The 114,528-nt window shown below is 67.3% G+C and carries 110 protein-coding genes (2 of these 110 running past the window's edge); 73 read left to right on the top strand and 37 right to left on the bottom strand.

The window, feature by feature from the left end:
- Together IRG63_RS14075 and IRG63_RS07515 are read left to right on the top strand one after the other, a co-directional pair.
- Positions 1-322: the 3' portion of a response regulator gene (locus tag IRG63_RS14075; RefSeq protein WP_370566200.1), read on the top strand. The gene continues 305 nt to the left of window position 1, outside the view; only the last 322 of its 627 coding nucleotides appear in the window; its start codon lies beyond the left edge, outside the window; the stop codon is at positions 320-322.
- Between the two features lie 115 nt (positions 323-437).
- Complete coding sequence (locus IRG63_RS07515) at positions 438-815, top strand: VOC family protein (protein ID WP_193509717.1); 378 nt, start codon at positions 438-440, stop codon at positions 813-815.
- 20 nt (positions 816-835) lie between these two features.
- On the opposite strand, the gene IRG63_RS07510 is transcribed toward IRG63_RS07515, so the two are convergent.
- The gene (locus tag IRG63_RS07510) at positions 836-1,558 is read right to left on the bottom strand and encodes an NAD(P)-binding domain-containing protein (RefSeq protein ID WP_193509716.1); all 723 of its coding nucleotides are present in this window, start codon (positions 1,556-1,558) and stop codon (positions 836-838) included.
- Positions 1,559-1,652: 94 nt separating this feature from the next.
- Between IRG63_RS07510 and IRG63_RS07505 the strand changes: the two genes are divergently transcribed.
- The 6 genes from IRG63_RS07505 to IRG63_RS07480 all read left to right on the top strand — a co-directional run bounded on the left by IRG63_RS07505 (position 1,653) and on the right by IRG63_RS07480 (position 10,864).
- Positions 1,653-2,219, top strand: coding sequence for a dihydrofolate reductase family protein (locus tag IRG63_RS07505; RefSeq protein WP_193509715.1), 567 nt, complete (start codon positions 1,653-1,655; stop codon positions 2,217-2,219).
- Between the two features lie 177 nt (positions 2,220-2,396).
- Positions 2,397-4,271 (top strand): Hsp70 family protein, encoded by a 1,875-nt coding sequence (locus IRG63_RS07500; protein ID WP_193509714.1) that lies wholly within the window; start codon positions 2,397-2,399, stop codon positions 4,269-4,271.
- Positions 4,272-4,280: 9 nt separating this feature from the next.
- Complete coding sequence (locus IRG63_RS07495) at positions 4,281-6,257, top strand: helix-turn-helix transcriptional regulator (protein WP_227411918.1); 1,977 nt, start codon at positions 4,281-4,283, stop codon at positions 6,255-6,257.
- 178 nt (positions 6,258-6,435) lie between these two features.
- Positions 6,436-7,446, top strand: coding sequence for an IniB N-terminal domain-containing protein (locus IRG63_RS07490; RefSeq protein ID WP_227411917.1), 1,011 nt, complete (start codon positions 6,436-6,438; stop codon positions 7,444-7,446).
- Between the two features lie 128 nt (positions 7,447-7,574).
- Positions 7,575-9,401 carry a dynamin family protein gene (locus tag IRG63_RS07485; protein ID WP_370566199.1) on the top strand — a complete coding sequence of 609 codons (1,827 nt, stop codon included), beginning with the start codon at positions 7,575-7,577 and terminating at the stop codon, positions 9,399-9,401.
- Positions 9,398-10,864, top strand: coding sequence for a dynamin family protein (locus IRG63_RS07480; protein ID WP_193509713.1), 1,467 nt, complete (start codon positions 9,398-9,400; stop codon positions 10,862-10,864). Before IRG63_RS07485 ends, IRG63_RS07480 begins: the two co-directional genes overlap by 4 nt.
- 1 nt (position 10,865) lies before the next feature.
- Here the strand turns inward: IRG63_RS07480 and IRG63_RS07475 are convergent, their stop codons facing one another.
- Positions 10,866-11,387 (bottom strand): hypothetical protein, encoded by a 522-nt coding sequence (locus tag IRG63_RS07475; RefSeq protein WP_227411916.1) that lies wholly within the window; start codon positions 11,385-11,387, stop codon positions 10,866-10,868.
- Between the two features lie 176 nt (positions 11,388-11,563).
- On the opposite strand from IRG63_RS07475, the gene IRG63_RS07470 reads away from it, so the two are divergent.
- Positions 11,564-12,067 (top strand): flavodoxin domain-containing protein, encoded by a 504-nt coding sequence (locus tag IRG63_RS07470; RefSeq protein WP_193509711.1) that lies wholly within the window; start codon positions 11,564-11,566, stop codon positions 12,065-12,067.
- A gap of 64 nt (positions 12,068-12,131) precedes the next feature.
- Here IRG63_RS07470 and IRG63_RS07465 read toward each other — a convergent pair whose 3' ends face one another.
- Together IRG63_RS07465 and IRG63_RS07460 are read right to left on the bottom strand one after the other, a co-directional pair.
- Positions 12,132-12,584 (bottom strand): DUF6220 domain-containing protein, encoded by a 453-nt coding sequence (locus IRG63_RS07465; RefSeq protein WP_168627067.1) that lies wholly within the window; start codon positions 12,582-12,584, stop codon positions 12,132-12,134.
- A 253-nt stretch (positions 12,585-12,837) separates the two neighbouring features.
- Positions 12,838-14,208 (bottom strand): NAD-dependent succinate-semialdehyde dehydrogenase, encoded by a 1,371-nt coding sequence (locus IRG63_RS07460; RefSeq protein WP_168627068.1) that lies wholly within the window; start codon positions 14,206-14,208, stop codon positions 12,838-12,840.
- 119 nt (positions 14,209-14,327) lie between these two features.
- Between IRG63_RS07460 and IRG63_RS07455 the strand changes: the two genes are divergently transcribed.
- Complete coding sequence (locus IRG63_RS07455; protein ID WP_349236173.1) at positions 14,328-14,999, top strand: CoA pyrophosphatase; 672 nt, start codon at positions 14,328-14,330, stop codon at positions 14,997-14,999.
- Position 15,000: 1 nt separating this feature from the next.
- Here the strand turns inward: IRG63_RS07455 and IRG63_RS07450 are convergent, their stop codons facing one another.
- Positions 15,001-15,828 (bottom strand): fumarylacetoacetate hydrolase family protein, encoded by an 828-nt coding sequence (locus IRG63_RS07450; RefSeq protein ID WP_168627069.1) that lies wholly within the window; start codon positions 15,826-15,828, stop codon positions 15,001-15,003.
- Between the two features lie 55 nt (positions 15,829-15,883).
- Here IRG63_RS07450 and IRG63_RS07445 point away from each other — a divergent pair, with 55 nt between their 5' ends.
- Together IRG63_RS07445 and IRG63_RS07440 are read left to right on the top strand one after the other, a co-directional pair.
- Positions 15,884-16,606, top strand: a complete 723-nt coding sequence (locus IRG63_RS07445) for an enoyl-CoA hydratase/isomerase family protein (protein WP_193509710.1) — start codon at positions 15,884-15,886, stop codon at positions 16,604-16,606.
- A gap of 319 nt (positions 16,607-16,925) precedes the next feature.
- Positions 16,926-17,471 (top strand): CarD family transcriptional regulator, encoded by a 546-nt coding sequence (locus IRG63_RS07440; RefSeq protein WP_193509709.1) that lies wholly within the window; start codon positions 16,926-16,928, stop codon positions 17,469-17,471.
- A 19-nt stretch (positions 17,472-17,490) separates the two neighbouring features.
- On the opposite strand, the gene IRG63_RS07435 is transcribed toward IRG63_RS07440, so the two are convergent.
- On the bottom strand, positions 17,491-17,868 hold the full coding sequence (locus tag IRG63_RS07435) for a DUF4180 domain-containing protein (protein WP_168627072.1): 378 nt from the start codon (positions 17,866-17,868) through the stop codon (positions 17,491-17,493).
- Between the two features lie 98 nt (positions 17,869-17,966).
- On the opposite strand from IRG63_RS07435, the gene IRG63_RS07430 reads away from it, so the two are divergent.
- The 3 genes from IRG63_RS07430 to IRG63_RS07420 are packed head-to-tail and all read left to right on the top strand — an operon-like array spanning position 17,967 to position 19,510.
- Positions 17,967-18,263 (top strand): DUF4287 domain-containing protein, encoded by a 297-nt coding sequence (locus IRG63_RS07430; RefSeq protein ID WP_193509708.1) that lies wholly within the window; start codon positions 17,967-17,969, stop codon positions 18,261-18,263.
- 3 nt (positions 18,264-18,266) lie between these two features.
- Positions 18,267-18,881 carry a hypothetical protein gene (locus IRG63_RS07425; protein WP_168627074.1) on the top strand — a complete coding sequence of 205 codons (615 nt, stop codon included), beginning with the start codon at positions 18,267-18,269 and terminating at the stop codon, positions 18,879-18,881.
- 32 nt (positions 18,882-18,913) lie between these two features.
- The gene (locus tag IRG63_RS07420; protein ID WP_193509707.1) at positions 18,914-19,510 is read left to right on the top strand and encodes a GNAT family N-acetyltransferase; all 597 of its coding nucleotides are present in this window, start codon (positions 18,914-18,916) and stop codon (positions 19,508-19,510) included.
- Here IRG63_RS07420 and IRG63_RS07415 read toward each other — a convergent pair.
- Positions 19,507-19,992, bottom strand: coding sequence for a hypothetical protein (locus IRG63_RS07415; protein ID WP_168627076.1), 486 nt, complete (start codon positions 19,990-19,992; stop codon positions 19,507-19,509). The genes IRG63_RS07420 and IRG63_RS07415 overlap by 4 nt on opposite strands.
- 187 nt (positions 19,993-20,179) lie before the next feature.
- Positions 20,180-21,355, bottom strand: a complete 1,176-nt coding sequence (locus IRG63_RS07410) for a helix-turn-helix domain-containing protein (RefSeq protein WP_193509706.1) — start codon at positions 21,353-21,355, stop codon at positions 20,180-20,182.
- 161 nt (positions 21,356-21,516) lie between these two features.
- Here IRG63_RS07410 and IRG63_RS07405 point away from each other — a divergent pair, with 161 nt between their 5' ends.
- Both IRG63_RS07405 and IRG63_RS07400 read left to right on the top strand, forming a co-directional pair.
- Positions 21,517-22,620 (top strand): alcohol dehydrogenase catalytic domain-containing protein, encoded by a 1,104-nt coding sequence (locus IRG63_RS07405; protein ID WP_193509705.1) that lies wholly within the window; start codon positions 21,517-21,519, stop codon positions 22,618-22,620.
- Between the two features lie 93 nt (positions 22,621-22,713).
- A complete protein-coding gene (locus IRG63_RS07400) occupies positions 22,714-24,090 on the top strand; it encodes an APC family permease (RefSeq protein WP_168627721.1) in 1,377 nt (458 codons plus the stop codon).
- Between the two features lie 124 nt (positions 24,091-24,214).
- On the opposite strand, the gene IRG63_RS07395 is transcribed toward IRG63_RS07400, so the two are convergent.
- Positions 24,215-25,060 carry a class I SAM-dependent methyltransferase gene (locus tag IRG63_RS07395; RefSeq protein WP_193509704.1) on the bottom strand — a complete coding sequence of 282 codons (846 nt, stop codon included), beginning with the start codon at positions 25,058-25,060 and terminating at the stop codon, positions 24,215-24,217.
- A gap of 104 nt (positions 25,061-25,164) precedes the next feature.
- A complete protein-coding gene (locus tag IRG63_RS07390) occupies positions 25,165-25,962 on the bottom strand; it encodes an oxygenase MpaB family protein (protein ID WP_210422800.1) in 798 nt (265 codons plus the stop codon).
- Between the two features lie 100 nt (positions 25,963-26,062).
- Here IRG63_RS07390 and IRG63_RS07385 point away from each other — a divergent pair, with 100 nt between their 5' ends.
- Positions 26,063-27,559: a DUF4389 domain-containing protein gene (locus tag IRG63_RS07385; protein WP_193509703.1), complete on the top strand. Its 1,497-nt coding sequence runs from the start codon at positions 26,063-26,065 to the stop codon at positions 27,557-27,559.
- Here the strand turns inward: IRG63_RS07385 and IRG63_RS14070 are convergent.
- The 12 genes from IRG63_RS14070 to IRG63_RS07325 form a co-directional block, all read right to left on the bottom strand.
- Positions 27,556-29,316 (bottom strand): glycosyltransferase, encoded by a 1,761-nt coding sequence (locus tag IRG63_RS14070; RefSeq protein WP_193509702.1) that lies wholly within the window; start codon positions 29,314-29,316, stop codon positions 27,556-27,558. The genes IRG63_RS07385 and IRG63_RS14070 overlap by 4 nt on opposite strands.
- Positions 29,309-29,548: a hypothetical protein gene (locus tag IRG63_RS07375; RefSeq protein ID WP_168627083.1), complete on the bottom strand. Its 240-nt coding sequence runs from the start codon at positions 29,546-29,548 to the stop codon at positions 29,309-29,311. Before IRG63_RS07375 ends, IRG63_RS14070 begins: the two co-directional genes overlap by 8 nt.
- 97 nt (positions 29,549-29,645) lie before the next feature.
- Entirely contained in the window at positions 29,646-31,292 is a 1,647-nt protein-coding gene (locus IRG63_RS07370) for a DUF5671 domain-containing protein (RefSeq protein ID WP_193509701.1), read from the bottom strand.
- 9 nt (positions 31,293-31,301) lie between these two features.
- A complete protein-coding gene (locus IRG63_RS07365) occupies positions 31,302-31,751 on the bottom strand; it encodes a hypothetical protein (RefSeq protein ID WP_168627085.1) in 450 nt (149 codons plus the stop codon).
- Between the two features lie 60 nt (positions 31,752-31,811).
- On the bottom strand, positions 31,812-32,201 hold the full coding sequence (locus tag IRG63_RS07360; protein WP_168627086.1) for a hypothetical protein: 390 nt from the start codon (positions 32,199-32,201) through the stop codon (positions 31,812-31,814).
- Between the two features lie 43 nt (positions 32,202-32,244).
- Positions 32,245-32,670 (bottom strand): pyridoxamine 5'-phosphate oxidase family protein, encoded by a 426-nt coding sequence (locus IRG63_RS07355; protein WP_193509700.1) that lies wholly within the window; start codon positions 32,668-32,670, stop codon positions 32,245-32,247.
- On the bottom strand, positions 32,667-34,841 hold the full coding sequence (locus IRG63_RS07350; RefSeq protein ID WP_168627088.1) for a glycogen debranching N-terminal domain-containing protein: 2,175 nt from the start codon (positions 34,839-34,841) through the stop codon (positions 32,667-32,669). The genes IRG63_RS07355 and IRG63_RS07350 overlap by 4 nt, the downstream gene beginning before the upstream one ends.
- A 2-nt stretch (positions 34,842-34,843) precedes the next feature.
- On the bottom strand, positions 34,844-35,965 hold the full coding sequence (locus IRG63_RS07345; RefSeq protein ID WP_193509699.1) for a glycosyltransferase family 4 protein: 1,122 nt from the start codon (positions 35,963-35,965) through the stop codon (positions 34,844-34,846).
- Positions 35,966-36,074: 109 nt separating this feature from the next.
- On the bottom strand, positions 36,075-36,947 hold the full coding sequence (locus tag IRG63_RS07340; protein ID WP_193509698.1) for an NAD(P)H-hydrate dehydratase: 873 nt from the start codon (positions 36,945-36,947) through the stop codon (positions 36,075-36,077).
- A complete protein-coding gene (locus IRG63_RS07335; protein WP_168627091.1) occupies positions 36,931-37,665 on the bottom strand; it encodes a histidine phosphatase family protein in 735 nt (244 codons plus the stop codon). Before IRG63_RS07335 ends, IRG63_RS07340 begins: the two co-directional genes overlap by 17 nt.
- Before the next feature lie 80 nt (positions 37,666-37,745).
- Positions 37,746-38,021, bottom strand: a complete 276-nt coding sequence (locus IRG63_RS07330) for a DUF4242 domain-containing protein (protein ID WP_168627092.1) — start codon at positions 38,019-38,021, stop codon at positions 37,746-37,748.
- An 83-nt stretch (positions 38,022-38,104) separates the two neighbouring features.
- Complete coding sequence (locus IRG63_RS07325) at positions 38,105-40,672, bottom strand: LuxR family transcriptional regulator (RefSeq protein WP_193509697.1); 2,568 nt, start codon at positions 40,670-40,672, stop codon at positions 38,105-38,107.
- A gap of 60 nt (positions 40,673-40,732) precedes the next feature.
- Between IRG63_RS07325 and IRG63_RS07320 the strand changes: the two genes are divergently transcribed.
- Genes IRG63_RS07320 through IRG63_RS07295 form a run of 6 tightly spaced genes read left to right on the top strand, consistent with a single transcriptional unit; the run spans position 40,733 to position 46,292 of the window.
- Positions 40,733-41,389, top strand: a complete 657-nt coding sequence (locus IRG63_RS07320) for a MerR family transcriptional regulator (protein ID WP_193509696.1) — start codon at positions 40,733-40,735, stop codon at positions 41,387-41,389.
- Positions 41,386-42,300 carry an NAD-dependent epimerase/dehydratase family protein gene (locus IRG63_RS07315; protein WP_193509695.1) on the top strand — a complete coding sequence of 305 codons (915 nt, stop codon included), beginning with the start codon at positions 41,386-41,388 and terminating at the stop codon, positions 42,298-42,300. Before IRG63_RS07320 ends, IRG63_RS07315 begins: the two co-directional genes overlap by 4 nt.
- 9 nt (positions 42,301-42,309) lie before the next feature.
- Positions 42,310-43,332 (top strand): non-homologous end-joining DNA ligase, encoded by a 1,023-nt coding sequence (ligD, locus tag IRG63_RS07310; protein WP_193509694.1) that lies wholly within the window; start codon positions 42,310-42,312, stop codon positions 43,330-43,332.
- A gap of 34 nt (positions 43,333-43,366) precedes the next feature.
- Positions 43,367-44,467: a DUF2092 domain-containing protein gene (locus IRG63_RS07305; protein WP_193509693.1), complete on the top strand. Its 1,101-nt coding sequence runs from the start codon at positions 43,367-43,369 to the stop codon at positions 44,465-44,467.
- Between the two features lie 6 nt (positions 44,468-44,473).
- Complete coding sequence (locus IRG63_RS07300) at positions 44,474-45,424, top strand: ATP-binding cassette domain-containing protein (protein WP_193509692.1); 951 nt, start codon at positions 44,474-44,476, stop codon at positions 45,422-45,424.
- Positions 45,425-45,431: 7 nt separating this feature from the next.
- Entirely contained in the window at positions 45,432-46,292 is an 861-nt protein-coding gene (locus tag IRG63_RS07295) for an ABC transporter permease (RefSeq protein ID WP_370566212.1), read from the top strand.
- A 13-nt stretch (positions 46,293-46,305) separates the two neighbouring features.
- On the opposite strand, the gene IRG63_RS07290 is transcribed toward IRG63_RS07295, so the two are convergent.
- Positions 46,306-47,358 (bottom strand): ATP-dependent DNA ligase, encoded by a 1,053-nt coding sequence (locus tag IRG63_RS07290; protein WP_227411911.1) that lies wholly within the window; start codon positions 47,356-47,358, stop codon positions 46,306-46,308.
- 57 nt (positions 47,359-47,415) lie between these two features.
- Positions 47,416-47,712 carry a DUF503 domain-containing protein gene (locus tag IRG63_RS07285; RefSeq protein ID WP_168627100.1) on the bottom strand — a complete coding sequence of 99 codons (297 nt, stop codon included), beginning with the start codon at positions 47,710-47,712 and terminating at the stop codon, positions 47,416-47,418.
- 86 nt (positions 47,713-47,798) lie between these two features.
- Here IRG63_RS07285 and IRG63_RS07280 point away from each other — a divergent pair, with 86 nt between their 5' ends.
- Positions 47,799-49,310 (top strand): glyceraldehyde-3-phosphate dehydrogenase, encoded by a 1,512-nt coding sequence (locus tag IRG63_RS07280; protein WP_193509690.1) that lies wholly within the window; start codon positions 47,799-47,801, stop codon positions 49,308-49,310.
- Here IRG63_RS07280 and sigJ read toward each other — a convergent pair.
- The gene (sigJ, locus tag IRG63_RS07275) at positions 49,292-50,164 is read right to left on the bottom strand and encodes an RNA polymerase sigma factor SigJ (RefSeq protein WP_193509689.1); all 873 of its coding nucleotides are present in this window, start codon (positions 50,162-50,164) and stop codon (positions 49,292-49,294) included. The genes IRG63_RS07280 and sigJ overlap by 19 nt on opposite strands.
- A complete protein-coding gene (locus IRG63_RS07270) occupies positions 50,157-51,332 on the bottom strand; it encodes an NAD(P)/FAD-dependent oxidoreductase (RefSeq protein ID WP_193509688.1) in 1,176 nt (391 codons plus the stop codon). The genes sigJ and IRG63_RS07270 overlap by 8 nt, the downstream gene beginning before the upstream one ends.
- A 104-nt stretch (positions 51,333-51,436) precedes the next feature.
- Between IRG63_RS07270 and IRG63_RS07265 the strand changes: the two genes are divergently transcribed.
- The 7 genes from IRG63_RS07265 to IRG63_RS07235 all read left to right on the top strand — a co-directional run bounded on the left by IRG63_RS07265 (position 51,437) and on the right by IRG63_RS07235 (position 56,960).
- Positions 51,437-51,820 carry a VOC family protein gene (locus tag IRG63_RS07265; protein WP_168627104.1) on the top strand — a complete coding sequence of 128 codons (384 nt, stop codon included), beginning with the start codon at positions 51,437-51,439 and terminating at the stop codon, positions 51,818-51,820.
- Positions 51,821-51,885: 65 nt separating this feature from the next.
- Entirely contained in the window at positions 51,886-52,776 is an 891-nt protein-coding gene (locus IRG63_RS07260) for a DnaJ domain-containing protein (RefSeq protein ID WP_193509687.1), read from the top strand.
- A gap of 16 nt (positions 52,777-52,792) precedes the next feature.
- Complete coding sequence (locus IRG63_RS07255; RefSeq protein ID WP_193509686.1) at positions 52,793-53,779, top strand: malate dehydrogenase; 987 nt, start codon at positions 52,793-52,795, stop codon at positions 53,777-53,779.
- An 89-nt stretch (positions 53,780-53,868) separates the two neighbouring features.
- Positions 53,869-54,351: an RNA polymerase sigma factor gene (locus IRG63_RS07250; RefSeq protein ID WP_193509800.1), complete on the top strand. Its 483-nt coding sequence runs from the start codon at positions 53,869-53,871 to the stop codon at positions 54,349-54,351.
- Positions 54,348-54,932, top strand: a complete 585-nt coding sequence (locus tag IRG63_RS07245) for a methylated-DNA--[protein]-cysteine S-methyltransferase (RefSeq protein WP_193509685.1) — start codon at positions 54,348-54,350, stop codon at positions 54,930-54,932. The genes IRG63_RS07250 and IRG63_RS07245 overlap by 4 nt, the downstream gene beginning before the upstream one ends.
- Positions 54,929-55,516 (top strand): DNA-3-methyladenine glycosylase I, encoded by a 588-nt coding sequence (locus tag IRG63_RS07240; RefSeq protein ID WP_349236175.1) that lies wholly within the window; start codon positions 54,929-54,931, stop codon positions 55,514-55,516. The genes IRG63_RS07245 and IRG63_RS07240 overlap by 4 nt, the downstream gene beginning before the upstream one ends.
- Before the next feature lie 40 nt (positions 55,517-55,556).
- The gene (locus IRG63_RS07235; protein WP_193509683.1) at positions 55,557-56,960 is read left to right on the top strand and encodes an NAD(P)/FAD-dependent oxidoreductase; all 1,404 of its coding nucleotides are present in this window, start codon (positions 55,557-55,559) and stop codon (positions 56,958-56,960) included.
- Here IRG63_RS07235 and IRG63_RS07230 read toward each other — a convergent pair.
- Entirely contained in the window at positions 56,957-57,610 is a 654-nt protein-coding gene (locus IRG63_RS07230; RefSeq protein ID WP_193509682.1) for a Pr6Pr family membrane protein, read from the bottom strand. The genes IRG63_RS07235 and IRG63_RS07230 overlap by 4 nt on opposite strands.
- Before the next feature lie 83 nt (positions 57,611-57,693).
- Between IRG63_RS07230 and IRG63_RS07225 the strand changes: the two genes are divergently transcribed.
- From IRG63_RS07225 to IRG63_RS07210, 4 genes are all read left to right on the top strand, one after another.
- Positions 57,694-58,311 (top strand): CDP-alcohol phosphatidyltransferase family protein, encoded by a 618-nt coding sequence (locus IRG63_RS07225; RefSeq protein ID WP_168627112.1) that lies wholly within the window; start codon positions 57,694-57,696, stop codon positions 58,309-58,311.
- A 10-nt stretch (positions 58,312-58,321) separates the two neighbouring features.
- Complete coding sequence (locus tag IRG63_RS07220; RefSeq protein ID WP_168627113.1) at positions 58,322-58,792, top strand: FHA domain-containing protein; 471 nt, start codon at positions 58,322-58,324, stop codon at positions 58,790-58,792.
- On the top strand, positions 58,792-59,493 hold the full coding sequence (locus IRG63_RS07215) for a MerR family transcriptional regulator (protein WP_168627114.1): 702 nt from the start codon (positions 58,792-58,794) through the stop codon (positions 59,491-59,493). The genes IRG63_RS07220 and IRG63_RS07215 overlap by 1 nt, the downstream gene beginning before the upstream one ends.
- A 121-nt stretch (positions 59,494-59,614) precedes the next feature.
- The gene (locus IRG63_RS07210; protein ID WP_168627115.1) at positions 59,615-60,166 is read left to right on the top strand and encodes a MerR family transcriptional regulator; all 552 of its coding nucleotides are present in this window, start codon (positions 59,615-59,617) and stop codon (positions 60,164-60,166) included.
- Between the two features lie 171 nt (positions 60,167-60,337).
- On the opposite strand, the gene IRG63_RS07205 is transcribed toward IRG63_RS07210, so the two are convergent.
- Positions 60,338-61,159, bottom strand: a complete 822-nt coding sequence (locus IRG63_RS07205) for a ParA family protein (protein ID WP_168627116.1) — start codon at positions 61,157-61,159, stop codon at positions 60,338-60,340.
- Positions 61,160-61,283: 124 nt separating this feature from the next.
- Here IRG63_RS07205 and IRG63_RS07200 point away from each other — a divergent pair, with 124 nt between their 5' ends.
- Positions 61,284-64,682 (top strand): pyruvate carboxylase, encoded by a 3,399-nt coding sequence (locus IRG63_RS07200; protein WP_193509681.1) that lies wholly within the window; start codon positions 61,284-61,286, stop codon positions 64,680-64,682.
- 24 nt (positions 64,683-64,706) lie between these two features.
- Here the strand turns inward: IRG63_RS07200 and IRG63_RS07195 are convergent, their stop codons facing one another.
- Positions 64,707-65,612 carry a LysR family transcriptional regulator gene (locus IRG63_RS07195; protein WP_193509680.1) on the bottom strand — a complete coding sequence of 302 codons (906 nt, stop codon included), beginning with the start codon at positions 65,610-65,612 and terminating at the stop codon, positions 64,707-64,709.
- A 106-nt stretch (positions 65,613-65,718) separates the two neighbouring features.
- Between IRG63_RS07195 and IRG63_RS07190 the strand changes: the two genes are divergently transcribed.
- From IRG63_RS07190 to IRG63_RS07170, 5 genes are all read left to right on the top strand, one after another.
- Complete coding sequence (locus tag IRG63_RS07190; protein WP_193509679.1) at positions 65,719-67,026, top strand: MFS transporter; 1,308 nt, start codon at positions 65,719-65,721, stop codon at positions 67,024-67,026.
- Positions 67,027-67,111: 85 nt separating this feature from the next.
- A complete protein-coding gene (locus tag IRG63_RS07185) occupies positions 67,112-68,671 on the top strand; it encodes an amidohydrolase (RefSeq protein ID WP_349236176.1) in 1,560 nt (519 codons plus the stop codon).
- On the top strand, positions 68,668-69,948 hold the full coding sequence (locus IRG63_RS07180) for an ArgE/DapE family deacylase (RefSeq protein WP_168627121.1): 1,281 nt from the start codon (positions 68,668-68,670) through the stop codon (positions 69,946-69,948). The genes IRG63_RS07185 and IRG63_RS07180 overlap by 4 nt, the downstream gene beginning before the upstream one ends.
- A 155-nt stretch (positions 69,949-70,103) precedes the next feature.
- Positions 70,104-71,378: an AAA family ATPase gene (locus IRG63_RS07175; protein WP_370566198.1), complete on the top strand. Its 1,275-nt coding sequence runs from the start codon at positions 70,104-70,106 to the stop codon at positions 71,376-71,378.
- A gap of 4 nt (positions 71,379-71,382) precedes the next feature.
- Positions 71,383-71,874: a peptide deformylase gene (locus tag IRG63_RS07170; protein WP_168627123.1), complete on the top strand. Its 492-nt coding sequence runs from the start codon at positions 71,383-71,385 to the stop codon at positions 71,872-71,874.
- 100 nt (positions 71,875-71,974) lie between these two features.
- Here IRG63_RS07170 and IRG63_RS07165 read toward each other — a convergent pair whose 3' ends face one another.
- Positions 71,975-73,801: an AMP-dependent synthetase/ligase gene (locus IRG63_RS07165; protein ID WP_168627124.1), complete on the bottom strand. Its 1,827-nt coding sequence runs from the start codon at positions 73,799-73,801 to the stop codon at positions 71,975-71,977.
- A gap of 150 nt (positions 73,802-73,951) precedes the next feature.
- On the opposite strand from IRG63_RS07165, the gene IRG63_RS07160 reads away from it, so the two are divergent.
- Both IRG63_RS07160 and IRG63_RS07155 read left to right on the top strand, forming a co-directional pair.
- Positions 73,952-74,641 carry a 1-acyl-sn-glycerol-3-phosphate acyltransferase gene (locus tag IRG63_RS07160; RefSeq protein WP_168627125.1) on the top strand — a complete coding sequence of 230 codons (690 nt, stop codon included), beginning with the start codon at positions 73,952-73,954 and terminating at the stop codon, positions 74,639-74,641.
- An 82-nt stretch (positions 74,642-74,723) separates the two neighbouring features.
- Positions 74,724-76,094, top strand: a complete 1,371-nt coding sequence (locus IRG63_RS07155; protein ID WP_370566197.1) for a class II 3-deoxy-7-phosphoheptulonate synthase — start codon at positions 74,724-74,726, stop codon at positions 76,092-76,094.
- A 162-nt stretch (positions 76,095-76,256) separates the two neighbouring features.
- Here the strand turns inward: IRG63_RS07155 and pknB are convergent, their stop codons facing one another.
- Both pknB and IRG63_RS07145 read right to left on the bottom strand, forming a co-directional pair.
- Positions 76,257-78,203, bottom strand: a complete 1,947-nt coding sequence (pknB, locus tag IRG63_RS07150; protein ID WP_193509677.1) for a Stk1 family PASTA domain-containing Ser/Thr kinase — start codon at positions 78,201-78,203, stop codon at positions 76,257-76,259.
- A gap of 73 nt (positions 78,204-78,276) precedes the next feature.
- A complete protein-coding gene (locus tag IRG63_RS07145) occupies positions 78,277-79,515 on the bottom strand; it encodes a LysM peptidoglycan-binding domain-containing protein (RefSeq protein WP_193509676.1) in 1,239 nt (412 codons plus the stop codon).
- Positions 79,516-79,821: 306 nt separating this feature from the next.
- Between IRG63_RS07145 and IRG63_RS07140 the strand changes: the two genes are divergently transcribed.
- The gene (locus IRG63_RS07140; protein ID WP_349236177.1) at positions 79,822-80,160 is read left to right on the top strand and encodes an Rv2175c family DNA-binding protein; all 339 of its coding nucleotides are present in this window, start codon (positions 79,822-79,824) and stop codon (positions 80,158-80,160) included.
- A 53-nt stretch (positions 80,161-80,213) separates the two neighbouring features.
- Here IRG63_RS07140 and IRG63_RS07135 read toward each other — a convergent pair whose 3' ends face one another.
- The 3 genes from IRG63_RS07135 to IRG63_RS07125 form a co-directional block, all read right to left on the bottom strand.
- On the bottom strand, positions 80,214-81,524 hold the full coding sequence (locus tag IRG63_RS07135; RefSeq protein ID WP_193509675.1) for an HNH endonuclease signature motif containing protein: 1,311 nt from the start codon (positions 81,522-81,524) through the stop codon (positions 80,214-80,216).
- A gap of 226 nt (positions 81,525-81,750) precedes the next feature.
- Positions 81,751-82,725, bottom strand: a complete 975-nt coding sequence (locus tag IRG63_RS14065) for a VOC family protein (protein ID WP_370566196.1) — start codon at positions 82,723-82,725, stop codon at positions 81,751-81,753.
- 38 nt (positions 82,726-82,763) lie between these two features.
- Complete coding sequence (locus IRG63_RS07125; RefSeq protein ID WP_193509674.1) at positions 82,764-84,437, bottom strand: BCCT family transporter; 1,674 nt, start codon at positions 84,435-84,437, stop codon at positions 82,764-82,766.
- Between the two features lie 93 nt (positions 84,438-84,530).
- On the opposite strand from IRG63_RS07125, the gene IRG63_RS07120 reads away from it, so the two are divergent.
- Entirely contained in the window at positions 84,531-85,166 is a 636-nt protein-coding gene (locus tag IRG63_RS07120) for a cob(I)yrinic acid a,c-diamide adenosyltransferase (RefSeq protein WP_193509673.1), read from the top strand.
- Between the two features lies 1 nt (position 85,167).
- On the opposite strand, the gene IRG63_RS07115 is transcribed toward IRG63_RS07120, so the two are convergent.
- The gene (locus IRG63_RS07115) at positions 85,168-86,289 is read right to left on the bottom strand and encodes a polyprenyl synthetase family protein (RefSeq protein ID WP_193509672.1); all 1,122 of its coding nucleotides are present in this window, start codon (positions 86,287-86,289) and stop codon (positions 85,168-85,170) included.
- Positions 86,290-86,363: 74 nt separating this feature from the next.
- On the opposite strand from IRG63_RS07115, the gene IRG63_RS07110 reads away from it, so the two are divergent.
- The 22 genes from IRG63_RS07110 (at position 86,364) to dnaE (ending at position 110,230) form a co-directional block, all read left to right on the top strand.
- On the top strand, positions 86,364-86,738 hold the full coding sequence (locus IRG63_RS07110) for a DUF3040 domain-containing protein (RefSeq protein ID WP_168627130.1): 375 nt from the start codon (positions 86,364-86,366) through the stop codon (positions 86,736-86,738).
- A gap of 244 nt (positions 86,739-86,982) precedes the next feature.
- The gene (gene mraZ / locus IRG63_RS07105; protein ID WP_168627131.1) at positions 86,983-87,414 is read left to right on the top strand and encodes a division/cell wall cluster transcriptional repressor MraZ; all 432 of its coding nucleotides are present in this window, start codon (positions 86,983-86,985) and stop codon (positions 87,412-87,414) included.
- Positions 87,415-87,516: 102 nt separating this feature from the next.
- Complete coding sequence (rsmH, locus tag IRG63_RS07100; protein WP_168627132.1) at positions 87,517-88,467, top strand: 16S rRNA (cytosine(1402)-N(4))-methyltransferase RsmH; 951 nt, start codon at positions 87,517-87,519, stop codon at positions 88,465-88,467.
- On the top strand, positions 88,464-89,033 hold the full coding sequence (locus IRG63_RS07095; RefSeq protein ID WP_193509671.1) for a hypothetical protein: 570 nt from the start codon (positions 88,464-88,466) through the stop codon (positions 89,031-89,033). Before rsmH ends, IRG63_RS07095 begins: the two co-directional genes overlap by 4 nt.
- A gap of 26 nt (positions 89,034-89,059) precedes the next feature.
- Entirely contained in the window at positions 89,060-90,811 is a 1,752-nt protein-coding gene (locus IRG63_RS07090; RefSeq protein WP_193509670.1) for a penicillin-binding protein 2, read from the top strand.
- A gap of 13 nt (positions 90,812-90,824) precedes the next feature.
- Entirely contained in the window at positions 90,825-92,360 is a 1,536-nt protein-coding gene (locus IRG63_RS07085) for a UDP-N-acetylmuramoyl-L-alanyl-D-glutamate--2,6-diaminopimelate ligase (RefSeq protein ID WP_193509669.1), read from the top strand.
- A complete protein-coding gene (gene murF / locus IRG63_RS07080) occupies positions 92,357-93,766 on the top strand; it encodes a UDP-N-acetylmuramoyl-tripeptide--D-alanyl-D-alanine ligase (protein ID WP_193509668.1) in 1,410 nt (469 codons plus the stop codon). The genes IRG63_RS07085 and murF overlap by 4 nt, the downstream gene beginning before the upstream one ends.
- Positions 93,766-94,866: a phospho-N-acetylmuramoyl-pentapeptide-transferase gene (gene mraY / locus IRG63_RS07075; protein ID WP_168627137.1), complete on the top strand. Its 1,101-nt coding sequence runs from the start codon at positions 93,766-93,768 to the stop codon at positions 94,864-94,866. The genes murF and mraY overlap by 1 nt, the downstream gene beginning before the upstream one ends.
- 65 nt (positions 94,867-94,931) lie before the next feature.
- Positions 94,932-96,365 carry a UDP-N-acetylmuramoyl-L-alanine--D-glutamate ligase gene (gene murD, locus IRG63_RS07070; protein ID WP_370566211.1) on the top strand — a complete coding sequence of 478 codons (1,434 nt, stop codon included), beginning with the start codon at positions 94,932-94,934 and terminating at the stop codon, positions 96,363-96,365.
- Positions 96,337-97,557 (top strand): putative lipid II flippase FtsW, encoded by a 1,221-nt coding sequence (gene ftsW / locus IRG63_RS07065; RefSeq protein WP_193509666.1) that lies wholly within the window; start codon positions 96,337-96,339, stop codon positions 97,555-97,557. Before murD ends, ftsW begins: the two co-directional genes overlap by 29 nt.
- The gene (locus tag IRG63_RS07060) at positions 97,554-98,636 is read left to right on the top strand and encodes a UDP-N-acetylglucosamine--N-acetylmuramyl-(pentapeptide) pyrophosphoryl-undecaprenol N-acetylglucosamine transferase (protein ID WP_193509665.1); all 1,083 of its coding nucleotides are present in this window, start codon (positions 97,554-97,556) and stop codon (positions 98,634-98,636) included. The genes ftsW and IRG63_RS07060 overlap by 4 nt, the downstream gene beginning before the upstream one ends.
- Positions 98,636-100,039, top strand: a complete 1,404-nt coding sequence (gene murC / locus IRG63_RS07055) for a UDP-N-acetylmuramate--L-alanine ligase (protein WP_193509664.1) — start codon at positions 98,636-98,638, stop codon at positions 100,037-100,039. Before IRG63_RS07060 ends, murC begins: the two co-directional genes overlap by 1 nt.
- On the top strand, positions 100,036-100,968 hold the full coding sequence (locus IRG63_RS07050) for an FtsQ-type POTRA domain-containing protein (RefSeq protein WP_193509662.1): 933 nt from the start codon (positions 100,036-100,038) through the stop codon (positions 100,966-100,968). Before murC ends, IRG63_RS07050 begins: the two co-directional genes overlap by 4 nt.
- A gap of 239 nt (positions 100,969-101,207) precedes the next feature.
- Complete coding sequence (ftsZ, locus tag IRG63_RS07045) at positions 101,208-102,365, top strand: cell division protein FtsZ (protein ID WP_168627142.1); 1,158 nt, start codon at positions 101,208-101,210, stop codon at positions 102,363-102,365.
- A complete protein-coding gene (locus tag IRG63_RS07040; protein ID WP_168627143.1) occupies positions 102,362-103,045 on the top strand; it encodes a YggS family pyridoxal phosphate-dependent enzyme in 684 nt (227 codons plus the stop codon). Before ftsZ ends, IRG63_RS07040 begins: the two co-directional genes overlap by 4 nt.
- A 32-nt stretch (positions 103,046-103,077) precedes the next feature.
- Positions 103,078-103,581, top strand: a complete 504-nt coding sequence (locus IRG63_RS07035) for a cell division protein SepF (protein WP_193509661.1) — start codon at positions 103,078-103,080, stop codon at positions 103,579-103,581.
- Between the two features lie 19 nt (positions 103,582-103,600).
- On the top strand, positions 103,601-103,897 hold the full coding sequence (locus IRG63_RS07030) for a YggT family protein (RefSeq protein ID WP_168627145.1): 297 nt from the start codon (positions 103,601-103,603) through the stop codon (positions 103,895-103,897).
- 237 nt (positions 103,898-104,134) lie between these two features.
- On the top strand, positions 104,135-104,821 hold the full coding sequence (locus IRG63_RS07025) for a DivIVA domain-containing protein (RefSeq protein WP_168627146.1): 687 nt from the start codon (positions 104,135-104,137) through the stop codon (positions 104,819-104,821).
- Positions 104,822-104,861: 40 nt separating this feature from the next.
- The gene (lspA, locus tag IRG63_RS07020) at positions 104,862-105,368 is read left to right on the top strand and encodes a signal peptidase II (protein ID WP_193509660.1); all 507 of its coding nucleotides are present in this window, start codon (positions 104,862-104,864) and stop codon (positions 105,366-105,368) included.
- Positions 105,369-105,373: 5 nt separating this feature from the next.
- Positions 105,374-106,297: an RluA family pseudouridine synthase gene (locus IRG63_RS07015; RefSeq protein WP_168627148.1), complete on the top strand. Its 924-nt coding sequence runs from the start codon at positions 105,374-105,376 to the stop codon at positions 106,295-106,297.
- Between the two features lie 39 nt (positions 106,298-106,336).
- Positions 106,337-106,681, top strand: a complete 345-nt coding sequence (locus tag IRG63_RS07010) for a hypothetical protein (RefSeq protein ID WP_168627149.1) — start codon at positions 106,337-106,339, stop codon at positions 106,679-106,681.
- Between the two features lie 87 nt (positions 106,682-106,768).
- Complete coding sequence (gene dnaE / locus IRG63_RS07005; RefSeq protein WP_370566210.1) at positions 106,769-110,230, top strand: DNA polymerase III subunit alpha; 3,462 nt, start codon at positions 106,769-106,771, stop codon at positions 110,228-110,230.
- Positions 110,231-110,237: 7 nt separating this feature from the next.
- Here the strand turns inward: dnaE and IRG63_RS07000 are convergent, their stop codons facing one another.
- A complete protein-coding gene (locus IRG63_RS07000) occupies positions 110,238-110,750 on the bottom strand; it encodes a flavin reductase family protein (protein ID WP_168627151.1) in 513 nt (170 codons plus the stop codon).
- 62 nt (positions 110,751-110,812) lie between these two features.
- On the opposite strand from IRG63_RS07000, the gene hisD reads away from it, so the two are divergent.
- From hisD to IRG63_RS06975, 5 genes are all read left to right on the top strand, one after another.
- Complete coding sequence (hisD, locus tag IRG63_RS06995) at positions 110,813-112,120, top strand: histidinol dehydrogenase (RefSeq protein WP_193509658.1); 1,308 nt, start codon at positions 110,813-110,815, stop codon at positions 112,118-112,120.
- 62 nt (positions 112,121-112,182) lie between these two features.
- Complete coding sequence (gene nrdR, locus IRG63_RS06990) at positions 112,183-112,665, top strand: transcriptional regulator NrdR (protein ID WP_168627153.1); 483 nt, start codon at positions 112,183-112,185, stop codon at positions 112,663-112,665.
- A gap of 67 nt (positions 112,666-112,732) precedes the next feature.
- Positions 112,733-113,758: a quinone-dependent dihydroorotate dehydrogenase gene (locus IRG63_RS06985; RefSeq protein ID WP_193509657.1), complete on the top strand. Its 1,026-nt coding sequence runs from the start codon at positions 112,733-112,735 to the stop codon at positions 113,756-113,758.
- Positions 113,759-113,778: 20 nt separating this feature from the next.
- The gene (locus IRG63_RS06980) at positions 113,779-114,063 is read left to right on the top strand and encodes a hypothetical protein (protein ID WP_168627155.1); all 285 of its coding nucleotides are present in this window, start codon (positions 113,779-113,781) and stop codon (positions 114,061-114,063) included.
- A 37-nt stretch (positions 114,064-114,100) separates the two neighbouring features.
- A protein-coding gene (locus tag IRG63_RS06975; RefSeq protein ID WP_168627156.1) for an LLM class flavin-dependent oxidoreductase crosses the window boundary here: on the top strand, positions 114,101-114,528 show its 5' end (the start). The gene runs 592 nt beyond the window's last position; only the first 428 of its 1,020 coding nucleotides appear in the window; the start codon lies at positions 114,101-114,103; its stop codon lies off the right edge, out of view.

Here is a 114,528-nt window from a genome sequence, read left to right as displayed (position 1 = left end):
CCGCTCCGAGATCGAACGCTCCATCACTGCTGCTGCACGCGGTGAGGTCGTGTTCTCGCCGGCGATTGCCGAACGGGTGCTGTCGTTCTTCGCCGGCGGGAGCCAGCCCGATGCCAGGCCGTTTTCGGCGCTCACCGCACGTGAACATGAAGTCCTGGATCTGGTCGCCAGGGGGTTGACCAATGCGGAGGTGGCTCGCCGTCTGTTCGTGAGCGACAAGACCGTGCGCAACCACGTTTCGAATGTGTTCGCCAAGCTTCAGGTGACGGGACGCGCTGAGGCCGTCGCGCGGGCCCGCGACGCAGGTCTAGGCGGGGTCTAGCGCCTTAAGCCTTCCATGACCGTTTTCAGGGCGGGCGCGTACGGTCACCTTGCCGGTGCGAGGGGATCTGCATCGTGGCGGATTCCGGTCTCCGCGGCAGAAGGGTGACACCGCCATGACTGGGCGAGTTGTGCATTTCGAGATCCCGGCGGATGACTTCGGTCGGGCAACGGAGTTCTACCGCTCCGCGTTCGGCTGGGACATCAGCCCAGTGCCTGACATCGACTACGCGATGCTGGGGACGACACCGTCCGACGAGAATGGTGCGCCGACGGATTCCGGAGCGATCAACGGCGGTTTGATGTTGCGCGACGCGGACCGGAAGAGCCCCATTGTCACCATCGACGTCGACGACATCGAGCAGGCACTGGAGAAGATCACGACGCTTGGTGGCCGGATGGTCATGCCTAAGCAGGATGTCCTGGGGATGGGTTACAGCGCCTACTTCACCGACAGTGAGGGCAACTTGATGGGGTTGTGGCAGAACGCCTGACCCGGCACATTTCGCACATTTCACATTCCGGCGCGCCCAGGGTCCCCGGGCGTCTCCGCTCTGGCCCGGGCGACCACCATTCCGCGCGCCGACCTGGGGAAACGTTCGAGCATCGCCCGCACTTCGTCAGCATTGACGTCCGCACCGAACAGTTCAGCATGCGGTTCGAGCCGGATGCCTTCGGCCAGCGGGCCCGCGATCACCGGATCGAACCCGAAGGCGTCGACCAACTTCGCGACGGCTGACAGGTCAGCAGGATCGTCGCCGGCGATGGCGATGGCCTTGCGCCCCGGTTGGCCTGCTGGACGTGCCTCGTCCTCCAGGTCGTGATAGCCCATGTGATTGAAGGCCTTCACGACGCGGGACTCTGGAAGGTACGCCTGAACGATTTCGCTCGAGGATGTGCGCGGGTCCGTGAACTCAGTGCGGATGCCGTCGGCCTCCCACCAGTAGTTCATGGCGTCGATGACAAGCTTGCCGCGCAGTTCATCAGCGGGAACCGTCCGATACTTTCCGAGGGGCAGCGCGAGGATCACGATATCGGCTCGCGCGGCGGCCTCCGATGCGGTTGTGGCCTCAGCGCCGTTGCTCAACACATCGACGCTCAGAGCGAGTCTCGCCGGATCGCCCGTACTGGCAATGAGCACGTGGTAGCCGGCGGCGACCGCGAGCCGGGCGAGCACGGGACCGACCTTGCCGGCGCCGAGGATGCCGATGGTGCTGCGCTTGACCGTGTCGTTCACGTTGTGGATCCCCGATCACTGGTTGCGTCGTCTGACTAGCTCCATTCTCGAGTCTTGGCGCCGGTGTCGGGGGCTTCTTCTAGAGTCTTACCGCATGGGGCGCATCATCTTCGATACCGCGGCGACGTTGAACGGGTTCATCGCCGACGACAGCAACTCATTGGATTGGCTGTTCGCAGTCGAGGGCGGGGAGCAGCCAGAGCCGGGCTTGTTCCCGGCGGATGCGGTGGTGATGGTTGAGGGCTCGACGACGTACGAGTGGGTGCTCGCGCATGAGCGTCTGCTCGAGAACCCGGAGCGGTGGAGCGAGTTCTTCGGGAGCAAGCCGACGTTCGTGTTCACCACTCGCGTCCTGCCGGTGCCGGCAGGTGCGGACGTGCGGTTTCTGTCCGGCAGTGTTGCGGAGGCCCTGCCGACAATTCGTGAGGCAGCGCGCGGCGGCGACATCTGGGTGGTCGGTGGGGGAGACCTGGCCGGCCAGTTCCTGGACGCCGGGGCGCTCGATGAAATCGCGGTGTCGATCGCTCCCGTGACGCTCACCGGGGGCGCGCCGTTGCTGCCACGCCGGGTGGAAGCCGATCGGTTGCGTCTCGTCTCCGCTTCGGCGGTGGGACAGTTCGCCCGCCTCCTCTTCGAGGTGCGGCGGCCCGTCGGAAGCTGAATTCAGCCGAGCGCCTCAAATCCTTCTGGCAATCGCCCCTAAAGGGATTGAAAACGATTGACACCCGAATGGCGCAAGCAGATTGTTAGGTGACAACCCCCGATCAGGAAACAGTGCGGCCCGAGTCACACAACCCGCTTGCGTGTGGCTCATGAGTGGTCGCCTGCATGAGGAACGATGCCCTACGTTCTCGCTGTCGATATCGGCACCCGATTTACCACCGCCGCCGTCGTTCGACTCAGCCCCGATGACCGAAGCGCAACACCAATTCCGCTGAGGTTGGGTTCGCAGAGCGTCGCGACCGAATCCACCGTCTACTTCGGAGACGACGGGCGTGTGCTTGTCGGTGATGCAGCCGAGGAGTGTGGGATCGAACACCCCGACCGTGTCGTGCGCGAGTTCACCCGGCGGGTTGGCGACACCGTGCCCATCATGGTCGCCGAGGAACGAGTCACAGCCGAACACGTCTTCGCAGTCGCGGCTCGCTGGGTAGTCGAGCGAGCCGAGGAGTCCGAGGGAGAGCCGCCGGCAGCGCTTGTTATCTCGCACCCGCTGAACTGGGGCGACTACAGGCTTGCGTTGATCGCGAACGCCCTTGCTGAATTCGGGCTGGGCGCCGCGACGCTGGTGAGCGAGACGCAAGCCGCTGCGACACATTACGCCAGCGGGGCAGCGGCCGATACTGGCACGTTCGCGCTGTGCGATCTGGGGGCCGCTACCGCCGATGTGGCATTGGTCACCGTCGACGACACACGGTCCTGGCACCTCAGTGGAGAGCCTTCCTCGATCGAGCTCGGGGGGACGGACTTCGACGATGCAGTATTTGCCCACGTCCGGACCAATCTCGACGGAGCTGCTGAACAAATCGATCCGACGGATTCGGAAACCCACCTGGCGCTCACCCGCCTCCGCGCCGACTGCACGCAAGCGAAGGAAGCGCTCTCCTTCGCTTCAGAAGCCTCCGTCCCCGTGCAGCTGCCCGGCCTCCAAACGCAGGTGCGAATCGTCCGCTCCGAGTTCGAGGGCATGATCGCAGCCGACGTCCGCAGAATCGTCGAGTTGCTCGCGGACCGACTGGAGACGGCCGGTGTCGACGCGGACGACCTGACCGCCGTGGTGCTCGTCGGCGGATCATCGCGCATCCCGTTGGTCGCCCAGTTGCTCTCAGAGAAATTCGACCTGCCAATCGTCATCGACACGAACCCCCAGACGTCGATCTCACTGGGTGCGGCCACGTTCGGGGCACTGCCGTTGCTCGCATCCGTGAATACGGCGGAGATCGACACCGAAGACGAAGACACGGACGCCGAGAACGACGACGTTGTGCAACCCATCTCACGCAGAGACCGGATGCTGGCAAAGGCAGTTCCCGTCGCAGCCGCGGCCGCTGCCGCCGTGCTGGTTCTGGGCGTGACGATCATGCAGACGTCAGGCTTCAGTCTGTTCCCTGAGGAGGGGACCAGCGGCACGGGCACAGAGACCAGCGGTGATGCGCCAGCGGTCGGATCAGCGGACGGTGCGGCAGGCGGGGGCGGGCAGCCCGACTCTGCCAACCAGGGCGCCGCGCCAATTTCGGATGCGCCCCGGCAGGGACGGGACGACAGCCAGGGACGCGGGGACGGCGAGGAGCCCTTGCGTCGTCGAACGGGCCAGCCGGTGTCGCCGCGCGACGGCGCCGGGACTTCATCACCGGTGAGGACATCGACAGAAACGCCCGGAACCGCCCCCCGGGGGACAGACCCGGCCCCATCGCCGAGTCCGACGCCCACGCCCACGCCTGATCCAACCCCCGACCCGACGCCTGACCCGACTCCGGATCCGACACCCGAGCCCACGCCGGATCCGACACCCGAGCCCACCCCGGATCCGACACCCGAGCCGACGCCCGATCCAACACCCGAGCCTGCTCCCGATCCCACGCCGGATCCGGCTCCAGAACCAGCCCCGGAACCCACGCCCGAACCGACCCCCGAACCGACTCCGGAGCCCACGCCCGAACCCACGACACCGCCAGCGGAGGCGCAGGCAGCGCCGCCCGAGCTCGCCGTGTAAGGCACCGGCATGGGGCAGGCCAACCCGCCAGAGGCGATCGAAGCGCTCGGCCACGAGCTTGAAACGACGTCCGTTGCTCTGCGGGAGTTGTTGCTTGCCCTCGCGGTCGGATTCGACCTCGCCGACCATGTGCCGCCGAGTCTGGACGCTGCACAGATCGACGACCTCGTCGAGCAGGCCCGCGCGGCCGGGTGGTTGTCGCCCAACGGACGCCTTCTGCCGGTCGTGAGACAAACCATTCTCGACACCACACCGCCCTACCGCGTGCGAGCGCTCCAGCGGATGCTCGTCGATACCTTCGTAGACGAGGGCCTCCCGCTTGACACCGTCGCGGAAGCTCTCGCACAGGATGGCCTGAGGGACGTCCGGATTTCCCGAACGCTTGAGCACGCCGCTGATGCCGCCCTGGACACGGAACCAGCGCGCGCCAGCGTGCTCTACGAGGAAGCTACCGCGGCCGGATCCGACGAAACCCACACGGCTGCCCGACGCGCGCAGGCCGCGGCGGCAGTGGGCGATGTGGACGGTGCATCCCGAATCGTGGATGCCCTTCTCGCACAGGAGGATCCGCCAGATCACTCCAGGGCGATTGACATCGCAGCCGCCGCATGGGCGCAAAGAGGAATGCTCGCACGCAGCGCAGAACTGTACCGATCGCGTGGACCCGAGAACATCGGAGGCTCCGCCGGTCTGGCCGTCGTGGCCATGATGGGAGCAGGCGACCGCGCAGGCGCAGAGTCGATGGCGAACGCCGCTTCATCGCCAGGTGCAGTGCATTCCTTGGCGGTGGCCGTCAACCTCATGGGCCAGGGCATCATGCATTCGGTCAGCGACCAAGCCGCCCACGCGCTTCCTTCGCTGATCCAGGCATCCGACATGATGACCGCTTCCGGCGCTACCGTGCCGTTGCCCGAATCGCCGGCCGCTCTCGCCACGCTCGCGGCGCTGCACGCGGGTGACCTCGACGTGGCTGATTCGATTTTGGATGCCGCGCTCCTTGGTGGACAGGGCGGGCAGGCGGCACGACCGCGCCTCCTGCTGCTGCGAGCGTGGGTAGCCATGCAGCGCGACCGGCCGGAGCGGGCGTACGAGGCCATCACCCAGGCCACCACAGTGGACTGCGAACTCGTGCCGCGCGACGTGCTGTGGCTGCGCGCGCTCGAGGTCGGCTTGGCCCGACGAGCGGATGACGGATCGTCACTCGTGCGCGCGTGGCATCGGGCACGGGAGAGCGTCCTGCACGTCGACATCGACCTTTACAACCTCATGCCGCTGGCCGAACTGCTGATTGCCGCGACGCGCTTGCGTGATGCCGAGCGCCTGGAACCCCAATTGCTCGATGCGTGGGCACTGCTGCAGCAACTCGGCGATCCGCCGCTCTGGTCTGTTCCGCTGCACTGGGCGGCGATCCAGGCAGCCATCCTTGCCGAGCGTCCGCAGGAATTGGGGCCGCACGCTGCTGCGCTCGTACGAGCATCCGATCACGATCACCTCGCTTCGACGCTTGCCTCAGCAGGGCGTGCCTGGGTACTGGTCCTGGCCGGCAACTTCGACGTCACGGTGGTCGAAGCAGCTGCTCGCGGACTCGCTGCCGTGGGCATGACCTGGGAGGGCGCGCGGCTGGCCGGACACGCTTCGGCACGCGCGCCAGAACGTAAAGACATGGCGCGACTCCTCGCGTGTGCACGCGACCTGCGCCCCAGCACCAAACGGCCACCCGATTCACCTACGGGCGCACACCCGGCCACTCCCAACGACCCCGCCGACTCGGTCGAGAACGGAATGAGCGCTCGTGAACGCGAAGTCGCGGTACTCGTCCTCGAGGGAAAGACCTATCAAGAGATCGGCGAGGCCATTTTCATTTCGCCGCGCACGGTTGAGCACCACATTGCGAGCATCAGGCGGCGGCTCGGCGTCACAACGCGTGGGGAGTTGCTGGCTCAGCTTCGCATCATGCTGGATGAGCGCGACGCCTTTTCCGGCTGAGCAGCCAACCGGCCGGTCCGAAACCCCTATCGAGGGCTGACCCCGGACCGGCAAACCCCGCACCAGACGAAGCCGAGTAGGGGAGTGCACCCGGATGCCCGGGCAACCGGCCGAAGCCTACGTTCGTCAGACCAGGCAAAACCGCCGGTAAATGAACTCAAGGATGAGGTAACCCGACATGACCACTCTCACCACCATGCTGCTGGATTTCCTGCTCAGCCTGCTGGGCGACCCGGAAAAGGCCGAAGAATTCCGCAATGACCCGGAGGGAACTCTCGCGGCAGCCGGACTGGGCGATGTGACCAGCGATGACATGGACGCCGTCATGCCGGTCGTGCTCGACTGCACGACCCCAACCGGCGACCACCACGGCGGCGGCGGACATCACGATGATGACCACGACCACGACCACGACCACGACCACCACGACAAGGACCGTGACCACGACCACGACAAGGGTCATGGACACGGGCGCGACGACGATGACCACGGCCACGCCGTGCAGCAGATCACGCACGTCGTGAACAACTACTCCCTGACGGAGACCAACACCGACCAGTCTGTCCACCAGAACATCTGGGCTGACGGCGACGTCACGCAGTACTTCGACAACGACGCGATCATCGCATCCGGTGTGGGCGCAGTTGCCGCAGGCGGCGACGCCGACGTCGACAACTCGCAGGACAACTCGGTGGACAACTCGACGAACACCGACATCGACGTCGACCTGGACGTGGAGGACTCGTTCAACGACAACTCCGACAACTCTGTGGACGAATCTGTCGAGATCGAGGACTCGTTCAACGACAACTCGGTAGACAACTCGGTAGACAACTCCATCACGGAGACCGATGTGGATGTTGACATTGACGACTCCTTCAACGAGGACAACTCGGTCACAGAGACCGACGTTGACATCGAGGACTCCTTCAACACGACTGAGACCGATGTCGAAATCGATGACTCCTTCAACACCACCGAGACCGATGTTGATGTTGACATCGACGACTCGTTCAACGAGGAGACCAACGTCGAGATCGAGGACTCCTTCAACGAGGAGGAGACGAACATCGATGCCGATGTGGATGTCGAATTCGACGAGTCCTTCAACACGGACAACTCGGTCGACAACTCGACCGAGGTCGAGGACAGCCACCACGTCATCGTGGTCGAAGAACCCGCCCCCTAGGAGGTGGACCCAGCCGGGTGACCCGACACCTGGCAAAAACCCGACGAAGGCGGCCCAGCAGGAGCGTTTGCTTTTGCTGGGCCGCTTGGTGTGTTCTGATGGGAATGGTCCGTCAAGAGGAAGACATCGTGGTCGAACTTGTCAAGCTGGTGGAACGTGGCATCGAACTCGTCAGCGCGGCCGAGAGACCGGACCTCCTGCGGCGGCTCGAGCACACCCGTGAACGGCTGGGCGACTCGAGCACACGAGTGATCGTCGTCGGTGAGTTCAAGCAGGGCAAGAGCCAACTGATCAACGCACTCGTCAACGCACCGGTGTGCCCGGTGGACGTCGACATCGCCACAGCGGTGCCCACCGTGGTCCGGCACGGAGATACACCATCTGCACGGATCCTGATCACAGCGGGCGAAAACGGCTCAGGCATGGGCGAGCGCACCATCGAGACCCGGCCGATCAGCATCGACGAACTCGCGGCACACGTTTCTGAAGGCGGCAACCCCGGCAACAAGGGGCAGCTGATCGCGGCGGAGGTCTTCCTTCCGCGCGAGATTCTCGCAGGGGGACTGTCGCTCGTCGATTCGCCCGGCCTCGGCCGGCTCGATCCCGCCCACTCGCTCACCACGCTGACGGCACTGCCCACGGCGGATGCGATGCTGCTGGTCTCGGATGCATCTCAGGAGTTCACCGAGCCGGAGATCCAGTTCCTCCGCCAGGCGTTGCGCGTGTGCCCCAACGTCGCGTGTGTTGTCTCCAAGACCGACCTGTACCCGAACTGGCGGATGGTGGCCGAGACCAACCGCGAACACCTCGACAAGGTGGATCCGGAGATTCCGCTCTTCCCCGTCTCATCGGAACTTCGGCTGCACGCGGCCCGCCTGGCGGACGAGGAGCTCAACACGGAATCGGGCTTTCCGAGTCTGGTTGCCTATCTGCACACGGAGATCCTGGGCAAGGTCGAACGGATCCAGCGTCGCTCCGTCGCGTTGGACCTGATCTCGATCACGGAGCACCTGCGGCTGTCGCTTCAGGCGGAGCTCAGCGCACTCGAGGACCCCGAAGGCATGCCACAGATGATTGCCGGGCTCGAGGCGGCCAAGAGCCGCGCCAACGACTTGCGTCGACAGTCATCCCGCTGGCAGACAACGCTGAACGATGGGGTCAGCGACCTGATCTCCGACATGGAGCACGACCTCCGTGACCGGATGCGAAGCGTGCAGCGGGACGCGGAACAGGCCATAGACGAAGCCGACCCCGGACCGGTGTGGGACGAGACGGTCGAGTGGCTAGATCAGAGGGTGGCCGCCGCGGTGTCAGACACCTTCGTGTGGACCAACGAGCGCGCGCAGTGGCTCTCTGAGCAGGTGGCCCAGCACTTCGTGCACGACGAGGTGCCGCTCCCGGTGCTGAAGGTCGATAACACCGACGAGGTCCTCGACCCGGTGCAGGAGGTGAACGAGCTCGACCGCGGGCGACTGACCCTCTTGCAGAAAGTGTTCATCGGAATGCGCGGTTCCTACGGTGGGGTGCTGATGTTCGGGCTCCTCACCGGGGTCATCGGCATGTCCCTGATCAACCCGATCTCCGTCGGCGCCGGGATCCTCATCGGAAGCAAGGTGTACAAGGACGAGCAGGAGGCGCGGCTCAAGCGACGACAGTCTGAGGCCAAAGCCCTCGTCCGCAGCCATATCGACGATGTCGTATTCCAGGTGGGCAAGCAGCTCAAAGACCGACTGCGACTCGTGCAACGACAGACCAGAGATCACTTCATCGACATCGCAGCCGAGCACCACAGGTCGCTGGAGGAGTCGGTGTTCGCCGCGCAGAAGTCGGCAGCAACCTACAAGGTCGAGCGCGAGCAGCGGATCACGCAGATCAAGGCGGAGTTGGCTCGGGTCGACGACCTCCGCAAGCGGGCAGCCGCGCTCGAGCCGAAGGTGGCTGGGGCAGCCCAATGATGGACGAACCAAGCACGATGGTGGCCGAGCTCCTGCAGGACACGATCGCGGTCTATCACGACGATCCCCAGGCGCAGGAGACGCTTCAGCATCATGCGCGCCGGCTCGAGGAGCCGCTGCGCGTGGCGGTCACGGGCATGGTCAAGGCGGGCAAGTCAACGCTGATCAACGCGATCATCGGCGAGGAGCTCGCGCCAACCGGCACGGCGGAGTGCACCCGCATCGTGACCTGGTATCGCTACGGTGACACGCCCAGGGTCACCATGATTCCCCGCGAGGGCGAACCGCGTCTGCTTGCGGTCAAGCGCGTCAACGGATTGCTGGACTTCGATCTGCGCGGCGCACGAGCCGAGGAGGTGGATCGACTGGTCGTGGACTGGCCCAACAGCAGTCTGCGCGACATGACCCTGATCGACACCCCTGGCATCGCCTCGCTGTCGGGAGATGTCTCCGCACGCTCTACCGACATCCTCATCCCGGACAGCGGATCGTCGGCGGTGGATGCACTCGTCTACGTGATGCGTCACCTGCGAGAGGCGGACCTGACGTTCCTGGAGTCGTTCCGCCGCATCAGCGCGAGTCAGCCGGGTGCCATCAATGCCCTCGCGGTGATCTCTAGGGCCGACGAGATCGGGGCGGGCCGCATTGACTCGTTGCTCGCCGCCCGCGACATTGCGAAGCGCTATCGGAATGACAGCACCCTCGGTTCGGTGGCTATGGGCATCGTGCCGGTTGCCGGACTGCTCGCCCAGACGGCCAGAACCATGCGGCAGGCTGAATTCGCCATACTGCTCGAGCTGTCCAAACTTGATCGCGCAGAACGGGAACGGATGCTGCTGTCGGCGGACAGATTCATCCGGTCGCCCGACCACATCTCCGCGGATGCTGCGGCGCGGGCGGCGCTGCTGGACCGCTTCGGGATCTTCGGCATCCGCTTGGCCACGGTGCTCATCAACAGCGGCACGACCGAACCCACGGAACTGGCTCACGAGCTGGCCCGGCGCAGCGGCTTGAACGAACTGGTGAGCTTGGTTGCTGGTCAGTTTCAGGTTCGGGCGGACCATCTCAAGGCGTACAGCGCGATGGTGGGGGTGGAGACCCTGCTGCGCGAGCGACCGCATGCCGGAACCGAAGCAGTGGCGGCATCACTTGAGCGCATTCGCGTTGGTACTCACGAGTTCCGCGAACTCCGGTTGCTCGCCGCGTCGCGGACCACGGGATTGAACCTGCCCACCGGCCTGGCCGCGGAGGCGGAACGACTCATCGGTGGCATGGGAGTCGCGCCATCCGATCGACTGGGACTGGCTCGCGAGGCCTCGGCCGACGACATCCGCTCGGCAGCGCTGGTGTCGCTGGCGCGGTGGCACGCGCATGCCGAGAACCCGTTGAACGACCGAGCCACCACTGAGGTCTGTCAGGCGGTGGTGCGCAGTTGCGAGGCCATCCTTGCGCGGTTGCCTTAGTTCAGCGCATCCGCCCGCTGTGCCCGTGCTGGGCCCGGAACCATCCTGACGACCCGGGGAGCAGGCTGCAGACGAACCCCGCACCGGCCAGCACGAATTGGGCGATCAACAGCAGCCAGAGGTACGGACCATTGCCTTCGGGCGGAAGGAGCACGGCGTCGGCGAGCAGCACGGCTCCGGCGTTGAGCACGAGCAGGAACAGCAGTGCCCATCGGGCTCCGCCGTGTCCGCGCAGCATGACACTGAGCATGATCGCCTCCAGCACGAGGACCAGGGCGAGGATCCCCAGAGCACCCCAGAACACGAGCAGCGACAGGGCATCAACGGTTTCGGCAGCGCGCGTGGCATCGAGCTCGGTGATCGTCTGCTGCAAGCGGTCGATCTGATCCGCCCGGTAGATGAAGATGAAGAAGCCGGCGATCAGCCCTAACGCGAGACTTGCCAGCCACAGCCAGCGGGCCGTCAGCAGCGTTCTGGTGGGCGGACTGAGGCGCCGCACCGGGGCTGGCGTCGAATCGGACATGCCCGGTCTTGGTGGGCGATCGTGCGCTGGGGCGGATTCGTCGGCTCCCGGTTCGCGAGACATGGTGCGTAATCTACCCTCGCCCTCTGCGAGATAAGAAGAATCCACACTGCTCGCAGGAACGAGGCGTAGCCTGTGCCGCGCACAACGGTGGAGCCTTCGAGCTTGGAGCAAGCATGCGCACACTTGTGGTCTACGAGTCCCAGTGGGGGAACACCGAGAAGGTCGCACGCGCCATCGCCGACAGGCTCGGCCGGGTGGGCGCGGTGGATGTCGTCGATACGGACGCCGCGCCGAAAGCCGTCACGGGTTACGACCTGGTCGTCGTCGGCGGCCCGACCCATGCCTTCTCGATGAGCCGCCCGAGCACGCGTGGCGACGCAGTGAAGAACCACTCGGCACCGCACGAGCCCAAGCGCGGCATCCGGGAATGGCTGAACGCGGTGGAACGGTCGGCGATCAAGGTTCCCGCGGTCGCATTCGATACCCGCGTCGACAAGCCGCGCCTGCCGGGTTCAGCCGCCAAGGCGGCACGACACGAGCTGCGCTCGCTGGGCTTCGACACCTCGATCAAGCAGAAGACCTTTCGCGTGCACGACTACGCCGGCCCGCTCCTCGACGGCGAGGAGCAGCGCGCTGCCGATTGGGCCGACGAACTGGTCAAACAGACGATGCGGTGACGAAGTTAAAACGCCGCGTCCCTCCCGGAATAATCACGGGAGGGACGCGAACTCTTCTGATCGGTTAGACGCTGACGGACTCTGACTCTGCCGCCGGCGCGGACGCCGCCTTGGCCGTCGAGACCAGGCCACGCGCGCGGTTGAACAGGTGGTAGGTGACCACCCACGCGCCAAGCCCGACGAGCACGTGGAAGCTCACGATGATGGTTGCAGCCATGGAGTCGGCGGGCGCGTCCGGGTTTACGAAGAGCCCCGCGAGCATGAACAGCCCGGGCTGAAGCAGGATGAGCACAAGAGGCAGCGCTGAGAGCGCGATCGTGCGACCGCCGGCCTTGATGAAGAACGACACGATCAGCAGCAACAGCGATGCGACCGTCAGCACGTAGCGACCGTTCATGCCGTGGAAGCTGAACAGCTCATCGTCGGGGTTGGAGAACACTCCGACGCCGGCCAGGTAGAACTGCACGGTCAAGGCGACCAGCAAAATGACAGTGAGAACAAGGTAGACAGAACGCACGGTGGATCTCCTCAGGTTCGGGTGGATTCGGCACCGACTCCTGATCGGTACCTCCATGACCGCCTCGGAGACTACCTTCGAATGACCCTCACTAGTGGGTCCTAGCCTCGATCCGGCACCCTAGTTCTATCCCTAGTGATTGGTGCCGAGCCACGAGTCGAGCACGGCGCTGGGAGATTCGCCTTGCGCGGGTGCACCTTCCGCGCGCGGGTCAAATTCGACCCGCGCGCGGAAGTTCGACCCGCGCGAGCGCCTACTCGCCGAACGCGAAGATCTTCTTGTTCAGGAACTCCTCGATGCCGAACCGGCCCAGCTCGCGACCGAAGCCGCTGCGCTTGACGCCGCCGAACGGCAGGTACGGCGCATCCAGGCCGACGCCGTTGATGAACACCATGCCGACGTCGAGCCGGGTGCCGACCTCGATGGCGCGGTCGGTGTCCTCACAGATGACGACCGAGCCAAGGCCGTACGCCGAGCTGTTCGCCAGCGCGATCGCCTCGTCGTCGCTCGCGACCTTGTAGAGCACCGCCACCGGGCCGAACAGCTCCTCGTGGTAGGCGTTCATGTCCGGGGTGACGTCGCTGAGCACGGTCGGCGCGAAGAAGCATCCGTCGGCCGTCGTCGAGCCCATGTTCAGCACAGCGCCCTGCTCGACCGCCTGTGCCACCTGGGCGCCCAGCAGCTCCGCGGCCTTGGCCGAGGAGAGCGGGCCGAGGTCGATGCCGTCCTCGGTGGCCGGACCCCACTTGAGGGCCTTCATCGCGGCGATGAACTTCTCGGAGAACTCGTCGTAGTACTTGTCGAGCACGACGATGCGCTTCGAGCCGTTGCAGGCCTGGCCGCTGTTCTCGAGCCGCCCGGCGACCGCCATGTCCACGGCGCTGTCGATGTCGTTCGTGTCCAGCACGAGGAAGACGTCGGAGCCGCCGAGCTCGAGCACGACCTTCTTCAGGTGACGGCCGGCCTGCTCAGCGATCGCAGCGCCCGCGCGCTCCGAACCCGTGAGGGACACGCCCTGCACGCGCGGGTCGGCGATGATGGTCCCGATCTGGTCGTGATCGGCGAACACGTTCACGTACGCGCCCTCCGGGAACCCGGCATCCTTGAAGATCTGCTCGATCGCGAGCGCGGACTCCGGGCACTGCTCGGCGTGCTTCAGGATGATGGTGTTACCGGCGACGAGGTTCGGTCCGGCGAACCGGGCCACCTGGTAGTACGGGAAGTTCCACGGCATGATGCCCAGCAGCACGCCGAGGCCCTGACGCCGCACGAACGCGCGCGCGCCGCCCTCGGTGTCGATCTCCTCGTCGGCGAGAAACTCCGGTCCCTTGTCCGCGTAGTAGCGGAGGATGTCGGCGCTGAACTCGACCTCGCCGATGGACTGCTCGATGGGCTTGCCCATCTCGCGAGCGATGATCTGGGCGAGCTCGTCCTTGCGCTCCAGGTACAGGTCGGCAGCGCGCGTCATGAGCGCAGCGCGTTCGGCCACCGTGGTCTGCTTGGCAAAGCCCTGATAAGCCGACTGGGCCGCGTCGATCGCATCCTGGATGTCGGAGTCGCTCGCCAGCGGGTAAGTAGAAATGGTCTGATTCGTCGATGGATCAATGACCGCGTACTGCTTCATGTGGCTTCCTTTGATGTGGTGGGTGGTCTGTCTCTCAGGATAGGACGGATGGTCGGCAGAGCGCTGGATGCAGCCTCAATGCCCCCTTACCGTCAGGTGTAGCGGCATAGTCTGGACTGGTGCAAGCGCCCACCGACCCTCGTAGCGAACTGGCCGGGCTCGCCGCACGAGGCATCGGCGACTGGGCCGTCGACCCGTCCCGAAGGGTGGCCGACCCGGAGCACGTCCGCAGGGCCGGGGTGCTCGTGCTGTTTGGCGTACTGGACTCGATGCCCGCGGATGCGTCCGGACCGGTCCCGCGCGACCTCGACGTGCTGCTGCAGCGACGCTCGACCACGCTCGGCCATCACCCGGGGGAGATCTCGTTCCCCGGCGGCGGCGTGGAGGCATCCGACGCCGACATCACCGCCACCGCCCTGCGCGAGGCGGTCGAGGAAACCGGTCTCGATCCGAGTGGTGTCGACATCCTCGGCACGCTACCTGAGCTCGCGCTGCCGCGCAGCAACAACCTCGTCACCCCGGTGCTCGCCTGGTGGGCGCGCACATCGCAGGTCACCGCGGTCGATGAGCGGGAGGCCGTCGAGGTGTTCCGGATGCCGGTGGCCGACCTGCTGAATCCCGACAACCGGGCGAGTGTGCAGCGCTCCGTCGGCAACCGCACCTTCCGCATCCCAGCGTTTGAGGTCGATGGTGTCGTGGTGTGGGGCTTCACCGCGATCGTGCTCGCGCGGATCTTCGATGAACTGGGCTGGAGTGTCCCGTGGGACACCGCTCGGCTGGTCGAGCCGTAGCCTAAGCTCTGCCCGCGATGACCTGGTTGCGCAGCGTGCCGAGCCCGTCGATGGTGACTTCGACCAGTTGCCCCTCGGTGAGGTAGCGCTTCGGCTCGCGTGCGTGACCGACACCGCCAGGGGTGCCGGTGAGGATGACGTCACCCGGATTCAGGGTGACGAACGTGGAGATGTAGGACACCAGGAACTCTGGGCTGTGCACCAGGTCACCGGTCGATCCCTCCTGCATGACCTCGCCATCGATCACGGTGCGGATGGCGGCACCCGGCGCCCAGTCATCCGGCGTCACCAAGGCCGGGCCGAGCGGGGTCGTGCGCTCCCAGTTCTTGCCTTGCAGCCACTGCAGCGTGCGGTACTGCCAGGATCGCATCGACACGTCGTTGCTCACCGTGTAGCCGGCGATGTGGGACGCGGCGTCGGCCTCGCTGATGCGGCGGCCGGCGCGGCTGATGACGACGCCCAGTTCGGCCTCCCAGTCCACCGCGGAGTCCTCTTCGGGCAGCCGGATGTCGTCGCCCGGGCCGATGAGCGTCTCCGGGAACTTTGCGAACAGGGTCGGATGCTCCGGCAGTTCCCGCCCCATCTCCAGGATGTGTGCGCGGTAATTCAGGCCGACGCACACGATCTTGCCCGGCCGCGGCACGACCGGCGCGAGGTCAGCGTCGTCCTTGGCGTGCAGGTCTCCGGATGCGCTCGACGCGAGTTCGCGCCAATCCTCACGCTGCAGCAGGGCGCCGACATCCGGGATGCCGTCCAGTTCTCGGTAGCGGTCGGCGGTCTCGACGGCCGCCGCGGTTCCTTCGGGGGTGCGTAGGGTGACGAGTCGCATGGCCCTCAGGCTACTAGCGTGATTGGTACGCGGTGATTTGAACGAAGGAGTTCACGTGAGCAACCAGAGGGGCGCGGCAGAGAGCGCCGAATACGCGGCGGACGACGGCATCGCCACCATCGAGATCAGCGGCCCGGATCGCAACCTGCTGAACCCGGAGAACATGGCCGGGCTCGAGGCGAGCCTGACCGCGGCGTGCGCCGACGAGCGTGTCACGGGCATCTTGCTCACCGGAAGCGGCTCGGTCTTCTGCGGCGGCCTGGACACCGCGGCCTTCGCGCGCGGCGGCGACCCGCGCGAGTTCGCGGGTGCGCTGGTCAGCCTGCTCAAGCTCCTGCCGACGCTGCCGAAGCCGGTGGCCGCCGCCGTGAACGGTGACGCGGTCGCATCCGGGTCCGCCATCGTCGCCGCCTGCGACTTCGCGGTCGCCGGTCCGGACACCAGGATCGGCACTCTCGAGGCCGGCATCGGCGTCTGGCCGATGGTTGCTCAGGTGCCGATCATCCAGCGCGTCGGACCGCGTGCGGCGATCGAGAACATCGCAAGTGGCGAGCCGTTCACGGCGGCCCGCGCGCGGGAGATCGGGCTCATCAACGTGGTGACCGACCCCGCCGACGTCCGTGCCGAGGCCACCGCCTGGTTGCGCAAGGCCGCGCGCGCCGGTGCCGTCATGGCGACCGGGCGACCCTTCGTCTACGAGCTCGCGGAACTGGACTATGACGAGGCGCTCGACACGGCGCTAGCCAGGTTCACGAGCGTGTTCGGCGATCGTCCCTGACCGCCCGGCCACCGCGGCAACGTTGCTGCCGCTTGTTAGCGATGCGCTTGCTGGAACACCTGCAGCGATAACAAACCGGAGCACCATCGAAGGTGAGTGGAAGTCGCCGCTTACGAAAAATGCCTGATCCGTGAGACAATTGATCTTGCCAGCTCGCGACTGCGCGCATTGTGCCGATGCACAGTGACCGTCTTCGCACCCCGCCCGAGCCCGTTCGAAAGCTGTCGAACCGTGGCGGGAGACTGTCCAGGCCGATTACCTCATGTGTAGATCCGACTGATGTCGAGCGTGGCTCTCGCGCGCAACCGGGGAGTCTCGAATGCAGTTTTCCAAAGGTCAGACCATCGTCCACCCGCACCACGGGCCCGCAACCATCCGGACGATCTCGAACCGCAAGGTCAGCGGTGTCTCCACCAAATACCTGAACCTCGACGTGCAGAATTCAACGCTGTCGGTCAGTGTTCCGCTGGACAAGGCGCACGACATCGGCCTGCGCGACGTCTTCACCACACAGCAGCTCGACGAGGTGTTTGGCGTGCTGCGCGCACCCAGTGGCGTGGAAGAGAAGCAGTGGTCGCGTCGCATCAAGAAGAACGCGGAGACGATCAAGAACGGCGACATGCTGCAGATCGCCGAGGTCGTGCGCGATCTCGTTCGCCGTGCTGACGAATCCAACCTCTCCTACGCCGAGAAGCAGATGCTGAGGGATGCCCGCAGCCCGCTTGTCACGGAGATCTCGCTGACGCTGTCCATCGACCTCGACAAGGCGGATGCCCTCCTGGACTCCGTCATCTTGGGCGAAACCGCCGAGTCCGCGACCGTGACGGAACTCCCCGCCAAGAAGGAGCAGCTGCTCGCCGGCTGATGGCGCCGGGCGCCGTCGCTCAGCTGACGGCGCCGGCCCGCCCCGCGAGCTTGGCTACCAGCGCGTCCTCGTCAGGCAGGAACCAGACGTGGTCGGCGCGGTTCGACTCCCACACGAACGCCGCGAACGCGTCGCTGTCCCGCTCGCGCTCGCTGACATCGCCGATGATCGCGAGCTTGAGGCCGTAGTTCACGAGCTTCTGCAGTATCTCTCCGGCGTGCCCAGTGGAGAGATCGAAGAACTCTGTGCCGAAACGTCTCGCAGGCACGACCAGCAACTGCGCGTGGACGTACCAGGCGTTGCCGATGAGGTCGGATGTCTGATCGCCGGTGGCGATGATGGGACCATCGGCTGGGACGCGCTGAACCTGCAGGCCATGTATCTCTTCGACAGTCATCCCGACACGCTATCCACCGCCCGCCCCGGGCAACATGAGTGTTACGCGGCGCAATCCGTCCTACGATCGATTCCACGGTATCGATTCAAGGGAGACGAATGTCGTTTCAGGCATACCTCGACAGCATCGAGGAGAAGACAGGCTTGACGCCTCGTCAGCTCATTGAGCTCGCGAAGGAGAAGGGCTTCGATTCGCCCGATGTCAAGGCGGGCACGATCCTCGATTGGCTCAAGGAGGACTTCGATCTCGGTCGTGGTCACGGGATGGCTCTCGTGCATGTCATCAAGAACGGGCCGCGCATCGACAGCAAGCACGTCGGTTCGAACGGCAGCCACCGTGACGAATCCGACACGTTGTGGCTGGATGGCAAGGCCACCAAACCGAAGGGTGTGTGAGTGATGGCTATTCTGCATCAGGCCGAGATCGTCCCGTCGAAGCGCGACATGGTCGCAAAATTCGTCGCCGGACGTGAGTGGGCGGGCGACCTCCCGGAAGACTGGGAGCGGATCGCCGCGTACCGGTTCGACGACCCAGCAGGCGAGGTCGGAATCGAGACGATGCTGATCGGAACCCAAGGCGGTCCGGTGCTGCAGGTGCCGCTCACCTACCGCGGGGCACCGCTTGAGGGTGCCGACGAATGGCTCATCGGCACCGCAGAGCACTCGGTGCTGGGCACGCGCTGGTTCTATGACGCGGCAGGCGACCCGGTCTACGCGCAAATGCTTGCCACGACGATTCTCGGCGGCGGGCGCGAGGCCGACCAGTTCTACCCTGACGGCACGCCGATCGAGGGAACGGCCCAGGTTCGGGGGAGCGGCAGCTCTGCTGACCTGGTGGGTGTGCCCCAGCGGGTGGAAGCCACAACCGCCGGCAGCATCACCACCATCTCCGCTGATGGCCGAGAGTTGCTGGTCGCGCGCCGCGTCGGGGACGAGCTCAGCGGCGTGACCGAACGGCTGACCGGCACTTGGGCGGATCAGTCCGCGCCGGTCACGCTCGCCGGCATCCGCTGACCGACGTCAGGGGACGGGTTTAGGGTGCCGTCATGACACGCGACGAGAGCGCGATCAGGATCGAACCCGCAACGACAGTGCCGTTCGCCGACATCGAGCACGCGTTCACCGGCGGTGGCGACGGCGGCTCGTGCTGGTGCCAGTGGTTCCTCATCCCGCGCTCGGAGTTCAGTGCGCGAAGCCGGGAGGAGCGGAAACAGCTGCTGCGGCGCGAGCTCGGTGCTGCCGAACCGTCTCCGGCGCTGGTCGCATACGTCGACGACGAACCGGCGGCGTGGGTCCGGGTAGCGCCGCGAACGCACCAGGCGGCGCTCGCGCGCACTCAGGTGGTCAAGCGAGGCAGCGACGAGCCGCCGGATGCCCCCGATGTGTGGGCGATCACCTGCTTTGTGGTGCGCCGGGAGCACAGGGCGAAGGGCATCGCGACGCGCCTCCTCCAAGCCGCGATCGACCACGCGCGACAACACGGTGCGCGGCTCATCGAGGCGTACCCGATCGACACCGAGCGGCGGAAGTCCTCGAACAACGAGCTCTTCGTCGGCAGCGCACGGCTGTTCAGCGCAGCCGGATTCGAAGAGATCGCCCGGCCGACTGAGAGCCGGGTCGTGATGGCGCTGACAACACGCTAGGACGGCTGGGCGATCATCAGCCAGAGGATCACGGCGAGGCCGACTCCGCCGATCCCCGCGAGGGCCATGGGCCGCCACGAGGTCGGGAGTGTCTCGAGCAGCCCCTCGGTGGCGCGCGCCTCAGCCTTGGCCTGCGCGGACGGGGGGATTCGCGCCCCGGAGAGCACTCGGACACCGAGGTAGTACGGCATCGCGATGCCGTACATGGCGCCCATCACCAGCACGAGCAGCGCGATCGACACCCACAGCCACCACGAGCCCCAGAAGTTGCCCATGAAGCCGAGGATGACGCCCGCGACGATCATGACCAGCAGGCCGATGTACATGAAGGTGATGCCCCACGATGAGACATCCAGGAGTGCCGCCATGCGGGCACGGTCCTTTTCCTTGCGGAGGCGGAACGCGACCCCGATCGACGCGCCGTGACCGAGCACGAACGCGAAGGCGCCGAGCACATGAAGGAAGACCATTGTGAGATACACGGCGTCAGCCTAAATGAGTCGATTTCTGCGCGGTAGCCCCCGCCGCGCGTCGGTTGCGGACATCCGCGCCCCGCGCACCTGTCGCGGATCTCCGGAACGGGCGCATCGTGGCGGAGCGGCGCGGATGTCCGAAACGGCGCCTGTTGGGCTGCGGCGCAGCGGATGTCCGGAACGGCGCGGCAGCGGGTCAGGAGTCGAGCGAACTCGCCCGGAACGCCAGCCACAACTGCACCCGGTCCTCAGCGTTCGACATGGACATACCGGTCAGGTCTTCGACCTTCTGGATACGACTGCGCAGCGTGTGCCGGTGGATGCCGAGCTGCGACGACGAGGCTTCCCAACTGCCGTTCTCGGCCAGGAACACGCGCAGCGAATGCAGGAGGTCCCCGGATGCGTCGGCTGCGGTCAGCTCGTCCAGCGGACGCTTCAGGGCGTGCACCATGATCGGCGTCAGGTGCCTCAGCAGCATGTCGACAGAGTCCAGATCGGCGAACCTCACACACGGCTGATCGTCCGCGATCGCGAGTTCGACCGCCTGCTCCGCCTGCATCCGGCTGCCGGCAAGCTGCCCGAGTGCCGCGGGTTCGCCCACCCCGCAGCGAACCGGCACACCTTCCCGCGAAGCACGTTCGAGCCGTTCCGCCCACGCATTCAGCCATGCCGGGTCGAGCACCACGATGACCGTCGATCCGTCGCTCGAGGCGAGATGCGGCAGCCGCAGCTCGTCAAGCCAGTCGAGCACCTTGGACTCGAGCACAACACTTCGTGACCGCGAGCGGATCACCGCGACGGAGAACTCCGAGCCGACCAATCCCCAACGTGCGGCGACGCGCCGCGCGATGCCCTCGTCTCGCGCGAGCAGCACGTCGATGGCATCCGCCCTCGCGACCGGGTCGAGGCGCGCGCTGTGCTGCGGGCTGAACGTGAGGTCGAGCAACGCGGTGGCCTGAGTCGCGAGCTCGCGCACCAGACCGGGGGAGCCGAGCTTGTCCGAGATGACGAGCTGCGCCTTCGGGTCGAGTGGGTGCCCGACCGGGTACACACCGAGGTTGGTGACCCGGATGCGTCGGGACAGCCGCAGCGCAGCGGCAACAGCATCGTCGTGGTGGATGCGCGAGGCGCCGACGCTCGCAATCGGCGTCCCGTACCGGTCGATCACCACAGCCCACCCGTTGATGAGCTTCGAGAGGGTCGTGACGATGCCGGCGGTCTGACCGGTGCGCGCGGCGTGCGTCAGCGCGGTGATCCCGCGGACCAACTGGCCGTCATAGCGGCCACCCCGCTGTTCGCGGGGCGCGGCATCCGAGGCCCGATCGCCAGCCGGATGCGGCGCGGGAACCTGATCAACGGAGCCGTTCTGCACCTGTTCGACGCTAACACGCTGACTTGTACGAAACGGTGCGCGGGCCCCCGTCAGCGCTCCCATTCGGCGGCTGTGCACCCGATCGCGACCTTCCTAGGCTGACACGGACCGGCCGCGACCCTGTGGTTTGCGGGGCGTGTGCACAGGACAAAGGAGTGGTGATGCAGGCAGTCGTATTCAACGGTGAGACCAAAAAGGTGGAGGTCGCCGACGTCGAACTCGCGGCGCCCGGCGCCGGTGAGGTGCGGGTCAAGATCGCCGCGGCCGGCGTCTGTCACTCTGACCTCCACGTCTACCGCAATGAGTGGGATGTTCCCGTCCCGGTCGTCATGGGCCATGAGGGAAGCGGCATCATCACCGAGGTCGGCCCGGGCGTCACCAACCTCGCGGTCGGCGATCACGTCGTGCTGTCTTGGGTCGCGCCGTGCCACGAATGTCGGTACTGCCTGGCTGGGCACGAGGCCCGCTGCCAGGTGGCCGCGACGATCGTCGCACCCGGCGGCGTGCTGCAGGATGGCACATCGCGGCTCAGCCGAGACGGTGAGCGCATCCACCACTACCTCGGCGTCTCATCGTTCGCCCAGGAGGCCGTCGTTCCCGCGAGCGGCGCCATCCGGGTGCGCGAGGACGCGCCACTCGACGTCATCGCGCTCGTTGGCTGTGCTGTCGCAACCGGCGTCGGCGCTGTCACCAACACCGCTCAGGTCGAGCCGGGCTCGATCGTGGCGGTGATCGGATGCGGCGGGGTCGGCCTGTCCGTCATCCAGGGCGCCCGCCTCGCCGGCGCAGAGCGCATCATTGCCATCGACATCCAGGCCGACAAGACGGCACTCGCCATGCGCCTCGGCGCGACGGACGAGATCGACGCGTCCAAGGTCGATGCGGTCGAGGCGCTGCGCGCGCTGATCCCGGACGGCGTCGACTACGCGTTCGACGCGATCGGACGCACCCAGACCACCGAGCAGGCGATCCAGATACTCGGACTCGGCGGCGCCGCGGTCGTCGTCGGCCTTCCGCCCACCGGCTCGAAGGCATACTTCGACCCGCTTGTGCTCGGCGAGTCCGACCAGCGCATCCTCGGCTCGAACTACGGGAGCGTGCGCCCGGCGGTCGACATCCCCGCGCTCGTCGACCGCTACATGGAGGGCGACCTCAAGCTCGACGAGCTGGTCACCGCCCGCCGACCGCTCGATGAGGCCGGCGCCGCGCTGGACGCGCTCAACGACGGTTCGGCGCTCCGCACGCTTCTGATCCCTGCGTCCTGAACTACCCCAACCACCTAAGGAGACACATTGAGCAGCGACGTCGCCGCCTCCAAGCAACCAACATCCACAGACCCCGGCCTCCGGAGGGGGGTGATGGGCAGCGCTGAACTGTTCGCGCAGGCAATCGCGAGCATCGCGCCGAGCGCGGTCATCGCGTTCACCGCCGCATCCATCTTCCTGTCGGCAGGCAACTCCACCTGGTTCTCGTTCGTGCTCGCCACGATCGTGATCCTCGCGGTCGGCTACCTCATCTCGCAGTTCGCCAAGCGGCGCGCCTCGGCAGGGTCGCTGTACAACTACGCTGCGGTCGGGCTAGGGCCGTTCGGCGCCTACCTGACCGGCGTGACCCTGCTCATCGGATGCTTCGGCATCGCCTCCGGTTCGCTGAGCGGCGCGACCACCTACATGATCACCGTGCTGAACCAGCTGGGCCTGCCGATCTCCGGCACCCTGGCGAGCGTGGTCGTGACCATCGTGCTCGGGTCGCTTGCGATCCTGTTCACGATCCGCGGCATCCGGCTCTCCGCCCGCGTCTCGCTCGTGCTCGAGCTCGTGTCGGTCGCGATCATCCTGATCGTGCTCGTCCTCGCCATCGTGCACCTCGGCCCGGCGGCCATTGACCCTGCGCAGCTGAGCCTCGAAGGCTTCGAGTTCTCCGGCGTCGCGTTCGGCATGACCCTCGGCATCCTGGGCTTCGTCGGATTCTCCAGCGCCGACTCGCTCGGACGTGAGGCGAAGAACCCGTACCGCGCCATCCCGCGCGCCATCATGTTCAGCGCCCTGCTCGTCGGTGTCCTCTACGTGTTCGCCGCATACACGCAGGTCGCCCTGCTCGGCGACGATCTGGCGACCTCGGCGAGCCCGCTCGACGACATGGCCACCATGGTCGGGCTGCCCGTCTGGTTCAACCCGATCCTGAACTTCGGTGTTGCGGCATCCTTCTTCGCCGTGGTCGTCGCACCGCTCAACGTGATCGGCCGCATCGTCTACGTCATGGGCAAGGAAGGCGTCGCGCCGGCGTACCTCGGCCAGACGCACCCGACGCAGCTGACCCCGCACCGCGTGCTGCTCACCATCGGCCCTGCGGTGATCGCGCTCACCTCGATCCTGTACATCATGGGCGTGAACGGCATGGACATCGTGGTGTGGGTCGACACGTTCGGCACCTACGGCTACATGGTCGCCTACGCGACGGTCGCGATCGCCGCGGTGCTGTTCCTGCGCCGGATCGGCGTGAAGAACTGGCTCGTGCTGCCGACGGCGATCCTCGCGGTGGGTGCGATGCTCTACGTGTTCTACACGAACGTCTACCCGGTGCCCGCCTACCCGTTCAACCTGATCTTCTGGTTGTTCGCCGGGGTGCTCGCGGTTGCGATCGCCTGGTACCTGTTCCTGAAGGCAAGGCGCCCGCAGGTGATCAACGCGATCGGCTCCACCGAGACCGACGTGCTGGAGGGCATCAGCGGCTGACCCTTCTGCCCCACACGGACGCGCCCGGCACCCGCCGTGGCGCGTCCGTGTCTGTGTAGGCAGAGCTTTGTGTCACAAGCAAGGGAACGATCGCTTGCTTTTGGCACAAACGTCTGCCGAAGGGTCAGCGCTTGCGCGCGGTGACCAGCAGGTACTCCCACTCCATCGTGCTGCCGTCGTCGTCGAGGCCACCCCGGCGAGCGAGTTCGTCCAGCTGGCGGTCGAGCTCGGTCTCCCGCTCCGGGTCGTCCGCCAGGTTCTTGTACGCGGCGATCGTGGGGCCGTAGTGGGACTTGAAGTAGTCCCTGAACTCTTCTGCGCGCGAGAAGTGCTCGATCCTGACCTTCTGCCTGCGCATATCGAGGTCGGTCAGCCGATCTCCGAACAGCTCCCGGATGTGATCCTCGCTTCCCCACAGCGGCCCCGGCGAAGCGCCGGGCGGGGGAGGCGGCGCGAACGGCTTCATGGTGGCGAAGAGCTGGCCGATGTAGCCCTCCGGCGTCCAGTTGATCAGGCCGAGGGTGCCGCCTGGCTTCAGCACGCGGAGCGCTTCGTCCGCGGTCACCTGATGGTGCGGAGCGAACATCACGCCAACGCACGACAGCACCGTGTCGAACTCGCCATCCGCGAACGGGAGGGCCTCCGCGTCCGCCTCCCGCCACTCAAGTGTCGCTCCTCGCTCCTTGGCCTGACGCTCGCCCGCCTGCAGGAGCTCCGGTGTGAGGTCGCTCGCCACCACATCCGCCCCGGCGAGCGCGGCAGGGATCGCGACATTGCCTGATCCAGCCGCGATATCGAGCAGGCGGTCGCCGGGATTCACTCCCGCTGCCTCAACCAGCACCGGTCCGAGGCTCGCGATGAGGTCGGATGCGAGGGTCGCGTAGTCGCCGAACGCCCACATCGCCCGATGCTTGGCCTTGAGCGCCCGGTCGGCGTCGGTTTGGGTTTCTTCGCTGGTCACGATGCACATCCTTTCGTCGTGTCGGGGAGCTGACACGACGGTCGGGATCGATCGTCCCCGACAGGACGATTGTGCGCTCCCATCGGCCCACTGTCGAGACCCGTGCGGGAGACTCAGATGATCGGCACGCCGCGCCGAATGCGCCGCCTGGCGTCCCACAGCATCAGGTTGTACGGGAAGCGGCGCAGCACGCCAGGAGTCACCCGGTTGAGGGAAGCCGTGAGGCGCAGCCAGCGGTCGAAGCGTGCCTGCTGGCGCTTTGTCCACGGCAAGCCGAGCTCGCGGCGGAACTCCTCTGGCAGGAAACCCAGGGTGAGGAACCGGTTCGCCGGGCCGAACAGCGCGGCGAGCGGGCGGGGGAGGAACCGCAACTCGGCGAGCCGCTGCAGGTAGTCGCGCGTCAGATCGTCCATACGGATCTCCCGGATGCTCCGGTGCCAGTACTCGTCGAAGGCGCGCAGACTCTCCGGCCACAGGTCTTCTGGCATCTGCAGCGTCGTGCCGAAGGCAGCCGCCCGACGGTAGAAGTCTTCCGCGTCAGCGTCGTCCATCGGGCCGTGCAGACGGATCATCACGTCCCGCACACCCCAGTAGATGCAGGCTGCCACCCAGAGTTGCAGCTCTTGATCGAAAGCGGAGTACGGCACCGGCGCATCCGGGTCAGAACGCACCTGCGCGTGCACCCGACTGATCTGATGGCGCAGTTCGCGCTTCTCCGCATCCGTGCCCCCGGATGCGACTGCCAGGTAGGTGAACGTCGTGCGGGCGCGCTTGAGCGGATGCCGGTCGAGACGCCCGCCGTCGACCCGGCTCTCGACGACCCCACGCCCTATCGGCAGCATGGATAGCTGCATGATGACGTTGGCGCCGCCCGCGGCGAGGCCGATGCCGTCGCTCAGGATGCCGTTCACCCCTCCATTCTGCGGCTCAAATGCGTGAACGCTGAGACGGTTCCGGTGTTTTCGGCGTAGCATCCGGCGCAAATCGCTACGTCCGCTACGGAGGTGCCGGATGTCCCACAGCCAGCCTCAGCCGGGTCAGCCCGTCCAGTCGTCAGGCGCCGCGGGATTCATCGTCCTCCTGGTGATCGGCATCGTGTTCAGCCTGATTGGTGCCGGGCTGCTCAGCTCGGGCATCTGGTCAGGCGTCATTGCCGCCAAGCAGAACGACCAGGGCTACTTCATCACCGGTCCCGACACCATCACGAGCTCGACCTACGCGCTGACATCGCCGCGGAGCACCGGGTTCACCGACCGGGACACGAGCACCGTGCTGCCGTTCGACATCGCAACCGCGCGGCTATCGGTCGAATCGACGGGCGATGAGGACATCTTCGTGGGGGTCGGCCCGAGCGGCGAGGTGGCACGCTACCTCGATGACGTCGCGCACACCGAGGTCGATGTCGGCAACGGCCGCTTCAGGGTGAGCAGCAATGACGTTCCCGGTGAACGCGAACCGGGTCGGCCCAGCGCTGAGGACATCTGGATCGAGTCGGCAACCGGCTCGGGCCCCCAGGAGATCGTCTGGCCGGTGCAAACCGGCAACTGGTCGGTCGTGATCATGAACGCCGATGCGAGCCGCGACGTCTCAGTGGAAATCGAGGCGGGCATCCGCAGCGACCTGCTCGCGCCGATCGCACTCGGCCTGATTCTGGCCGGGTTGGGGATGCTGGTAATCGGCATTCCGCTGACCGTCATCGGAGCGATGGGGCTGGGTCGACGCCTTCCGGGCGACGGATACCCGGCGCCCACCGTGGCCTCCGTCACGCCTGTCCCGGAGGTGGAGCGCCGTCCGTACCCGGCACAGCTCACCGGTGTGCTGGATCCCGGGCTATCGCGCTGGCTGTGGCTCGTCAAATGGCTGCTCGCCATCCCGCACTTCATCATCCTTGCCGGTCTGTGGATGGCCTTCGTGATCACGACAGTCATCGCCTTCTTCGCGATCCTGTTCACCGGCCGCTACCCAAGGTCGCTGTTCAACTTCAACGTCGGCGTGCTTCGCTGGAACTGGCGGGTCAGCTTCTACTCCTACTCCGCGCTGGCGACCGACCGCTACCCACCGTTCACCCTCGCGCGCACCGACTACCCCGCGGACTTCTCGGTCGACTACCCCGAGAAGCTCAGTCACGGACTCGTCCTCGTCAAGTGGTGGCTGCTGGCGATACCGCACTACCTGGTTGTCGCGGCGCTCGTCGGTGGCGCCGGCTGGTGGACCGGCTGGTGGGGGTGGCGCTGGGGCTGGGAGCGCTGGGACGGACCCAACCCGGCCGGTGGCATCTCCCTGCTGACGGTGCTGGTGCTGATCGCTGCCGTGATCCTGCTGTTCACGAACCGCTACCGGGTCGCTCTGTTCGACTTCATCATGGGCATCAATCGCTGGCTGTACCGGGTCACCACCTACGCTGCGCTGATGCGCGATGAGTACCCGCCGTTCCGGCTGGACACCGGGCCCGCCGAGCCGGAGCAGGTCGCAGCCCCGGCCAGCGCGCCACCTCCCGTGATCGGCTAGCTCTGCCCGCCCGCGGATGCGCGGCGCACGCTCGCGCCGGATCGCACCAGTGCGCTCGGTTCAAGCGACTCGAGCTCACCGAGCCAGCCGATCCGATCCGGGCTGAATACCGCGGTGGCGGTGTACCGTCCGGCAAGCAGCCAGTGCGAGCGCAACTCGGCGGGTGCCCGCAGCTCGGCAAGCGGCTGGCTGCCGGCGAGGGCGATGGTGACTTCGTCTGGTGTGACGCGCGCGGGGTCCAGCTTCAAGGTGACCGACACCCGCACGCTGCCATCGTCGTCTTTGGACAGCCGACAATCGCCCGCCACCAACGTGAACCGTCTGCCGCCCACCTGCTTGCGCGCCACGGCGGCGTCCAGTTCGGCCGCCCACCGCCGCGTGATCGCCTCGTCGGTGAACTGAAGGGCAGTCGATCGGGCCGCGTCGCGCATCCGCTCCCGGTCCGGTTCCGGCATCGCAATGAGCTGTGTGACGCATCCGGCAACCGCGTCGATGTCGCCCGCCGGTACCAGAAAGCCGTTCACGCCGTGTCGGATGATGTCGCTCGGACCGTAGGGGATGTCGTACGCGATCGGAATGCATTCGGCCGCCATTCCCTCCTGCAGCACCAGCGGAAACCCCTCGAACTCGCTGGTGAGGAGCAGGAAGGATGCGGACTGGAAGTGCCGGCGCGCATCCGGCTCGAAGCCGCGCAGGTGGATACGGTCTGCCGCCCCCAGCTCTGCGATGAGCCGCGCGAGACGCGCGCGTTGCGTTCCAGCGCCATAGATGTCGAGTGTCGCAGGGGCACCAACCGCAGCGACCGCCCGAATGGCGTGGTCGATTCGCTTTCGCGAGTCCAGCGTGGCGAGCATGATGCCGCGGGACGGATCGCGGTCAGGAACCCCGGTCAGGTCGGGCATCGACACGGCGTTCGGGATCGTGACGAGGTTATCGGTCGGCCCTAACAGCACCTCGATGTCCTCCCGCTGCCGGTGCGTCAGGGCGACGACGGCGTCGAAGTCGTGGAGGTTGGTCAGGACCTCCGCGCGACTTGGCCGCAGCGGCCCGAATGGGCGCTCGGCCGTCGCGAGGTGCGAGTTGTGGATGACGTGCACTTTTGTGACGTTCGGGCGGTTGTAGGTGCGCGCGAACCGGGCGACGATCTTGCTGTCGACAATCGCAATCGCGGGCTCGTCGCCGATGAGGTGGTCGAGCCAGGCCGCGTACAGCTGCCAGATGCGCCGCCAGATGCGCACCGGATTGCCCTCGCGGTCGAACAGCACGATCTGGCGTCCGCCGACAGTGCCACGCACCTTGCGGTCGCGCAGGTCGATGGCCAGCAGGGTCCCGTCGCGCCGGTAGTGGTCGACTTGCAGTTCCGTTGTGCCGTCGGCGGCCATCCTGGTCTCGGTCTGGCGCGTCAGCAGGCGGTGGATTGTTCCCCGTGGCAGTCGTTCCGGCACAGTCAGTTCGGGCGCGGTCGCCGTGGTGGGGAAGTCATCGAAGTTCTCGAGCGACTCCAGGTAGTCCCACAGATTGACGATCCGGATGCCCGGGATGAGCGTTCCGCGTTTCGTCTCCCGTGTGATCACCGCGTCGTAGTCGCGGCCGTAGTCGAAGGTGAGCACGTCAACACTGGCTCCTGCCAAGCTGACAAACGCGCGTGATCGGCGGAGGAGTGCGCCGGTCATGCCGCCGTAGGTGCGCGGGATCGACCAGGTGAGGGCGAGTTGTCTCCCCGGGGGGAGGGTGATGCTCCCGGCCGGCTCAGGCACGGTTCTTCTTGAGCAATCCGGTGATGATCCCCACTATGCCAGCCCCGAACATGATGGCACCGATGATCAGCAGGCTCGCACGCAGGGCACCTTCGCCGATGCCCTCTGTGCCAGTCAAGCCGACGATGAAGCCGATCGCGGCGCAGATGGCGCCAAGCACCGCGAGCACGATTCCCACAATCAGCCACACATTGCGGTTGCGGGGCGTCGAAACGGTCTCCCTGCTGGTCATGATTCCTCCCTCGCTTTCGCGTCAGACTAGGTCGGCCAGGCAGCCAGCGACGGAATTGGAGGGAAAGTTACAGCCGCCTTGGCGTTGGCTCGTGTGCTCAGTCCTTGAGGTCGACCACCTGCACGCCGCTCGGCGAATCCAGCACCAGCACATGCCGTGCCGACACTCCCTCGAGCGCGGCAACGACTCTGTCCACGTCGCGTTCGACTCCGGGCGCTGCGTCCGCGCGCTCGAGCACGGTGACCTTGGCGCCCGTGGCCTCGCGTATGCGCTCGCCCTGCCCGTGGTCAGCGGTGACGAGCAGCACCCGGCCGATCGCGCTGACGGTGCCCCCTGGCACGACAGCGCCGCGATCGTGCCGCCAGACGGCGAAGTGATACCAGGACACCAGCACGGTGGAGACCAGGATGCCAAGTGGTGCCCGGATGCTGTCAACCAGCCCGGCGCCGCTCATCGGGTCGAGGAAGAACACGAACAGCTGGTAGCCGATCACCAGCAGGGTGATGAGCGCAACGAGCGCGCTCACGCCGAACACGACGATGAGGTACACCCGCTTGGCGCTCGACACCGGAACTCGGCGCCAGACCAGCCACCACACGGGCGCGCTCACGGCCAGGATCGCGATGCCGCCGAAGAGCAGCGAGCGTGGGTCGCCGAAGTAGAGAGCCGGGGTGATCGCTGCGAGTGTCGCATTGATCACAATGCCGACACCGGTTGCCGCGCCCGCGAGCGCCGCACCGGAGACGGCGAGGCGGCCCGCGTGCATGACACTCTCGCGCGCGGTTGCCGAGCGGTGGTACAGCAGCACAAGCGCGCCGATCAGCGCCGCGGACACCCCGCCGGCGAGGGGCCACAGCGTGACGCTCAGCGGATCGCCGCTGCCGGCCACCAGAGTCAAAAGCACGTAGAGCACGGTCGCCGTCCCGCCGATTGCCATACCGGTGGGCAACAGGATTCCCATGATGACCAGCGCCACGGCATTGAAGACGGTGCTGAGCGTGCGACCGGCGTCCCGGTACCAGTGCAACCACCAGACGAGTGCGCCGCCGGCCGCCCAGATGAGCGCCTGCAGGGCCCACACCCACCACGGGGCGCCCAACGACGGTGTGTTGGTGGCGATCGCCACCACTTCGTTGACCAGCGTCGACAGCAGGTTGATGCTGCCGCCGATGATGAGCGACAGGCCGAAGACCCAGCCGAGCACGATTGGGACGGTGCGCATCCGGACCGGTCCCTTGTCTCGGTGTGCCAGCATCCAGCGATGCCACACCCACACCAGCGCCCAGACGAGCGCGTTGGCCAGCGCGTACGGGTCCCACGACAGCTGACGGCCGAAGCCGCCTACAGGAAAGACGGTCCACTCTGGGTTCAGCAGCGACGCCAGAAAAGACAGGAGCGCGACCGTGGCTGTGATCAGCGAGATCGTGTGGGCGATCGTCAGGTAGAGGCCCCACCAGATCGACCTGCGCTCATCCGGCTCACTGAGTCGTCGCCAGCTGAGCCACCACAGCACGAGCGCGAGCGGGCCGGCGATCAGGGCGAAGGCGAGCGATCGCGACAGGTTGTCGAGTTCGAAGACGGTGCGTCCGCCCGTGTCGAAGGGGCGGCCGAGCAGGCCAGCCAAGCCGATCGCCGCCGTGATCACGAGGATCAGCAGGAGGGTATAGATGACGATGCGCCGTACGGTGGCGCCCGCTCCGGATGCCTGCACGGGCGCGCTCGGCTGGGGCTGTGTCTCAGTCATGTTCTTCGCCTATCGTCCGATGCAGATGGTCAGCTCCCACGGAGCACGGTCAATCCGCCAGGTTCCGTCGGTGTTCTCCAGTTTGAATTCGCTCTCGCTCTCCCAGCCGCCGCCGCCGATCGGCCCGCGATCACTCGTCACGGCGACGAGCACGCCGACGTCCGCCGTCTCGGAGCGGATGTCCGTGGAGAGCAGGGTCACGCGAACGCTCCCGTCCGGGAGCTGGGACTCCACGAATTGGCAGTCGTCCAAGACCTCCTGGCTGAGGTACTGCTGCGCGGTTTCCTCGTCGCCTTCGATCACCGCGGCCGAGTAGCGCTGCACGACACCCTCCGGCGTGTCCGCATCGAGCAACTCGGGCTCGCCGCGACCGAACACCACGATGACTGCGACAACCACGAGCACAGCGATGACGGCGATGACCGCGATCAGTGCGCGGTCGGGCTTACGTGCCTCCATGAGATCAGCATGGCGTGAAGTGCGGATGATGAACAATCACATCCGACGGTGATTCGTGAGTCAGGTGCCTTCCGCCCCGGAGTGATCGAGGAGGATCGGCGCGCCGGCCGCGCCGGCGGTGTCGTATCGCTGCCCGACCACCTGGACCTGCTTGTGGATGAGGTCCCAGGCCTCGACCACCACCGCATCGAACCGCTCGCCTCCGACGTCGACGAGGTCGACGCTTGCGACGGCGATCCGGTCGGCGTCGTCCTGTGATGCGGCGAAGTCTCGAGCGACTCCCGCGCTGTCCCTCGGGCTTTCGGTCGTGAAGCGGTGCAGCGCTCGGTGGCCGTCCTTCTCGACGATCGCGAATGCCAGCAGTTCAGCGCCGGTCTCGGAAATGGTGCCGAGAGCGGTCTGCAGAGTCGTGTCAGTCAACGACACCAACTCCGGTGAGAAGTAGACCATGCGTCGAATTCTATGGCCAGGCACCAGCGACGCGCGCGGCGAGTCAGGACTCGCCCACGGTGATCCTTCGCCCGCTCACCTTGGTCGGTCGGATGCGAAGCCAGCGGACGCCCGCGCCCGTGATCCACTTGACTCGGATGCCGCGCTGCTCCGCGAGTCTCGCGATCACCTCCTCGTCGGTGATCTCCTCGGCCTGACCGACCACCAGCACACTCCAGGAGCCCTCGGCATTCGTGTCCGACCCGTCGATCTCAAACGACACCCACGGCCATTGCAGCGCGGCGTTCAGCTTGGCTCCGACCCCGGTCGGGAAGGTGACACAGCCGGTATCGGCATCGATCACATGGTTGACCGGGAAGATCTCCGGTCGCCCTTCGATGACGACACCGAGCCGGCCGAGCCGTGACTCGGCGAGCAGCCGCGTGCACTCCTCGGGGGAGAGGTCGATGAGCCAAGTGTGCGGGGTCATCGGCGCCAACTCGAGTCGGTCACTCCGGCTGTGCGGAGCTCGTGAGCCGGATCGAACACCGGCCGAGCGGCGGGCATGATGGCGAGGTCGCCGGTGCCGCCGATCGCGACCCGGTCATCGCCCAAGTCAATGCGAATCCTTCGGCCGGCCAACGCGATGCCGTCCAGGTGCAGGCGGTGCACCCACCCAGGCAGGTCGGGAGAGATCCAGAAACGCCCCTCGGATGGGACGGGCTCAAGCTGGAGAATCGTGCGGAGCCACAGCAGCGGGGAAGCCGCCGACCACGCCTGAGGCGAGCATGACGACGGGTAGACGGCCGGCTCACCCAGTTCGTCCCGGGAGAAACCGGCGAACAACTCCGGCGGTCGGCCGTCGAACTCGACAGCGACATCGAGTTGCCGCTCGATAACAGTCATCGCCGCTTCGTGGAACCCATATCTCGACAACCCCCACGCGCAGATGGCGTTGTCATGCGGCCACACCGAACCGTTGTGGTAGCTGACCGGGTTGTAGGCGCGCGCGTTGGCGTCGAGCGTGCGGATGCCCCACCCGCTGTCCATCCCGGAACTCAGCAGTCGTTCGGCGGCGGTTGCTGCGTACCGGTCGTCGACGATGCCCATCCAGAGGCAATGGCCAACGTTGGAGGACGCGACCGCGACCCGCCGTTTCTGGCCATCCAGTGCGAGTGCGAAGCAACCGGCATCCGGGTCCCAGAATTCGGCATTGAACTTCTCACGCAGGCGCGCCGCCTTCTCGAGGCAGTCTTGGCGCAGCTCGTGGTCGTCGGCCAGCGCCGCCAGCTCGGCTCGGGCCAGGTACGCACCATACGTGTAGGCCTGCACCTCGCACAGTGCGATCGAACCGGTCGCGAGCGCGCCGTCGGCGTGCCGGATGGCGTCCCACGAGTCCTTCCAGCCCTGGTTCACCAGGCCGTAATCGCCGACCCGCTCGTACTCGACGAACCCGTCGCCGTCCCGGTCCCCGTAGTTCTCGATCCAGTTCATCGCCGCGTCGATGTGCGGCAGCAGCCGATCCAGCAACTCAGGGTCCGGGTGCCAGCGCTGCAGTTCCGCGGCGACGATGACGAAGAGGAGTGTCGCATCGACTGAGCCGTAGTAGATGTCTGCCTCATCGATGGTGCGGGCGGCGGTGCCGGTGTACCGCACTTCGTGCAGGATCTTGCCCGGTTCCTCGCCAGACCTCTGGTCGACCCGCGTGCCCTGCAGCCGAGCGAGAGTCTGCAGCACCCCGGCGCACAGCGACGGGTCGACGATCAGCGCCATCCACGAGGTCAGCAGCGAGTCGCGGCCGAACAGGGTCATGAACCACGGTGCGCCGGCTGCGATGAGGGGGAGGTCAGGGTGACCCTCATCGCGGATGCGCAGGGCAGCTAAGTCATCCGCCGTGCGTCGTAGGGTGCGAACCAACTCGATGTTGTCGCTCTTCACGTCTAGCCAGAAGCTCTGCTGCTGCTCCTCCAGTTCCCGAGCGGCCTCCTGATTGCTGGCGAGCGGGCCGAACGGACCGACCAGGGTCCCGTGGTGAGTCGAGGCGACGGACACGACCTGACGCCACGTCTCCCGCGGCTCGAGAGACACCTCCCAACGAGCACCCGTTTGGGTCACCGACGCGGTGCCGCCGAAGTCGACGTCAACCGCGCGGTCGGTGTCTCCGGCACGGCGGAACTCCAGCCGGGAGCCGTCGACCCGACACTCACGCTCGCGCTCCACCCGGCGCGACTCCTTGACCTCGAAGAGGTCGGCGAAGTCGCAGTCCGCGTCGAGCGCGACCTCCAGCACGGTCGGTTCCAGCCCGTGGTTGGTGATCTCGATGAGTTCCTTCATGCCGTCCGCGAAGGCGCGACGCCGGAACACGACGATGTCGGCATCCGCGTGCCCGATCTGAGGACGCCCGCGGCCGACGAACGTCCTCACGAACGGGGAGGGGGCGTCGAGTCCCAGCGGTTCCGTCACAGCACCGGCGACCGTGAGCACCCAGTTGGAGAGGATGCGGGTGTCGAGCACGAACAGTCCCTGGGTGAACAGGGGGGACATGTTGCCGTCACCGTCGGACAGCGCGAAGGACCGGCCGCTGATCAGGGACACTCCCGCCTGCGGTCCGTGGACGGCGGGCACAGGGATGGTTCCTTCGAATTGTGTGGTGTCAGCCATCTCTACTCGGCTTGGATGAGTCCGTCGTTGATCTGCTCGCTGCCCAGCATTGCCGCGTAAAGCGCGAGGTGCCTGAGAACCATCCGCTCGGTCGAGAACCGCCTCACCGCCGCGTCGCGGCAGTCATCGCGGTTGAGCCGGTCGACGGCGGCGAGTGCGTCAGCGAGTTCATCCTCGTCATCGCGCAGGTAGCCGGTGACGCCGTCGTCGACGATCTCCGGAGCGGCGCCACCCGGGAACGCAAGCACCGGTGTGCCGCAGGCCAACGACTCGATCATGACCAGACCGAACGGTTCGCGCCACCGGATCGGATTGACGAGCGCCCTGGCGTTCTGCAGGAGTTCGATCTTCTGTTCCGGTCCCACCTCCCCGATGTATTCGGCATCCGAGCCCAGGCGAGGTTCGACGTACTCGCGGAAGTAGGCTCGCTCGCTCGGTTCCCACATCTTCGCGGCGATCAGGATACGATGCCCGGCTTTGCGTGCAATGTCGATGGCGCGGTGGGCGCCCTTCGTGGGTTCCATCCGGCCCAGGAACAGCACATAGTCGCCCGAGCCGTCGCCCTCGCTGTACTGTTCGACGTCGATTCCGTGATGGATGACCTGGCGGAAGCGGAGCCCAGGAGCGCTCCGCCGCTGGTCGTGAGAGATAGCGATCAGTGACACCCGGTCGTCGACGGGTGCCAGCGCGTCGACCTGGCTTGGGATGCATTCCCCGTGCAGTGTCGCAGAGACCGGAATGCCCGCCGGGTGCGAGCCGACCATCGTCGGACCGACACTCGTGTGGTCGTGAATCACGTCGACATCGCGCAGGCTCTTGTACGCGTCGCGGGAGTGACGCAGCGCGAGCATGGGCGGCTCGGGTGTGCCAGCGGCCTTATCGAAGGACCAGCGGCGTTCAGCCGGGTGGGTCGATTCCCCGACGGTGAAAAGGACCGGCTCATGCCCGTGAGTGGCGATTCCGTGAACGAGCTGGTCGATGACCATCTCGATGCCGCCGTACCGGGGCGGCGGGATCGGCACTGCACACGGTGCGATCACGCCGATGCGCATGGTGGGCAGCGACGGCTTAACCGGGCTGGCCGCGAAGCGCGACTCGGGTCGTTTCGCTGGCTCTTGTCTCATGTGGCCTCGTTCGGGGTTTGGCTGAACCTAAGCACCGCAACCTGCGCGGACGCCTGCGCTGGTCTGACCGCTTCGCGGGAGTCCGCTGGCTCTTATCTGAACAGCGCCTCTACACCTGCTGGCCGAGCTCCTGCAGAACGCTGGGAAGTTCGTCGACGAGTTCGCGCGCCAGGTAGCCGGTTGGGCCGATGCGAGCGGCCAGGCGATCACCGGATGCAGCGTGCAGGTGGGTGCCCCAACAGGCCGCTTGCTCGACCGAGGCGCCGCGAGCGAGCAGACCCCCGATGGCGCCGGCGAGCACGTCACCGCTCCCCGAGGTGCCGAGGCCGCCCTGACCGGAGTCATCGACCCACATCCGCCCATCGGGCGCCGCAATATGGCCGAAGCTCGTCACAACCGCGCCGAAGCGCTCGGCGATGCGGCGCAGGTCGTCGGCGCGATCTTCGAGATCTCGCCCGAGCAGCCTGCTTGCCTCACCCTCGTTCGGTGTCAGCACCAGGCGCCCGCGCAGCTCGCCGACCTGCTCGACGACGTGCGGAATCGCCGCGAGCGCGTACGCGTCGAGGAGGACCGGAGTCGAACGCCCGACCAGTTTCGGCAGCTCACTCACGAGCGTGATCGCCTCGTGCGCGTCATCCAGGCCGGGACCGACGACGACAGCGTCCGCGCGGGCCAGTTCGTCTTCCAGCCGGTCAAGCCCGTTGCCGCGCACGGAACCGGCGGCGTCCTCGGCCAGGCCGATCACGCCCGATTCCGGCACGGCGACGGCGACGCCAATCGCAACGGATTCTGCGACGGCGATGGTGAGCCGGCCGGCCCCGACGCGCAGCGCGGCGAGTCCAGCCAGCATCGCAGCGCCGGGGGAGCGGCGCGCCCCGCCGACCACCAGGATGGCGCCGCGGTCGTACTTCGAACCCGCCCCGCTGGGCAGTGGCCACTCCCGCAGCGCGTTCGGCGTGAGCGGCTCAGTGTGGGAAGGCATCCCGATCCCCGGTGTGCGCTGTCACTGCGGCACCGGCATCCTGCAGGTGCTCGACGACGTTGTAGGAGTCAACCGTCCAGGAACCGTCGACCCGCACGAGCCGACTCACCGACGCGTTGAGCACCGGGGTCGACCGGGCCAGCTGGAGGATCTCGGGTTCGGTGAGTCGTTCGCACAGCGACCGGATGATGGTGACGACCGCGTCGTGGGCGACTATGAGCACTGTGCGGTCGGGCTCGAGCCGGTCGATGTCACCGAGCGCCGCGCGCAGCCGGAAAGCGACGTCCACCCACGACTCCCCGCCGGGCGGGCGGTAGTAGTACTTGCCGAGATGCTGACGCCGGGCGGCTTCGGTTGGGTAGCGGGCGATGATGCCGTGCTTCGTCAGCGCGTCGAGGATGCCGAGCTCGCGGTCGCGAAGCCGTTCATCGACGATGAGGTCGAGGTCGCGGCGCTGATTCACCCTGAGGCGCTGCGCCGTCTCCAGCGCCCGGACGTACGGGGAGCACCAGACCACATCCGGGAACTCATCGTCGGAGAGCGATTGCAGCCAGCGGCCGAGCGCATCCGCCTGTTCGACGCCTGTCTCGCTCAACGGGACGTCCGCATCCCTGGACGGAAGCTCGATCTCCTCGGCTCCGCTGGATTCGGCCTTGGACGCGGCGATATTGCCGATGCTCTCGCCGTGGCGGACCAGCGTCAGTGCAGTGACTCCCATGGCAGGCACCCTAAGCCTGAGCGCTGAGCGTCGGACAGGAACGACTGCCGGGCGGCTGGCCGCCGGGAGCCTGGGCTGCTTCAGGGTTGGTAGAAGTACGGGTCGAGCACTCGCACCTCGGTGATGTTGTCGATCGGCAGCGAGTTCAACTCGGCCACCTCCCGGATCGCCTCCGGGTTGGGTCCGTCGTACACGCAGAACGTCTTGCCGTTGTCGGGCGTCACGTACGAGTGCAGCCAGGTGACCTCGCGGCTCGCATTGTTGCCGACAACCGACATGCAGGCGTTGCTCCCGGCCGCGTCCAGCGGAATGCTGAGACCGTCCGGGAAGGTGCGCTCGATCAGGTAGCGGGGCATCATGACCTCCAGTTCGGGCCGGCCGTGCGCCGGCACAGCCCAGCTTTCGCTGCCGGAGGCCCCGCCACATGGGTGACGATTGCCTATTTCGTGCTGTCGTCCGCACTGCCGATCCGTGCGGCGGCCCGACGCGAGTCGACCTGCAGTTTCTGCAGCACCGCCGAGACGTGATGGTCGACGGTGCGCACCGAGACCACCAGTCGGCGCGCAATGTCCGCGTTGGTCAGGCCCTCCGACAGCAGCCCGAGCACCTCGCTCTCGCGGGCCGTCAGACCGGCCGGGTGCGCCCGCGTGGTCTCCATCGCGCCGCGCGGCAGGTTCCGGATGCCGCGTGTCCGCAGTTCCCGTCGGATGCGAGCGGTCGCCCGCGAGGCGCCCAGGGCGATGGCGCCGTCCAGTGCCTCGCGGAGCGCGTGGGTTGACCCTTGGTCGAGCCGCACGAGGACCGACTCGAATGGGCATCCGATCTCCTGCCACGCGGTCGTTGCCTCATCGAATCGGCCGGCCAGCCAGGCGGCGTACGGAGCGGCCGCGCCGCGCGCATCCGGCGTCTCACCCGCCCGCTGCAGCCAGCTCGCGAGCTCTCCGATCGCCCACCCGTGGTCGTACCGGTGTGCAAGCTCCAGCGCCGACTCCAGCCGGTCAGTGCGCGTGACGTCGCCGCCCGCCCAGTACTCGAATTCGGCGCTCGCCACCGCGGCCGGCCACACGCGCTGCAGATCACCGGTCGCCTCGGCCAGCGTCCACGCCTCGTCGAGGGCTTCCCGGGCACCGGGGTCTCCTCGACGCGATCGGATCAACGCGAGCACCGTGGAGGCGACGATCCGCGCGATGACCGGGCAGGCTCGCGAGACGACGGCGTTCGCGAGCGCTGCCGCCTCCGCCCATCGCCCCTGCTCGAGCAGCACGCGTGCCTTCCACGCTGTCGCGTAATCGGCGCTCGCGTCCAGGTCACGCGACTCGCTCCACTCGATGGTCTGATCCAACCACCTCTGCGCTGCGCTGTACCGGCGAATCTCACCCGAACCTGACCCGAGGTTGCTCAGGGCAACGGCGACGAGGGACGGTTCCGCAGCCGCACGGGCGTGCTCGAGCGCCTTCATCAGGGTGTGCTCCGCCTCATCCGGTGCGAGGAAGAGCTGGGCCGAGCCGACAGCGTTGTAAGCGCGGGAAAGCACCCGCTCAGCGCCCTCTTCGCCCGCGAGGTCGATCGCCGCACGGCCCAGGGTCACGGCGGTCGCGTTGTCGCGCGCGAGCATCGCCAGCGTCGCGGCCTGTGACAGAGCGAGCGCGTACGGCTCGCCGCCGACCTGTTCGAGCACCGTGAGGGCACGAGCGATCCGATCGTGTGCTTCCGGCCCGCGACCGGCGCTCCAGGTCGCGGACGACGCCATCACGCGGGCCACCCCCGCACGGGTCGGCTGGCCAAGTCGATCGAGAATGTCGGCTGCGCTGTCGAAGCTCGTCACTGCCGCATCCGCGTCGCCGAGCGCCAGACAAGCGGCAGCATGACCCTCGAGAGCCTCGGCCAGCTCGGGGGAGGTGCCGCTGCTGTTCTCCACTACTGCCCGGAAGTGACTCGCTGCTGCCCGTCGCTCACCGTGCGCGGCCGCCTCCCGTGCGGCATCCAGCGAGTGCGTCACGATGGCCACGCGATCGTGCGCTCCGCGTGCGTGCAAGGCGAGTTCCACGGCTCCCGCGTCCGAGAAGGATTCGAGCTGAGCGAGGATGTGTGAGTGCAAACCCCGCCTCTCGGCGGGCGGCACAGTCTGCTCGATCGCCCTCCGCGCTAGTTCGTGGCGAAAGCCGAGCCAACCATCGGTGGCGATCAGGATTCCGTCTTCTACACACTCGTCGATCGCCGCTGGCTGGGCGCTCAGCCGTTCGAGTCGCAGCAGGCTGCACCCGGATGGCATGACCGAGATCAGTTCGAGCGTGCGACGCGCGGCGGGCGACAGCCGGCGTGCTCGACCCAGCACGCTGTCGGCGACGGCCGCGGGCACGTCGTCCAGGCCGGATGCGATGACCTCGGTGACGTAGAACGGGTTGCCGCTGGTCACCTCACGCAGCCTCGCCGCGTCGATGTCGACGCCGGCCGCCAGTTCGGCGACGGCGTCGAGCGACAACGGCGGTACCGCAATGCGGTTCTGCCTTATGCCGGCCAGACGCCCAAGAGCAATTCGAAGCGGATGCTCGTTCCCGACCTCGTCAGACCGGAAAGTCACAATCAGCAGCACCGGGGCGGTGGCGAGTCGCCGAGCGACGTGCACGAGCACGTCCAGGGTTGCCCCGTCCGCCCAATGGACGTCCTCAACGACGACGACCGTCGGCTGCGAGGCGACCTGCGACAGGAAGGTGCTCGCGGTAGCGAACAGGTCCGGGTCCGATCGTGCGCGTTCTGCCAGGTCGCGGCGGATTCGTCCCAGAATCTCCACGACCGCCCCCAGAGCTGGCGCCGGTTCGATCGGGTCGCAGCGTCCGACGAGCACCCTGACCGAATCGGCGTTCGCCCCCACGAATGCAGACACAAGGGCGGACTTGCCGATGCCCGCCTCGCCGCCGACAAGCACCATCCGCCCTGCCCCTGCACGAACCAGGGCAAGGTCGGCGTCGAGTTGCGTCATTGCGGAGTCGCGCTCAAGGAGTGCCACGGCTCGATGGTAGGTCGCGGCTGCTGGTAGCGACACTCTCGATAGTGCTACTATCAGTGTGTGAGGATTTCCGAAGCGGCCGACCGGGCACGCGTCAGCCAGACGACACTGAAGTACTACATTCGCGAGGGGCTGGTCCACGAGGGCGCGCGCATCGCGACGAATCAAACCGTGTACGACGAATCCCACGTGAAGCGCGTGAAGCTGGTGCGCGCACTGCTCGAGACCGGGGGACTGTCGGTTGCAGAGGCGGGCCGCGTGCTTGCCGCCGTAGACGAGCATCCGGATGCTCCTGCATACGCCTTCGAGGCCGCACAGCACGCCATGGGGGCCGCGCACCGCGATGCCGGCTCCTCATCCTCACGCGAGCGCGTCACTGAGCTGGCGAAGTCGAGTGGCTGGGGGTACTCGGACCAGAACCCCGGCATCGCGATGGCTGCCCGCGTGCTCGACGGCTTCGACTCGATCGACTTCGCGCTCCCGGATGATTTTCTGGCGAGCTACGCGGCAGCTGCAGAGCGGCTTGCGAAAGCGGACATCCTTGCCCTGCAATCGCGGCACGACACCGAATCGGTGACAGAACTGATGGTCGCGGGCACAGTGCTCGGCGACGCCCTCATCGCCGGGCTCAGGCGAATCGCGCAAGAGAACGAATCGGCGGCCGCCTTTCCGGTCGACCAGTCGCCGGCACAACCAACAACAGGAGAAACGCAATGACAACACACGTCCTACTCGGAGGCAACGGAGCGGTGGGACGTGAGACCGCGACCCAATTGCTCGGGCTGGGAATCGACGTCGCCTCGTTCGGCCGCCGGCCGTCAGAAACGCCCGGCGTGCGCTCGATCATCGGCGACATTCTCGACCGGGACGCGGTCACGCACGCGCTCGACGGTGCGGCCGTCGCCTACCTGCTTGTCGGGCTGCAGTATCGGTTGGGCGTGTGGCGACGCGAATGGCCGATCGTGATGGGCAACGCCATCGAAGCGGCACGCATCAACGGTACGCACCTCGTGTTCCTCGACAACGTCTACTCGTACGGGCGCACGATCGGTCCGATGACCGAGCGGACACCGATCCGACCGACTAGCAAGAAGGGCGAGGTGCGGGCCGGACTGCTCCGGATGCTGGACGACGCTCGCGCGAGCGGCGTCACGGTCACGGTCGCACGCAGCGCCGACTTCTACGGCCCGGGCGCGGCGACCAGCGTTTTCAACATGATGGCCGTCGACAATGCCGCGCGCGGGAAGCGCCCGGTCTGGATGTTCGATGCCACAAAGCCGCACTCGATGACCTACACGCCCGACATCGGTCGCGCACTCGCCCTCATCGGAACAGATGAGCGGGCGGCTGGCGGAACTTGGCACATGCCGACCGCTGCGCCCGCCCGGACAGGCACCGACTACGTCGCCATGCTCGCTGCGGGGGACGTCTCGGTGATGGGTCCAGGAATGATGCGGATCGGCGGGCTGTTCATGTCGGCTGCGCGTGAGGTGATGGAGTTGCGCTACCAGAACACCGAGTCGTACCTATTCGACTCGAATACGTTCGAGTCGACCTTCGGCGTCACGCCGACGCCGTACGCCGATGGCATCGCAGCCACCCTCGACCATGCGAGGCGCACCGTCTAGGTTGGGGGCATGGCAAGCGACGCGGTCGTCCTTACAGTCCCGGGGCCAAACGGCCAGCGCGACGTGCGCATCTCAAGCCCCGACCGGGTGATCTACCCAGAACTCGGCATCACCAAGTTAGATCTCGCCAAGTACATCGTCGATGTAGGCGACGCCTTCGTCACTGCGAATGGCGACCGGCCGGTGACCCTCGAGCGCTTCCCAGACGGGATCGAGGGCGAGCGCTTCTACGCGAAGAACCCGCCGAAGGGCGCACCCGACTACGTCCGGTCCGAGATGGTCATCTACCCGAGCGCGCGCTCGCATCCGCAGCTCGTCATCGATGAGCCGGCCGTCGCGGTCTGGGCGGTGCAGATGAACACGGTCGTCTTCCACCCCTGGCCGTCGCGTGGCAGCAACTCGGACAACCCTGACCAGCTGCGTGTCGACCTCGACCCGCAGCCAGGAACCGACTTCGACGACGCCATCCCGGCGGCGATCGAGCTGCGGGCGATCCTCGCCGAGGCGGGCCTCACCGCCTTCCTGAAGACCTCAGGCAACCGCGGCATCCACGTCTTCGCGCCGATCAAGCCCGTGCGGGAGTTCCTCGACGTGCGGCATGCCGTGATCGCGGCCGCGCGTGAGCTGGAGAGGCGGATGCCGGATGCCGTCACCACCTCGTGGTGGAAGGAGGAGCGCGGCGAGAAGGTGTTCGTCGACTTCAACCAGGCAAACCGCGACCGCACCATGGCCGGCGCGTACAGTCCGCGCGCGCTGCCGCACGCACCGGTGTCCTGCCCGATCAGCTGGGACGAGCTGGAGAACACCGACCCGAAGAAGCACACCATCCTGACCATGCCCGAGCGGCTGCGCACGGTGGGCGACCCGTGGTCGGACTTCGGAGCCGACCCCGGCACGATCAACGAGTTGCTCGGCTGGTGGGAACGCGACCTGGCGAACGGGCTGGGCGAACTGCCGTTCCCGCCTGACTACCCGAAGATGCCCGGCGAGCCGCCGCGCGTGCAGCCGAGCAGGGCGCGCAAGCCTGACTGAGCAGGCCGACTGGGAGTGCACCCAGACTCGTTGAATGCCCTTTCCGGTGGGCGTAGCCTTCACACGAGTTTTCAACGAGGAGAGCACGGTGGTTTGGCAGCAGTCCCGCTGGCTGCCCGCGATCGTCGCACCGGCGGTCGTCGCGGCAGGGGTGCTCGGTGTGAGCGCCGCCAGCAGCGTCGACCTGCCCGGGAAGACCCCGGAGCAGGTGCTCGCGCTTGTTGCCGGTCACACGGTTGACGCGTTCTCCGGCACCCTCGAACAGCACAGCGAGCTGGGGCTGCCGGAGCTCCCGGATGTCGGTACGCCGACCGGCGACGATGTTGCGGCCGCCCTCGACCTGCTCGCCGGTTCTCACACCGTGCGGGTCTATGTGGATGGCCCCAGCAAGGCGCGGGTCCAGGTGATGGAGCGCTTCGACGAACGCGACCTGGTGCGAAACGGCGCCGACGCGTGGCTCTACGACTCCTCCACCCAGACGGCGACCCACTTCGCGGTGCCGGATGCCGCATCCGGACACTCCGACATGGACCCGCAGCACATGGGGATGACCCCGGAAGACCTCGCCGCACGCTTCCTAGACACGGCCGACCCGTCGACGGAGGTGACCCTGGGCGACACGACATCAGTGGCCGGACGAGCCGCGTACCAACTCGAGCTGGATCCGCGTACTGAAGCGACATTGGTCGACATGGTCACGATTGCCGTCGACGGGGAGACCGGCCTACCGCTGGCAGTCACCGTCTTCGCCGTGGGCCAGGCGGCCCCGGCGGCCACTGTGGCGTTCACCGACATCACGCTCGAGACGCCGCCGGCCGAGCGGTTCGAGTTCACCCCGCCGCCCGGCACCACAGTTACCGAGCACGCCAAGAAGGCGGAAGGCGACAAGCGAGCTGACTCGGGTGAGGAGCCGACCACTCTCGGCAGGGGCTGGGAAACGGTGGTCGTGCTCCCGGCCGGCAGCGCACCGGTCGACGCGTTGCAGTCGCCGCAGTTGCAGCAGCTCAGCACCACGGTGCCGGGCGGGCGGCTGATCAGCACCGCGCTGGTGAGCGTCCTCGTGACCGACGACGGAAGCGTGCTGATGGGCGCGGTTCCGCCGGAGACCCTGCTGTCCCTGGCATCCGGTCAGTGAGCGGCAGTGCCCTCTGAGAGCCGGCTCGCGATCGAGACCAGCGGGCTGAGCAAGCGCTTCCGAACGCGCTTGGCTGTGGCTGACGTCGATCTCGCGGTGCCAGCGGGCAGCGTATTCGGGTTTCTCGGCCCGAATGGGTCGGGGAAGACCACCACCATCCGGATGCTGCTCGGCCTCGCCGCCGCATTCGCTGGGCGGATCGCTCTGCTCGGCGAGGAGATGCCGGGCGCGGCGGCCACGGTGCTGCCCAGAGTGGGCGCACTCGTCGAGGGGCCGGCGTTCTACCCGTACCTCTCCGGTGCGGCCAACCTGAACCGGCTGGACCATGCCAACCCGTTCGCGACTCGGGTCAGCCGAGCACGGCGGGTGGCGTATGCGCTCGACCGGGTCGGCTTGACGAGCGCGGCACGCAAGAAGGTGGGGGAGTACTCGCTCGGGATGAAGCAGCGGCTCGGCATCGCGAACGCACTGCTCATGCCCCGCGACCTGCTGGTGCTGGACGAGCCGACGAACGGCCTCGACCCGCAGGGTACGCGTGAGGTGCGAAACCTGGTGCGCACGCTCGCCGATGACGGGACGACGGTGTTCGTGTCCAGCCACCTGCTCAGCGAGGTCGAGCAGCTGTGCAGCCACATCGCGGTGCTGAGCGCGGGACGGCTGGTCGCGCAGGGCAGGGTCGACGCGCTGCGGTCGAATGGGTCGGCGACGGTGAACGTGCGAACCCCGGATGTCGCGCGCGCCAGGGCCGTGCTGGAACGGCTCGGCATGCACCCTGCTGTTGACACCGCCGCGGGGCTGGTCAGCTCCGGGCCCGCCGAGCCGGCCGTGACGCCGGAGGACATCGTCGCCGCGCTCGTCGCGGACGGCGTGCGCGTGCGGGGGTTCAGCATGGAGAGTGCCAGCCTCGAGGAGCGGTTCGTGGAGCTGACCGGTGAGGGGTTCGACGTTGCCCAGTGAGCCCGCCGTGCGGGCGGTCCAGGCTGACGAGGTGCACACCGCCCGCCAGCCTCTGCTGCTTGCGCTGCTCGCATCCGAGCTGACCCTGCTGTTCCGGCGCCGCCGGACCTGGGCGATGCTGGTCGCGCTCGCCGCGGTGCCGGTGCTGATCGCGGTGGCGGTGCGGGTCACCGCGGTGGAACCGCCACCTGGGCGCGGCCCACCGTTTCTCGACAGCATCACGAGCAACGGCCTGTTCGTGGCGGTCACCGCGCTCGTGGTGTGCATCCCGCTGTTCCTGCCGCTCACCGTCGGAGTCGTCGCAGGCGACAGCATCGCGGGGGAGTCGCAGTCCGGCACCCTGCGCTACCTGCTAATCGCCCCGGCCGGCCGGGCGAGACTGCTCGTGGTCAAGTACGCGGTGGTGGCGGTGTTCTGTGCGTGCGCGACGCTCACCATCGCGCTCGCCGGCACGCTCATCGGGCTGGCGCTTTTCCCGGTCGGGCCGGTGACCCTGCTCTCGGGTGACACGATCGAGATCGGCGAGTCGCTCATCCGGTTGCTGCTGATCACCAGCTACATCACCATCTCGCTGCTCGGGTTCGCCGCGATCGGGCTGTTCGTCTCGACGCTCACCGATGTGCCGGTGGGCGCGATGGCGGCCACGGTTGTGCTGTCGATCGTGTCGCAGGTGCTGGACAACCTGCCGCAGCTCGAGTGGCTGCACCCGTGGCTGTTCACCCACTATTGGCTGGGCTTCTCCGACCTGCTGCGGCAGCCGATCGAGTGGAGTTCTCTTGCGTCGAACGCGCTGCTGCAGCTCGGCTACCTTGCGGTGTTCGGCGCGCTCGCGTTCGGGCGGTTCACCACTCGGGATGTGCTGACCTGAGCCGCGAGGCACCTCAGGCGAGCACGCCGCCCAGGTCGTAGGCGATCGGCCGCTCAAGCTGGTCGAAGGTGCAGGACCGCGCGTCCCGATCGGGGCGCCAGCGCAGGAACTGGGCGGTGTGCCGGAAGCGCCTGCCCTCCATCTGGTCGTACTTCACCTCAACGACGACGGTCGGCTCGAGCCGCACGAACGACACATCCCGGCCGGAGGAGAAGCGGCTGCGATCGGTCTCGCCGAGCTCGGCTTTGCCTTCGGCGTCGCGGATGACGAGGGGGTCGAGTTCCTCGACCAGTTGCAGCCGCACCTTGTCGCTGAATGCGCTGATGCCGCCGACATTCAGCAGCGTGCCATCGTCGTCGTACAGCCCGAGCAGCAGCGACCCGACACCCTGCCCGCTCTTGTGCACCCGGTAGCCGAGGACGACGGCATCCGCTGTCCGCTGGTGTTTGACCTTCAGCATCAGGCGCTTGTTCGGCACGTAACCCTGGGCGAGCGGCTTGGCGACCACCCCGTCGAGGCCCGCGCCCTCGAACTCCACGAGCCACCTGCGGGCGAGTTCGACATCCTGGGTCACCTGACTGAGCTTGATCGGGTCGTCCACGGAGTCGAGGAACGACTCGAGTTCGGCGCGACGCTCGGAGAACGGCGCATCGAGAAGGCTGCGGTCGCCGACCGAGATGAGGTCGAAGGCGACGAACATCGCCGGCGTCTCGACCGACAGCTTCCGGACGCGGCTCTCCGCCGGGTGGATGCGCTGGCTGAGCGTCTCCCAATCAAGTTTCTGGTTGCCCGGTTCGCCGGTCGGCACCACGATTTCGCCGTCGAGCACGCATGGTCCGGGCAGGAGGCGGGCGAACGCATCGGTCAGTTCGGGGAAGTAGCGGGTGAGCATCTTCGAGCCGCGGCTGCCGATCTCGACCGTGTCGCCGTCGAAGTAGATGATGGCGCGGAAGCCGTCCCATTTCGGCTCGTAGCTCAGGCCGCCGTCGACCGAGTCGGGTTCCGGCACAGCGGTGACGGCCTTGGCGAGCATCGGTGCGACGGGATCGGACGGCGTCGGGATCATGCTGAAGATCCTCCCTGCTGGGCGCGACGCTGTCCACGCCTGTTGTGCATTCGGCGGTCAGTCGTCGTCGGAGCTGATCAACCGGCGGCGCACCGAGAGCGGCTCGGTGTCGGGGCGGCCGACGAGCATCCGCTCGACCTCGTCGAGCACCTCGACCACGTGCGCGCGGTCCGCAGCGACAACCGCAACCCCGACCGCCGTGCGCCGGTACAGCTCCTGATGCCCGACCTCGGCAACCGACAGCTGGTATCGCCGTTTCACCTCGGCGATGATGGGGCGCACAACCGACCGTTTCTCCTTCAGCGAGTGCACGTCGCCGAGCAGGAGGTCGACCTCCAGCGTGCCGGTCCACATGGCCCAATGCTAGGCATCCGTATGCGGAACGTCAGGAGCATCGGGAATGCTCGGTAAACTGGATCTCGTTTGCGCCCGGCGCACGGATGCGTCGGCCTGCTGAAAGGAAGACATTGGAGCGGGAACGCACTGCCGAACTCGAGCGGTGGAACGCTCGCCAAGCCCTGGCCGAGACGATGATCCCCCTCATCGGGAACCTGTACCGCAACTACGGGGTTGTTCCGTCCATCCACGGACGCCGGCTGATCAACCAGTCGCCCGTGGAGATCCTCAAGGCGCACCGCTTCGCGCGCAAGCTCAACGACACCGAGCTGCCCATCGAGGAGACCCTCTCGGTGCTGGCCGCGCTCGTCGAGCTGCAGCCCAGGTCGGCGTCCATCGACCTCGCCAAGCTCGTGCTGCGCTACCGCGAAGCAGGCAACGGACGCGACCTGCTCGAGTTCCTGCGTGAGGAGCTCGAACCGGCGCTCGGTGCCAGCCCCGGCCACGGCGCAGGCGTTGACGTCGTGCTCTACGGCTTCGGTCGCATCGGACGTCTGCTGGCCCGCATCCTGATCTCGCACGCGGGCAACGGCGAGGGCCTCCGCCTGCGCGCCATCGTGGTGCGCCGCGGCGCGGAGAACGACCTGCTGAAGCGCGCCAGCCTGCTGCGCCGCGACTCCATCCACGGCCCGTTCGAGGGCACCATCACCGTCGACGTCGAGAACAACACGATCCTTGCCAACGGCACGCTGATCCAGGTCATCTACTCGGACGACCCGTCCACTGTCGACTACGAGGCGTACGGCATCCGCGACGCCATCGTCGTCGACAACACCGGACGCTGGCGCGACCGGGAGGGCCTCGAGAACCACCTGAAGAACACCGGCGTCGCCCGTGTGCTGCTTACCGCGCCGGGCAAGGGCGACATCAAGAACGTCGTCTACGGCATCAACCACACGACCATCGAACCGGATGACCGGGTGCTGTCCGCCGCATCCTGCACCACCAACGCGATCGTGCCTGTGCTGAAGGCGGTCAACGACGCGTACGGTGTGCGGCACGGTCACGTCGAGACGGTGCACTCCTACACCAACGACCAGAACCTCACCGATAACTTCCACAAGGGCGACCGTCGCGGCCGCTCGGCGCCGATGAACATGGTGATCACCCAGACCGGTGCCGCGAGCGCGGTTGCGAAGGCGCTCCCGGAGCTGACCGGGAAGCTGACCGGCAACGCCATCCGGGTGCCAACCCCTGACGTGTCGATGGCCATCCTGAACCTGCAACTGGAGACCCCGACCTCGGTGGAGGAGGTCAACGGCTACCTGCGTGGGCTGTCGCTCGATTCGACGCTGCAGCAGCAGATCGACTTCACCGACTCGCCGGAGGTCGTATCCACCGACTTCGTCGGCTCGCACCGTGCCGGAATCGTCGACGGTCTCGCCACCATCTGTGACGGCACCAACCTGGTGCTGTACGTCTGGTACGACAACGAATTCGGCTACAGCAGCCAGGTGGTGCGCGTGCTCGAGCACATGGCGGCCACTCACCCGCGGGTGCTGCCCGAGCGCGCCGCCACGGTTGAAGCGCACACCGGTCAGCTCTCGATCGTCTGAGCCGTCAGCGCCTCGTTCCACTTGGTGAGCTTGTCCGGGTTCAGAGTCATCCACACGTTGGTGAGACGCCCGTCCCGGATGCCGACGCTGCCGGTCGCGTAGACCAGGCCGCCGCTTCGCGCGACAATGCCGAGCTCGCCGTTGACCGGTTCGAAGCTGAACTCGGTGTCCACCGCCTTGTTCATGAGGCCGAGCAGGAAGCGCGCAACGTTCTGCGCTCCGAAGATCGGGTTGAGCGCGGCGCGGGCCTTGCCTCCGCCGTCGGACACTGCGACGACGCTCGGGTCGAGCAGCGGTAGGAGTGTCTGAAGGTCACCGGTCATGCAGGCGGTGGCGAACTCGGCGACCACCCGCGCATGCTCTGACCGGTCCGGCTCGGCCGCTTGACGTCGGTCCCGGATGTGTCGGCGGGCGGTCGAGGCCAGCTGCCGCACCGCATCCGGCGACCGCCCGACGGTCGTGGCGACCTCGTCGAACGACATCCCGAAGACGTCGTGCAGCACGAAGCTCACCCGCTCGGCCGGAGTCAGGCTCTCGAGCACGACCATGAGCGCCATACTCACCGACTCATCGAGCGTCACCCGCTCGGCAGGGTCGCTCGCGGCATCCGGTAACGGCTCCGGCAGCCACTCGCCGACGTACTGTTCTCGTCTCGCGCGTGCCGAACCGAGCATGTCGAGACAGACGCGACCGATCACGCGGACGTTCCAAGCGTCGGGGCTGTCGATGCCCTGACGTTGACCGTCATCGAGTGCCGCCCAGCGCGCGTAGGTCTCCTGCACGGCGTCCTCGGCATCGTGGTAGGAACCGAGCAGTCGGTAGGCGACATTAAGCAGCAGTTGACGGTCAGTCATGGACCAATTCTCTCCTGACTGCCGGGCCACCGAGTTTCAGCCACCGGTAGGCGCCGGCACGGCGCCGCTCGGCGAGCACGCTGCCGCGGGCGAAGCGGCTGATCGACTCCTTCACTAACGCGCCAAGGCCGGATCGCAGCACAATCCGGCGTGGCCGGTCGTCGCGGGTGAGGAACTGCACAAGGCCGTCCCGGCGGCCGAGACTCATGCACAGGAAGACGTAGCCGAGCGAGAATTGCGGCTGCGGGCCGCCGGTGACGGATGCCGCGATCACGTCGGCCGCGTGGGCACCCTGCGGCAGCGCGGTCGCGCACGCCATGCGCAGGTGCGGCTGCTCTGGCAGCACGCACGCGTCGCCAGCGCCAAGGATGCTCGGGTCGGAAACGCTGCGCAGGCTGGCATCGACGATGAGGCGGCCGGTGCCGTCGACCTCGAGGCCGCTATCGCGGGCGAGCGTCGGCACGGCGAAGGTGCCGGCCCACACCACCAGGTCGGCGTCCAGGCGGCGGCCGTCGTCGGTGAGAGCGCCGCCCTGGTCGACGGATGCGACGCGACTGTCATCGAGGACGGTGACGCCGTGCCGTGTCAGCCAGGTTCTTGCTCGCTGGCGCGCTGCGGGGGATACGCCGGCGAGCAGCTCACTGCCGGCGGCGATGGTGACGGCAGCGGTTGTCTGGGTTGCGAGCTCTGCCGACAGCTCCACCGCGGTTGCACCACCGCCGATGACCAGGACCGCCGCTCCCGGCGCACGGTCGGCCAGCCTCGCGCGGAGCGCTCGAGCGCCGTCGAGTCCCGCAGCCTGCAGCGCGAACTCGGCGGCGCCGGGGACCGAGTTCACCGTCTCGCCGCTGCCGACCGCGTAGACCAGTTCGTCGTAGGCGACGGTCGTCGCATCCGCCAACTCGATCTGCCGCTCGGCAGCGCGGATCCGGGTCGCCTGTGCGTGCAGCACGCGCACGCGCGGATTGAGCATGCGGGGCAGCGGATGGACGACGGTGCTCTCGTCCGCCCCGGCTGCGAGCTCATGCAATCGGATCCGGTCGACGAACACGCCGCGCGGGTCGACGATGGTGACCGAGGCGGTCTCGCCCAAACGTCCGGCGAGGCGATTGGCGGCGGTGAGCCCGGCGTACCCGGCTCCGAGGACTACGACACGTGTGACGTTCATGCCCCTATGACGACGCAGCCCCTCCAAATGTGAGGCGTGGAGGGCGCACACAGGTGGGGGGCGTGTGATCATCGGGCAATCGCCCCATCGACGAAGGAGGAGAAGTGCTGAACTACACAGGCGCATTCAGCGGTTTCAGCGTCGACGACCTCGAGGAGGCGCGCCGTTTCTACAGCGAGAGCCTCGGGCTCACCGTCAGCGACGCCGCGATGGGAACGCTTTCACTCACCCTGCCCGGCGGGGCGCGAGTGATGGTGTACGAGAAGGAGACACATGAGCCCTCGACTCATACGGTTTTGAACTTCGAAGTCGACGACGTCGACGTCGCGGTCGACGAACTGAACAACTCCGGCATCAAGACGAAAATCTACGACGACCCGGAGCTCAACACCGATGAACGCGGGATCGCGCGCGACGAGCAGTTGGGAATGGAGATCGCCTGGTTCCTGGACCCGGCAGGCAACCCCATCTCCGTCCTCAGATCCTGAATCCCACCCGCGTCCTTCGGTCGGTATCGTCGTAACCGACGTTTTCCCGTACAGAAGAGACGCTTGTGCCCGATTCCCCGGCTTCGGCCACGCCGTATGAGGTGCTCGGCGTGCCGCCGACCGCGAGCCAGGAGGAGCTCAAGCGCGCCTACCGCAAGGCGTTGCGCCAGTCGCATCCGGATGTCGGCGGCGAGTCCGCGCGCTTCCACGCGGTGCAGCGGGCGTGGGCGCGCGTCGGCGACCCGGTCGCACGGGCGGACTACGATCGCGGTGCCGGCCGGCGTTCGGCGGTCGTCCCGGGGCCTGAGCGACGCAAAACCCACGACTCGGCGCTGCGGGCGCGTTTGTACGGGCATCCGGGTGGTGCCGCGCGTGAAGAGTTCCTGACCCTGATGCGCGAGTGGACCGGACGCGGCGTCGAGGCCGACCCGTACGATCCGGCGCTCGTGCAGTCGGCGCCGCGCGAGATCCGGCGGCGGCTTGCGGCCGCGCTCGCCCAGGAGGCGACCGCGAAGGCCCTCGCGAAGCTCGGCATCGGCTACACCGTGTGGAGCGATGTCGCCGCGGGCGATGGCAAGATCGACCACGTCGTGCTCGGACCGGCCGGCCTGTTCGCGGTCACCTCTGCGGACTGGGGCGGCGAGGTGCGACTGAAACGGGGCGAGCTGACCGGCGACACCCTCGGCGCCGCGCAGCCGATCAAGGAGCTCTCCCGGAGCGCGCGTGCCCTCGGCCGGCAACTGGGCGTCAAGTTCACCGGCCTGCTCGTCGTGGTGCCGGATGACGACCTCGAGGAGGCGGTGAGCGTCGTGGGGCGGAAGGCGGATGCCGCGGTGATCCGCCGCTCGGTGCTGCCGATGGTCGTGCGCGACGGCATCGCCGGTGGCACCCGGCGCAGCATCGAGGACGCGTTCGAGCTGCGCACACGCCTGCAACACGGCATCCGGTTTGTCTGAGACGGAGGAGCCCGCAATGTCCATAACACCGGTGAACGTCACCGTGACCGGAGCGGCCGGAGCGATCGGGTATGCGCTGCTGTTCCGCATCGCATCCGGGCAGCTGCTCGGGCCGGACACGCCGGTCAGGCTGAGGCTGCTGGAGATCCCGGCTGCGGTCAAGGCGACTGAGGGCACAGCGATGGAGCTGGAGGACTGCGCGTTCGACCTGCTCGCGGGCATCGACATCTTCGACGACCCGCGCCAGGGCTTCGAGGGCGCCAACATCGCGCTGCTCGTCGGTGCGCGGCCGCGCACTCAGGGCATGGAACGCGGCGACCTGCTCCGCGCCAACGCCGGCATCTTCGGGCCGCAGGGTGAAGCGATCAATGCGGGCGCCGCAGCCGACATCCGCGTGCTCGCGGTCGGCAACCCGGCGAACACCAACGCGCTCATCGCCCAGCGGCACGCGCCCGACATCCCGGCCGACCGCTTCACCGCGATGACCCGCCTCGACCACAACCGCGCGATCAGCCAGCTCGCGGCCAAGACCGGCGCGTCGGTGAGCGATATCGCCGGCGTCAGCATCTGGGGCAATCACTCGGCGACGCAGTACCCGGATGTCTTCAACGCGACGATCGCGGGACGACCGGTCACCGAGTTGGTGGATCAAGCCTGGCTGGAGGGTGAGTTCATCCCGACGGTGGCGGACCGCGGCGCGGCGATCATCGAGGCGCGCGGGGCTTCATCGGCGGCGTCGGCTGCGAACGCGGCGATCGATCACGTCTACGACTGGGTGAATGGCACCGGCGACGGGTCCTGGACATCGGCGGGCGTCGTCTCCGACGGCTCCTACGGCGTACCGGAGGGGCTGGTCAGTTCCTTCCCGGTGCGCTCCGATAGCGGCTCCTGGCAGATCGTCCAAGGTCTCCAGCTGAATGACTTCTCGCGCGCCCGAATCGAGAAGTCCGTCGCCGAACTGGTCGCCGAGCGCGACGCGGTGGCCGAGCTCGGGCTGATCTGACCCGGCACGCGTCGACGTCGCCGGTGTGCGGCAGACTCGACTCGTGCACCTCACGTTTCGCCCCTCCGCAGCGTCTGCCTGATGTGACCATGACGCCGTTCGAGTTGATCGTCCGCGAGCACGGGCCGACCGTGCTCCGGGTCTGTCGCGCGGTCCTGACCGCGCATGACGCGGAGGACGCCTGGTCGGAGACGTTCCTGTCGGCACTGCAGGCATACCCGCGCCTCGGGGCCGACGCCAACATCGAAGCCTGGCTGGTGACGATCGCCAAGCGGAAGGCGATCGACGTCATCCGGACGCGTGCCCGCACGCCAGTCCCGGTGGGCGACGTACCCGACGGCGCATCCGAGTTGGGCATCCCGGACGACGAACGCGGCGAAGTCTGGGCACTGATCGGCGCGCTGCCGGACAAGCAGCGCAAGTGCGTCGCCTACCACTACCTCGTCGGGCTCCCACACAGCGAGGTCGCCGCCATCGTCGGCGGGACAACGGATGCCGCGCGCCGGGCCGCCGCGGACGGCGTCGCCGCGCTGCGCCGAGCGTACGCAACCATCCCAGGAGGCACAGCATGACGAACATCGAAGCCCCGAACACCGCAGACCTGGACCGGCTGCACGACCGGCTGGTCCACGCCGCCGATGAGGCAGGCCTGCTCGACCTCGCTTACCGCACCGTGGACACGCCAATCGGCCGGCTTCTGCTTGCCGCCACCGACCGCGGCGTGGTGCGGGTGGCGTTCGAGACCGAGGGACACGACCGGGTGCTCGGCGACCTTGCCGCCCGGGTGAGCCCGCGCATCCTGAACACACCGAAGCGCCTCGACACGCTCGCACGCGAGCTCGACGAGTACTTCGCCGGCCGGCGCCTGGGCTTCGACGTGCCGATCGACTTCGCGCTGTCCAGGGGCTTCCGCCGCGACGTGCTCGGGCACCTGGCGGTGATTCCGTACGGCACCACCGAGAGTTACGCGCAGGTAGCGGTCGCGACCGGCAACCCGCGCGCCGTCCGCGCGGTCGGCACGGCGTGCGCGACCAACCCGCTGCCGATCGTCATTCCGTGCCACCGGGTGGTGCGCACCGACGGCTCGCTGGGCGGGTACCTCGGCGGTCTGGACGTGAAGCGCACCCTGCTCGACCTCGAGGCGGCCGCGTGAGCGCCATCGTCGGCGACGACGGCCTGGCCCGGCCGGCCTGGGCGGCCACAGACCCGCTGCTGCGCGATTATTACGACACCGAATGGGGCATGCCGGTGCGGGATGAACGCGGGCTGTTCGAGCGGATCAGCCTCGAGGCGTTCCAAGCGGGGCTGTCTTGGGTGACCATCCTGCGCAAGCGTGAGGCGTTCCGGGCGGCGTTCGCCGGCTTCGACCCGGATGCGGTGGCCACGTTCGGCGAGGACGACGTCGAGCGTTTGCTGTCCGACGCTGGCATCGTTCGCAATCGGGCCAAGATCCTCGCCACCATCACCAACGCCAAGGCGACCGTTGCGCTCCGCGCCGACGGGGGACTGGTCGACCTCGTCTGGTCGTTCCGGCCGCAAGCGACGCCACAGCCTACCCAGCACAGCGAGATCCCCACCTCCAGCCCGGAGTCGGTCGCGCTGTCCAAGGCGCTGCGGGCCCGCGGCTTCGCGTTCGTCGGTCCGACCACGATGTACGCCCTCATGGAGGCGATCGGCATGGTCGACACCCACCTCGTCGACAGCCATCGCCGGGGCAGTTCCGGGGTGTGGAGGTAGCTCTGGCAGTTCTCGGCGCCCGCGGTTACAGTGGCCCGAGATGACAGTGAAGCGGCGCACGTTCGTGCTGGGGGCCCTCTCCGGTGCTTCACTGCTGGCGCTCACCGCCTGCACCAACGGGGAACCAGAACCGACGCCGTCGCCGACCCGGCAGAATCCGACCGTCCCGCAACCGTCCGCCTTCTGGCGGTCGGAGTGGACCAGCGACCCGTTCTCCCGCGGCGCGTTCAGCTACCAGAGGGTCGGCTCAACGCCCGAACAGCGGACCGCACTGCGCCAGCCGCTCGGCGACCGTGTCTTCTTCGCTGGGGAGCACACATCCGAGACGTTCCCAGGCACGGTGAACGGTGCGCGCGCATCCGGGCACCGCGCCGCCACCGAGGTCATCGACATCGCAGAGCCGGGGGAGCGGATCGCCGTGATCGGCGCAGGCATGGCCGGAGCCACCGCCGCCCGCCGCCTCGCCGACGCGGGGTTCAACGTCGTCGTGATCGAGGGCAGGGAGCGCTCCGGCGGCCGCATCCACACGCTCGAGGTCGACGACGAGTCGCATGTCGAGCTCGGCGCAGCGTGGGTGCGCTCCTCATCGACCAACCCGCTCGAGAATGAGCTCGATGACGCGGGGATCTCCACCAGGCGGTTCAACTACGAGTGGGAGCACCGCACGCCAGACGGGGAGGTGGTGGACACCGGAACTATCGGCCCTGACACCATCGTCACCGCCATCGACTGGGCGTCAGAGCAGCCGGCAGACGTCTCGATGGCTGCGGCGATCGAGGGCAGCGCCGACCTCGACGACCGCCCGAACGAGCAGGGCATCTCCGAGGTTGACCTCGTCGCCGACTACGTCACAACCAATCTGGTGGTCCCGACCGGCGCCGAGCCAGACGACCTGTCCGCCTGGTACGCACCGGATGCCACGCTCAGCCACGAGGACGACCGACTGGTCACGGGCGGCCTGAGCGGCTTCGTCGACGGGCTGCTCGACGGGATCGACGTCCTGCCGTCGAGCGCGGTCGCATCCGTCAGTCACGATGACGATGGTGTGACCATGCGCCTCGCCCGCGGCGAATCGCTGTCGGCCGCGCGCGTGGTGGTCACGGTGCCTCTCGGCGTGCTGCAGTCCGGATCCATCGAGTTCGACCCGCCGCTGCCGTTCTCCCAACGCGGCGCGATCTCCGCGCTCGGAATGGGATTGCAGGACAAGCTCGTGCTGAAGTTCGAGGAACGGTTCTGGGCGACGGATGCCACGGTGTGGTCGGTGGTGGACGCCGAGACGGAGCTGCCGTTGTGGTTCAACGTCGAACCGTCGACCGGGGACAACGTCCTGGTGGCGCTCTTCGGCGGTGAGGATGCCGAGCGGCTCGCCGAGCTCAGCGACAACGACCTGGTCGCGGCGGCGTTGCGCAGCCTCGAGCCTTTCGTCGCCGACGACGGCTCCTAACCGCGCGCGCGCAACTCCTCGAACGTCGGCAGCCTGCTGATGCCGATCAGCATCGCTACCGTCGCCGAGAAGATCGCGATGACCAGCAGCAGGTAGCCGATGAACTCCCACGGCATGTCCACCAGGTTCGGGTCGAGGAAGAAGTACGGGTACCAGAAGACGCTGGCGCCACGGATCATGGTGAACACCACCCACATCGAGGGGAAGATCATCACCCACAGCACGGTGCGCCACGGCACATCGCGGGCGGGGGCGACCAGCCAATCGACGATCGCGTATGCGGGAATCCAGAAGTGCAGGAGCTGGCTGGACCAGGGCGCCCACACCGGCACTCCACGCAGCGTCCCCTCGACCAGGATGACCGCGAACACGATGCCGGACACGATCAACCAGGTCGTGGACAGCACGCGGAGCATGTCCAGCCAGAGCGGGTCCTGGTCTCGTCTGAGTGCGATCACGGCACCGATCACGAAGACGCAGATCGCGATGATCATGCTCTCGACCGTGAAGTAGCTGAAGAAGTTCGCCACCGCGAATGGGCCGTTGCCGAGGGTGAAGTTGATGTCTCCGATAAGCGCGACAACCCCGGTCGCCGCGACCAGGAGTCGAAGGATCCCGAACGTCTTACGCACGGTTGCGGGCGGCTCCACGGTGGATCATCCGTCGAGTTTAGGAAATGCGACTGGCAAGGCGCCCTGCGGGTGGTGTCGCCTGCCTCCCCTAGAATTCCGGTGTGCCCGAGCAGTCAGCGAATGAGGTTTCGTCACGCGTTCTGACGATCCCGAATCTGCTGAGCTTCTTCAGGCTCGCAATGGTGCCTGTCTTCCTCGTCCTGGTGATCATCGGCGAAGACGTGCTCGCTCTTCTGGTGCTGGTCGTCTCGAGCATCACCGACTTCCTGGACGGGCTGCTTGCGCGGCGCCTGAACCAGATCTCCCGGCTCGGGCAACTGCTCGATCCGGCCGCCGACCGGCTGTTCATCTTTGCGACTCTCATCGGCCTGGCCATCCGTGAGGTGGTGCCATGGTGGCTGCTCGCGATCATCGTCGCGCGCGACGCGATGCTGGTCATCGTCGGTGTTGTGCTCGCCAACCACGGGTACGGTCCGTTGCCGGTGCACCACCTGGGCAAGGCGGCGACCTTCTGCCTGTTCTGGTCCTTCCCGGTGCTGATGCTCGGGCAGGCATTCCCCTCGATCGAGTGGCTGAGCGCCCCGATCGGCTGGGCGTTCGGGTTATGGGGTGCGTTCCTCTACTGGTGGGCAGGATTCCTGTACGTGAGGGAGACGATTCGAGTCATCAAAATCCCTCTAGCGGAAGAGGGTCCCCAATCCGATACGCTGGGACGCTAGGGAGGCACGGATGACCGACGAGCAGAACCACGACCGCCACCCAGTGCACGGGCCGGATGACACCACCGCCCACTTCAGCCAGGAGTTCGAGGCTCAACTGGCGGCACTTGATGGCGAGTTGACTTCCGAGGAGCAGGAGGCAATCGCCGCGCTGCCCTCTGGCTCTGCGCTGCTGATCGTACGGCGGGGGCCGAACGTTGGCGCGCGTTTCCTGCTCGATTCCGACGTCACCACTGCTGGACGGCATCCGGATGCCGACATCTTCCTCGACGACGTGACCGTCTCCCGCCGCCACACCGAGTTCCTGCGGCATGGCACGGCGTTCGAGATTCGCGACATGGGCTCGCTCAACGGCACCTACTTCGACGGCGTCCGCATCGACACGGCGCTGCTCACCGATGGTGCCGAGGTGCAGATCGGCAAGTTCCGGCTCACGTTCTACGCGTCGCGGCACGACCTCCGCAAGCGAGAGAGCAAGTAGTGCCGCGCTCTTCGGCCGAGGCGAAATCGCCCGGCCAGCCTGCCCTATTGAGCATCGGCCAAGTACTCGCACGGTTCACCGCGGAATTTCCGGACCTCACGCCGTCCAAGTTGCGCTTCCTCGAGGAGCGCCAGCTCATCTCGCCTGCTCGCACGGAGTCGGGCTACCGCAAGTTCTCCCCGGCCGACCTCGACCGGCTGCGCTTCGTGCTCACCATGCAGCGCGACCACTACCTGCCGCTCAAGGTGATCCGCGGCCTCCTCGACGAACTCGACGCCGGCCGGCAGCCGGAACTGCCCGGCGCGGTCAGCGGGCCGGTCCCGTCGATCCTGCCGAGCGACAGGCGGCTGCAGCGCGATGAAATGCTTCGAGAGGCCGGCGCATCGCCCAGCTTGCTGGCGGATGCTGTCTCGGCGTCACTGATCACGCCGGCCGACTGGTACGGGGAAGACGCCGTCTCGGTGCTGCGCGCCCTGGTGGAGCTTCAGCGCAGCGGCATCGAACCGCGTCACCTGCGCGGTTTCCGCGCCGCGGCGGAACGCGAACTCGGACTTATCGAGAGCGCGCTGATCCCGGTCGCGCGCCGCAACGACGCATCAAGTCGGGCCAAGGCGACCGAACTCGCGAAGGAAATAGCAGGTCAGCTGGAGATTGTGCGATCGAGCCTGATCCGCTCGGCGCTGTCCAGGCTGACCCATTGAGCGTGGGCGACACGCCGCAGCGCTTGGGCGGGATGTCGTTGCCTACGGCAGGTGTCATGGGTACCGTGGAGTCAGCGGATCGGGTCCACGGCTCGAGCGCGGTCAACGGAGGGCAAGCAGTATGAGCGAAGTAAGCAATCGCAGCGAGGAGACCCGCTACGATCTCGGTCTGCTGTTCACCGACGGGCTGCCGGAGATGGACGACGCCGCCGGCTACCGCGGTGCGGTGGCCGCACGCGCTGCCGGGATCAGCTACCGCCAGCTCGACTATTGGGCCCGTACCGGGCTCGTCGAGCCGACCGTGCGTGGCGCGAGCGGCTCCGGATCGCAGCGCCTCTACGGCTTCCGCGACATCCTGGTGCTCAAGCTCGTCAAGCGCCTGCTCGACACCGGGATCTCGCTCCAGCAGATCCGGGTCGCCGTGAACCAGCTGCGCGAAGCCGGCATCAACGACCTCGCCCAGACGACGCTCATGAGCGATGGCGCGAGCGTGTACCTGTGCACCTCGAACGACGAGGTCATCGACCTGGTCAGCCGCGGTCAGGGCGTCTTCGGCATCGCGGTCGGCAAGGTGCTCCGCGAGGTGGAGTCCAGCCTCGTCGAGCTCGACTCCGTCGCCGCCGCTGACCCGCAGGACGAGCTCGCCGCTCGCCGCGCCAGCCGCGCCTCCTGACCGCGCCGTACGGGGACAGCCGCAGCCGTTCGGACGCTCCGCGCTGCCTCCGGACATCCGCCGCCGTGCGGCCATCCCGCGCCCGTTCCGGGCAACCGCGACCGGTGCACCGGGCGCGGATGTCCGCAACGAGCGCGTAACCCCGTTCCGAACCACCTCGGCTAGACGGCGTCAGTGCGCGACAGCTCCCGCCTCTGTCCCGGGCACGTGGATGCGACCGGCGCGGATGACACGCTCGAGCAGCTGGTCGAAGTTGCGGGCCATCTCCTGGGCGCTCTCGCCCGGCCACATGTGCAGCGGCTTCGCGGCGCCCTGCGCCTGCTGCAGGCTCGTGCGCTCCGGCAGTTGCGGGCTCAGCACGAGCGGCCCGAACATGTCGCGCAGCTCCTTGATGCGGAACTGGTGCTCGAGCGACTGCACACGCACGCGGTTCACGATGATGCCGAGCGGCTGAAGCCTGGGGGAGAGGCCGCGGCGGATCTCCTCGATCGCGCGCAGCGCACGGTCGGCCGCGGCGACCGAGAACAGCCCAGGCTCGGTGACGACCGTCACGCGGTCACTCGCCGCCCACGCGGTGCGGGTGAGGGCGTTCAGCGACGGCGCACAATCGATGAGCACCAGGTCGTAGTCCTCCTCGACCGCGGCGAGGGCCTCCTCGAGCTTCCAGATGTCCCGGATGCTCGGATGCGGGCCGTCGAAGTTGATGGCGGACGGGCTGCCGATGAGCACGTCGATCTTGCCTGGCCGGCCGCGGGTCCAGCCGCTCGGGGCGATCGCGGCCCGCACGACCTTCTCCTTCGGCGACGCCAGGACATCGGCGATGTTGAGGTGGCCTGCGACCGAGATGTCCATCCCGGTCGAGACGTCGGACTGCGGGTCGAGGTCGACGACGAGGGTCCGCAAGCCCCGGGCGAACGCTGCTGAGGTGAGCCCGAGCGTCACGGTCGTCTTTCCGACCCCGCCCTTGAGGGAACTGACGCTGAGTACATGCACGGAAAACCACGATACCTTCCTGAGACTTAGAGATTGCAGAACTTGTCGCTCGAGTGTCGGCATTCTCCCCGAATCAGACGGTGCCGTCCCTCTAAAGTGGAGAAATCTTTCGAAGGGACAATGGATGTTCAAGAAGATCCTCGTGGCCAACCGTGGTGAAATCGCCATCCGCGCTTTCCGTGCGGCATTCGAGTTGGGAGCGGAAACCGTCGCTGTGTTCCCGTATGAGGATCGCAACTCCATGCACCGGCTGAAGGCCGACGAGTCCTACCAGATTGGGGAGAAGGGGCATCCGGTTCGCGCCTACCTCGACGTGGACGAGATCATCCGGGTGGCGAAGGCCAGCGGCGCAGACGCGATCTACCCCGGCTACGGCTTTCTTTCCGAGAACCCGCAGTTGGCCGCAGCCGCGGCCCGGGAGGGCATCACCTTCATCGGCCCCGGCCAGAAGGTGCTCGAGATGGCCGGCAACAAGGTCACCGCCAAGGAACACGCGATCGCTGCCGGTGTGCCGGTACTGAAATCGACGCTGGCGTCCAGCGACATCGACGAACTCGTCGCAGGGGCAGCCGACATCGGCTTCCCGGTCTTCGCGAAAGCAGTGGCGGGCGGCGGCGGTCGCGGGATGCGCCGGGTGAACTCGCACGACGAGCTGCGGCCCGCGCTGGAAGCGGCGATGCGGGAGGCGGAGAGCGCGTTCGGTGACCCGAACATGTTCCTCGAGCAGGCCGTGCTGCGCCCACGCCACGTCGAGGTGCAGATCCTCGCCGATAACGACGGCAACACGGTGCACCTGTTCGAGCGCGACTGCTCCGTGCAGCGGCGCAACCAGAAGGTCATCGAGATCGCGCCCGCGCCGAACCTGGACGACAGCATCCGGCAGGCGCTCTACCGGGATGCCATCGCCTTCGCCAAGTCGATCGGCTACCAGAACGCCGGAACCGTGGAGTTCCTCATCGACACGGTCGGCGACCGCGCCGGACAGCACGTGTTCATCGAGATGAACCCGCGCATCCAGGTCGAGCACACGGTCACCGAGGAAGTGACGGATGTCGACCTGGTGCAGTCCCAGATGCGCATCGCCTTCGGGGAGAGCTTGAGCGACCTCGGTCTCAGCCAGGAGACCATCACGCTGCACGGATCGGCGCTGCAGTGCCGCATCACGACCGAGGACCCGACCCAGGACTTCCGCCCAGACACCGGCCGGCTCACCACCTACCGCTCGCCCGGCGGCGGCGGCGTCCGCCTCGACGGCGGAACCATCAACCCCGGCGCGAGCATCAGCGCGCACTTCGACTCCATGCTCGTCAAGATGACCTGTCGCGGACGCGACTTCGGCGCAGCGGTGAAGCGTGCCCGTCGCGGCCTCGCCGAGTTCCGCATCCGCGGGGTGGCGACCAACATCTCGTTCCTGCAGGCGGTGCTCGATGACCCGAGCTTCGCCGCAGGCGACCTGAGCACGAGTTTCATCGACGAGCGGCCGGAGCTGCTGCACGCGCGGCACTCGAAGGACCGCGGCACCAAGATCCTCACCTGGCTTGCCGACGTCACGGTGAATCAGCCGAACGGTGCCGGCGCCGGCCTGATCGACCCTGCACTGAAGCTGCCGAACGTGGACATCACGACGCCGGCACCGGCCGGCTCTCGTCAGCGCCTGCTGGAGCTCGGGCCGAAGGGCTTCGCCGAGGCGCTGCGCGCGCAGACGCCGCTGGCCGTGACCGAGACCACCTTCCGTGACGCGCACCAGTCGCTATTGGCGACCCGCGTGCGCACCAAGGACCTGCTCGCGGTCGCGCCATACGTGGCGCGTATGACCCCCGAGCTGCTCTCGGTCGAGGCGTGGGGCGGTGCGACCTACGATGTGGCGCTGCGCTTCCTGGGCGAGGACCCATGGGAGCGGCTCGCGTCGCTGCGCGAGGCCATGCCGAACCTTGCGCTGCAGATGCTGTTGCGTGGACGCAACACGGTCGGCTACACGCCGTACCCGACGAAGGTGACGGATGCGTTCGTGGCAGAGGCTGCGGCCACCGGCGTCGACGTGTTCCGCATCTTCGACGCGCTCAACGACGTCGACCAGATGCGCCCGGCGATCGACGCGGTGCTCGAGACCGGCACCGCGGTGGCCGAGGTGGCCCTGTGCTACACCGCCGACCTGCTCGACCCGGCCGAGAAGCTGTACACCTTGGACTACTACCTGCGCCTCGCCGAGCAGATAGTCGACGCGGGCGCGCACGTCATCGCCATCAAGGACATGGCCGGACTGCTGCGCGCGGGCGCAGCGGAGACCCTGGTTGCCGCCCTGCGCGAACGCTTCGAGCAGCCGGTGCACGTGCACACCCACGACACCGCTGGTGGGCAGCTGGCGACGTTGCTGGCTGCAGCTAGGGCGGGCGCGGATGCCGTGGACGTGGCAAGCGCGCCGATGGCGGGCACGACCAGCCAGCCCTCGGCATCCGCACTGGTCGCCGCCCTCGCCAACACCGAGCGGGACACCGGGCTCTCACTGACCGCCGTCTCTGATCTCGAGCCCTATTGGGAAGCGGTGCGGCACGTCTACAAGCCGTTCGAGTCCGGCCTCGCAGGGCCGACCGGTCGCGTCTATCACCACGAGATCCCGGGCGGCCAGCTGTCCAACCTGCGCACGCAAGCGGTGGCGCTCGGCCTCGGCGACCGGTTCGAGAAGATCGAGGACCTGTACGCGGCGGCCAACCGCATCCTGGGCCGGCCGCCCAAGGTCACGCCGTCCTCGAAGGTCGTCGGCGACCTGGCGCTCGCGCTGGTCGCGGCCGACGCCGACCCGGACGACTTCGAGCAGAATCCGCAGAACTACGACATCCCTGACTCGGTCGTTGCGTTCATGGCAGGCGAGCTGGGCGACCTGCCCGGCGGATGGCCGGAGCCGTTCCGCAGCAAGGTGCTGAATGGCCGCGAGGTCGACGTCTCGATCGAACCGCTCACCGAAGAGGACACCGCAGCGCTCGATGCTGACTCACTGACCCGCCGGGCGGCGCTGAACCGGCTGCTGTTCCCGCAGCCGACCAAGATCTTCGAGGACGTGCGCGAACAGTACGGCGACCTCTCGGTGGTCGGAACCGCTGATTACCTCTACGGGCTGCATCAGGGCAAAGAGCACTCGGTGGAGATCGCCAAGGGCGTCAACCTGCTGGTGGGGCTGGAAGCCATCGGCGAGGCGGACGAGAAGGGGATGCGCACGGTCATGGCGGTCATCAACGGCCAGCTGCGCCCCGTCTTCGTGCGCGATCGGAGCATCAAGGTGGAGACCCGTACCGCCGAGCGGGCGGATCCGGCGAAGCAGGGCAACGTCGCGGCACCGTTCTCCGGCGTTGTGACGACGCAGGTGGAGGTGGGGGAGTCGGTTGCCGCTGGCCAGGTCGTCGCCACCATCGAGGCCATGAAGATGGAGGCCTCCATCACAACGCCGGTCGCTGGGACCGTGAAGCGGATGCCCGTGACCGGCACCCAACAGGTCGAGGGCGGCGATCTGCTGGTTGAGATCGAATAGTGGCAGAGGCGGTGGCCGCCGTGGTCAGGCGCCCTCGCTGGCCAACTGCTCCATGCCGAGGTACTCCATCCTTGGTGAGAGCCATTCGACCAGGTGATCCGCGGTCTCGCCGATCTCGCTCGCCGCGTAGTGATCGGGGTCCCAGGCCATCCAGTCCGTGATCGTGACCGGCGCTCCCAAAGATGTGATGGGAATGCGATCCAGGTCATAGCGGGCAGGGCCGACGCCGATGGCGATACCGCGCCCGGCGGCAGCGAGAGCCTGTGCAACATGCGTGGAGGAAACTTCGTTGCGGTAACTGAACCTGATCTTGCGCGCGGCGGCGGCCGAATCGAAGGATCGCCGAATGGCGCTGCCAGGCCGGATGCTGAGCACTGGGTGATCCTGCAGTTCGGCGATGTCGACGGTGTCTCTCCCGGCGAACGGGTTGGAATCTGCTCGACACTGCATGGCCACCATTGCAGTCATGAGGGAGCGGCGGGAGAACTTGACCGGTGGCTCGCTCGTACCGAACGCGATGTCGACATCGGCTCGATCCAGCAGCTGGTAGACCTCGCCGGGAGCGACCTCCGTGACATCGCCGATGATCGAACCGGTGCCCGCAATGAACGGTGCCAGCATGTGCTCGAGCACGGTAGGCGGGCACGCCACCGAGAGATTGAGTTCGCCCGCGCCGAGAGAGTCCATCACGGCCAGCCCCTGCTCAACGCGCGACCGGATGTCTCGCGCGATCGGGTAGAAGCGCGCTCCGGCGCGGTTCAATCGCATGCCCTCGGCTGAACGGTCGAAGAGCGGGAAGCCGAAAGACTTCTCGAGCGAGGCAATCTGCCGGGAGAGAGACGGCTGAGTGATGTAGCAGGCCTGCGCCGCCGCAGTCACCGTGCCGTGCTCGACGACGGCGAGGAAATAGTCGATGATCCGTAGGTCCACCTATGCCTCCAAGCTATGGCTCCCAGCCTAATAGGGCATTGGACAACATGCTTCCGAGCGTTCAGAGTTGCGGGAAGCATTTTTCCCCCGCTTCAGAAAGAGCCCTATGTCAACGACGACCCCAGAAGTCCGCCAGCGCAGGTCTGTCATCGGTGCCTTCGCCGGCACCGCGATCGAGTGGTATGACTTCTACATCTTCGGCACCGCTGCTGCACTTGTTTTCGGCAAGGTGTTCTACCCCGAGATCGATCCTGCGGCCGCACTGATGGCATCCTTCGCCACGTTCTGGGTCGGCTTCCTCGCGCGTCCGCTCGGCGGTTTCATCTTCGGTCACTTCGGTGACAAGTTCGGTCGCAAGAACACCCTCGTCGTCACGCTCGTGCTGATGGGGGCGGCCACGACGCTGATCGGTGTGCTTCCCGGCTATGCCCAGATCGGGCTTGCGGCACCCATCCTGCTGATCGTGCTGCGCGCCTGTCAGGGACTTGCCGTCGGCGGTGAGTGGGGTGGAGCAGTGCTTCTCGCCACCGAGAACGCCAAGGAGGGCAAGAAGGGCTCCGCGGGGGCCTGGGTGCAGCAGGGATCACCGGCCGGTTCCATCCTTGCCACGCTGATCTTCCTGCTCGTCGGCCAGCTGCCGAACGAGGCCTTCCTGAGCTGGGGTTGGCGCATTCCGTTCCTGCTCTCCGCAGTGCTGGTCGTCGTCGGGCTCGTCATCCGCCTGAAGGTGGAAGAGTCCGAGGACTTCGTCAAGGCGCGCGAGAAGAAGCAGGTCGTCAAGGTCCCGCTCGTCGAGGTATTCCGGTATTCGCCGTCGCTGGTGCTGTTCGGCGTCATCGCATCGGTGCTCGGCATCTCGATCGCCTACTTCACCAACACCTTCCTGCTCGCCTGGACGACCGGCGAGCTGGGCATCGAACGCCAGATCATGCTCAACATCCTGCTCGGCACCGCGATCCTGCAGTTCATCTGGCAGCCGATTGCCGCGCGCATCGCCGAGAAGATCGGCGCGATGAAGGTCATGATCGGCGGGCTGCTGTTCAACCTGGTGCTGACCATCCCGTTCTTCATGGCCATCCAATCGGCCAGCGTGCCGCTGATCGCCATCATGCTCGGCCTGACCATCATCGGCGGCACCGCGTACTACGCGATGCTCGCCACCTTCCTGGCAAGCGCGTTCCCCCCACACGTGCGGTACACCGGCGTCTCGGCCGCCTACCAGATCTGTGCCACCATCTTCGGCGGCTCGACTCCGCTGCTGGCTCAGGGCATCCTCACCGCTTCCGGCGGCAGCGCGTGGGCGGTCGCAGCTCTCTACGGCGGGTTCGTGATCATCACGATCCTGGGCGTGCTGGGACTGAACTCCCGAATCAAGAGCCGCGCCGCCAAGGAGGCACAGACCGTTGCGGCCTGAGGTCATCTTCCACAACGGCCGTATCGCCACGGGTGACCCTCGTCGGCCCGAAGCCGAACGGATGGCCGTCCTTGGAGGGCGCATCGTGGCCTTTGACGAACAGGTCGGCGAGGCGAGCGCTGATCGGGTCATCGACCTGGGTGGGGCGCGGGTTGTCCCCGGCTTCCACGACGCCCACTACCACCTGTCGTTGACCGGTCAGCGGCTGGCGATGCTGGACGTCAGGCCGAGTGCGGTCAGCACTCTGGACGACTTCTACGCGAAGCTGCGCGAGTACGCGGCAGGCCTGCCTGCGGATGCCTGGGTGAAGGCGTCCGGCTACGACCAGAACATTCTCGGGGCGCACCCGACGGCGGAGGCCATCGACGCCGTCGTGGGGGGTCGCCCCGCCTACATCGAGCACGTGTCGGCGCACATGCTGGTCGCCAACACCGCGGCGTTCGAGCTGGCAGGCTACGCGGGCCGAGTCGGGGTGCCCGACTTCCCCGGCGGACACGTCGAGCGCGACGCCGATGGGCGTGCGGTCGGCCTTCTGCAGGAGACGGCGGTGCAGGTCGTCTACCAGTTGACGCGCCCTCTCCAGCTCGACGAGGTGCAGCACAACCTGCAGCTCGCATCCGACCAAGCGGTCTCCTACGGGTTGACGAGCCTCACCGAACCCGGCCTCGGCTCGGTGCAATCACTGGGCAACTCGCCGGTCGACTTCCACAGCTACCAGGTTGCGGTCGAGAACGGCACCATCCGCCCGCGGATGACTGTGATGCCGTTCATCAACACCTTCCACGCCATCGACGGCATGCGCGAACGAGACTGGTTCGGGCTCGATCTGGGCATCCGCACCGGCCTGGGCGACGACCGCCTGTCCGTCGGTCCGGTCAAGATCGTCTCGGACGGCTCACTCATCGGACGCTCGGCCGCAGTGCACCACTGCTACCACGGCGAACCGGACAACTCCGGGTTCCTGCAGGTGGACGCGGAAGTGCTCCGGCGCAGCATCATCGACGCCCACTCCTCCGGGTGGACGGTGGCAACCCACGCGATCGGCGACAGCGCCATCGATCATGTGATGGACGCGATGGAGGAAGCCCAGGCTCGGTTCCCGCGTGCCGGTGTCCGTCACCGGATCGAGCATTTCGCCATCGCAAGCGATGCGCAGGTGGAGCGTGCCGCGCGACTGGGGATCATTCCGGTTCCGCAGGGCGTGTTCATCTCCGACTTCGGTGACGGCATCATCAGCGCGCTCGGAGACGATCGCGTTGACGGAACCTACCGGATGGCCTCGCTGCTTCGCGCAGGCATCGTTGTGCCGGGGTCGACGGACTCGCCGGTCTCGGATGGCAACCCGCTGGTGAGCATCCACGACCTGGTGAACCGCCAGACGGCATCCGGGGTCCCCTTCGCGCCGGCGGAGCGTGTCAGCGTCGAGGATGCTGTGCGCGCCTACACCTATGGTTCCGCCTACGCGGTGGGCAAGGAGGGGAAGGTGGGAACACTGGCGACCGGCATGCTGGCCGACTTCGCGGTGCTCAGCGATGACATCTTCGCGGTCGAGAAGACCACTATCAAGGACCTCACCGTGACCGGCACCGTCATCGGCGGCGAGATCGTGTACGACCAGGGAGCATTCGCCGAGGCTGGCCGGTGACGACGGCAGAGCAGCGCCAGGCCATTCTCGACGCGGTGGATGCTGCGTTCGAGCGGCAGGTTGAATTCACCGCCGACCTCGTCGCCACACCGTCGCTGCGGGGACAGGAGGGGGCCGCCCAGGAGATCATGGCGGCCGCGTTCCAGGATGCCGGGCTCGCCCTGGATCGCTGGACGCTCGACCCGGAGGAGCTGGCGACCCATGAGGGGGCGGGTGCCGTTGCTGTGCCGTACGAGGACACCGAGGTGGTCGTCGGCACCTACGAGCCGCGGCGCGAATCCGGTCGCAGCCTGATCCTGAACGGTCACATCGACGTCGTACCCACCGGTGCGGATCGGCTGTGGTCTCGCTCACCCTGGGACTCGGCCATTCACGATGGCTGGCTCTACGGTCGTGGGGCGGCGGACATGAAAGCCGGCCTGGTGGCCAACGTCTTCGCATTCACTGCGCTGCGGGCGGCCGGTCTGGCCCCCACCGCGCGCGTGCACCTTCAGTCGGTGCCAGAGGAGGAGAGCACCGGAAACGGAACCCTCTCGGCGCTGCAGCGCGGCTATCGCGCGGATGCCGTCCTCATCTCGGAGCCGTCATCCGGCTCTCTGGTGCGCGCTCATGTCGGCGTGATCTGGTTTAAGGTCACCGTGCTGGGGCGCGCCGCGCACGCCTCGGAGATGTCGAACGGCATGAACGCCATCGACGCCGCCTATGCCGTGATCGGTGAGCTGAGGAAGATGGAGGAGGAGTGGAACCTGCAGGTTCCGGACTCCGAGCACTTCGGCGATCAGGAGCATCCGCTGAACCTGAACGTGGGAACCTTGCACGCGGGGGACTGGCCGTCGAGCGTTCCGGACTCCTGTGAGATCGGGTTCCGCGTCGCACTGCTTCCGGAGATGGATGTCGAAGCGTGCTGGCGGGACATTGTCGACCGCGTCGAGCGTCTCATGGCGCGCGAGCCGGCTCTGGAAGGCACAACAGCGCAGGTGGAGAAGCTCGGCTTCTTCTCGAACGGCTACGTGCTCGAGCCCGGCAGCGACGCCGAGGGCGTGCTGACCGACGTCCACGACTACGTCAACGGCACAGCATTGGACGCGATCGCGCTGCCCGGCTATGTCGACAGCCGCTGCTATGGGCTGTACGCGGGCGTCCCCGCGCTGGTCTACGGGCCGCTCGGTGAGCGCCTGCACGGTGCCGACGAGCGCGTGAACATCGAGTCGATTCGGCAGGTGACGAAGACGCTTGCACTCTTCATCGCGGACTGGTGCGGGGTGGAGAGCGTCTAGGCCGACGCTGACGCTCGACCCGCCGTGACCGGCGAGGCGGCTTGTCGTGCGCGTGGTGATTGAAATTCACAGGTTCTAAGCCGAGGATTGCTACAGCGCCGCCGTGAGTGGCTGGCTATAGGCTGAGTGGTCGGTTCTAAGAAAGGCACACCCCCGTGGCGATACAGGAGAAGCAGCCGGGCGACTCGCAACCCGTCGCCGACGACTACCCTGTCGGGTCGGAGCTGGACGAGTTGGCTGAGCCGGAATCGGATGATTTCGCGGCAGTCCTCCCGCATTCTCTCACCATCGCGGTCAACCTCCCCGAGCAGGTGCACGTCGCCCCGGAGGAAGAGCGCGCCGTCGCGATCGACGAGCGACCGGCGGTCGACCCGGGCGGGCTCAGCCAGGTTGGCGCGGGAACCACCAGTGTCACGGTCGATACCCTGCCGGCCGATTCGGTCTACAGCAGGCGTGACCGGCTCAACGGCGAGGTCTCCGACAGTCCTGAGCCGGCCGCGATGCTCACCGCCGACCGCCTCATCGACACCCGCCGCACCAAACGGCCCAAGCCCGAGGGAGGCTGGCCCAAGTTCGTCTACAACGCGACCCTGCACGCTGTGAACCTCGGTGACTCGGCCAAGATCCGTGCGCGCAAGGCACTCGATGCGCGCATCGACCGCGAGTTCGAGGGGGGAGCGCGCTTCATCCCGGTGCTGACCCGCAAGGGCGGTGTCGGCAAAACCACCATCACCGCCCTGCTCGGCATGGCGATGGCGGATGTCCGCGAGGACCGGGTGATCGCGATCGACGCGAACCCCGACCGTGGCACGCTCGCAGAGCGCATCAACAAGCAGACCCGCTCGACGGTGCGGGATGTGGTCACCAAGGCAGCGTCGATTTCCAGCTTCAGCGACTTCACGACCCTGGTGTCGCGGGACGAGACCCGGCTGGACGTGCTCGCATCCGACACCGACCCGCTGCTCTCCGACGCGTTCGACGAGGATGACTACAACGTCGTCGCCGACCTCGCCGCCCGGTACTACTCGATCGTGCTCACCGACTGCGGTACCGGCATCGTGCACTCGGTCATGCGTGCGACGATCCAGCGGGCGGACTCGATCGTCATCGTCTCCGGCGGAAGCGTTGACGAGGCGCGGCTCGCCTCCGAGACGCTCACCTGGCTGGAGGCGAACGGCTACGGCGCGCTCGTGAGGAACGCGGTCGTCGCGCTCAACACCGCGACGCAGGGCACCCAGATCGTGAAGCTCGAGGAGATCGAGGCGCACTTCCGGTCGCGCGTGCGCGAGATCGTGCGCATTCCCTATGACCCGCACCTTGCCGCCGGCTCGGCGATCAACTACCGGGCGCTCAAGCCGTTCACTCGCGAGTCAGCGCGTGAGCTCGCAGCGCTCGTGCTCGACGGCCTGCCTACGGGCAGGGGCGCCTGAGTCGATGGCGGTTCGTGAGATCAGGGTCTTCGGCGACCCGGTGCTGAGAACTCCCACGACGCCGGTGAACCCTGCCGACCCGGCAACCGCAGTGCTTGTCGCCGACCTCGTCGACACTGTTGAGCTTCCCGGCCGCGCCGGGGTCGCGGCGACCCAGATCGGCGTCGGAGCGCGAGCGTTCAGCTACAACGTCGACGGTGTCATCGGCTACATCCTGAACCCCGAGCTTGTCGAGGTCAGCGGCGAGCCCACGCTCGTCGACGAGGGCTGCCTGTCGGTGCCCGGCTTCTACTTCCCGCGGTTGCGGTATCCGTTCGCGCGGGTGAAGGGCGTCGACCTGGACGGCAACGAGCTCGAGCTGAGCGGCGAGGGACTGATGGCGCAGGCGTTGCAGCACGAGGTCGACCACCTGGACGGGAAGCTCTTCATCGAGGGTCTCGAGAAGGAGACCAAGCGCGAGGCGATGCGCCTAATCCGCGCCTCCGACTGGTTCTAACCCCCCGCCACCCAAACGAGTCGGGAGTAGTTGCCCTTATGGCGGGTGCCAATTGGGCAACTACTCCCGACTCGATGGTTGGGGTGCCGGACGCGGCGGGTCAGCTCGGCAGCGAGGTGCCCTCCGTGGCGGGTGCCTGGTTGTACAGCTCGTCGATCACCGGAGCGAAGTCCTGCAGCACGATGTTGCGCTTGATGCTGAGCTTCGGCGTCAGGTGCCCGCTCGCCTCGGTGAAGTCGTTCTCGAGCACCACGAACTTGCGGATGGACTCGGCACGCGACACCCGGGTGTTCGCCTGGTCGACGATCGACTGGATCTCGGCGAGCACCCTGGGGTTCTTCGCGGCCTCGGCCATCGTCATGGTCGCGTCCTCGCCGTTGTTGTTCAGCCAGACCGGGACCATCTCCGGGTCAAGCGTGATGAGCGCCGAGATGAACGGCCTCTGGTCGCCGACCACGACAACCTGGCTGACGATCGGGTTGGAGCGGATCGGATCCTCAAGCACCGCGGGAGCGACGTTCTTGCCGCCGGCGGTGACGATCATCTCCTTCTTGCGGCCGGTGACCTGAACGTAGCCTTCGTCATCGATCGTGCCGATGTCGCCGGTCTTGAACCACTCGCCGTCGAACGTGTCGGCGGTGGCCTGCGGGTTCTTCCAGTAGCCGTCGAAGATGTTGACGCCCTTGCCGAGGATCTCGCCATCGTCGGCGATGCGCACCGAGCATCCGGGCAGCGGCGGGCCGACCTTGCCGATCTTGAAGTTCGACGGCAGGTTGACCGTGAGCGGGGCGGTGGTCTCGGTGAGTCCGTAGCCCTCCAGGATGGTCAGGCCCATGCTGCGGTAGAAGTGACCGAGGAACAGGCCGAGCGGTGCCGAACCGGACACCGCGTACTGCGCACGTCCGCCGAGCACCTTCTTGATCTTCGAGTAAACGAGCTTGTCGAACAGCGCGAACTGCAGCTTGAGGCCGAGCGGGACCTTGCCGGCGTCGAGCGCCTTGGAGTGTTCCACCGCGACGTGCACAGCCTTGCGGAAGATCTTGCCCTTGCCGCCCGCTTCAGCCTTCTGCTCGGCCGAGTTGTAGACCTTCTCGAACACACGCGGCACAGCGAGAAGGAAGGTCGGCTGGAACGACTCGAGCGCGCTGACCAGCTTCTTGGTGTCCGGCTCGTGGCCAACCCGGACGCCGCCGTCGATGCACAGCACCGAGATGAAGCGCGCGAACACGTGAGCGAGCGTGATGAACAGCACTGTGCTCGAGTCGGTGTTCACGACCTCGGGGATCGCGCCTCGGGCGCTGCGGCTCGTCTCGTAGAAGTTCGAGTGGGTCAGCATGCAGCCCTTGGGCTTGCCGGTCGTGCCAGCGGTGTAGATGAGGGTCGCGAGGTCAGAGCCGACCGCGGCACTCCTGCGGGCCTCAAGTTCGTCGTCGCTGATGTCCTTGCCTGCGGCTGAGAGCTTGTCGATGTCGCCTAGGCCGAGCTGCCAGACATGCTTCACGTCGGGCAGGTCGGCGCGCACCTCGTCAACGCGCTGGAAGTGGTCAGCCGTCTCGACGATCGCGGCGACCGATTCGGAGTCGCTCAGGATCCACTGGATCTGCGACGGCGACGAGGTCTCGTAGATCGGGACCATCACGGCGCCGGCGTACCAGATCGCGAAGTCGACGAGCGTCCACTCGTAGCTCGTCTTGGAGATGAATCCGATCTTGTCGCCGGCCTGGATGCCGGATGCGATGAGCCCCTTGGCGAGGGCCTTCACCTGGTCGTGGAAGGCGGATGCGGTGACATTCGACCAACCGCCGTCGGCGGTCGGGAGCGAGAACAGCGCCAGGTTCGGGGTTTCCCGGACGCGGTCGACGAGCAGGTCTGTCACGTTGGCCTGCGGGTTGGCGGGCACAACCGGGGGTGTGTCGAATTGATTCACGGTAGCTCCTTCGGCACCGGGCGGGTCAGTGCAATCACTCTATATGGTGCTGACGCGCGGGGGAGCGACCCCCGTTGTGGTCGCCACGGCGCCTACGGGCCCGCTCTGTGCGGCTATTCTTGTCGGGTTCGCACGTTGAGAGGTTCGAAGATGTTCTACTGGCTGATGAAGAACCTGATCGTCGGGCCGATCGTTCGCACCTCGTTCCGTCCGTGGGTCACCGGCCACGAGAACATCCCGCGCACGGGCCCGGTGATCATGGCGAGCAACCACCTGTCGTTCATCGACTCGATCTTCCTCCCGCTCATGATGGATCGTCGCATCACCTTCCTCGCCAAGAGCGACTACTACACGGCGCGCGGGATCAAGGGCTGGTTCATCAAGAACTTCCTCAAGGCCGCCGGGATGCTGCCGATCGACCGCTCGGGCGGGAAGGCATCCGAAGCCTCTCTGCGCACCGGTTTGAGCGTGCTCGCCAAGGGCGAGGTGCTCGGGATCTACCCGGAGGGCACCCGCAGCCCCGACGGCCGGCTCTATCGCGGCCGCACCGGCGTCGCGCGGATGATTCTCGAGGGCGGCGTGCCGGTGGTCCCGGTGGCGATGATCGACACCGAGAAGGTCATGCCGATCGGGCAGCGACTGCCCAAGGTGCGCCGCGTCGGAATCATCATCGGCGAGCCCCTCGACTTCTCCCGGTTCGACGGCCTGGAGAGTGACCGGTTCATCCTGCGCTCGGTCACCGACGAGATCATCTACGAGCTGGCTCGCCTGAGCGGCCAGGAGTACGTCGACGTGTATGCGAGCACCGTCAAAGAGAAGGCCGCCAGCCTGAGCCGCTAGGCTGTTGGTGGCCATTAGAGCCCTTCCGTCCGCTGCGCCGTCGCAGCATTTTCCAATCCCTCTGCCCTTTAAGGAGCGTCCCGTGGTCGACCCGACCGAGACAATAGTTGCCGCTGATCCTGACGTGATCGACGGTCTCGACTATTGGCGGACGCTTCCGATCGTGCAGCAGCCGTCCTGGCCCGACCCTGCCGCGCTCACCGCGGCATCCGCAGAGCTCGCGACCCTGCCGCCGCTGATCTTCGCCGGTGAGGCGGACATCCTGCGCTCCCGTCTCGCGGCCGCGGCGAAGGGGGAGGCATTCCTGCTCCAGGGCGGCGACTGCGCCGAGACCTTCGCGGGTGCCACAGCCGACCAGATCCGCAACCGGGTAAAGACCATCCTGCAGATGGCCGTCGTGCTCACTTACGGCGCTTCGATGCCGGTCGTGAAGATGGGGCGGATGGCGGGACAGTTCGCCAAGCCGCGCTCCAGCGACACCGAGACTCGCGGTGACGTCACCCTGCCCGCCTACCGCGGTGACGCCGTCAACGGCTACGACTTCACACCCGAGTCGCGGATGGCCGACCCGTCACGGCTGCTGCAGGGCTACCACATGGCGGCGAGCACGCTGAACCTGATTCGGGCATTCACGCAGGGTGGCTTCGCCGACCTGCGCCAGGTGCACAGCTGGAACCAGGGCTTCGCCCGCAACCCCGCCAACGTGCGCTACGAGAAGCTCGCTGGCGAGATCGACCGCGCGATCAAGTTCATGATCGCCTGCGGCGCCGACTTCGAGGCGCTCAAGCGCACCGAGTTCTACATCTCGCACGAGGGTCTGCTGATGGACTACGAGCGGCCGCTCACGCGCATCGACTCGCGCACCGGCACGCCGTACGACACGTCGGCTCACTTCATCTGGATCGGTGAGCGCACCCGCCAGCTCGAGGGCGCTCACGTGGACTTCCTGTCCAGGGTCCGCAACCCGATCGGCGTGAAGCTCGGCCCTACGACTTCGCCGCAGGACGTGCTCGACCTGATCGAGAAGCTCGACCCTGAGCGCGAGCCGGGGCGGCTGACCTTCATCACCCGCATGGGAGCCGGCCGCATCCGGGATGCGCTGCCGCCCCTGCTCGAAGCAGTGAAGGCGAGCGACGCCAACCCGCTGTGGGTGACCGACCCGATGCACGGCAACGGGCTCACGACGCCGACCGGGTACAAGACGCGTCGCTTCGACGACGTCGTCGACGAGGTCAAGGGCTTCTTCGAGGCGCACCGGGCGGTTGGCACCTTCCCGGGTGGCATCCACATCGAGCTAACCGGTGACGACGTCACCGAGTGCCTCGGTGGGTCGGAGCAGATCGATGAGGCGACCCTGGCGACGCGTTACGAGTCGCTGTGCGACCCGCGCCTGAACCACATGCAGTCGCTCGAGCTGGCCTTCCTGGTGGCCGAGGAGCTCGTCAAGCGCTGACCGGCTCTGCCTGCCCACCCTGTTATGCAGGACATCCCCTGTTATGCAGGACATTCCCCGTTATGCAGGAGATTCACCCGGTTTGGCGACCCTTATCAGGGACCCGGGGCCAAGAGCCGACGGATGTCCTGCACAACGCCGGTCACCCGTCGGAGGCCTGGGCTAGTCGACGCCCAACCTCACGGTCACGGTCGAGCCCTTGTCGAGACTCGTTCCGGCATCGGGATTGGTTGATCGCACGATAGATCCCGGGAACGCAGAGAGGAACTCGCTCGCGCCGTTCTGGAATTCGATCCTGAAGCCAGCCTGATCCAGAAGCGGCTTCGCTTCCCCCCAGGTCTTGCCGACGATATCGGGAACCTGCCGCTGCTCGATGCCCTTGGAGAGCACCAGCTCGATCGTCGCGCCTTCGCGCACCGGACCTTCGGGTATCTCAGCACGAATGACTGCGCCAGCCGGGATCTCGTCGTGGAAGTCCGCGAGCCCGGCCGCGGTCGACGCAATCAAACCGACACCTTCCAGCGTTTCGGACGCTTCATCGACACCCATCCCGGTAACCGACGGGATCGGGCCGAGCGACACAACAAGCGTGACCGGCTGCTGCTCGCCGTAGGTCTCGCCCGGGACGAGGTCGATCGCACCGTCAGGGCCTTGACCGAGCGCGCCGATCACGATCCCGCGGTCGGCGTCATCGAAGCGGTAGTCGGTGGTGGCCTTGCTGAAGCTAGCGTCCGCGATGCGCTGCGTGGCCACCTCTTCGGTCTGACCGACCAACTCCGGGATGGGAAGCGGTTCCGGCCCCTGCGAAACCAGCAGGGTCACGGTCGCGCCGTGAGCGACCGCCGCACCGATCTGCGGGTCGGTGCCCGCGACCAGCCCGGCGGGCACATCGACGCTGAACACCGGCTCGGGGGTTTCGGCGACCACGAGATCGAGACCCTCCAGTTCGCTTGTCGCGACTGCCGGTTCGAGCCCGGACACGTTGGGGATCATGACCTGCGAGCCTGGCCCGGCACCGAAGTACCACCCGGTGCCGCCGGCGATGGCGGCGAGCAGCAGCACCACCACGAATAGCCAGATTCCTCGCTGGTGTCGCCGCTCGCTCGCTCGCGCGAGCGCGAGGGTGCTGTTGACCGGTTGCGGGCTGGTGCGCGCACGGGCGCGGGTACCGAGCACCTGGGTTTCGCCGGTCGCGGCAAGTTCGGCGGCGGGAGGCAGCACCATCGTGTGCTGCATGGTCGTCGTCGCCGGTGTGCCGCCGCCCTCGCCGAGCAGCCGGCGCACCTCGAGCACCTGATCGAGCATGGCGCGGGCGTCGCGCGGACGCTGCTCGGGGTCGCGCGCGGTCGCCCACAGCACGAGTTCGTCGATCTCGACGGGGACGCGCGGATTCTTGGTGCTTGGCGTCGGCACGGTGTCGTTGGCGTGCTGCTGTGCGATCTGGAACGGCTGGTCACCCTTGTATGGCTGCTCGCCGGCGAGCATCTCGTACAGCATGATGCCGACCGCGTAGATGTCGCTGCGCGCATCCGCTACCCCGCGGGTAACTAGTTCGGGGGAGAGGTAGGCGATGGTGCCCAGCAGTGCGTTGCCGGTCGCGGTCTGCGCGGTCACCGCGCGTGCGAGGCCGAAGTCGCTGATCTTGATACGCCCGTCGTCGGCGAGCAGCACGTTCTCCGGCTTGAGGTCGCGGTGCACGATGCCGTTGCGGTGGGCGGCAGCCAGTCCGGCGAGCACGGCCTCGAGGATGTCGAGGGCCTGGTCGTTGGTGAGCACCGGATGCTCGCCGAGCAGTTCCCGCAGGGTGATGCCCGGCAGGTATTCCATGACCAGGTAGGCGGTCTCCTGGTCCTGTCCCTGGTCGTACACGTTGACGACGTTCGGATGCGCCAGCCGAGCTGCCGAACGGGCCTCCTGGATGAAGCGCGCCTTATACTGCGAATCGTCGGCGAGGTGGCCGTGCATGACCTTGAGGGCCACCCGACGCTCGAGTCGGAGGTCGGTCGCTAGGTAGACGGTGGCCATGCCGCCGCGGGCGACGCGTGAGCGTACCTGGTAGCGGCCGTCGATCAGACGGCCGATCATGGGATCGGTCGTGCTTGTGCTCACTGGACGAGTCTAAAGCGAGTGCCCTGTGCCAGTGGCCCAAAACACCGTGCTCGTGAGACGAGAACCGCGCCGGTCAGCTGAGTTGGGCGAGCCACGCGCGCGCAGACGCCTCCCACTTGGCGTACGCATCCGGGTATGCCGAGCGCTGAACCGCCTGCGCGGCTTGCGTCACGGTCATCGACTCCCATCCGGATATGTCGAGGAGGCCGCGAGTCTTGCCCTTGTTCGGGTTGCTCGGGCCGCCGAAGAACAGGCGCGCGGAGTGGGCAGGGTCCATGATCGCATCGACCGTGCCCCAGCCGGCGCTCGGGCGCTGCTGGAACAGGCCGACCGAGTCGAGGTCGCCCCAGCGGATGTTGCGGAGGCTGGACTCCTGCATCGCGGCGGCGAGCGAGATCACCAGGCCGTACTCCGGCACGCCCAGCGAGCGACCGACCTCGAGGATGACGCGTGCGTTCTGCGCCATCTCGGCGGTGAGCGGCGTAACGCTCGAACCGGCGCCGGCCGGCGCGACACCGGGGATGATCAGCGTGCGGCCCGCGTAGATGATGCTCGAGAGGTTGAGGCCGTTGGCGTTCAGGATCGCCTGGATGGTGACGCCGAACCGGCTCGCGATGCTCGTCACGGTGTCCCCGGACTTGATCACGTAGCTGGTCTGCACCGGTGCTGGTGCCGGGGTGATCGGAGCCGGCTCCGGTGCGGGAGCGGGAGCCGGAGCAGGTTCTGGGGAAGGTGCGGGCGCGGGCGTTGGGGCCGGGGTCACCGGAGCGGCGGCGGGTGCTGCACCCGGGATGGCGAGCGTCTGGCCCGGGTAGATGATGCTCGACCAGCCGAGGCCGTTGGCGGACAGCACCGACTGGGTGCTGACGCCGAAGCGCGCTGCGATCGAGCTGATGGTGTCGCCCTTGACGATCGTGTAGCGACCGCTGGACGGTGCGGGATTGGCCGGCGCGGGCGCCGGCGCTGGTGCTGCTGTCGTCCCGTTGCTGAGCTTGAGGATCTGGCCGGGGAAGATCAGCGACTTCCAGCCCAGGCCATTGAGGGCGAGAACGGATGCCGTCGACAGCCCGAACTTGCCGGCGATGCCGCTGACGGTGTCACCGCCCTGCACGCGATAGGTTGACGGCACGGCGGCGGCCTCGACGGTGCCGGCATTCACCGGCGCATCCGGTGCGGCCTTGGCGAGCGCCTGACGAACGGCCTCGCGCAGGTCGGTGGCCGGGTGCTTCGGCTTCTCGGCCTTGGCGCCGGGAAGCGGAGCGATCGGCCCGGTGAAGGCCATGCCGACCGTCATCGACCCGGCAACGAGCATCGGGAGTGTGTTCAGGACGCCCTTGGCGACTCTGCTGGGCTTCTTTGGAGCCAGGTGCTTTCCCCCGCGGCGTGCATCGTCCGTAGCTGCGCCTGCTGACATGTTCATCCCCGTCTTTCCCCGGATGGGCGAAGGTCCCTCTGTGACCCGCGGTCGCCCAGCACTGATCCATGACAGAATCAGCGATTCTCAACTTGACACAGAAATATACAGGTGTCAATCAATGTGACGGATGTTACTAAAGTGAATTGGCGTGTCCCGTGTCGACTCAGCGATCGACCGGCTCGGCTCTGGCACTCTTTAACCGTGGAAGAAACCCCGAATGTCCGCTGGCTGACCGTGCCTGATCTGGTGGAGATGCTCGGTCTTGGCGTGAGCAAGATCCGCAGGTTGCTCGAGGACCGCGCGCTCCTCGCTCGGCGCATCGATGGCGTCTGGCATGTCCCTGACCTTTTCCTTCGTGACAATGCACCACTCCCTGAGCTGCGCGGGACCCTCATAGTGCTGCACGACAGCGGTTTCACCGACGAGGAGTCAATGGACTGGCTCCTCGGCCACGACGAGACCCTCGGCACCAGCCCGATCGAGGCCCTCCGCGCCGGCCGCAAGGCCGAGGTACGCCGGGTCGCTCAGGCGCTCGCCTAGGGTCTCGGCAAGCTCGACCACCAACCACCGTATCCACGGGGTGTGGGTCTCAGCTAAGTGTCTTTGAGGGCGCGTTTGAGTGCTGCGGTGAGGCGGGGTTTGGCCTTGGTGGTGCGGATCCAGGTTCCGTCGGGGTTGATCCAGGGTGGGGGTTTGAATTCGGGGACGCCGTCGTTGATGCGGATCTCCCAGCCGGAGCTGCCGAGGGTGCGGTGGTGGTACCAGCAGAGGAGCACTCCGTTGTCGACTTCGGTCGGTCCGCCTTCGGCGTGGGGTGTGACGTGGTGGATCTCGCACCAGTCGCCGGGGGTGCCGCAGCCCGGGGCGGCGCAGTGGTAGCCGTCGCGGGCTCCGATCGCCTTGCGCTGCTGGGCGGTGAACCCGCGGGTCGGGCTGGTCAGTTGAATGACCGCGCCGGTGGCGTCCAGGGTGACGGTTTGGGTCTCGCCGGTGCAGGCCAGCTGCCGCACGGACCGCAGTGAGATGGGGGCGTTGATGCCATCGATCCAGCCGGCACCGGTGCCGTTCTGCAGGTCCTCGGCGATGACGGTGACCAGCACCGTCGGGGCGGCCCCGTTCACCTTCGGGGTCTCCGGGTCACGGGCCGCGGCAGAAAGGATGCCGCCGAGCACGTCGTGGCGTTGCTGGTCCGGGGTGCGGTCATCCTCCATCACCGGAACCTCCGGGTCTTGGTCCGTAGCGTCGCCGTCGCCGTCGCTGGGCAGGAAGGCGGGTGCGGTGCGTGGGGTGAGGTAGGCGTTGAACAGCCGCTGCAACTGGCCGGCCACCAGCGGGGTGAGGTTTCCGGTGATCGGCACCAACCCGCCGACGGCCTTGCCGAGCCGGATGCCGCGCCGCGCCAGCGCTTCCTCTTCCTCGGGCTCCACACCGTCGGGGTCGATGGTGATCCGCCACACGGTGGCCTGGATCTTCAGCTCCTCGGCGGTGGTGGTCGGCTCGCTGGCGGACTCCACCAGGGCGGCCTCGGCCGCTCGGAGGTGGTCGGGGTTCACCCGGTCGATCGCCGGCGCCAGCTCGTCCACGATCGCCGCGGCCATGTCCTGCGACAGCCGACCTTCGGACAGCGCCGCGGCGAGCACCGGGAACTGGGCCGGGAACAGCTCCCCGGTCAGGCTGCTTCTGCTCCGCAGCTTCTCGCCCAGCCGGACCCGTCTGCGGATGGTGGCCACCGTGGCGCCGGTGGTGCGCTCCAGCAGCTCGGTGCCGCTGCGACACCCCAGCTTGCCGGCCAGCCCGTCACCGCCCAGGGTGCGGCGGGAGCGGTGCTCCACCTCCGCGGCGATCGCCAACCGGGACGCATCCACCAGCCGGCCGTAGTCCTCCTCCAGGGTGCGGGCGGCCACCACCAACGCGTCATCGCCCAGGTCGCGGACCCCGGCGACAGCGCCGGGAGCGAGGGGGGTCGAAGCGGGTCGGGTTCGTCATATTTCGATGGTGACACCATCGCCCGACATTCGTAGCTACATTCGAGCCAACCGCGGACAAGTCATCCCGCACGCCGCCTGTGGAGGAGTTCCGGTGGCCCCGGGATCGCGAAGCGATCGGCTCGAAGCCACCGAAGGAAACCGTCTAATGGCCGGCCGCAACCACCTCGACGACCGTTCCCCACGGGTCCGCCACGGTGAGTACGGCATCGGTGCGCTCGAACGTCACGCCCGCCTCGGTCAGCCGTGTGCCGATCGCGTCGAGTTCGGATGCCTCCGGCACGACCAACTCGAGCGAGCCCAATCCCAGTGTGGCCGGGCGCACGCCAGCGCCGGCGCTGCCCCAGGTGTTCGCGGCCACATGATGGTGGTAGCCGCCCGCGGCGAGGAAGATCGCGCCGTTGGCCCTGGCGGTGACCGCGAAGCCGAGGCTGTCGGCGTAGAACTCTTCAGCGCGCTCGAGGTCGCCGACCTTCAGGTGGACGTGTCCCATGGTCGCGTCGCCGGATGCTTCGTCGCCCAGGTGCTCTCCGATGAACGCGTTGACATCGAGCGGCGCGCTGCCCATCTGCACCTGGCCGTCCTCCCAGACCCACTGGTCGCGAGGGGTGTCGACGTAGAGCTCGACGCCGTTGCCGTCGGGGTCGGCGAAGTAGAACGCGTGGCTGACGGCGTGGTCTGCCGACCCCTGGTAGAGCCCGGGATACTGCCCGGCCAGTCGCGCAAGCGACCCAGCGAGGGCAGGCGAATCCGGGAACAGGATCGCCGAGTGGTACAGGCCGGCATCACCGGGCCCGGCTGGGTCGGCGTCAGCGGGGACGAGGCGAATGATCTCCTCGCCGTCGACACCGAGCGATCGGATGCCGTCCGTCTCGCCGAGCAGGCTCAGCCCGACGCCTACTGGTCCGTAATAGTCGGTCAGCGCCTCGATGTTGCTCGTCACCAGTTCCACCGCGCCCATGCGCGTGTCAGCGTCGATCAGGCTCGCCGGCGGCGTGGCGTTCGGTGCCGATGCCGACCGGTTCGCCGACAGGATCACTGCGGTCGCGCCGACCGCGACCAGCAGGACGAGTGCCCAGATGCCGATGAGCCAGCGGGTGCGTCGAGGGGAAGCGTTCACCAGGAAGGCAACCGCGCGCAGCCGGAGCTTATTCCGCCCTACTCCCGACCACCGTCGGTCTCGCTGCCCGTATCCGCGACCTCCGTCTCGTCGATCCGCTGAATCGGCTGGGTGAACGGCACGGTTCCCTGTCGTTCGCTCGAGCCGCGCACAGGGCCGAGTCTGCGTTGGCGCATCGGGTCGCGGCGCAGGTCAACGTACAGCGACACGCACAGCCCGATCATGATCAGGATGAATGGGCTGGCAGCCAGGATGGTGAAGGTCTGCAACGCCTGGAGGCCGCCGACCCACAGCAGCACCGCGGCAACCGCGCCGGTCAGGATCGCCCACACGATCACAAGCGGCTTCCACGGCCTGGTGTTGCCGCGCGTGGACAGCGTCCCCAGCACGAGCGAACCGGCATCCGCCCCGCTCACGAAGAACACAGCGGTGAGCACCATCACCACGATCGCGGTGCCGATGAAGAACGGGTATTGCTGCAACATCGCGAAGAACGCGGCCGCCTCGTTGCCAGTCCCGGCGATGTCGACGCCGCCGACCTGCAGGTTCATCCCGGCGCCGCCGAAGACCGAGAACCAGAGCACGCTCACGGATGTCGGCACCAGCAGCACTCCGAGGACGAACTCCCGGATGGTGCGCCCGCGCGAGATGCGCGCGATGAAGTTGCCGACGAACGGGGTCCAGGAGATCCACCACGCCCAGTAGAAGATCGTCCAGCTTGCCAGCCAGTCGCCGCCGCCGAACACCGCCGATTGGAAGCTCATCGGCACGATCTGCCCCAGGTAGGAGCCGATCGCCGACGGCATCAGGTCGAGGATGAACACCGTCGGACCGGCAATGAAGACGAAAGTGAGCAGCAACGCCGACAGCACCATGTTGGTGTTGCTCAGCCACTTGATCCCCTTCGTCACGCCGCTTGCCGCAGAGAACACGACGCCTACGGTGAGCACGCTGATGACGATGATCGGCAACGCGACACCCGGATCCTCGAACCCGCCGGTGCGCAGCAGCGACAGGCCGGCGGCGATCTGCAGCGCGCCGAGCCCGAGGGAGGTCGCCGACCCGAACTTGGTGCAGATGATCGCCAGAATGTCGATCGGCTTGCCCCACCCGCGACGGTCGATCCGGTCGGCGCCGAAGATCGCGTGGAACGGTGCGCTCATGAGGTTGCCGCGCCCCATCCGGTACGTCGAGTAGGCGAGCGAGAGACCGACCACCGAGTAGATCGCCCACGGGTGCAGCCCCCAGTGGAACAGCGTGTACGCCATCGCCGCGTTCGCCGCTTGCGGGGACTCCGGGGCCGCACCGACGAACGGGGGAGGATCCACCAGGTGCGAGACCGGCTCGTAGACACCGAAGAACATCAGGCCGATGCCCATCCCGGCGCTGAACATCATCGAGATCCAGGACAGCGTGGAGAACTCCGCCTTCTCGCCTTCGCGCGACAGCGGGATGCCGCCGTAGCGGCCGAACGCGAGCACGAGGGCGAACACAACGAACGCGGCGGCGCCGAGGATGAACACCCAGCCCAGGTTGGCCGTTACCCAGCCCAAGGCGGATGCCGCAGCGTCACCGACCTGTTCGGTGAAGGCCACGCCGAGCACGCACACGATGACGATGACTCCACCGGCCACGCCGACGACGACCTTGTCGACACTGGCCCAGCCGGTCGTCGTGGGTTCCGGCAGTCCGTCGGCGGCGTTGTTCAACATGCGATCACCATCGATCCGTCGTGTGGTTCGAGCACAAGCGGCCTTCAGGTAGCCAACGCTACGCCTCCAGCCGCGGTCACTATAGTTGCGGCCATGTCAGATGCGGTGGGTGATTCCACCCCGCGACCCGAGTATCAGGCGCGCGTCGGTGACGACGGCCGCACGGTCCTCGGACGCCACGGCGACGTACCGAAGTTCGACCCGAGGGTGGCAGCCTGGGGCGACTGCGACGAGGCGAACGCGGCGATCAGCGTCGCTCTCGCGGTCAGTGGATTCTCGATCGACCTGACATCAACGCTGGCGAGCATCCAGAACGACCTGTTCGACCTTGTCACCGACCTGGCGGTCCCGCTGGACGACCCCCAGCCCGCGGATGCCCGCATTCGCGACGCTCACCTGGTGCGGCTGGAACGCGCGATCGAGCACTTCGCCAAGGAGGCGCCAGAACCGGAAGGGTACGTGCTCCCGGTGGGCACTGTTCCGGCCGCAACGCTTTATCAGGCGCGCGCCGTGGTCCGGCGCGCGGAGCGGACGGTGTGGATGGCGATCGACGCGCACCCGGGAGCCGTCAACGTGCTGGCCGCGCGCTACCTGAATCGCCTGTCCACGCTGCTGTTCGCGATGGCGCGCGGCGCCAATATCGAACACGGCGACGTCTACTGGGAGCCGGAGGCAACGTTCCACGCCATGGAACGCGAGGCAGAGGAACCGATCGAGCCGCTCGAGTGACCTAGGCGGAACGCTTGGTCACCGTCTCCACCAGGCTGAGCAGTTGTCGCTGCGCCGAGGGGCTGATGTCGGCGCTGTCCAAGGCGGTACGCGCACGGGTGACGTTGTTCTCGATGATGCGCTCGACCTGGTCGACGGCGCCGGAATCCCGGATGGCGGCCTGCAGCATCCGCACCTGGCTGTCGTCGAGTTCACGATCACCGAGCATCTCGTCGAGGAAACGCCTGGCGCTCGTGGGGAGGCCGGAGCGGGCGATGGCGATCAGCACGGTGCGCTTGCCTTCGCGGAGGTCGTCACCGGATGGCTTGCCCGTGACGTCGGGATCGCCGAAGACCCCGAGCAGGTCGTCGCGCAGTTGGTAGGCGATTCCGAGCGGCAGACCGAAGTCCCGCAGCGAAGCCACTTGGCTCTCGGTTGCGCCGCCGAGCGCGGCGCCGATCGCGAGAGGCGCCTCGATGCTGTACTTGGCCGACTTGTAGACGATCACCCGGTGGGCGCGGGGGAGCAGCTCCCGTTCGTCGTGACCGCGCCACGCCTGTTCCTCGAGGATGTCGAGGTACTGGCCCACCATGACTTCGGTGCGCATCCGGTTGAACTCTGTGCGCGCTGCGGCTCCGTCGCTCGGGCTCTCGAGTCGCTGGAGGCCAAGGTCGAACAGCTGCTCGCTCCAGGACAGCAGCAGGTCACCGAGCAGCATCGCGGAGGAGCGGCCGAACTCCGCCGGGTCGCCCACCCACCCCGCCTCACGGTGCCTCTCTTCGAAGCGACGATGCGCGGCGGACATCCCGCGGCGGGTGTCCGAGTTGTCCATGATGTCGTCGTGCACGAGCGCGGCCGCGTGGAACAGCTCGAGGGCGCTCGCCGCGCGGACGATGACGTCGAGGTCGGCCGCCAGCGCGTCGTCGCCGAGCGGGTCGAGTTCGGATGGCCTGGCCCGGACCGCCTGCCAGCCCCAGTAGCAGAACAGGGCCCGGAAACGTTTGCCTCCGCGCAGCAGGTCGCGCGAGTAGTCGACGAGGGGACGCAGGTCCTTCGCGATAGACTCGAGCTCCACCGCCCGGTCGTCGAGGAAGTCGTCGATTGCCGATTGAACCAAGTCAACTAACCGGGTACTCTCAGCCACCCTCCTAGCCTAGCCGCGAGGGTGAGCATACAATTGACTTCGCTGGCGACATCTCGCGAGAGAGGGGAGTGACCATGCCGCTATCAGAGCAAGAGCAGCGACTTCTCGACGAGATGGAGAGAAGCCTTTATCACAATGACGCGGACTTCGTGGCGACAGCTGGCGCACGACGCGGAAAGCCCAACTACACGTGGGTCGTTTTGGGTAGCCTCCTCGCGGTCGCTGGCATCGGCGGGATCGTCGCCGGGGTTGCAACTCAGCTTCCCGTAATCGGCGTCATCGGGTTCGTCGTCATGTTCGGCGGCGTTCTTCTGGCGCTCGCCCGGCCGAAGGCATCCGATGATCTGGACGAGCCGCGGGTGGGCGGCAAGGGACAGCAGCACAAGTCCGGTTTCATGGACCGGATGAACGAGCGCTGGGATCGTCGCCAGAACGGCGGAGAGCACTAACTCACTCCCCACAAACAACGGGTCGACTTCGGTCGGCCCTTTTTTGTGCCCATTTTCCGGGTGATTCCGGCGCTGAGAGTGAATTTGCCTCCACCTTCCTCCACCCGTTACTTCCCTTGATATTGCTGGGAAGTCCCTCGCAATGGGGGCGAAATTTGCCTCAGGATCATTGTTTCGTGGGGTGAAGTGGAGTAAAGTGGAGCCCACCTGAATCCGGGCCGGAGCATTGAGGGGGTGAGTGCCCATGTTTCTTGGCACCTACTCACCGAAGCTCGATGACAAGGGCCGGATCATCCTTCCCGCCAAGTTCTGGGACGAACTCGAGGCCGGCGTCGTCATCACCCGCGGCCAGGAGCGCTGCCTCTACGTGTTCAGCACGCGCGAGTTCGAAGAGATGCACGACCGCATCCGGCAGGCACCCGTCACGAGCAAGCAGGCGCGTGACTTCATGCGGCTCTTCCTCTCCGGTGCGAACGCGGAGGTCCCCGACAAGCAGCACCGCGTGACCATCCCGGCGACGCTGCGCCAGTACGCGGGCCTGGACAGGGAACTCACCGTCATCGGCGCGGGCAACCGGGCCGAGATCTGGGACTCAGAGGCCTGGAACAACTACTACGCCGAGCAGGAAAGCAACTTCGCCGAGACCACCGAGGAGGTGATTCCCGGACTCTTCTAGCGCCTGACCGCTGACTCCCAGCCGATCCGGCCCTGTCACACCTTCCCCGGTGCCAGGTACGGTGCGGATGGGGATCAGCAGCCAGGGGCAACCGGAAACCTCATGGCAGAGCAGATCCACATCCCCGTCAAGCTCGACCGCAGCATCGAGCTGCTGTCACCGGCGATCAGTGCGCCCGGCGCGGTGCTCGTCGACGCGACGCTCGGCATGGGCGGCCACTCCGCGGCATTCCTTGAGCGCTTCCCGCAGCTCACGCTCGTCGGCATCGACCGGGATGAGCAGGCGCTGGCGATTGCGGGGGAGCGTCTGGCACCCTTCGGAGACCGGGTTCACCTGGTCCACGCGGTCTACGACGAGCTGCCCCGCGTGCTCGACGACCTGGGCATCCCGGCGGTGCAGGGTGAGCTGTTCGACCTCGGCGTCTCCTCGCTGCAGCTTGATCGCGCTGAGCGCGGTTTCGCTTACGCGCAGGACGCCCCACTCGACATGCGGATGGACCCGTCTGCGCCGCTCACCGCCGAGCGTGTGCTCGCGGAGTACAGCGAGGCCGAGCTGAGGCGCATCTTCTACCAGTACGGCGAGGAGAAGCTCGCGCCACGTTTCGCCCGCAAGATCGTCGAGAGCAGGCAGGCATCACCGCTCACGTCGTCCGCTCAGCTGGTGGAGCTGATCGACAAGGCCACGCCGGCCGCTGTCCGGCGCGCCGGGCATCCGGCGAAACGCGTCTTCCAGGCACTCCGGATCGAGGTCAACCAGGAGCTTGCGGTGCTCGAGCGGGCAATCCCGGCCGCGGTTGACGCGCTCGCTCCCGGCGGGCGGATCGTCGTGCTTGCCTACCAGTCGCTGGAGGACCGGATCGTGAAGCGCGTCTTCGCGGCGCGCTCCACCTCGAGTGCCCCGGTCGGCCTGCCGGTGGAGCTCCCGGAGCACCGACCGACCCTGAAGCTACTGGTTCGCGGAGCCGAGCTGGCTGACGAGGCCGAGAAGGCGCAGAACCCCCGAGCGACACCGGTCAGGCTCCGCGCCGCCGAGAAGCTGGAGCGTGCCGCATGAGCGCGCTCGCCCGGGCGGTCAATCCCGCACCGCTGCCGCAATCGCAGCCGCGGCACATCGAGGTCGTTCCGACACGAGCACAGCGCAAGGCACGACCGAAGGTCTTCTACGCAATGGTCACCGTCGGTGGCCTGTTCGCTGTGCTGATCGCGCAGCTGCTGCTCAGCATCGTCGTCTCGGACGGCGCCTACGAGATCGCCGCTCTGCAGCAGCAGCAACGTGAGCTGGCTCGAGACGAGCAGCAGCTCACCGAAGCGCTGCAGGTGCTCGAGTCCCCTCAGCACCTCGCCGCCAACGCCGTCGCGCTCGGTATGGTCACGAACACCGGGACCGCCTACCTGCGCTTGGCCGACGGTGCCGTGCTCGGCGCGGCGGTGCAGGCCAAACCCACGGACGGCATCGTCACCGGCGAGGACGGCCAGACTCTGATCCCGAACGTGCTGCTCACAGGCGTCCCGTTGGTGACGCCTGCCGCGGGTGAGCCGACCGCGGGCGCGCCTGCCGGGGGCAGCACAAACGGCTCGGTAGCGTCGACCGAGGCGCTGCCGGCGCCGACGACTCGCTGACGTAGGCAGGGACGGAGGATCAGCGGATGGTGGAACTGCGGCGAACCCGCCGACGTCTTTCCATTGCCGTCCTGCTGACCTTCGCGATCGTCGCCCTGTTCGTGGTCCGGCTGGTGGACTTCCAGGTCGTGCGCGCCGCTGAACTGAATGAGGCATCCCACGGCAAACGGGCAGTGAGTCAGACCATCTACGCTCCGCGCGGCGACATCGTCGACACCAACGGCGTCGTCCTGGCCGACAGCGTCACACGCTACGACATCACCGCATCACCGCGGCACGCCAACGCGTTCAACCGTCGAGCGGATGTCGGCACGACCCAGAAGGTGTCCGTCTTCGACGCGTTGACCGAGATCTCCGAGATCTCCGGCGCCGACATCAACAAGTTGATGACCGCGATCAGCAGTGACCCCGAATCCAACTTCACCTACCTGGTCAAAGGTGTCGACACCGCAAAGTATCGCGCCATTCGGGACCTGGGCATCCCGTGGGTGTACGTCGAGACGGTGCCCAAGCGCACCTACCCGAACGGCTCGGTCGCCGGCAACATCGTCGGCTTCGTCGGCACCGACGGGCCTCAGAACGGCATCGAGGTCACCGAGAACGACTGCCTGGAGCCCACCAAGGGAGTCTCGACCTACGAACAAGGCGCGGACGGCGTCCGGCTGCCAGGCAGCACGGTGGTCAGCACCGAAGCGGTGCCGGGCGGCACGATCACCCTCACCATCGACAGCGACCTGCAGTGGTCCGTGCAGCAGACCATCGCGGAACAGGCGATCGCCATCGGCGCGGAATCGGCGATGGCCGTCGTGGTCCGGGTTTCCGACGGTCACCTGATGGCGGCGGCCGACTGGCCATCCGTCGACCCCAACGACCGCGACGGCCTCGACCCCGCCTTCCTCGGGGCCCGCATGTTCACCTACAACTTCGAACCCGGCTCCATCCTCAAGGCGATGACGGCCGCGATGGCGGTCGACCAGGGCACCGCGAGCGCCAACACGAAGGTCACCGTGCCGAGCCGGTGGGAGACCCCGGAAGGCAGCGTCATCCGTGACGCAACCAACCACGGCGAGTACCGCCTCACCCTCCCAGGAGTGCTCGCCGAGTCATCCAACGTCGGAATCTCGAAGGTCGCATCCGAACTCGCCAACGCCGTCCGCTACGACTACCTCCGGAAGTTCGGCTTCGGCGAGGAGACCGCCGTCGGCTTCCAAGGCGAGGAAAAGGGCTTGCTCGCGAGCTCCTGGGACAGCCAGCAGAAGTACGACATCGCTTACGGCCAGGGCGTCTCGGTGACGCTCGCGCAGATGGCCAGCGCCTACCAGGCGCTCGCCAACGGCGGTGTGCGGATGCCTCTCACCGTGGTTGAGAGCTGCACCCTCCCCGATGGCACTGTTCTGAGGCCCGAGGCGAGCCAAGGGGTTCGCGTGGTGTCCGAGAGCGCAGCACAGCAGACCGTCGACATGCTGCAGAGCGTCGTCACCAATGGTCAGCTGAGCAGCGTCCTCAGCATCCCCGGCTATAACGTCGCGGCGAAGACCGGCACCGGTGAGGTCGCCGAGGGCGGTGTCTACACGAACGAGCGCATCGTGTCGGTAGCCGGTATCGCCCCGGCGGACAACCCTGAGTACGTCGTCATCGTGACCATAGTCAAGCCGGATATCATGAAGACTTCGTACGCAGCGGCTCCCGTGTTCCAGGAGATCATGGCCAGAGTTCTGAAGACGTACCGGGTTCCCCTGTCGATCAAGCCGGCACCGAACCTGCCAACAACTTGGTGAGAGAGAGGACGTCGTGACGACACGGATTCCACCGGTCCTACGCCCGGAGCATCCACTTCCACGGCCCCTTTCGACACTGGTCAGCGAGTTCGGCCTCGACTATCGCGGCTCGCTTGACGGCGTCGAATTGCACGGTGTCACCGTTCGCACGAACGAGGTGGAACCGGGCGACCTGTTCGTGGGCTTGAAGGGCGCCAACGCGCACGGCGCATCCTTCGCCGGCGAGGCCAAGGAGCGCGGCGCAGTCGCGGTGCTCACCGATGAAGAGGGCGCCGCTCTCGCCGCCGACACCGGCTTGCCGATCGTGATCGTCGACTCACCGCGTGGTGCGCTGGGGGACATCTCGGCATGGGTCTACCAGACCAACCAGAATCCGCCGCTGCTATTCGGCGTCACCGGCACGAACGGCAAGACGTCGACGTCGCACCTGCTCGAGGGCATCCTGAAGCAGGTGGGACTGGTCACCGGTCTCAGTTCCACGTCGGAGCGGCACATCGGCGACCTCGTGGTCGTGAGCCGGCTGACGACGCCGGAAGCCAGCGAACTGCATGCGCTGCTCGCCCGGATGCGGGAGAGCGAGGTGCGCGCAGTCGCGCTGGAGGTGAGCGCTCAGGCGCTCAGCCGCAACCGCGTCGACGGCATCGTCTTCGATGTCGTCAGCTTCACCAACCTCAGCCACGACCACCTCGATGACTACGCCGACTTCGAGGAGTACTTCCAGGCCAAGCTGGCGTTCTTCGACCCCGACCGGGCTCGCCGCGGTGTTGTCTCGCTCGACACCCCGTGGGGTCAGCGAGTGGTCGAGGGCTCCCACATCCCGGTCACCACGATCTCGGCAACGCCCGGGGTCGACGCCGAGTGGACCGTCGAGATCCTCGACGAGCAGCCCAGCCACACCGCGATCCGACTGACCGGACCGGACTCGCGTTCGCTCGAGACGACAGTGCCGATCATCGGCTGGCACATGGCAGCCAATGCCGGCCTGGCGATCGTCATGATGGTCGAAGCCGGATTCGACCTGGAGGCGATCGGCCACGCGATCCGCGACGGCATCGAGGCGTACCTGCCCGGCCGCACCGAGCGGGTCTCCGGTGACAGCGGGCCGCAGGTGTACGTCGACTTCGGCCATAGCCCGGATGCTTTCTACAACACCCTCAAGGCGGTCCGCACCTTCACCCCGGGGCGCGTGATCATGGTTTTCGGCGCCGACGGCGACCGCGACCCGTCCAAGCGCCACGAGATGGGGCGAGTCGCAAGCGAATACTCGGACATCCTGGTCATCACCGACCACCACCCGCGCTTCGAGGATCCGGCTTCGATCCGCAAGACGCTCATCGAGGGCGCCGGCCTCGCCGAGCATCCCGCCGAGCTGCACGAGGTCAGCCCGCCCGAGCCGGCCATCCGGCACGCCGTTTCGTTGGCCCGTGAGGGCGACTCGATCCTCTGGGCCGGCCCCGGACACCAGGACTACCGCGACATCAGGGGAGTGCGCACGCCGTACTCCGCGCGCGCGGAGGCGCGCGCAGCACTCCGAGAGGCGGGCTGGTGATCGCTCTCACCGTCGCGGAGCTGGCGGGCGCGACGGATGCAGAGCTGCGTCTGGCTCCCTCCGCAGCCCTGACCCCCGACAGCGTGATCGACGGTCGCGTCGTCGTCGACTCGCGCCTCGCAACCCCCGGATCCATCTTCATTGCGCTGCGCGGAGAGACCACCGACGGGCACCTGTTCGCCGAGACGGCTGTCGCATCCGGTTCCGCGATCCTGATAGTCGAGCGGCCGCTCGACCTGGATGTTCCGCAGCTGGTGGTCGAGGACGGCTACCGGGCACTCGCGTCGCTCGCCCGCTTCGCCGTCGCGCGCGTCCGTGAAGCCGGGGCGCTGCAGGTGGTGGGCATCACCGGCTCGAACGGCAAGACCACGACGAAGAACATGGTGCGCGCGATCCTCGAAACCGTGGGTCGCACCGTCGCACCGCCCGGCTCGTTCAACAATCACGTCGGCGCTCCACTGTCGATGCTCGACATCACCGAGACCACCAGGTTCCTGGTCGTCGAGTTCGGAACGAGCGGACCGGGGGAGATCGCGAACCTGGTCTCCATCGCCATGCCGGATGTCGCGGCAGTGCTCAAGGTCGGCCTCGCCCACGTCGGTGGCTTCGGCGACATCGAGGCGACCGCGCGCGCGAAGGCGGAACTGGTCACCGGTCTCGGCCCGGATGCCGTCGCCGTGCTCAACGCCGACGACTCACGAGTCGCCGCGATGGCCGACCAGACCTCGGCCGAGATTCTGTTCTTCGGCACGACCGACCGTGCCGCGGTGCGGGCCACAGACATGCAGACCACCATCGACGGCACCTCCTTCACCCTTCAGTTCGGCGAACTCAGCCGCCGGGTGCAGTTGCGCATCATCGGCGAGCACCACGTCACCAACGCGCTCGCGTCCATCGCGATCGCCGACCAGCTCGGCGTGCCGGTCGAGGAGGCGATCACCGCCCTTGAACAGCTTGAGCGTGCAGAGCGGTGGCGGATGGAGGTGTTTACCTCGCCCGACGGTTACACCGTGATCAACGATGCCTACAACGCGAGCCCCGACTCCACCGCGGCGGCGCTGAAAACCCTCGCAGAACTCACGCGCGGCAAACACCGTGCGATAGCGGTGATCGGCGAGATGGCCGAACTGGGTGATCACGCGGATGAGGAACATGACCGGATCGGCAGGCTCGTGGTGCGACTGAACATCGACCAGCTGGTCGTCGTCGGCAACGCTGCGCGCCACATCCACAACGCGGCCGGCTTGGAAGGCTCGTGGGACGGGGAGTCGGTCCTCGTGGCGACGCAGGACGAGGCATACGATTTGTTGCGTGGACAGTTGCTGCAGGGCGACGTGGTCCTCGTGAAGTCGTCGAACTCCGCGGGACTGCGCCAGCTGGGTGACCGACTGGCCGGAGTCGCCTGATGCTCGCCCTCCTCATCGCCGCGGGCGTCTCGATGACGTTCACACTGTCGCTCACGCCACTGTTCGCCCGCGCCTTCCGCAGGTTGAACCTCGGCCAGTTCATCCGGGCGGACACGCCGACAACGCACGTGATGAAGCGCGGTACGCCCTCGATGGGTGGCGTGGTCTTCGTCACTGCCGCAATCGTCGGCTATTTCGCCGGCCACCTCATCGGTGGCGGTGCGCCGAGCGTCAGCGCGATGCTGGTGATCTTCATGATGGGAGGCCTCGGACTCGTCGGGTTCATCGACGACCTCCTCAAGGTCACCCGCCAGAACAGCCTCGGGCTGAAGGGACCGTACAAGATCATCGGCACGGTGATCGTGGCGGTGATCTTCGCGATCGTCTCCGTCACCTATCGCGACAACAACGGCGTCACGCCCGCCTCGACCGCCATCTCGTTCCTGCGCGACACGCAGTTCGACTTCGTCGCCGTATTCGGTACCGGCGCAGGCATCGTGATGCTGATCATCTGGATCGCCCTCATCACGACCTCCACCTCCAACGCGGTGAACCTCACCGACGGCCTGGACGGACTCGCCGCCGGCGCATCCATCTTCGCGATCGGCTCGTACATCATCATCGGGTTCTGGCAGTTCAACCAGTCCTGCTTCGGCGGCAGCGACCCCGAGAACCTGTTCAAGTGCTACGAGGTCTCCGCCCCGCTCGACCTCGGCACCATCGCCGCGGCGATCATCGGCTCGCTCATCGGCTTCCTCTGGTGGAACACCTCGCCCGCGCAGATCATGATGGGCGACACCGGCTCGTTCGCCCTCGGCGGTGCCCTGGCGGCCCTCGCCATCCTGTCGCGCACCGAACTGCTGCTCGTGCTCATCGGCGGAATCTTCGCGATCATCACCGGACAGGTGATCATCCAGCGCATCTACTTCAAGGTGACCAAGGGCAAGCGCATCTGGCGCGCCAGCCCGCTGCACCACCACTTCGAGATGAAGGGCTGGCCGGAGGTCACCATCGTGGTGCGGTTCTGGATCATCTCCGGCCTGTGCGTCTCCGCCGGCGTCGGGCTGTTCTACCTCGAGTGGCTGTCCAGAAGCGCATGAGATCACCAGCCGAGGTCGCCGAACTGGCCAGCTGGCACGCCGACTGGTCAGGGCTCAAGGCCGCTGTGCTCGGAAGCGGAGTCACCGGCTTCGCGGTCGCCGACACGCTCGTCGAATTGGGCGCCGACGTGTTCGTGATCTCCGAGCGAACAGACGACACGACGGCCACCATCCTGGATGTGCTCGGTGTGCGGCAGCTGGTCACGTCGCTCGGCTCGGTTCCACCCGAGCTCAGCGAATTCGGCCCAGAGCTGGTCGTCGTCTCGCCGGGCTTCTCGCCGTCGCATCCGGTCGTCGCCTGGGCGGCGGATGCCGGGCTGCCGGTGTGGGGCGAGGTCGAGCTCGCCTGGCGGTTGCGCGACAAGATCGGCCCTCCGGCACAGTGGATCGCCATCACCGGCACCAACGGCAAGACCACGACGGTGCAGCTGACAACGTCGATGCTGCTCGCAGACGGTTACCGCGCGGCAGCCTGCGGCAATGTGGGCGTGCCGGTGCTGGACGCCATCCGCGACCCGAACGGCTTCGACGTGCTCGTCGTCGAGCTCTCCAGCTTCCAGCTGCACTACTCGCACAGTCTCTCGCCGTACGCGAGCGTGTGCCTGAATGTTGCCGACGACCACCTCGACTGGCACGGGTCGGCGCAGGCCTACCGCAACGCCAAGGCGCGCGTGTACGACAACACCCAGGTGGCGTGCGTGTACAACGCGGACGATCCGGTCACCGTGGGCTTCGTCGAGGAAGCGGATGTGATCGAGGGCGCTCGTGCGATCGGGTTCAGCCTGGGCACACCCGGCCCCAGCGACTTCGGAATCGTCGACGGCATCCTGTGCGATCGGGCCTTCCTCGATGACCGGCGCAACGCGGCGCTCGAGATCACCACCCTCGACGAGTTGGCGTCGATCGGACTCGCGGGCGGCCACATGGTCGCAAATGTGCTCGCCGCGAGCGCGCTCGCACGCTCCTTCGGGGCGTCGATCGAGGGCATCCGGCTCGCGCTGAGCGGCTTCCAGGCCGACCATCACCGCACCGAGCGGGTCGCGTACCAGTCCGGGGTGCTGTGGGTGGACGACTCGAAGGCGACCAACCCGCACGCGGCGCGTGCATCGCTGCGCTCCTTCAACCCAGTCGTGTGGATCGTCGGCGGGCTGTTCAAGGGCGCTGACCCGGATGAACTCGTCTCCGAGGTCGCTGGGCGGTTGCGTGCGGCGATCATCATCGGCGCCGACCGTGCAATCATCTCGGCCGCATTCAGGCGACACGCGCCCGAACTGCCGGTCTTCGAAGTCGGTGAGGCTGACACTGAAGACGTGATGCCGACAGCGGTGGGCCTTGCGGTCCAGCTCGCGGTCGAGGGGGACACCGTGCTCCTCGCCCCGGCGGCGGCGTCGATGGATCAGTTCACTGACTACGCGGACCGCGGTCGCCGTTTCCAGGCGGCAGTGCACGAGATTCTGGGAGAAGAGGGCGATGACGACGAACCTCCCTCGAGCGAGTAAGGGCGAGCAACCGGCCCACGACTCCAGCTCGCCCCCCGCGGTCGTCGTTGCCGTGCGCAAGATCTTCGCGGCCGAAACCGGGAACTACTTCCTGCTGCTGGGCACGACGCTGTTCCTGGTGGTCTTCGGCCTGGTGATGGTGTTGTCCTCATCGGCGGTCGAGTCGTTCAAGGAGGCGGGCGACTTCTTCGCCTCGTTCGTGCGGCAGGGCATCTTCGCGCTCATCGGGGTCCCGCTCATGCTGATGGCCTCCAGGATGCGCGCAGCGTTCTGGCGGCGCTGGTCGGGCACGGCAATGATCATCGCGATGGTGCTGCAGCTTCTCGTGGTTGCCACACCGCTCGGCGTCGCAGAGGGCGGCAACAAGAACTGGATCATCCTCGGCTCTCTGAGCTTCCAGCCCTCAGAGGTACTCAAGGTCGGCCTTGTGATCTGGCTGGGCATGATCCTCGCCAAGAAGATCAACGTGCTCGACGACTGGCGCGAGTTGATGATGCCGCTCGGTGTCATCTCGGCGGTCGCGATCGGCCTGGTCGTGCTCGGCGGCGACGTCGGCACCGCGATCGTGCTCGTCTCGATCGTGTTCGGTGCCGTGTTCTTCGCCGGGGTGAGGCTCCGGATGTTCCTGCTGCCGGTGCTTGCCATCATCCTCGCCGCCGTCGTGCTGACCAGCGGTGGCAGCCGCGGCGACCGGATCAGCGTGTGGCAGTCCGGCTGCACCAACCCGCAGGACTACGCCGAGCGGTGCTGGCAGACGCTGCACGGATGGTGGGCACTCGCATCCGGTGGCGTGTTCGGTGTCGGGCTCGGCAATTCGAAGGCGAAATGGTCCTGGCTTCCCGCCGCCGACAACGACTTCATCTTCGCGGTGATCGGTGAGGAGCTCGGCCTGCTCGGGGCGATCGTCGTGCTGGCCCTGTTCGTGGTGCTTGCAATCGCATTCGTGCGGATCATCCGCTCCAACCAGGACCCGTTCGCGCGCATCACCGTGAGCGCGATCATGGTGTGGATCCTCGGCCAGTCGTTCATCAACATCGCGGTCGTGCTCGGGCTGTTGCCGGTGCTGGGCGTTCCGCTGCCGCTGATCTCGGCAGGCGGCACATCGCTCGTGACCACCCTGTTCGCGATCGGCATCGCGCTGTCGTTCGCCCGAGCGCCGGTTCGCGCACGAGCGGGGGTGCCTGCATCGTGACTCGCTATCTGCTGGTCGGCGGAGGCACCGCCGGACACGTGAACCCGCTGCTCGCGGTCGCCGACCGCATACGCCAGACGGAGCCGGATGCCGTCATCGTCGTGCTTGGCACGCGGGAGGGTCTGGAGTCGCGGCTCGTGCCCGCGCGCGGCTACGAGCTGGTCACCATCGACCGGCTGCCGTTCCCGCGCAGGCCGAACCGGGCGGCGCTGCGGTTCCCGAAGCGTTTCAGGACGCTCGTCGACCGGGTCGCCGAGCTCATCCGCGAGCACCGGATCGATGTCGTCGTCGGCTTCGGCGGCTACGTCTCCGCGCCTGCCTACCTCGCCGCCAGGCGGACTGCGGTTCCCATCGTCATCCATGAGGCGAACGCGGTACCGGGCATGGCCAACCGGCTCGGGGCACGGTTCACCCGTTTCGTCGGGGTCGCGTTCGCCGGGACCCGGCTGCGCGGCGCGCGTTACGTCGGGATGCCGCTTCGGCAGGAGCTCGAGAGGCTCGACCGGCGGGGGATCCGGCCAGAGGCGCTCGCCTTCTTCGGCCTGGATGAGCGGCGACCGGTGCTGCTCGTGACCGGCGGGTCGCTCGGTGCATTGCGCATCAACGAGACCGTCAACCGCGCAGCCGCGTCGATCATCGGTGCCGGCTGGCAGTTGCTGCACATCGTGGGGGAGCGGTCCGAGCTGCGGCACTCCGAGCTGGCCGACTACCGGATCCTGCCGTACTGCGACCGCATGGACCTCGCCTACGCGGCCGCCGACCTCGTGCTCGCCCGCTCCGGCTCCGGCACGGTCAGCGAGGTCAGCGCGCTCGGGCTGCCCGCGGTGTACGTGCCGCTCCCGATCGGCAACGGCGAGCAGCGCAAGAACGCGCGCGGCGTCGAGGAGGCGGGCGGCGCGATCATCGTCGACAACGCTCAGTTCACCCCGGAGTGGGTGGGTGACGTGCTCGTCCCGCTCCTGCAGCATCCGGCGGCGACAGCGCACATGGCCGCGCGCGCCGAGACGACCGGCGTGCGCGACGGCACCGACCGCACGATCGCGCTCATCCACGACGCACTAGCCCAGGGACACACCTGATGATCAAGTCCGACTTCTCGCAAGCCTTCCCCGATGAGCACGGCACGGTGCATTTCGTCGGCATCGGCGGAGCAGGCATGAGCGGCATCGCCGCGCTGTTCGTCGCCGCCGGCATCCCGGTGACCGGGTCGGATATGCGCGACACCGACACCGTCGCGGCGTTGCGTCAGAAGGGAGTGCGGATAGCGATCGGCCACGACGCCGCGAATGTGGCCGGCGCCGACACTCTCGTGGTCAGCGGGGCGATCGCCGAGGACAACCCGGAATACCTTGCAGCCCGCGAGCGCGGCCTGCCCACCGTCCACCGGGCGCGCGCGCTGGCCTGGCTGACCGACCGCCACCGCGTCGTCGCGGTCGCCGGGGCGCACGGCAAGACCACATCCACCGCGATGATCGTCACCGCGCTGAAGGCCATCGGGGCCGACCCGAGCTTCGTCAACGGCGGAGTGATCCGCACCCTCGGTGTGAGCGCCGCGCCGGGCGCGGATGACCTGTTCGTCGTCGAGGCGGATGAGTCCGATGGCTCGTTCCTGCTCTACAACACCGCGTGGTCGCTGATCACCAACGTCGACCCCGACCACCTCGACCACTTCGGCTCGGAGCAGGCGTTCGCGCAGGCATTCGTCGACTTCGCCAGCAAGGCGCGCGAGGGCGTGGTGATCTCCGCCGACGATGCCGGCGCGGTCGCGATCACACCGCGTATCGACGGGCCGGAAGTCGTCACCTTCGGAACGGCCCAGGATGCGATGGTGCGCGTGCACTCGCTCGATCTCGGTCCCACGGTGTCGTTCACGATTCGCTGGCGGGGAGCCGACCATCCGGTGCGGCTTCGAGTGCCCGGCCTGCACAACGCGATCAACGCCGCGGGAGCCTTCGGGGTGCTGGTCGGCCTCGGGTTCGCACCGGAGCGCATCGTGGAAGGCCTGCAGGAGTTCGGTGGCGCTGAGCGTCGGTTCGAACTGCGCGGCGAGGTCCGCGGCATCCGGGTCTACGACGACTTCGCGCACCACCCGACCGAGCTGAGGGCCGCGCTGAGCGGCGCCCGTGCGGTGGCCGGCGCGGGGCGGGTCATCCCGATCTTCCAGCCGCACCTGTACTCGCGCACCCGGATGCTCGCCGCCGAATTCGCCGAGGTGCTCGAGACGCTCGCGGATGAGACCATCGTGGTACCCATCTACGGCGCCCGTCAGGACCCCGAGCCCGGAGTGACCGGCGCGTTGATCACCGAACGCTTCACAGACGGCGCACGCGCCCACTACATCGACGACTGGGACGAAGCGGCAAACTTCGCTGCGTCGATCGCCAGGCCAGGGGACATCCTGATGCCGATGGGCGGTGGTGACATCTACCGCATCGTGCCCACGCTCATCGAGGCGCTTGAGCGCGCACCGGATGCGACATGAAGCGGCCTGAGGGGTTTGACGGTCGCGTCGAGCAGGAGACCGCCGCACCCGAACGCAAGCGCAAGGCGCCCCGCGTGACGGTGACGCGCGCGGAGCCGAAGGCGCGCGCAGCGGCGAAGGCGACCACGCCGAAGGTCGCAGCGCCGAAGAATATCGACCGCCGCGCGCGCGCCGAAGTGCGCAAGGCCGCGCGCGAACGTCGCCGGTATGAGAAGGGCGAGGTCCGCCGGTTCACTCGCCGCGCCCGCCACCGCAGGGCGGCGTGGCTCTCGGTGGGAGCCGTCGTACTGCTGCTCGGCGGCCTGTTGGCGGTCGCCGTGTACTCGCCGCTGCTCGCACTGCGCGACATCCGGATCGTCGGCACCGCACGTGTCGACGCCGCCCAGCTGCGGGACGCGATAGACGGCCAGCTGGGCACCCCGCTCGCGCTGCTCGACCACCAGGCGCTGCGGGACGAACTGGGCGCGTTTCCGCTCATCCGTTCCTACGTGACCGAGCTCGTGCCGCCGGGGACCTTGATCGTGAGCATCGTGGAGCGGCAGCCGGTCGGCGCCCTCGCGGCAGGCGGCGCTTTCGAGGTGGTTGATCCGGCCGGGATCGTGGTCGAATCTGCCGCCGAGCGACCCGCCGGGGTGCCGCTCATCGACGTCGGCGCGCAGGGGTCGAAGGCGGACGGCTTCGCCGCGGTGGTCGAAGTGCTGCTGGCGCTGCCCGAGGCGGTGCGCGTGCAGGTGGACAGCGCAACGGCGACCACGAAGGACGACGTGACACTGACCCTCGCCGGGACGGCAAACCGTGTCGTGTGGGGGAGCGCTGACCGGTCCGACCTGAAGGCGCGCGTGCTCGCGCAGTTGATGGCCGCGCAACCCGGCGGCACCCTCGAGTACGACGTCTCCGCTCCGCTCAGCCCAGTCGTCCGCCCCGCCTGACCCCGCCCCATGACGACGCCGCCCATCCTTCGGCAGAGCTTTGTGCCAAAAGCAAGCGAACGTTCCCTTGCTTTTGGCACAAACCTCTGCGAACGCTTGGATTTGACGGGGAGTTTCCGACACGCGGGCACGCTTGCTCGCCCCCGAGCGGGGTCGGAATTAGCGTCTGAGTAGGAAAAGCAAGTGAAGCTTAACTTTAGACCTCAAGTAGAGGTTGAACGTACCACCGGAGGCCGGACGTGACATCGAATCAGAACTACCTCGCCGTCATCAAGGTGGTCGGCATCGGCGGTGGTGGCGTGAACGCCGTCAACCGCATGATCGAGATGGGACTCCGCGGAGTCGAGTTCATCGCGATCAACACCGATGCGCAGGCGCTGCTCATGAGCGACGCCGACGTCAAGCTGGACGTCGGACGGGAACTGACCCGCGGCCTTGGTGCTGGAGCCGACCCCGAGGTCGGTCGCCGTGCCGCGGAAGACCACGCCGAGGAGATCGAAGAGGCCCTGGCCGGCGCCGACATGGTGTTCGTCACCGCGGGTGAGGGCGGCGGCACCGGAACGGGTGGCGCCCCGGTCGTCGCGCGCATCGCCAAGTCGATCGGCGCTCTCACGATCGGTGTCGTCACCAAGCCGTTCGGCTTCGAAGGCAAGCGCCGGGCGGCCCAGGCCGAGGATGGCGTTGCGGTTCTGAAGGGTGAGGTCGACACCCTCATCGTCGTCCCGAACGACCGCCTCCTGGAGATCAGCGATCGTGGCATCAGCTTCCTCGAAGCGTTCGCGACCGCCGACCAGGTGCTCCTCGCCGGCGTGCAGGGCATCACCGACCTCATCACGACGCCGGGCCTGATCAACCTCGACTTCGCCGACGTGAAGTCGGTCATGCAGGGTGCCGGTTCGGCACTCATGGGCATCGGATCCTCTCGTGGTGCCGACCGGGCGATCAAGGCCGCAGAACTCGCGGTCGCGAGCCCGCTGCTCGAGGCCAGCATCGACGGCGCGCACGGCGTGCTGCTGTCCATCCAGGGCGGCTCGAACCTCGGCATCTTCGAGATCAACGACGCGGCCCGCCTGGTGCAGGAAGCCGTGCACCCCGAGGCGAACATCATCTTCGGCGCGGTGATCGACGACACCCTGGGCGACGAGGTGCGCGTCACCGTCATCGCGGCCGGATTCGACGGTGGCGAGCCTGCGACTCGCAAGGCCGACCGTCGCTCCAACTACGTCACCGCCGGAGCGGTCGCGCCCGCGGTCACCTCCGCCGCCGTCGCAGAACCGGTCGCCGAACCCGCCAGCACGCCGGTGTGGGGCGCCGAGCCCGAGGTGCCGGTCCCCAGCGCCGACCCGGCGTTCGATGACGCCAGCGACGACCTGGACATCCCCGACTTCCTGAAATGACCGATCAGTCCGCGCCGCTTGCTGAGCGGGTCGCGACGGTGCAGCAGCAGCTGGCGGATGCCGCGCGCGAGGCCGGACGCGACCCGGGCGAGCTGACGACGATCGTCGTCACCAAGTTCCACCCCGCGTCGCTCGTGCGCGAGCTCGCCGCGCTCGGCATGCGCGACATCGGCGAGAACCGGCATCAGGAGGCTCACGCCAAGGCGGCGGAACTGACCGACGTGGACGTGCGCTGGCATTTCGTCGGCCAGTTGCAGAGCAAGAAGGCCCGCGCGGTCCGCCAGTACGCCGATGTCATCCACTCCATCGACCGGGACAACCTGGTCGACGCCCTCGCATCCGACGAGAAGGAGATCGACGCGCTCATCCAGTTGAACCTGACCGACGACCCCGGCCGCGGCGGCGTCGGCGACGACGCACTGGATCAACTCGTCGAGAAGGTGCTCGAGACATCTGGTCTCAGGCTGCGCGGCGTGATGGCCGTCGCGCCGCTCGATGAGGACCCGCGCGGCGCGTTCGCGCGAGTTCGGGCGGCTTCCGAGCGGGTGCGGACGCACGCTCCGGATGCGACCTGGATCTCCGCGGGGATGTCTGGAGATTTCCGGGAAGCCATCTGGGAGGGCGCGACACACCTTCGTATCGGCACGGCAATCACCGGAAACCGGCCTCCGCGCGATTAATCTGGCAAGCAGAAGTTCTACAGGAGGACGAGATGGCAAACCCGTTGCGCAAGACCATGGTCTATTTGGGACTCGCCGACGAGGAGTTCGACTACGACGACGCTCCGCAGCAACAGCAGCAGCAACATCAGCAGCATGGCGCGCCGGCTCCCGTCCAGGCCGCAGCTCCTCACCATCAGCAGACCGGGCAGCGTGCGCCGGTGACACCGCTGCGCCGAGCGACCCCGGTCAAGGCGGCGCCGCAGGCCGAGCTCAACGAGATCCTCACCGTGCACCCGCGCCAGTACAAGGACGCCCAGGTCATCGCCGAGAGCTTCCGTGAGGGCATCCCGGTCATCATCAACCTGTCCCAGATGAGCGAACCGGAGGCGCGTCGCCTCGTGGACTTCGCCAGCGGACTCTCTCAGGGCCTCTATGGCAAAATCGAGCGTGTGACGAACAAGGTATTTCTGCTCTCACCCGCTCACGTCGCAGTGAGCGGCGACGAGGCCGAACTCGACGCGGACGTGGACGCGTCGTTCTTCCCGCAAGCGTGAGTCGGTTCGGGCGGTTCTGATGGCGATCATCGGGACCATCCTCTATTACGCCCTGCTGCTGTACCTGCTGGTGCTGTGGGCGCGCTTCATCCTGGACCTGGTTCGCGCGTTCGCCAGGCAATGGCGTCCCCGCGGCTTCGGTTTGGTCATCGCGGAGATCATCTACGCTCTGACCGACCCGCCCATCCGGGCGGTGCGCCGAGTCGTACCGCCGCTGCGCGTCGGCGGCGCTGCGCTCGACTTCGCCTGGAGCATCGTCATGCTCGCGGTGATCATCCTCATCTACGTCGCGCTCGCACTGGCTCGCGTCGGGTAGGGGCGGCGCGAATGGGGGCTCCCGCCGGAGCGGACGCCCCGCTATCCTGTAGCGCATCCGGTCCCTGGGAGGTTACGCGCAAGGTGGCTGTGTACTCTTGACAAGCAGGTCGTTCGATCCTTTGGTTCGGACACGCGGCCGCACCGTAAGCGGCACTTACGACCGGTGGGGGATTATTTGTTAGCGTTACTGGTACGTCTCTCCTGACGCGCCCGATGAGTTGTGAAGGTGGCACCAATGGCCCTGACGCCTGAAGATGTGGTCAACAAGCGGTTTGAACCGACCCGGTTCCGTGAGGGCTACGACCAGGATGAGGTCGACGATTTTCTCGACGAGGTCGTCGTCGAGTTGCGTCGCCTGAATCAGGAGAACGAGGAACTGCGCCAGCGACTGGCTGCGAGCGAGGCGCGTATCAACGAGCTGCAGCGCAGCGGTGCATCGGCTCCCGCTGCCGCTCCGGTGCAGCCCGCTGTTACCGAGGCCGCCCCGGTCGCACCCGCCCCGGCGCCGGTCCCCGCACCCGCGGTGTTCCCCGCGCCTGTGCAGGACGACCCCACGAGCACCAACAACCTGCTTCAGCTCGCGCGCCGTCTCCACGAGGAGCACGTGCGTGAGGGCGCCGAGAAGCGCGACGCGCTCATCGCCGAGGGGCACGCCACCGCCGCACGGATCGTCGGCGAGGCCGAGGCGCAGCAGCGTGCCCGCCTCAGCACCCTCGAGCAGGAGCGCACCGCACTCGAGCAGAAGATCGACGAACTGCGCACCTTCGAGCGCGAGTACCGCCAGAAGCTGAAGGGCCACCTCGAGGGTCTGCTCAGCGACCTCGACTCGTCAGCGGTGACCAGCGGCGCACCCGCATCGGTCGACTACGGTTCCGTGCCGACACCGCCTCCGGCAAGCTTCCAGGGCTTTGGCGGCAACTGAGCCGAAGGCCCGAACCCAGGCGCTAACGAGCGCGAGGGCGTTGATCGTCCTCGCGCTCGTCGCTGTCTTGGTCTACGGCCTCGACCAGCTCAGCAAGTTCCTCATCATCTCGTCGATGGACATCGGGGAGATGTTCCCCGTCTTGGGTCAGCTCCTGCAGTTCCACTTCGTGAAGAATCCGGGCGCGGCATTCTCGCTCGCGAGCGGCAGCACGTGGGTGTTCTCGATCGTCGCCACCGGCGTGACGATCTTCATCATCTGGTACGCGCGACGCATCCGATCGCTCAGCTGGGCGATCCTGTTCGGGATGCTGCTGGGCGGCACCCTGGGGAACCTCACCGACCGGTTCTTCCGTGACCCGGGCTTCGCGATCGGCCATGTGATCGACTTCATCCAGGTCTGGGGTTTCCCGGCGATCTTCAACGTCGCGGACATCTTCATCGTCTCCAGCATGGGGTTGTTCATCCTGCTGACCATCCGCGGCGTCGGACTCGACGGTCGGCGGCACGCCGGAGCGCAGTCGGCCGCGGATACCGGCGAGAAGTAGGAGCCATGGAATCTCGCAGCCTGCCGGTGCCAGACGGCCTGGTCGGCGAACGTGCCGACTCGGCGTTGTCCAAGCTCCTCGGATTCTCCCGCAGCTTCGCGGCCGAGGTCATCGACGCCGGCGGGGTGACCGCCAACGGGCAGACCCTCGGCAAGTCGGATCGGCTGGCACGCGACGCGTGGCTCGAAGTGCAGTGGCAGCCGAAAGAGGCTCCGGCCGTCGTCCCGCTCGCGGTGCCAGAGCTCACGATCGTGCATGATGACGACGACATCGTCGTGGTGGACAAGCCGATCGGGGTGGCAGCGCATCCGTCGATCGGCTGGGACGGCCCGACCGTGCTCGGCGCCCTTGCCGCAGCCGGCTTCCGGGTCAGCACCTCCGGCGCTTCTGAGCGAGCCGGCATCGTGCACCGGCTCGACGCCGGAACGAGCGGCCTCATGGTGGTGGCGAAGAGCGAGCGCGCCTACAGCGACTTGAAGCGCCAGTTCCACGACCGGGAGGTGGACAAGATCTACCACGCGGTGGTGCAGGGGCATCCGGATCCGCTGACCGGCACCATTGACGCGCCGATCGGTCGTCACCCGGGCTCGAAGTGGAAGTTCGCGGTGGTCTCCGACGGCAAGCCGTCGATCACCCACTACGAGACCCTCGAGGCGTTCCCGAGCGCGAGCCTGATCGAGGTGCACCTGGAGACCGGGCGAACCCACCAGATCCGGGTGCACATGGCAGCCCAGCGGCACCCGTGCGTCGGCGACAGCATGTACGGCGCCGACCCGACGATCACCGCGCGGCTGGGTCTGACGAGACAGTGGCTGCACGCCGTACGGCTGGGCTTCACCCACCCGGGAGCGCGGGAGTACGTCGAGTTCCGCACCGGGTACCCGGATGACCTCCAGCACGCGCTCGACGAACTCCGCCGCGCCTCCTGACGCGGCTTCTTGGTCGGGCGACCCTCGTAGGCTGGTGACGTGGGCTACTTCGTCATCGCACTCGGGGTGATCATCCTGATCAGCAACATCACCACCCTGACCCGCAGTCCGCGGCCGACGCACATCAACGGCCTGCGCCGACGCAAGGACAGCGAATCGGATGCCGCGTGGGAAGCGGGTTTGAAGCTCTACCTGCCGTTCAGCATCGCTGTCGGGATCATCGGAATTGTCGGCGGCGCCGTCGGGCTGTTCATGGGCGAGAGGGAGTTCGTGGTCCTCGGCATCACGCTCGTGCTGATGATTCTCGTTGCCATCGTCGGAGCCGTGCTGTTCGACCGACGCGTCAAGCGCGAGGCGCGACGGGAAGCCGGTGGTGGGTCTTAGGCTGGAGGCCCACCCTCGTTACTCGGAGATTCATTGCCCACCAGCAGCGACTCATTCGTGCACCTGCACGTGCACAGCGAATACTCGATGCTTGACGGCGCCGCCCGCGTCGCCCCGCTCATCCAAGCCGCCGTCGAACAGGGGATGCCGGCGATCGCCGTCACCGACCACGGTCAGACCTTCGGCGCATTCGACTTCTGGCGCACAGCCACCGACGCCGGAATCAAGCCGATCATCGGCATGGAGGCGTACGTAACCCCTGGCACCCACCGCAGCGACAAGACCCGCGTGCGCTGGGGCGACGGCGGCGAGAACGACGTCTCCGGCTCGGGTGCGTACACCCACATGACGCTGCTCTCGGAGTCCACCGAGGGCATGCACAATCTGTTCCGGTTGTCCTCGCTGGCTTCCATGGAGGGCTACTACTTCAAGCCGCGCATCGACCGGGAGCTGCTGCACAGCTACGGCAAGGGTCTGATCGCAACCACCGGATGCCCCAGCGGCGAGATCCAGACTCGGTTGCGGCTCGGCCAGTACGAAGAGGCGAAACGGGCCGCGGGCGAGCTGCGCGACGTGTTCGGCGCGGAGAACTTCTTCTGCGAGCTCATGGACCACGGCCTCGACATCGAGCGGCGGGTGCAGAGCGACCTGCTGCGGCTCGCCAAGGAACTGGGCCTGCCGCTGGTCGCCACCAACGACCTGCACTACACGCACGCGCACGACGCGGGCAGCCACGCGGCGCTGCTGTGCGTGCAGTCCGGTTCGACGCTGAACGACCCAAACCGCTTCAAGTTCGACACCGACGAGTTCTACCTGAAGACGGCGGCGGAGATGCGGCACATCTTCCGGGACTATCCGGAGGCGTGCGACAACACGCTGCTCATCGCCGAGCGAGCGGGCGTGCAGTTCAACACCCAGGCGAACTACATGCCTCGCTTCCCGGTGCCGGAGGGCGAGACCGAGGACACCTGGTTCGTCAAGGAGGTCCAGGACGGCCTGAAGGCGCGCTACCCGAACGGCATCCCACAGTACGTGCAGGAGCGCGCAGACTACGAGATCGGCGTCATCTCGCAGATGGGCTTCGCCGGCTACTTCCTGGTCGTCGCCGACTTCATCAACTGGTCTAAGCGCAACGGCATCCGGGTCGGTCCGGGCCGTGGCTCCGGCGCCGGCTCGATGGCCGCTTACGCGATGCGTATCACCGACCTCGACCCGATCGAGCACGGGCTGATCTTCGAGCGGTTCCTGAACCCCGACCGCGTCTCGATGCCCGACTTCGATGTGGACTTCGACGACCGCCGCCGCGGCGAGGTCATCCGCTACGTGACCGAGAAGTATGGCGACGAGCGGGTCGCGCAGATCGTCACCTACGGCACCATCAAGGCCAAGCAGGCGCTCAAGGACTCCTCGCGCGTGCTCGGCTTCCCGTTCGGCATGGGGGAGAAGCTCACCAAGGCGATGCCGCCTGCGGTCATGGGCAAGGACATCCCGCTCACCGGTGTGTTCGACAAGGCCCACCCGCGGTACAAGGAAGCGGTCGACCTCCGCACCGTCGTCGAGACGGACCCGGATGCGCGGACCGTCTTCGACACCGCGCTCGGCCTGGAGAACCTGAAGCGGCAGTGGGGCGTGCACGCGGCCGGCGTCATCATGTCGAGCGAGCCGCTGATCGACATCATCCCGATCATGAAGCGGGAGCAGGACGGGCAGACAGTCACCCAGTTCGACTACCCGGCGTGCGAGTCGCTCGGCCTGATCAAGATGGACTTCCTGGGGCTGCGCAACCTCACCATCATCGACGACGCCCTCGACAACATCGAGTCGAACCGCGGCGAGCGCCCGGTGCTCGAGGATCTGGCCCTGGACGACCCGGCAGCATACGAACTGCTGGCGCGGGGCGACACGCTGGGGGTGTTCCAGCTCGATGGCGGGCCGATGCGCGGCCTGCTCCGCCTCATGAAGCCCGACAACTTCGAGGACATCTCGGCTGTGCTTGCCCTATACCGGCCGGGACCGATGGGTGCCGACTCTCACACCAACTATGCGCTGCGCAAGAACGGGCAGCAGAAGATCGACTACATCCATCCGGAGCTCTCTGAGGCGCTCCAGGATGTTCTTGGCACCACCTACGGGCTGATCGTCTACCAAGAGCAGGTCATGTCGATCGCGCAGAAGCTGGCCGGGTTCACCCTCGCCCAAGCGGACCTGCTGCGGCGTGCCATGGGCAAGAAGAAAAAGTCCGAACTGGACAAGCAGTACGAAGACTTCAGCGCCGGCATGCTGGAACGCGGCTACTCGACGGGTGCGATCAAGACGCTCTGGGACATCCTGCTGCCGTTCTCCGACTACGCGTTCAACAAGGCGCACTCCGCCGCGTACGGCGTCATCTCGTACTGGACCGCCTACCTGAAGGCGCACTATCCGGCCGAGTACATGGCCGCGCTGCTGACGAGCGTCGGCGACTCCAAGGACAAGCTTGCGGTGTACCTCAACGAGTGCCGCCGCATGGGCATCAAGGTGCTGCCGCCCGACATCAACGAGTCCATCGGGTTCTTCGCCGCCGTCGGCACCGACATCCGGTTCGGCCTCGGCGCTGTGCGCAACGTCGGGTTCAACGTCGTCGAGGCGATCAAGACCGCGCGCGAGCAGAAGGGCCGCTTCACCGCGTTCCATGACTTCCTCGGCAAAGTGCCCATCCCGGTGGCGAACAAGCGAACGGTCGAATCGCTCATCAAGGCCGGCGCCTTCGACTCGTTCGGCTCGACCCGGCGCGCGCTCATGGAGATCCACGAGGACGCGGTGGACTCGGCCGTGTCCCAGAAGCGCGCGGAGGCGAACGGCCAGGTCGGGTTTGACTTCGACAGCCTGTGGGAGGAGCCGCCGGCCGAGAGCCAGGTGCCGGTGCGACCAGAGTGGTCCAAGCGCGACAAGCTCGCGTTCGAGCGGGAGATGCTCGGGCTGTACGTCAGCGACCACCCGCTCGCCGGCCTTGAGCTGCAGCTGGCGAAGCACGCATCCATCGGCATCCACGATCTTCTCGAGGGGGAGACCGTCGAGGACGGCGACATCGTGACGATCGCCGGCCTGCTCACCAGCGTGCAGTTCCGCACCGCGAAGAACTCCGGCAACCAGTACGGCATGGTGCAGGTCGAGGACTTCGGCGGCGAGATCAACGTGATGTTCCTCGGCAAGACGTTCCTGGAGTTCCAGCCGCAGCTGTTGGCCGACAGCATCGCGGTCATCCGGGGTCGGGTGAGCGTGCGCGACGACGGCATCAACCTGCAGGCGATCAGCCTGATGGTGCCCGACCTGGGCAACGCGATGGACACCGGGCCGCTGATCATCTCCCTGCCAGAGCAGCGTGCGACGACGGATGTCGTGACCGCGCTGAGCGAGGTCCTCGGCCGGCACCGTGGCGAGAACGAGGTCCGCCTGAAGCTCATGACCAGGGGGAGCGCGCGGGTGTTCGAGGTGCCGTACCCGGTGAAGGTGACGCCCGACCTGTACGGGGAGCTGAAGGGGCTGCTCGGCCCGAACTGCCTGACCTGACCCCCGGTCAGTCGAGCGGGTGCAGCCGGTGGTAGGCGCGCTCGAAGTAGAGCAGCGCCTCATCGTCGGCGCCGAGCGCGCCATCCTGGATCTGCACCACCACAACCGCGTTGCCGTGGTGCGGATGCCTGCCGATGATGCGTCCGAGCATCCAGGCCGGGACGTCCTTCAGCAGCGGCAGCCCGGCCGGCCCCGGCTGCCAGTGGTCGCCGTTGAAGCGATCCTCGTGCCGGCCGGACATGCGTTCGGCGATCGCCCGGTTGCGCGAGCCGAGCATGTGGATGAGCACATGTTCGGTGCCCTCGATGGCCGGCCACGCGGTCGAGACGCGCGCCATGTTGAAGCTCGCCATCGGCGGGACGGCCGCGAGCGATGCGAGCGAGGTGGCGGTGAACCCCACGGGAAGGCCATCGGGGGTTCGGCCGGTGATGACTGACACGCCGGCTGCGAGCCTGCGGAACGCCTGCTTGAAGGCGTCGATGTCGTGGGCGATGTCGCGCGTGTCCTCTGGAGTTGCCATGTCGTTGACCTCAAGTCGCTTAGGAGGGGGCGGTATTCCCGCGCCGTATGCTTGAAGCCGCCATGATTCAGACGATAGACCTCCGCGGCAGGGACTTCAGCCGCAGCGAGTTGCGCACAATCATTCCGCGTGCCCAGACGGATGTCTCGGTCGCGATCGCGACCGCCGCCGAGCTCATCGAGGGCGTGCGGGAGCGCGGGTCAGCCGCCCTGCTTGACCAGGCGGAGCGGCTCGATGGGGTGCGGCCGACGTCGCTGCGGGTGGAGGCATCCGCCATCGAGGCCGCCGTCGACGCACTGGACCCGGCGGTGCGGGAGGCGCTCGAGGAGGCGATCTACCGCGTCGGCGAGGCATCCGCCGCGCAACTTCCGCCACCGGCGGTGACTGCGCTCGGGCAAGGTGCGCAGGTCGAGCAGCGCTGGCAGCCGATCCACCGTGTCGGCTTCTACGTGCCGGGCGGCAAGGCGGTCTACCCATCGAGCGTCGTGATGAACGTCGTGCCGGCGATGGCCGCGGGCGTGAAGTCGGTGGCGATCGTGTCGCCGCCGCAGAAGGCGTTCGGCGGTTCGGTGCACCCGACCATCCTCGGGGCGGCCGGGCTGCTCGGCGTCGAGGAGGTCTACGCCATCGGCGGTGCCGGGGCGATCGGGGCGCTCGCGTGGGGAGTGCCTGACATCGGTCTCGAGCCGGTCGAGCTCATCACCGGCCCCGGCAACGTGTACGTCGCGGCCGCGAAGCGCCTCGTGCGCGGTGTGGTCGGCATCGACGCGGAAGCGGGGCCGACCGAGATCCTGATCATCGCGGATTCAGGGGCCGACCCGTACCTGGTCGCGGCCGACCTCATCAGCCAGGCGGAACACGACGAACTGGCCGCAGCGGTGCTCGTCACCGACTCCGCCGAGCTCGCCGAACTCGTGGACGCCGAGGTCGCGCGGCTCGCCTCCGAGGCGCACCACCGCGAGCGGGTGGCTGCCGCCCTGAAGGGACGCCAGTCGGCGATCGTGGTGGTCGACGACCTGCACGCTGCCGCGCGGCTGAGCAACGCGTACGGCCCGGAGCATCTCGAGCTGCAGACCGAGGACCCGGATGCTGTGCTCGCCGAGATCGACAGCGCAGGGGCGATCTTCGTCGGGGCCAACGCGCCGGTGAGTCTCGGCGATTACCTCGCCGGGTCGAATCACGTGCTGCCGACCGGCGGGCAGGCCAGGTTCTCGTCGGGTCTCGGCGCGTACACCTTCCTGCGGCCGCAACAGGTCGTCCGTTACTCGCGCGACGCACTCGCGGAGGTCGAGCGGCGCATCCGGGCACTCGCCACCGCGGAGGACCTGCCGGCCCACGCCGACGCGGTCACCGCGCGCTTCGCCGACTGACGCGCCATGCCGAGGGCGGCCTCAGCGGTTCTCTGGGGCCGGTGACGTAACCTTGAGGCACCATGTTCTGCCCGTTCTGCAGGTTTCCTGACTCGCGCGTGATCGACTCACGCACGAGTGACGACGGGCTGTCCATCCGCCGCCGTCGGCAATGCCCGGAGTGCGGTCGCCGGTTCAGCACCACCGAGACCGCGAGCCTCAACGTGGTGAAGCGCAGCGGTGTGGTTGAACCGTTCAGCCGCGAGAAGATCGTCTCCGGCGTGCGCAAGGCCTGCCAGGGACGCCCGGTGACGGACACCGATCTCGCTGTGCTCGCGCAACGGGTGGAGGAGTCCATCCGGGCCACCGGCGCGTCGCAGATCGACGCAAACGACATCGGGCTCGCCATCCTGCCACCGTTGCGAGAACTCGACGAGGTCGCCTACCTGCGCTTCGCAAGCGTCTACCAGGCGTTCGAGTCGCTCGAGGACTTCGAGTCTGCCATCACGCTGCTGCGCGTCGAGCGGGAGACCGAACAGCGCGAATCGGATGCGCTGAGCGAGTAGACCGCCCGGTCCGGCTCGCGACTGGCGGGCAGAGGGCGCGCCGGTCAGCCGGTAGCCTTGCCACGGCATGTATCGCGCACTCTTCACTCTCGTCCTCTCGCGGCTTGACCCCGAGCGAGCCCACCATCTGGCGATGATCGTCATTCGCGGCATCGCGGCGACCGGCCTCGGGCGGATCGTGCGGCGCTTCACCCGGGCGGATGCCCGCCTCGCGGTGCAGACGCTCGGCCTGCGGTTCTCGTCGCCATTCGGGGTGGCGGCCGGCTTCGACAAGGACGGCGCAGCCATCCGCGGTCTCGGCCAACTCGGCTTCGGACATGTCGAGATCGGCACCGTGACCGCCCGCCCGCAGCCGGGCAACGAGAAGCCGCGGCTGTTCCGCTTGGTCGCCGACCGCGCGGTCATCAACCGGATGGGCTTCAACAACCACGGTTCGGCGGAGGCCGCGAAGCGTCTCGCGCGCGAGAAAACCAGGCCGGGCCGGCCGGTGATCGGCGCCAACATCGGCAAGTCGCGCGTGGTCGAGGTCGACCAGGCGATCGACGACTACCTGGAGAGCACGCGCCTGCTCGCTCCGCTTGCCGACTATCTGGCGGTCAATGTCAGCTCACCGAACACGCCCGGACTGCGCGGCCTGCAGGAGATCGACAAGCTCGAGCCGCTGCTGAAGGCGGTGCGTGGGGCGGCGGGGGAGACGCCCGTGCTCGTGAAGATCGCCCCCGACCTGACCGACGACGAGGTGCGCGCGATCGCCGAACTGACCATCCGGCTCGGGCTGTCGGGCATGATCGCGACCAACACCACGATTTCGCGGGCCGACCTGAAGAGCGATCCGGCCGTCGTCGAGAAGGCGGGCGCCGGCGGACTGTCCGGAGCGCCGCTTGCTGCCCGGTCGTTGGAGGTGCTGCGCGTCATCCGCTCGGTCGTCCCGCCCGAGCTGTGCGTGATCTCGGTCGGTGGGGTGGAAAGCGCGGCGGATGTCGCGGAACGGCTCGCCGCCGGGGCGACCCTTGTGCAGGGCTACACCGCGTTCCTCTACCGCGGCCCGCTCTGGGCGCGCCAGATCAACCGCGGACTGCGCGCACTGCGCTGAGTGACGTGCCGTCGTTTCGAGTGACCGTCACCGTGGGCGAACTGCGGGTCGGTGCGACCGCCGACAGCGTGCTGCCCACCGCCACCGCGGCGGTTGCCGAAATGGCGAACGTTGAGGCCGCCGATGTCGGTGTTCGCCGCGGTCGTGCTCAGCTGACCGTCCGTTTCACGGGCGACGACGACGAGACCGCGATGCAGCTGGGCGCTCACGTCGCATCCGTCGTCGACACCGTCGCGCGCGTCATCGACTGGAGCGTCACGCGGAGGGTGCGCGGCGATTGGCTGCCGGTCGCGCCAGCGCGCTGACGGGAATACGGGGGAGCGAGCGTACGCTGACCCCATCATGAAACGCATCGGCTTCCTCAGTTTCGGCCACTACCAGGACGTTCCCGGATCGCTCGTCCTCACGGCTCAGGACGCGTTGCTGCAGTCGATCGAACTGGCGGTCGCTGCCGAGGAACTGGGCGCCGACGGCGCGTTCGTGCGGGTGCACCACTTCGCACCGCAACTCGCATCACCGTTCCCGCTGCTGGCGGCGATGGGGGCGCGGACCAGCACGATAGAACTCGGCACGGGCGTCATCGACATGCGCTACGAAAATCCGCTCTACATGGCTGAAGAGGCGGCTGCGGCCGACTTGATCAGCAACGGGCGGCTGCAACTCGGAGTGAGCCGCGGTTCACCCGAACCCGCCATGAACGGTTACGAGGCATTCGGCTACGTGCCGGCCGAGGAGCGCACCGCGGACGACGACGCGCGCACCAAGACACA

This window comes from Cryobacterium sp. BB736 (assembly GCF_014980265.1).
Lineage (GTDB): Bacteria > Actinomycetota > Actinomycetes > Actinomycetales > Microbacteriaceae > Terrimesophilobacter.
This window is presented reverse-complemented; position numbering and strand designations above follow the sequence as displayed.

What these genes read in the sequence shown, in the direction of transcription:
- IRG63_RS07255 (WP_193509686.1), top strand. Translation starts at nt 52,793, where the DNA reads ATGTCCATAACACCGGTGAACGTCACCGTGACCGGAGCGGCCGGAGCG.
- ligD (WP_193509694.1), top strand. Translation starts at nt 42,310, where the DNA reads ATGGCAAGCGACGCGGTCGTCCTTACAGTCCCGGGGCCAAACGGCCAG.
- IRG63_RS06985 (WP_193509657.1), top strand. Translation starts at nt 112,733, where the DNA reads ATGTATCGCGCACTCTTCACTCTCGTCCTCTCGCGGCTTGACCCCGAG.
- dnaE (WP_370566210.1), top strand. Translation starts at nt 106,769, where the DNA reads ATGCTTGACGGCGCCGCCCGCGTCGCCCCGCTCATCCAAGCCGCCGTC.
- IRG63_RS07350 (WP_168627088.1), bottom strand. Translation starts at nt 34,841, where the DNA reads ATGGCTGACACCACACAATTCGAAGGAACCATCCCTGTGCCCGCCGTC.
- rsmH (WP_168627132.1), top strand. Translation starts at nt 87,517, where the DNA reads ATGGCAGAGCAGATCCACATCCCCGTCAAGCTCGACCGCAGCATCGAG.
- IRG63_RS07220 (WP_168627113.1), top strand. Translation starts at nt 58,322, where the DNA reads ATGACCGACGAGCAGAACCACGACCGCCACCCAGTGCACGGGCCGGAT.
- IRG63_RS07250 (WP_193509800.1), top strand. Translation starts at nt 53,869, where the DNA reads ATGACGCCGTTCGAGTTGATCGTCCGCGAGCACGGGCCGACCGTGCTC.
- IRG63_RS07460 (WP_168627068.1), bottom strand. Translation starts at nt 14,208, where the DNA reads ATGAAGCAGTACGCGGTCATTGATCCATCGACGAATCAGACCATTTCT.
- IRG63_RS07470 (WP_193509711.1), top strand. Translation starts at nt 11,564, where the DNA reads ATGCGCACACTTGTGGTCTACGAGTCCCAGTGGGGGAACACCGAGAAG.
- sigJ (WP_193509689.1), bottom strand. Translation starts at nt 50,164, where the DNA reads ATGACTGACCGTCAACTGCTGCTTAATGTCGCCTACCGACTGCTCGGT.
- IRG63_RS07160 (WP_168627125.1), top strand. Translation starts at nt 73,952, where the DNA reads ATGTTCTACTGGCTGATGAAGAACCTGATCGTCGGGCCGATCGTTCGC.
- IRG63_RS07480 (WP_193509713.1), top strand. Translation starts at nt 9,398, where the DNA reads ATGATGGACGAACCAAGCACGATGGTGGCCGAGCTCCTGCAGGACACG.
- IRG63_RS07330 (WP_168627092.1), bottom strand. Translation starts at nt 38,021, where the DNA reads ATGCCCCGCTACCTGATCGAGCGCACCTTCCCGGACGGTCTCAGCATT.
- IRG63_RS07120 (WP_193509673.1), top strand. Translation starts at nt 84,531, where the DNA reads ATGTCAGATGCGGTGGGTGATTCCACCCCGCGACCCGAGTATCAGGCG.
- IRG63_RS07125 (WP_193509674.1), bottom strand. Translation starts at nt 84,437, where the DNA reads ATGTTGAACAACGCCGCCGACGGACTGCCGGAACCCACGACGACCGGC.
- IRG63_RS07365 (WP_168627085.1), bottom strand. Translation starts at nt 31,751, where the DNA reads ATGGAGGCACGTAAGCCCGACCGCGCACTGATCGCGGTCATCGCCGTC.
- IRG63_RS07095 (WP_193509671.1), top strand. Translation starts at nt 88,464, where the DNA reads ATGAGCGCGCTCGCCCGGGCGGTCAATCCCGCACCGCTGCCGCAATCG.
- IRG63_RS07000 (WP_168627151.1), bottom strand. Translation starts at nt 110,750, where the DNA reads ATGGCAACTCCAGAGGACACGCGCGACATCGCCCACGACATCGACGCC.
- hisD (WP_193509658.1), top strand. Translation starts at nt 110,813, where the DNA reads ATGATTCAGACGATAGACCTCCGCGGCAGGGACTTCAGCCGCAGCGAG.
- IRG63_RS07340 (WP_193509698.1), bottom strand. Translation starts at nt 36,947, where the DNA reads ATGCCTTCCCACACTGAGCCGCTCACGCCGAACGCGCTGCGGGAGTGG.
- murC (WP_193509664.1), top strand. Translation starts at nt 98,636, where the DNA reads ATGATCAAGTCCGACTTCTCGCAAGCCTTCCCCGATGAGCACGGCACG.
- IRG63_RS07405 (WP_193509705.1), top strand. Translation starts at nt 21,517, where the DNA reads ATGCAGGCAGTCGTATTCAACGGTGAGACCAAAAAGGTGGAGGTCGCC.
- IRG63_RS07280 (WP_193509690.1), top strand. Translation starts at nt 47,799, where the DNA reads ATGCGTCGGCCTGCTGAAAGGAAGACATTGGAGCGGGAACGCACTGCC.
- IRG63_RS07505 (WP_193509715.1), top strand. Translation starts at nt 1,653, where the DNA reads ATGGGGCGCATCATCTTCGATACCGCGGCGACGTTGAACGGGTTCATC.
- IRG63_RS07375 (WP_168627083.1), bottom strand. Translation starts at nt 29,548, where the DNA reads ATGACCAGCAGGGAGACCGTTTCGACGCCCCGCAACCGCAATGTGTGG.
- IRG63_RS07490 (WP_227411917.1), top strand. Translation starts at nt 6,436, where the DNA reads ATGACCACTCTCACCACCATGCTGCTGGATTTCCTGCTCAGCCTGCTG.
- IRG63_RS07235 (WP_193509683.1), top strand. Translation starts at nt 55,557, where the DNA reads ATGACAGTGAAGCGGCGCACGTTCGTGCTGGGGGCCCTCTCCGGTGCT.
- IRG63_RS07335 (WP_168627091.1), bottom strand. Translation starts at nt 37,665, where the DNA reads ATGGGAGTCACTGCACTGACGCTGGTCCGCCACGGCGAGAGCATCGGC.
- IRG63_RS07145 (WP_193509676.1), bottom strand. Translation starts at nt 79,515, where the DNA reads ATGCTCGTTGCCGGGTCGATGACGGTCGGCATGGCCTTCACCGGGCCG.
- IRG63_RS07435 (WP_168627072.1), bottom strand. Translation starts at nt 17,868, where the DNA reads ATGACTGTCGAAGAGATACATGGCCTGCAGGTTCAGCGCGTCCCAGCC.
- IRG63_RS07395 (WP_193509704.1), bottom strand. Translation starts at nt 25,060, where the DNA reads ATGTGCATCGTGACCAGCGAAGAAACCCAAACCGACGCCGACCGGGCG.
- IRG63_RS07425 (WP_168627074.1), top strand. Translation starts at nt 18,267, where the DNA reads ATGGCTATTCTGCATCAGGCCGAGATCGTCCCGTCGAAGCGCGACATG.
- IRG63_RS07200 (WP_193509681.1), top strand. Translation starts at nt 61,284, where the DNA reads ATGTTCAAGAAGATCCTCGTGGCCAACCGTGGTGAAATCGCCATCCGC.
- IRG63_RS07040 (WP_168627143.1), top strand. Translation starts at nt 102,362, where the DNA reads ATGACCGATCAGTCCGCGCCGCTTGCTGAGCGGGTCGCGACGGTGCAG.
- IRG63_RS07370 (WP_193509701.1), bottom strand. Translation starts at nt 31,292, where the DNA reads ATGACTGAGACACAGCCCCAGCCGAGCGCGCCCGTGCAGGCATCCGGA.
- IRG63_RS07360 (WP_168627086.1), bottom strand. Translation starts at nt 32,201, where the DNA reads ATGGTCTACTTCTCACCGGAGTTGGTGTCGTTGACTGACACGACTCTG.
- IRG63_RS07110 (WP_168627130.1), top strand. Translation starts at nt 86,364, where the DNA reads ATGCCGCTATCAGAGCAAGAGCAGCGACTTCTCGACGAGATGGAGAGA.
- IRG63_RS07345 (WP_193509699.1), bottom strand. Translation starts at nt 35,965, where the DNA reads ATGAGACAAGAGCCAGCGAAACGACCCGAGTCGCGCTTCGCGGCCAGC.
- IRG63_RS07440 (WP_193509709.1), top strand. Translation starts at nt 16,926, where the DNA reads ATGCAGTTTTCCAAAGGTCAGACCATCGTCCACCCGCACCACGGGCCC.
- IRG63_RS07515 (WP_193509717.1), top strand. Translation starts at nt 438, where the DNA reads ATGACTGGGCGAGTTGTGCATTTCGAGATCCCGGCGGATGACTTCGGT.
- IRG63_RS07090 (WP_193509670.1), top strand. Translation starts at nt 89,060, where the DNA reads ATGGTGGAACTGCGGCGAACCCGCCGACGTCTTTCCATTGCCGTCCTG.
- IRG63_RS07355 (WP_193509700.1), bottom strand. Translation starts at nt 32,670, where the DNA reads ATGACCCCGCACACTTGGCTCATCGACCTCTCCCCCGAGGAGTGCACG.
- IRG63_RS07385 (WP_193509703.1), top strand. Translation starts at nt 26,063, where the DNA reads ATGTCCCACAGCCAGCCTCAGCCGGGTCAGCCCGTCCAGTCGTCAGGC.
- IRG63_RS07495 (WP_227411918.1), top strand. Translation starts at nt 4,281, where the DNA reads ATGGGGCAGGCCAACCCGCCAGAGGCGATCGAAGCGCTCGGCCACGAG.
- IRG63_RS07315 (WP_193509695.1), top strand. Translation starts at nt 41,386, where the DNA reads ATGACAACACACGTCCTACTCGGAGGCAACGGAGCGGTGGGACGTGAG.
- IRG63_RS07210 (WP_168627115.1), top strand. Translation starts at nt 59,615, where the DNA reads ATGAGCGAAGTAAGCAATCGCAGCGAGGAGACCCGCTACGATCTCGGT.
- IRG63_RS07475 (WP_227411916.1), bottom strand. Translation starts at nt 11,387, where the DNA reads ATGTCCGATTCGACGCCAGCCCCGGTGCGGCGCCTCAGTCCGCCCACC.
- IRG63_RS07290 (WP_227411911.1), bottom strand. Translation starts at nt 47,358, where the DNA reads ATGATCCCGACGCCGTCCGATCCCGTCGCACCGATGCTCGCCAAGGCC.
- IRG63_RS07190 (WP_193509679.1), top strand. Translation starts at nt 65,719, where the DNA reads ATGTCAACGACGACCCCAGAAGTCCGCCAGCGCAGGTCTGTCATCGGT.
- IRG63_RS07270 (WP_193509688.1), bottom strand. Translation starts at nt 51,332, where the DNA reads ATGAACGTCACACGTGTCGTAGTCCTCGGAGCCGGGTACGCCGGGCTC.
- IRG63_RS07450 (WP_168627069.1), bottom strand. Translation starts at nt 15,828, where the DNA reads ATGCGACTCGTCACCCTACGCACCCCCGAAGGAACCGCGGCGGCCGTC.
- IRG63_RS07500 (WP_193509714.1), top strand. Translation starts at nt 2,397, where the DNA reads ATGCCCTACGTTCTCGCTGTCGATATCGGCACCCGATTTACCACCGCC.
- IRG63_RS07420 (WP_193509707.1), top strand. Translation starts at nt 18,914, where the DNA reads ATGACACGCGACGAGAGCGCGATCAGGATCGAACCCGCAACGACAGTG.
- IRG63_RS07015 (WP_168627148.1), top strand. Translation starts at nt 105,374, where the DNA reads ATGGAATCTCGCAGCCTGCCGGTGCCAGACGGCCTGGTCGGCGAACGT.
- IRG63_RS07035 (WP_193509661.1), top strand. Translation starts at nt 103,078, where the DNA reads ATGGCAAACCCGTTGCGCAAGACCATGGTCTATTTGGGACTCGCCGAC.
- IRG63_RS07430 (WP_193509708.1), top strand. Translation starts at nt 17,967, where the DNA reads ATGTCGTTTCAGGCATACCTCGACAGCATCGAGGAGAAGACAGGCTTG.
- IRG63_RS07305 (WP_193509693.1), top strand. Translation starts at nt 43,367, where the DNA reads ATGCCCTTTCCGGTGGGCGTAGCCTTCACACGAGTTTTCAACGAGGAG.
- ftsW (WP_193509666.1), top strand. Translation starts at nt 96,337, where the DNA reads ATGACGACGAACCTCCCTCGAGCGAGTAAGGGCGAGCAACCGGCCCAC.
- nrdR (WP_168627153.1), top strand. Translation starts at nt 112,183, where the DNA reads ATGTTCTGCCCGTTCTGCAGGTTTCCTGACTCGCGCGTGATCGACTCA.
- IRG63_RS07245 (WP_193509685.1), top strand. Translation starts at nt 54,348, where the DNA reads ATGACGAACATCGAAGCCCCGAACACCGCAGACCTGGACCGGCTGCAC.
- IRG63_RS07030 (WP_168627145.1), top strand. Translation starts at nt 103,601, where the DNA reads ATGGCGATCATCGGGACCATCCTCTATTACGCCCTGCTGCTGTACCTG.
- IRG63_RS07285 (WP_168627100.1), bottom strand. Translation starts at nt 47,712, where the DNA reads ATGTGGACCGGCACGCTGGAGGTCGACCTCCTGCTCGGCGACGTGCAC.
- IRG63_RS07170 (WP_168627123.1), top strand. Translation starts at nt 71,383, where the DNA reads ATGGCGGTTCGTGAGATCAGGGTCTTCGGCGACCCGGTGCTGAGAACT.
- IRG63_RS07025 (WP_168627146.1), top strand. Translation starts at nt 104,135, where the DNA reads ATGGCCCTGACGCCTGAAGATGTGGTCAACAAGCGGTTTGAACCGACC.
- IRG63_RS07400 (WP_168627721.1), top strand. Translation starts at nt 22,714, where the DNA reads ATGGGCAGCGCTGAACTGTTCGCGCAGGCAATCGCGAGCATCGCGCCG.
- mraZ (WP_168627131.1), top strand. Translation starts at nt 86,983, where the DNA reads ATGTTTCTTGGCACCTACTCACCGAAGCTCGATGACAAGGGCCGGATC.
- IRG63_RS07050 (WP_193509662.1), top strand. Translation starts at nt 100,036, where the DNA reads ATGAAGCGGCCTGAGGGGTTTGACGGTCGCGTCGAGCAGGAGACCGCC.
- mraY (WP_168627137.1), top strand. Translation starts at nt 93,766, where the DNA reads ATGCTCGCCCTCCTCATCGCCGCGGGCGTCTCGATGACGTTCACACTG.